The 115,343-nt window shown below is 70.4% G+C and carries 93 protein-coding genes and 1 other RNA gene; 54 read left to right on the top strand and 40 right to left on the bottom strand.

What is annotated here, in order from left to right:
- The first annotated feature begins 32 nt into the window (after positions 1-32).
- On the top strand, positions 33-437 hold the full coding sequence (locus ABT130_RS00470; RefSeq protein WP_350951733.1) for a nucleotidyl transferase AbiEii/AbiGii toxin family protein: 405 nt from the start codon (positions 33-35) through the stop codon (positions 435-437).
- A gap of 36 nt (positions 438-473) precedes the next feature.
- Here the strand turns inward: ABT130_RS00470 and ABT130_RS00465 are convergent, their stop codons facing one another.
- The 5 genes from ABT130_RS00465 to ABT130_RS00445 all read right to left on the bottom strand — a co-directional run bounded on the left by ABT130_RS00465 (position 474) and on the right by ABT130_RS00445 (position 7,918).
- Positions 474-1,211 (bottom strand): acetoacetate decarboxylase family protein, encoded by a 738-nt coding sequence (locus tag ABT130_RS00465; RefSeq protein ID WP_350951644.1) that lies wholly within the window; start codon positions 1,209-1,211, stop codon positions 474-476.
- The gene (locus ABT130_RS00460) at positions 1,196-2,296 is read right to left on the bottom strand and encodes a glycosyltransferase (RefSeq protein ID WP_350951642.1); all 1,101 of its coding nucleotides are present in this window, start codon (positions 2,294-2,296) and stop codon (positions 1,196-1,198) included. Before ABT130_RS00460 ends, ABT130_RS00465 begins: the two co-directional genes overlap by 16 nt.
- A gap of 49 nt (positions 2,297-2,345) precedes the next feature.
- Positions 2,346-4,265 carry an acyltransferase family protein gene (locus ABT130_RS00455; RefSeq protein WP_350951640.1) on the bottom strand — a complete coding sequence of 640 codons (1,920 nt, stop codon included), beginning with the start codon at positions 4,263-4,265 and terminating at the stop codon, positions 2,346-2,348.
- A gap of 419 nt (positions 4,266-4,684) precedes the next feature.
- Positions 4,685-6,301, bottom strand: coding sequence for an LCP family protein (locus ABT130_RS00450; protein WP_350951638.1), 1,617 nt, complete (start codon positions 6,299-6,301; stop codon positions 4,685-4,687).
- A 156-nt stretch (positions 6,302-6,457) separates the two neighbouring features.
- On the bottom strand, positions 6,458-7,918 hold the full coding sequence (locus ABT130_RS00445) for a glycosyltransferase family protein (RefSeq protein WP_350951636.1): 1,461 nt from the start codon (positions 7,916-7,918) through the stop codon (positions 6,458-6,460).
- Between the two features lie 277 nt (positions 7,919-8,195).
- Between ABT130_RS00445 and ABT130_RS00440 the strand changes: the two genes are divergently transcribed.
- Positions 8,196-10,388 (top strand): hypothetical protein, encoded by a 2,193-nt coding sequence (locus ABT130_RS00440; RefSeq protein ID WP_350951634.1) that lies wholly within the window; start codon positions 8,196-8,198, stop codon positions 10,386-10,388.
- Between the two features lie 345 nt (positions 10,389-10,733).
- Here ABT130_RS00440 and ABT130_RS00435 read toward each other — a convergent pair whose 3' ends face one another.
- Entirely contained in the window at positions 10,734-11,162 is a 429-nt protein-coding gene (locus ABT130_RS00435) for a hypothetical protein (protein ID WP_350951632.1), read from the bottom strand.
- Positions 11,155-11,559, bottom strand: coding sequence for a hypothetical protein (locus ABT130_RS00430; protein ID WP_350951630.1), 405 nt, complete (start codon positions 11,557-11,559; stop codon positions 11,155-11,157). The genes ABT130_RS00435 and ABT130_RS00430 overlap by 8 nt, the downstream gene beginning before the upstream one ends.
- Before the next feature lie 297 nt (positions 11,560-11,856).
- Between ABT130_RS00430 and ABT130_RS00425 the strand changes: the two genes are divergently transcribed.
- Together ABT130_RS00425 and ABT130_RS00420 are read left to right on the top strand one after the other, a co-directional pair.
- Positions 11,857-12,750 (top strand): glycosyltransferase family 2 protein, encoded by an 894-nt coding sequence (locus ABT130_RS00425; protein ID WP_350920740.1) that lies wholly within the window; start codon positions 11,857-11,859, stop codon positions 12,748-12,750.
- Positions 12,751-13,821: a glycosyltransferase family 4 protein gene (locus tag ABT130_RS00420; RefSeq protein ID WP_350920743.1), complete on the top strand. Its 1,071-nt coding sequence runs from the start codon at positions 12,751-12,753 to the stop codon at positions 13,819-13,821. It abuts the gene before it with no gap.
- 13 nt (positions 13,822-13,834) lie between these two features.
- Here the strand turns inward: ABT130_RS00420 and ABT130_RS00415 are convergent, their stop codons facing one another.
- The gene (locus ABT130_RS00415) at positions 13,835-14,800 is read right to left on the bottom strand and encodes a lysylphosphatidylglycerol synthase domain-containing protein (RefSeq protein ID WP_350951628.1); all 966 of its coding nucleotides are present in this window, start codon (positions 14,798-14,800) and stop codon (positions 13,835-13,837) included.
- A 180-nt stretch (positions 14,801-14,980) separates the two neighbouring features.
- On the opposite strand from ABT130_RS00415, the gene ABT130_RS00410 reads away from it, so the two are divergent.
- From ABT130_RS00410 to manB, 4 genes are all read left to right on the top strand, one after another.
- Positions 14,981-15,820 (top strand): class I SAM-dependent methyltransferase, encoded by an 840-nt coding sequence (locus tag ABT130_RS00410; RefSeq protein WP_350951627.1) that lies wholly within the window; start codon positions 14,981-14,983, stop codon positions 15,818-15,820.
- A 7-nt stretch (positions 15,821-15,827) separates the two neighbouring features.
- The gene (locus ABT130_RS00405; RefSeq protein WP_350951625.1) at positions 15,828-16,796 is read left to right on the top strand and encodes a lysylphosphatidylglycerol synthase domain-containing protein; all 969 of its coding nucleotides are present in this window, start codon (positions 15,828-15,830) and stop codon (positions 16,794-16,796) included.
- A gap of 90 nt (positions 16,797-16,886) precedes the next feature.
- The gene (locus tag ABT130_RS00400) at positions 16,887-18,008 is read left to right on the top strand and encodes a glycosyltransferase family 4 protein (RefSeq protein WP_350951624.1); all 1,122 of its coding nucleotides are present in this window, start codon (positions 16,887-16,889) and stop codon (positions 18,006-18,008) included.
- 32 nt (positions 18,009-18,040) lie between these two features.
- Positions 18,041-19,120 (top strand): mannose-1-phosphate guanylyltransferase, encoded by a 1,080-nt coding sequence (gene manB / locus ABT130_RS00395; protein ID WP_451935140.1) that lies wholly within the window; start codon positions 18,041-18,043, stop codon positions 19,118-19,120.
- 91 nt (positions 19,121-19,211) lie between these two features.
- Here the strand turns inward: manB and ABT130_RS00390 are convergent, their stop codons facing one another.
- Positions 19,212-19,412, bottom strand: coding sequence for a hypothetical protein (locus tag ABT130_RS00390; protein WP_350920761.1), 201 nt, complete (start codon positions 19,410-19,412; stop codon positions 19,212-19,214).
- A 220-nt stretch (positions 19,413-19,632) separates the two neighbouring features.
- On the opposite strand from ABT130_RS00390, the gene ABT130_RS00385 reads away from it, so the two are divergent.
- The 3 genes from ABT130_RS00385 (at position 19,633) to ABT130_RS00375 (ending at position 24,622) form a co-directional block, all read left to right on the top strand.
- Entirely contained in the window at positions 19,633-22,257 is a 2,625-nt protein-coding gene (locus tag ABT130_RS00385; protein ID WP_350951622.1) for a bifunctional FO biosynthesis protein CofGH, read from the top strand.
- A gap of 101 nt (positions 22,258-22,358) precedes the next feature.
- A complete protein-coding gene (locus ABT130_RS00380) occupies positions 22,359-24,089 on the top strand; it encodes a substrate-binding and VWA domain-containing protein (protein WP_350951620.1) in 1,731 nt (576 codons plus the stop codon).
- A gap of 278 nt (positions 24,090-24,367) precedes the next feature.
- Positions 24,368-24,622, top strand: coding sequence for a hypothetical protein (locus ABT130_RS00375; RefSeq protein ID WP_350920770.1), 255 nt, complete (start codon positions 24,368-24,370; stop codon positions 24,620-24,622).
- On the opposite strand, the gene ABT130_RS00370 is transcribed toward ABT130_RS00375, so the two are convergent.
- Positions 24,613-24,945 carry a hypothetical protein gene (locus ABT130_RS00370; RefSeq protein WP_350951617.1) on the bottom strand — a complete coding sequence of 111 codons (333 nt, stop codon included), beginning with the start codon at positions 24,943-24,945 and terminating at the stop codon, positions 24,613-24,615. The two genes, ABT130_RS00375 and ABT130_RS00370, sit on opposite strands and share 10 nt — an antisense overlap.
- A gap of 144 nt (positions 24,946-25,089) precedes the next feature.
- On the opposite strand from ABT130_RS00370, the gene ABT130_RS00365 reads away from it, so the two are divergent.
- Positions 25,090-25,989 carry a tetratricopeptide repeat protein gene (locus ABT130_RS00365; RefSeq protein ID WP_350951615.1) on the top strand — a complete coding sequence of 300 codons (900 nt, stop codon included), beginning with the start codon at positions 25,090-25,092 and terminating at the stop codon, positions 25,987-25,989.
- Positions 25,990-26,114: 125 nt separating this feature from the next.
- On the opposite strand, the gene ABT130_RS00360 is transcribed toward ABT130_RS00365, so the two are convergent.
- Entirely contained in the window at positions 26,115-27,434 is a 1,320-nt protein-coding gene (locus ABT130_RS00360) for a coenzyme F420-0:L-glutamate ligase (protein WP_350951613.1), read from the bottom strand.
- On the bottom strand, positions 27,431-28,396 hold the full coding sequence (gene cofD / locus ABT130_RS00355) for a 2-phospho-L-lactate transferase (RefSeq protein ID WP_350951611.1): 966 nt from the start codon (positions 28,394-28,396) through the stop codon (positions 27,431-27,433). The genes ABT130_RS00360 and cofD overlap by 4 nt, the downstream gene beginning before the upstream one ends.
- Before the next feature lie 250 nt (positions 28,397-28,646).
- Here cofD and ABT130_RS00350 point away from each other — a divergent pair, with 250 nt between their 5' ends.
- From ABT130_RS00350 to ABT130_RS00335, 4 genes are all read left to right on the top strand, one after another.
- Positions 28,647-30,878: a hypothetical protein gene (locus ABT130_RS00350; RefSeq protein ID WP_350951609.1), complete on the top strand. Its 2,232-nt coding sequence runs from the start codon at positions 28,647-28,649 to the stop codon at positions 30,876-30,878.
- 307 nt (positions 30,879-31,185) lie between these two features.
- Positions 31,186-31,446 (top strand): WhiB family transcriptional regulator, encoded by a 261-nt coding sequence (locus ABT130_RS00345; RefSeq protein ID WP_037969494.1) that lies wholly within the window; start codon positions 31,186-31,188, stop codon positions 31,444-31,446.
- A gap of 275 nt (positions 31,447-31,721) precedes the next feature.
- Positions 31,722-34,607 carry a glycosyltransferase gene (locus ABT130_RS00340; protein ID WP_350951607.1) on the top strand — a complete coding sequence of 962 codons (2,886 nt, stop codon included), beginning with the start codon at positions 31,722-31,724 and terminating at the stop codon, positions 34,605-34,607.
- The gene (locus ABT130_RS00335; RefSeq protein ID WP_350951605.1) at positions 34,604-36,019 is read left to right on the top strand and encodes a DUF5719 family protein; all 1,416 of its coding nucleotides are present in this window, start codon (positions 34,604-34,606) and stop codon (positions 36,017-36,019) included. The genes ABT130_RS00340 and ABT130_RS00335 overlap by 4 nt, the downstream gene beginning before the upstream one ends.
- Positions 36,020-36,036: 17 nt before the next feature.
- Here the strand turns inward: ABT130_RS00335 and ABT130_RS00330 are convergent, their stop codons facing one another.
- Complete coding sequence (locus ABT130_RS00330) at positions 36,037-36,492, bottom strand: metallopeptidase family protein (protein ID WP_350920792.1); 456 nt, start codon at positions 36,490-36,492, stop codon at positions 36,037-36,039.
- Positions 36,493-36,756: 264 nt separating this feature from the next.
- On the opposite strand from ABT130_RS00330, the gene ABT130_RS00325 reads away from it, so the two are divergent.
- The 5 genes from ABT130_RS00325 to ABT130_RS00305 all read left to right on the top strand — a co-directional run bounded on the left by ABT130_RS00325 (position 36,757) and on the right by ABT130_RS00305 (position 41,098).
- Complete coding sequence (locus ABT130_RS00325; RefSeq protein WP_030907363.1) at positions 36,757-37,125, top strand: DUF3499 domain-containing protein; 369 nt, start codon at positions 36,757-36,759, stop codon at positions 37,123-37,125.
- A gap of 356 nt (positions 37,126-37,481) precedes the next feature.
- On the top strand, positions 37,482-38,837 hold the full coding sequence (locus ABT130_RS00320; protein WP_350920795.1) for a phosphomannomutase/phosphoglucomutase: 1,356 nt from the start codon (positions 37,482-37,484) through the stop codon (positions 38,835-38,837).
- A 4-nt stretch (positions 38,838-38,841) separates the two neighbouring features.
- A complete protein-coding gene (locus tag ABT130_RS00315; protein ID WP_012888128.1) occupies positions 38,842-39,015 on the top strand; it encodes a Trm112 family protein in 174 nt (57 codons plus the stop codon).
- Entirely contained in the window at positions 39,012-40,121 is a 1,110-nt protein-coding gene (locus tag ABT130_RS00310) for an SIS domain-containing protein (RefSeq protein ID WP_350920798.1), read from the top strand. The genes ABT130_RS00315 and ABT130_RS00310 overlap by 4 nt, the downstream gene beginning before the upstream one ends.
- Before the next feature lie 47 nt (positions 40,122-40,168).
- Positions 40,169-41,098, top strand: a complete 930-nt coding sequence (locus ABT130_RS00305; protein WP_350920801.1) for a cation diffusion facilitator family transporter — start codon at positions 40,169-40,171, stop codon at positions 41,096-41,098.
- Here ABT130_RS00305 and ABT130_RS00300 read toward each other — a convergent pair.
- Positions 41,090-41,446 carry a MerR family transcriptional regulator gene (locus ABT130_RS00300; protein ID WP_350920804.1) on the bottom strand — a complete coding sequence of 119 codons (357 nt, stop codon included), beginning with the start codon at positions 41,444-41,446 and terminating at the stop codon, positions 41,090-41,092. The two genes, ABT130_RS00305 and ABT130_RS00300, sit on opposite strands and share 9 nt — an antisense overlap.
- A 202-nt stretch (positions 41,447-41,648) precedes the next feature.
- Here ABT130_RS00300 and ahcY point away from each other — a divergent pair, with 202 nt between their 5' ends.
- Positions 41,649-43,076, top strand: a complete 1,428-nt coding sequence (gene ahcY / locus ABT130_RS00295; protein ID WP_350920807.1) for an adenosylhomocysteinase — start codon at positions 41,649-41,651, stop codon at positions 43,074-43,076.
- 79 nt (positions 43,077-43,155) lie between these two features.
- Positions 43,156-44,397: an adenosylhomocysteinase gene (locus ABT130_RS00290; protein WP_350951603.1), complete on the top strand. Its 1,242-nt coding sequence runs from the start codon at positions 43,156-43,158 to the stop codon at positions 44,395-44,397.
- Between the two features lie 175 nt (positions 44,398-44,572).
- Here ABT130_RS00290 and ABT130_RS00285 read toward each other — a convergent pair whose 3' ends face one another.
- Positions 44,573-45,214, bottom strand: coding sequence for a DUF305 domain-containing protein (locus ABT130_RS00285; protein ID WP_350951601.1), 642 nt, complete (start codon positions 45,212-45,214; stop codon positions 44,573-44,575).
- A 419-nt stretch (positions 45,215-45,633) separates the two neighbouring features.
- Between ABT130_RS00285 and ABT130_RS00280 the strand changes: the two genes are divergently transcribed.
- A complete protein-coding gene (locus tag ABT130_RS00280; protein ID WP_350951599.1) occupies positions 45,634-47,049 on the top strand; it encodes an LVIVD repeat-containing protein in 1,416 nt (471 codons plus the stop codon).
- A 237-nt stretch (positions 47,050-47,286) separates the two neighbouring features.
- A complete protein-coding gene (locus tag ABT130_RS00275; protein ID WP_451935203.1) occupies positions 47,287-48,669 on the top strand; it encodes an LVIVD repeat-containing protein in 1,383 nt (460 codons plus the stop codon).
- Positions 48,670-48,862: 193 nt separating this feature from the next.
- On the opposite strand, the gene ABT130_RS00270 is transcribed toward ABT130_RS00275, so the two are convergent.
- Positions 48,863-49,897, bottom strand: a complete 1,035-nt coding sequence (locus tag ABT130_RS00270; protein WP_350951597.1) for an RDD family protein — start codon at positions 49,895-49,897, stop codon at positions 48,863-48,865.
- A 37-nt stretch (positions 49,898-49,934) separates the two neighbouring features.
- On the opposite strand from ABT130_RS00270, the gene ABT130_RS00265 reads away from it, so the two are divergent.
- Positions 49,935-50,930 (top strand): stage II sporulation protein M, encoded by a 996-nt coding sequence (locus ABT130_RS00265; RefSeq protein ID WP_350920822.1) that lies wholly within the window; start codon positions 49,935-49,937, stop codon positions 50,928-50,930.
- A 147-nt stretch (positions 50,931-51,077) separates the two neighbouring features.
- Here ABT130_RS00265 and ABT130_RS00260 read toward each other — a convergent pair whose 3' ends face one another.
- The 5 genes from ABT130_RS00260 to ABT130_RS00240 all read right to left on the bottom strand — a co-directional run bounded on the left by ABT130_RS00260 (position 51,078) and on the right by ABT130_RS00240 (position 56,588).
- Complete coding sequence (locus ABT130_RS00260) at positions 51,078-52,442, bottom strand: DUF58 domain-containing protein (RefSeq protein ID WP_350951595.1); 1,365 nt, start codon at positions 52,440-52,442, stop codon at positions 51,078-51,080.
- 3 nt (positions 52,443-52,445) lie between these two features.
- Positions 52,446-53,369 carry an AAA family ATPase gene (locus ABT130_RS00255; RefSeq protein ID WP_350921120.1) on the bottom strand — a complete coding sequence of 308 codons (924 nt, stop codon included), beginning with the start codon at positions 53,367-53,369 and terminating at the stop codon, positions 52,446-52,448.
- A 101-nt stretch (positions 53,370-53,470) separates the two neighbouring features.
- Positions 53,471-54,646, bottom strand: coding sequence for a DUF4350 domain-containing protein (locus ABT130_RS00250; RefSeq protein ID WP_350951593.1), 1,176 nt, complete (start codon positions 54,644-54,646; stop codon positions 53,471-53,473).
- Positions 54,643-55,299, bottom strand: coding sequence for a DUF4129 domain-containing protein (locus tag ABT130_RS00245; RefSeq protein ID WP_350920831.1), 657 nt, complete (start codon positions 55,297-55,299; stop codon positions 54,643-54,645). The genes ABT130_RS00250 and ABT130_RS00245 overlap by 4 nt, the downstream gene beginning before the upstream one ends.
- Complete coding sequence (locus tag ABT130_RS00240; protein WP_350951591.1) at positions 55,284-56,588, bottom strand: DUF7847 domain-containing protein; 1,305 nt, start codon at positions 56,586-56,588, stop codon at positions 55,284-55,286. The genes ABT130_RS00245 and ABT130_RS00240 overlap by 16 nt, the downstream gene beginning before the upstream one ends.
- A 343-nt stretch (positions 56,589-56,931) precedes the next feature.
- On the opposite strand from ABT130_RS00240, the gene mtrA reads away from it, so the two are divergent.
- From mtrA to ABT130_RS00210, 6 genes are all read left to right on the top strand, one after another.
- Positions 56,932-57,609: an MtrAB system response regulator MtrA gene (mtrA, locus tag ABT130_RS00235; protein WP_030907316.1), complete on the top strand. Its 678-nt coding sequence runs from the start codon at positions 56,932-56,934 to the stop codon at positions 57,607-57,609.
- A gap of 24 nt (positions 57,610-57,633) precedes the next feature.
- Positions 57,634-59,373, top strand: coding sequence for an MtrAB system histidine kinase MtrB (mtrB, locus tag ABT130_RS00230; RefSeq protein WP_350951589.1), 1,740 nt, complete (start codon positions 57,634-57,636; stop codon positions 59,371-59,373).
- Positions 59,363-61,150 carry an LpqB family beta-propeller domain-containing protein gene (locus tag ABT130_RS00225; RefSeq protein ID WP_350951587.1) on the top strand — a complete coding sequence of 596 codons (1,788 nt, stop codon included), beginning with the start codon at positions 59,363-59,365 and terminating at the stop codon, positions 61,148-61,150. The genes mtrB and ABT130_RS00225 overlap by 11 nt, the downstream gene beginning before the upstream one ends.
- Positions 61,151-61,255: 105 nt before the next feature.
- Positions 61,256-61,960: a ComF family protein gene (locus tag ABT130_RS00220; RefSeq protein ID WP_350951585.1), complete on the top strand. Its 705-nt coding sequence runs from the start codon at positions 61,256-61,258 to the stop codon at positions 61,958-61,960.
- A 520-nt stretch (positions 61,961-62,480) separates the two neighbouring features.
- Complete coding sequence (gene hpf, locus ABT130_RS00215) at positions 62,481-63,122, top strand: ribosome hibernation-promoting factor, HPF/YfiA family (protein WP_350920847.1); 642 nt, start codon at positions 62,481-62,483, stop codon at positions 63,120-63,122.
- A 94-nt stretch (positions 63,123-63,216) separates the two neighbouring features.
- Entirely contained in the window at positions 63,217-63,921 is a 705-nt protein-coding gene (locus ABT130_RS00210; protein WP_030907303.1) for a response regulator, read from the top strand.
- 124 nt (positions 63,922-64,045) lie between these two features.
- On the opposite strand, the gene ABT130_RS00205 is transcribed toward ABT130_RS00210, so the two are convergent.
- Entirely contained in the window at positions 64,046-65,233 is a 1,188-nt protein-coding gene (locus ABT130_RS00205; RefSeq protein WP_350951583.1) for a winged helix-turn-helix domain-containing protein, read from the bottom strand.
- 134 nt (positions 65,234-65,367) lie between these two features.
- On the bottom strand, positions 65,368-65,613 hold the full coding sequence (locus tag ABT130_RS00200; RefSeq protein ID WP_350920854.1) for an HGxxPAAW family protein: 246 nt from the start codon (positions 65,611-65,613) through the stop codon (positions 65,368-65,370).
- A 253-nt stretch (positions 65,614-65,866) separates the two neighbouring features.
- Here ABT130_RS00200 and secA point away from each other — a divergent pair, with 253 nt between their 5' ends.
- Entirely contained in the window at positions 65,867-68,680 is a 2,814-nt protein-coding gene (secA, locus tag ABT130_RS00195; protein ID WP_350920856.1) for a preprotein translocase subunit SecA, read from the top strand.
- Positions 68,681-68,725: 45 nt separating this feature from the next.
- Here the strand turns inward: secA and ABT130_RS00190 are convergent, their stop codons facing one another.
- The 3 genes from ABT130_RS00190 to ABT130_RS00180 all read right to left on the bottom strand — a co-directional run bounded on the left by ABT130_RS00190 (position 68,726) and on the right by ABT130_RS00180 (position 71,609).
- Positions 68,726-69,235: an Rv3235 family protein gene (locus ABT130_RS00190; RefSeq protein WP_350920858.1), complete on the bottom strand. Its 510-nt coding sequence runs from the start codon at positions 69,233-69,235 to the stop codon at positions 68,726-68,728.
- Between the two features lie 216 nt (positions 69,236-69,451).
- Positions 69,452-70,819 (bottom strand): PTS transporter subunit EIIC, encoded by a 1,368-nt coding sequence (locus ABT130_RS00185; RefSeq protein WP_350951581.1) that lies wholly within the window; start codon positions 70,817-70,819, stop codon positions 69,452-69,454.
- 49 nt (positions 70,820-70,868) lie between these two features.
- Complete coding sequence (locus tag ABT130_RS00180) at positions 70,869-71,609, bottom strand: GntR family transcriptional regulator (protein WP_350920864.1); 741 nt, start codon at positions 71,607-71,609, stop codon at positions 70,869-70,871.
- 160 nt (positions 71,610-71,769) lie between these two features.
- Between ABT130_RS00180 and ABT130_RS00175 the strand changes: the two genes are divergently transcribed.
- The 5 genes from ABT130_RS00175 to ABT130_RS00155 all read left to right on the top strand — a co-directional run bounded on the left by ABT130_RS00175 (position 71,770) and on the right by ABT130_RS00155 (position 75,386).
- Positions 71,770-72,804 carry an SIS domain-containing protein gene (locus ABT130_RS00175; protein WP_350920867.1) on the top strand — a complete coding sequence of 345 codons (1,035 nt, stop codon included), beginning with the start codon at positions 71,770-71,772 and terminating at the stop codon, positions 72,802-72,804.
- A gap of 64 nt (positions 72,805-72,868) precedes the next feature.
- On the top strand, positions 72,869-73,105 hold the full coding sequence (locus ABT130_RS00170; protein WP_350920870.1) for a PTS sugar transporter subunit IIB: 237 nt from the start codon (positions 72,869-72,871) through the stop codon (positions 73,103-73,105).
- A gap of 42 nt (positions 73,106-73,147) precedes the next feature.
- Positions 73,148-73,603, top strand: a complete 456-nt coding sequence (locus ABT130_RS00165) for a PTS sugar transporter subunit IIA (RefSeq protein WP_350920873.1) — start codon at positions 73,148-73,150, stop codon at positions 73,601-73,603.
- A gap of 119 nt (positions 73,604-73,722) precedes the next feature.
- On the top strand, positions 73,723-73,980 hold the full coding sequence (locus ABT130_RS00160) for an HPr family phosphocarrier protein (RefSeq protein WP_350951579.1): 258 nt from the start codon (positions 73,723-73,725) through the stop codon (positions 73,978-73,980).
- A gap of 74 nt (positions 73,981-74,054) precedes the next feature.
- Positions 74,055-75,386 (top strand): glycoside hydrolase family 3 protein, encoded by a 1,332-nt coding sequence (locus ABT130_RS00155; RefSeq protein ID WP_350951577.1) that lies wholly within the window; start codon positions 74,055-74,057, stop codon positions 75,384-75,386.
- Between the two features lie 128 nt (positions 75,387-75,514).
- Here ABT130_RS00155 and ABT130_RS00150 read toward each other — a convergent pair whose 3' ends face one another.
- Both ABT130_RS00150 and ABT130_RS00145 read right to left on the bottom strand, forming a co-directional pair.
- Entirely contained in the window at positions 75,515-75,640 is a 126-nt protein-coding gene (locus ABT130_RS00150; protein ID WP_350951575.1) for a hypothetical protein, read from the bottom strand.
- A gap of 66 nt (positions 75,641-75,706) precedes the next feature.
- Positions 75,707-80,029 (bottom strand): HAD-IC family P-type ATPase, encoded by a 4,323-nt coding sequence (locus ABT130_RS00145; RefSeq protein ID WP_350951573.1) that lies wholly within the window; start codon positions 80,027-80,029, stop codon positions 75,707-75,709.
- Positions 80,030-80,242: 213 nt separating this feature from the next.
- On the opposite strand from ABT130_RS00145, the gene ABT130_RS00140 reads away from it, so the two are divergent.
- Positions 80,243-81,007 (top strand): hypothetical protein, encoded by a 765-nt coding sequence (locus tag ABT130_RS00140; RefSeq protein ID WP_350951571.1) that lies wholly within the window; start codon positions 80,243-80,245, stop codon positions 81,005-81,007.
- Between the two features lie 538 nt (positions 81,008-81,545).
- On the opposite strand, the gene ABT130_RS00135 is transcribed toward ABT130_RS00140, so the two are convergent.
- Positions 81,546-82,748 carry an acyl-CoA dehydrogenase family protein gene (locus ABT130_RS00135; RefSeq protein ID WP_350920890.1) on the bottom strand — a complete coding sequence of 401 codons (1,203 nt, stop codon included), beginning with the start codon at positions 82,746-82,748 and terminating at the stop codon, positions 81,546-81,548.
- A gap of 81 nt (positions 82,749-82,829) precedes the next feature.
- On the opposite strand from ABT130_RS00135, the gene ABT130_RS00130 reads away from it, so the two are divergent.
- From ABT130_RS00130 to ABT130_RS00115, 4 genes are all read left to right on the top strand, one after another.
- Positions 82,830-83,474, top strand: coding sequence for an HAD family hydrolase (locus tag ABT130_RS00130; protein WP_350951569.1), 645 nt, complete (start codon positions 82,830-82,832; stop codon positions 83,472-83,474).
- 134 nt (positions 83,475-83,608) lie between these two features.
- Positions 83,609-84,115, top strand: a complete 507-nt coding sequence (locus ABT130_RS00125; protein ID WP_350951567.1) for a DUF6912 family protein — start codon at positions 83,609-83,611, stop codon at positions 84,113-84,115.
- Between the two features lie 90 nt (positions 84,116-84,205).
- Complete coding sequence (locus ABT130_RS00120; RefSeq protein ID WP_350920899.1) at positions 84,206-84,838, top strand: HAD family hydrolase; 633 nt, start codon at positions 84,206-84,208, stop codon at positions 84,836-84,838.
- 157 nt (positions 84,839-84,995) lie between these two features.
- On the top strand, positions 84,996-85,781 hold the full coding sequence (locus tag ABT130_RS00115; RefSeq protein WP_350951565.1) for an HAD family hydrolase: 786 nt from the start codon (positions 84,996-84,998) through the stop codon (positions 85,779-85,781).
- 74 nt (positions 85,782-85,855) lie between these two features.
- Here the strand turns inward: ABT130_RS00115 and ABT130_RS00110 are convergent, their stop codons facing one another.
- Together ABT130_RS00110 and ABT130_RS00105 are read right to left on the bottom strand one after the other, a co-directional pair.
- Positions 85,856-88,165 (bottom strand): tetratricopeptide repeat protein, encoded by a 2,310-nt coding sequence (locus ABT130_RS00110; RefSeq protein ID WP_350951563.1) that lies wholly within the window; start codon positions 88,163-88,165, stop codon positions 85,856-85,858.
- Positions 88,166-88,269: 104 nt separating this feature from the next.
- On the bottom strand, positions 88,270-88,989 hold the full coding sequence (locus ABT130_RS00105) for an NTF2-like N-terminal transpeptidase domain-containing protein (protein ID WP_350951561.1): 720 nt from the start codon (positions 88,987-88,989) through the stop codon (positions 88,270-88,272).
- Positions 88,990-89,217: 228 nt separating this feature from the next.
- Here ABT130_RS00105 and ABT130_RS00100 point away from each other — a divergent pair, with 228 nt between their 5' ends.
- On the top strand, positions 89,218-91,221 hold the full coding sequence (locus ABT130_RS00100; protein ID WP_350920908.1) for an acetoacetate--CoA ligase: 2,004 nt from the start codon (positions 89,218-89,220) through the stop codon (positions 91,219-91,221).
- A 226-nt stretch (positions 91,222-91,447) separates the two neighbouring features.
- Positions 91,448-92,116 carry a hypothetical protein gene (locus ABT130_RS00095; protein ID WP_350951559.1) on the top strand — a complete coding sequence of 223 codons (669 nt, stop codon included), beginning with the start codon at positions 91,448-91,450 and terminating at the stop codon, positions 92,114-92,116.
- Here ABT130_RS00095 and ABT130_RS00090 read toward each other — a convergent pair.
- The 7 genes from ABT130_RS00090 to ABT130_RS00060 form a co-directional block, all read right to left on the bottom strand.
- Positions 92,088-92,726: a response regulator gene (locus ABT130_RS00090; protein ID WP_350920913.1), complete on the bottom strand. Its 639-nt coding sequence runs from the start codon at positions 92,724-92,726 to the stop codon at positions 92,088-92,090. The two genes, ABT130_RS00095 and ABT130_RS00090, sit on opposite strands and share 29 nt — an antisense overlap.
- Entirely contained in the window at positions 92,704-94,779 is a 2,076-nt protein-coding gene (locus ABT130_RS00085) for a sensor histidine kinase (protein WP_350951557.1), read from the bottom strand. The genes ABT130_RS00090 and ABT130_RS00085 overlap by 23 nt, the downstream gene beginning before the upstream one ends.
- Positions 94,780-94,870: 91 nt before the next feature.
- Positions 94,871-96,379: an FAD-binding oxidoreductase gene (locus tag ABT130_RS00080; protein WP_350951555.1), complete on the bottom strand. Its 1,509-nt coding sequence runs from the start codon at positions 96,377-96,379 to the stop codon at positions 94,871-94,873.
- 104 nt (positions 96,380-96,483) lie between these two features.
- Positions 96,484-97,941, bottom strand: a complete 1,458-nt coding sequence (locus ABT130_RS00075) for an NADH-ubiquinone oxidoreductase-F iron-sulfur binding region domain-containing protein (RefSeq protein ID WP_350951553.1) — start codon at positions 97,939-97,941, stop codon at positions 96,484-96,486.
- A complete protein-coding gene (locus tag ABT130_RS00070) occupies positions 97,938-98,759 on the bottom strand; it encodes a ferric reductase-like transmembrane domain-containing protein (protein WP_350951551.1) in 822 nt (273 codons plus the stop codon). The genes ABT130_RS00075 and ABT130_RS00070 overlap by 4 nt, the downstream gene beginning before the upstream one ends.
- 173 nt (positions 98,760-98,932) lie before the next feature.
- Positions 98,933-100,372 (bottom strand): DUF1996 domain-containing protein, encoded by a 1,440-nt coding sequence (locus ABT130_RS00065; RefSeq protein ID WP_350951549.1) that lies wholly within the window; start codon positions 100,370-100,372, stop codon positions 98,933-98,935.
- Positions 100,369-101,043, bottom strand: a complete 675-nt coding sequence (locus tag ABT130_RS00060; RefSeq protein WP_350920928.1) for a DUF4142 domain-containing protein — start codon at positions 101,041-101,043, stop codon at positions 100,369-100,371. The genes ABT130_RS00065 and ABT130_RS00060 overlap by 4 nt, the downstream gene beginning before the upstream one ends.
- A 276-nt stretch (positions 101,044-101,319) precedes the next feature.
- Between ABT130_RS00060 and ABT130_RS00055 the strand changes: the two genes are divergently transcribed.
- The 3 genes from ABT130_RS00055 to ABT130_RS00045 all read left to right on the top strand — a co-directional run bounded on the left by ABT130_RS00055 (position 101,320) and on the right by ABT130_RS00045 (position 107,500).
- Entirely contained in the window at positions 101,320-101,868 is a 549-nt protein-coding gene (locus tag ABT130_RS00055) for a sigma-70 family RNA polymerase sigma factor (RefSeq protein WP_451934903.1), read from the top strand.
- Positions 101,868-102,071: a zf-HC2 domain-containing protein gene (locus tag ABT130_RS00050; protein WP_350920930.1), complete on the top strand. Its 204-nt coding sequence runs from the start codon at positions 101,868-101,870 to the stop codon at positions 102,069-102,071. Before ABT130_RS00055 ends, ABT130_RS00050 begins: the two co-directional genes overlap by 1 nt.
- A 548-nt stretch (positions 102,072-102,619) precedes the next feature.
- On the top strand, positions 102,620-107,500 hold the full coding sequence (locus ABT130_RS00045; RefSeq protein WP_350951547.1) for an NAD-glutamate dehydrogenase: 4,881 nt from the start codon (positions 102,620-102,622) through the stop codon (positions 107,498-107,500).
- 42 nt (positions 107,501-107,542) lie between these two features.
- Here the strand turns inward: ABT130_RS00045 and ABT130_RS00040 are convergent, their stop codons facing one another.
- Entirely contained in the window at positions 107,543-108,649 is a 1,107-nt protein-coding gene (locus ABT130_RS00040; RefSeq protein WP_350951545.1) for a DUF8094 domain-containing protein, read from the bottom strand.
- A gap of 65 nt (positions 108,650-108,714) precedes the next feature.
- Between ABT130_RS00040 and prfB the strand changes: the two genes are divergently transcribed.
- Positions 108,715-109,836 carry a peptide chain release factor 2 gene (gene prfB / locus ABT130_RS00035; RefSeq protein ID WP_350920937.1) on the top strand — a complete coding sequence of 374 codons (1,122 nt, stop codon included), beginning with the start codon at positions 108,715-108,717 and terminating at the stop codon, positions 109,834-109,836.
- A 62-nt stretch (positions 109,837-109,898) separates the two neighbouring features.
- On the opposite strand, the gene ABT130_RS00030 is transcribed toward prfB, so the two are convergent.
- Entirely contained in the window at positions 109,899-110,087 is a 189-nt protein-coding gene (locus tag ABT130_RS00030) for a hypothetical protein (RefSeq protein ID WP_350920940.1), read from the bottom strand.
- Positions 110,088-110,323: 236 nt separating this feature from the next.
- On the opposite strand from ABT130_RS00030, the gene ftsE reads away from it, so the two are divergent.
- The 5 genes from ftsE to ssrA all read left to right on the top strand — a co-directional run bounded on the left by ftsE (position 110,324) and on the right by ssrA (position 115,148).
- Positions 110,324-111,013, top strand: coding sequence for a cell division ATP-binding protein FtsE (gene ftsE / locus ABT130_RS00025; protein WP_012888192.1), 690 nt, complete (start codon positions 110,324-110,326; stop codon positions 111,011-111,013).
- Between the two features lie 31 nt (positions 111,014-111,044).
- Positions 111,045-111,953, top strand: a complete 909-nt coding sequence (gene ftsX, locus ABT130_RS00020; RefSeq protein ID WP_350920942.1) for a permease-like cell division protein FtsX — start codon at positions 111,045-111,047, stop codon at positions 111,951-111,953.
- A 99-nt stretch (positions 111,954-112,052) separates the two neighbouring features.
- Positions 112,053-112,520 carry an SsrA-binding protein SmpB gene (gene smpB / locus ABT130_RS00015; protein WP_350920945.1) on the top strand — a complete coding sequence of 156 codons (468 nt, stop codon included), beginning with the start codon at positions 112,053-112,055 and terminating at the stop codon, positions 112,518-112,520.
- Positions 112,517-114,406, top strand: a complete 1,890-nt coding sequence (locus tag ABT130_RS00010) for a penicillin-binding transpeptidase domain-containing protein (protein ID WP_350951543.1) — start codon at positions 112,517-112,519, stop codon at positions 114,404-114,406. Before smpB ends, ABT130_RS00010 begins: the two co-directional genes overlap by 4 nt.
- 357 nt (positions 114,407-114,763) lie before the next feature.
- Positions 114,764-115,148, top strand: a transfer-messenger RNA (tmRNA) gene (gene ssrA, locus ABT130_RS00005).
- Positions 115,149-115,343 lie beyond the last annotated feature (195 nt).

The following is a 115,343-nucleotide window of genomic DNA, read 5'->3' as shown; positions in this document are numbered from 1 at the left end:
ACCCACGAACTCGCCACACGAATCGGTCTGGCATCGACGGAACGCTTCGGCTTCGCGCTCGCCGGCGGTTATGCCGTTCAGGCTCACGGCTTTCTTACTCGCCGTTCGGAAGACGTAGATCTGTTCACATCGACGTACTCCATCCAGACGACGCGGTGGGAAACAAGGTGGCCGCTCTCTACGGCAGAGCCGAGGTCCGCGACTTCGTCGACGTGGATGCTGTCCTGCGCAGTGGCCGCTACAACACCGATGACCTGACCCGTTTGGCCACGAATGCCGACCCAGGCTTCGACAGGGCGATGTTCGCGATCGCGCTGTCCGCGCTGGGCCGCATACCCGACCAGGCACTGGCTTATCACGGCCTCGGCGACGAGGAGATCCGGCAACTTCGCGAGCGTTTCCGGCAATGGGAGAGGGCCCTCAGCCCTGATCGCTGACGAGGGGACAACTCCCCAACCCGTGCCTTTGCGTTACTAGGGCTCCTTGGCCTCGTTGAAGGTCATGGCCATGTGGGAGACCGTGGTCGTGGCCAGGGCTCGTCTGGGCAGGCCGAGTTCGCTCAGTTCCTTGGCGATCGGGTGGTTGCCCAGGCGGATCAGGGCGCCGCCGGGGCGGGCGCGGATGCCGCGGGGGGACATCGACCACGGGATGCGGCGGGTGACGCCATCTGAGTGGCTGTAGGCGTCGAGGGCGGTCATCATGCCGGTGCCCGGCACCGGGACGCCGGGTTTGATCAGCAGGTCCAGCACCAGGCGGCCGTCCTTACGCAGGATGCACCGCTTGTAGGGGGAGGACGTGCGCAGGTCGATGTCGGCCAGTTCCTTGGGAAAACCCCAGATCGTGCGGCCCGCCTCCAGGGTGAAGCCCTGGTCGACCGGGAGCCAGTGGACGAACGCCCCGGCGCCGGTCCTGCGTAGCTCGGACAGGTTCGCGCGCAGCCCGCCGCCGGGAGCGTGGTCCGCGCCGGGTGGCCTGGCCAGGAAGGCGATGCCGAACTCGTGGTAGGGGCCCAGGTCGCCGTCGCGGTAGTCGGCGAACATCAGCGTGCACAGGGCCTTGCGGGGCAGCACCTCGGCGACGTCGAGGTGGGAATAGGCGATCACGGCCCGTGCGGCGTCCGCCCGGACCAGGTAGGAGGCGCTGCAGACCATGGCGTCTCGGACGCGGACCGGCATGGCGATCTCGCGCCCCTGAATCAGATGGCGTGCCATGCCTCCAGTAGACCAATCTCCAGGCCGGACGTCACCGGTCTGCCCGCCCATTCCTCCAACCGCCCGACGAACGCGCCCGCGTGGTCCGGCCAGTTGTGGTGGGCCAGGGCCTCGGCGTGGCCGCGCCCGCCCATCTCCGCGGCCCCGGTGGGATCGTCCCGCAGCGTCAGCACCGCGCGCACCGCCGCCCCGACGTCGCCGAAGGGGACGACGGCCCCGCAGCCGGTCCGCTCGACCAGGGCGGCGACGGCGGGCAGCGGCGTGGTGACCACGGGGACGCCCCGGGACATGTAGTCGATGATCTTGGCCGGTACGGGCCGGTGGCCGGGCGCGTCGTGCGGGAGCGACAGCCCGGCGATCGCCCCCTCGGCCATCCGCAGCGCGTGCCGGTTGGGCACATAGCCGTACCAGTCGAGCAGGCCCTCCCGCTGCGCGTCCCGGAGCAGCGGCCTGACCTCGGCATCGGCGGCGCCGATCAGGTCGAGCCTGATCCCGTGGGGGAGCAGCCGCCTGGCCGTCTCGATCAGCTCGGCCACGCCTCCGGCCTCGGAGAGGTGACCGATGTGGACCACCCGGTCGCGGCCGGGCCGCGCGGGCGGGTTCTCGGGTACGCAGGCGGTGTTGGGGACGACCGGGTGGGGCAGGGAGAAGCGGTCCCGGTAGGAGTCGTCGGCCAGGATCAGGCGCAGCCGGTGTTCCGCTCGGGCCTCGATCCGGCGTACCAGCGAGGGCAGGGCCCGGTGCCCGGGTGTGGCACCGGCCTCACCGCGTACGTCCCAGACGGTGGTGGGGCGGCGCCTGGGCAGGCGGGAGAGCAGCTCCGGGTCGTACACGATCAGCAGGTCGGCGCCCTCGACCCCGCGGCTGAGAGCTCCCCTGGCGGCCTTCAGCGCGCGCCTGCGGCGGTTGCCGATCGCCCGGGGCACGTCGATCGCCCGGATCCGCGGATCCGGAGTGACGTTGCAGTCGGTGAAGGGGGCGACGTAGGTGATGTCGTGCCCGGCGTCGAGAAGCGCCCGGATCTGCCGATGCGCGATCCGGGCGTCTTCTGGATGATGAACGATTGTCGCGACGCATACCCGCATATGCCGATGCTGGGTGGCTGTTCCGTCAGCACCGGATGTGTTGAGTTAATTACCGGGGAACTGCCGCTGAACTCTCCTTGGCGGCGGGCGCGGCCTCGGTGGTGGGCGTGGCCTTGGCGGCGGGGGCCGAGGACGGTCGCCGGTAGAGCCATACCAGCCTGGGTTCGAGCAGCCACTTGAAGAGTTTGCGGGTCTCCGGCAGGCAGAGCACGATGGCCAGGGCCAGCGAACTCGACGCGATCGCCGCCACGCCCAGCGGGCCGTACAGCCAGGGGAAGCTCAGCCAGCCCTGGTCCTTGGCGATGACCACCACGACGCCGTGGAGCAGGTAGGCGTACAGGGTGCGGGTGCCGAGGTCGGAGAACCAGGTCTCGCGGCGGGGTACCAGCGCGAGCACCGCGGCCGTCATGATCAGCGCCGCGACCAGCACGGCGGCGCGCACGCCGAAGCCCATCCACCAGGACATGTCCATGGCCTTGAAGCTGTAGCGGAAGTAGATCGGGGCGCGCGGGACGTGCGGCGCGATGAGGATCGCCACCCCGGCGGCCCCGACCAGGACGACCGCGGAGGTGATCTTGACCCAGGTGGGCTTGAGCAGGTCGAAGTGCTCGGGCTTGAGCAGCAGGCCGAGCACGTAGAACGGCAGCAGGCCGAAGAAGCGGTCGATGCTGAAGTCACCGGAGATCTCGGAGAAGCCCGCCGCCATGTAGATGACCACCGCGACCAGCAGCGGTTGCCGCATCCGGGTCCAGATGGGTGTGGAGATCCGCCAGAGGACCAGGGCCACCAGGTACCAGTTCAGCCAGGCCGGATCAATTATCGTCAGCGTCCACTTCTGGCCAAGCCCGTAGCGGAGCAGCGCGTAGCCGATCTCCACGACCACGTACGGGATCAGCAGTGTGTCGACCAGCTTGTTGATCTTCGCGTTGGAGTGCCAGAAGTTGCGGCCCAGGTAGCCGCTGATCAGCACGAACGCCGGCATGTGGAACATGTAGATGAACAGGTAGGCCGCGCTCGCCGAGTCCGCCTTCAGGGTGGGAACCAGCGAGTGGCCCATCACCACCAGGGCGATCAGGACGAACTTCACATTGTCGAGATACGGCTCGCGCTTCTTCTTGGCAGGGGGAGCCGCGGGCTCCTCCTCGACCTGCGACTCGCGCTCCCGCTCCGCCCGCAGCTCCTGCTCGGCCTGCGGGCCCTGGTTCCAGAACGAGGATTCGCTCTCCCGGTGGTTGTTCTCCCAGTAGGAGAAGGGGCGCTCGCTGCCCGCGGGCGGCGCCTGCCGGGGGGGCGTGGCGGTCTGCGGGTGCCCGGCGCCCGGGAACATCCCGGGACTCGCGGGCTGCCCGGGAGCCTGGGGCGATCCCGCGCCGGGCACCTGGCCGGGTGCCTGGGGCTGGGGGGCGACGTAGGGGTGCGTGCCCGTCTGCGGCTGCGACACGGGCGGCGGGGCCCAGTCAGGCCGGGGGAGGGGCACCTGGGGGGCGCCCTGTGGGGAGGAGGCTTCCCGCACCCAGGACGGCTCCTGGGCCCACACCGCACTCTCCTGGGCCCATCCGGTGCTCTCCTGAGCCCAGGTGGTGCTCTCCTGCGTCCAGGACGGGCCGTCCTGGGTCCACGGCTGGGGCGTCTCGCGGGCCCAGGTGGACTCCTGGGGCACCGGTTCGGGCTCCAGGGGCTTGGACAGGTCGAGCGGGTCGCCGGGGTAGGGCTCCCGATATGCCGGGTAACCGCCCCACTCGGTGACCTCGCCGGGGCTCTCCTCCTCCCGGGCGTTCCGGGTTTCGTGCCGGGACGGACGGCCGGCGACCGGGCCACCACCCGGCGGCTCCGGCCACGTGGGCTGGTGCCCGCCGGGCGGCTGCGCCTGGCCGGGCGTCGGCCACGGGGCGGGCTTCCGGCCCTGTCCGCCGTCGGAACCGCCGTCGTCCTGGGGGGCCGGCACCTGGAAGGATCGGATGTCGCTCACGAGGGGAAGGCTCAGCTATCTGTCGGAGACCGGGGAGTAGTCGGGCAGACTGGCGGGGGCACCCGGGGCGGGCCGGGTGATCGTTCGCCTCACCGCCCCGACCACCCTAAACCGACTGTGAGCCCGCTGTCGCACACGCGCACTCTGATTAGGGAGGTTCTCGGGTAATCGTGACTGTCCAAAATCCGGGAACGGCGGGTGCTCGCCGTTTTCCCGGGCGATGGCGCTCCGTTGCCCGGTGTTGGATGTCCGGTTCGCCGGGCTGCGCCGTGACACCCGGTCGTCCGGACGCCGTGGCCTCGCCGCTCGGCCCGGTCACGATGCCCGGTCACGAGATCCGGTCACGAGGTTGGGCAGGGGCGTCCGGGCACGGTGCTCCGCCCGGACGCCCTCGCCCGGCCGTGTACCGGGCGAGAGGGTCAGGTGCAGGGGTTGGTCTTGCTGTCGACGACCTTGTCCGTGAGGGCGTCCGGGATCTTGGGAAGGGCCCGGACCCCCGGCCAGTCGGCACCGATGATCAGCTGGATGACCGGTCCGGTCGGGGCCTTGGCGCCGGGGGTGGGTTTGGGGGCCGTGGGCGGCGTGTACTTTTCGGTGGTGACCGGCTTGACCTTGCCCGCGGCCGGGGTGCGCTTGTCGCCGGAGAGCCTGGCGGCCACCGCGTCGCCGTAGGCGGGGCCGTCCTCGGTGTCCTTCTTGGCGTAGCGCACCGTGGTGGTGGACACGTTGCCGGTCGCCGGGCGGGCGTTGCCGACGTGGGTGACCACGAAACCCTGCTCCGCCAGCTCGTCGGCCACCTGCTTGGCCCGGCCCGGGGTGTCCGTGCCGTTGAACACCTGGAGCCTGACCTGCTCGCGGTTGACGGTCTTGACCTTGGTGTCCGGGGGCGGGGTGACCTCGGTGTCGCTCTTGATCGCGGCGAAGAGCTGGTCCGCGTACGGCTGCAGCCAGGCGACCCGGTTCGGGTCGTCCGGGTGCGGGCCCCACGGGACGGTGATCAGCTTGACGCCGCTCGCGGTCAGCTTCTGGGCGCTCTGCCCGATCTGGAGCAGGGTGCCGGTGTCCTTCGCGAGGTCCTCGTCCATCCGGACGGACTGGGCGGCGACCTTGATGAAGTTCTGCAGTTTGAAGGGGTCGGTCAGCAGCTCGCTGCTGGTGGCCTTCTTGACCACCTGGCTGAGGAAGACCTGCTGGCGCTTGATCCGGCCGATGTCGCTGCCGTCGCCGTAGTTGCGCAGCCGGACGTAGCCCAGTGCCTTCTCGCCGGCCAGCAGGTGCCAGCCGGCCGGGAGGGTGAGCTTGGACTTCTTGTCGTCGACCGGCTTGGTCAGGCAGATCCGGACGCCGCCGAGGGCGTTCACGATGTTCTTGAAACCGGTGAAGTCGACCTCGACGAAGTGGTCGATCCGGATGTCGGTGAGCGATTCGAGGGTGGAGATCGTGCAGGTGATGCCGCCCTCGTTGTAGGCGGCATTGATCATCTCGGTGCGGGCCGCCACCGGCGCGCCGGTCTCCGACGTGCAGGCGGGCATGGCGACCACCGAGTCGCGGGGGAAGCTGACGAACGTCGCCTTGTCGCGGTCGGGCGCGATGTGCATGAGGATGATCGTGTCGGTGCGCTTGCCCGCGTCGGCCATCTTCTGGCCGTACTTCAGGTTGTCGCCCTCGCGGGTGTCGGAGCCCACGATCAGCACGTTGAGCGCGCCTTTGACCGCGGCCGGCCGGTTGTTGCCCAGCTTGCCGGTCAGGTTGACCGTCTCGACCTCGCCGAGCGTGTCCCGGTAGACCTTGTAGCCGCCCAGGGTGCTGAGCACCAGCAGGCCGGTCGCCGCGATGCCGGACCAGGCGCCGATGCTGAGCCGCCTCTGCTTGCGGCCCCTACCCTTCGGCGGAGCATCCTTCGGCTGCGGTGGAGGGGCCGCCGGAGGCTGCTCGGGGGGAGGGCCCTCCCCGCCCGCGCGCCGGGCCCCTCTGCGGCCGTGGGAGGCGGGTGCCGTCCGCTGGTCTCTCACGGAAGCCTGCCGGTGGTCGCTCATCCGATTCCCCTGCTTGGCGGCATCGTCCGGTTCTCGCGCAGCTCGCTCATCGCGCCCAGAGAGTAGATCACGAGGGGCGCGCCAGGAGACGTGATGATGCGAACTTGGCCAAGACCGCCCCCTGCCAGCGCCGTGATGATCCGGCGGCCAGCATACTCAAATGCGGACATTTAGTGGAATGTTACTGAAATTAGGTTTACGCACGGCCAGTGCCGCCGCGAGGCAGGCGGCGGGTACGGCCGGCAGGACGTACCGGTAGTCGAACTCCGCCACCGCGGGCGGCATCGCGAGCAGCACCACCGCCACCGACCAGGGCAGCACCCACGCCGTGGTGTCCGGGCGGAACCGCCGGACGCACGCCGCCGCGGGCGGCAGCAGCAGGATCACCAGCACCGCCGCGCCGGGCAGTCCGGCGACTCCCTGGTAGGCACGGATCCAGCCCGCGTACGGTTCGACGATCCGGGTGGTGATCGGACCACGCTGGTAGCGCTCCGCGGCCTGGGCGCCCACGGTCGCCGGGTAGCGTCCGGGCGGCGCGGGCGGCGTCGCGGGGAACAGGTAGTAGTCGTAGATCTCCTGATCCGGGTAGACCGGGCGGTCCACCGTGAACGAGCGGGCCAGCTCCGAGGCGACCGAGCCCAGGTAGTCCAGCGGCTGGCTCCGGATCGCCAGCGACGCGAACCGTCCGGCCAGCGCGTCGTTCCCGCGGCTGAAGGTGATGCCGGGCAGCTTGACCAGCGGTGAGTCCTGCGCCCAGACGTACTCCTGCGCGGGCGGGCGCAGGGCGGGCGGGCGGGGGTCGCAGAGCACCGCCAGGTCCGGTGGCGGGCGCATCACGTCGCAGTCGGCGAAGGTCATCGTCTTGGCGTAGAGGAAGACCCCGTTCGCGCCCACGATGCCGATCCGCTGGTACGTCGCGTAGAACCAGGCCCCGTACCCGAGGATCGGCACCGTGGCGGCGGCGATCATCACCCCCGCCGCGGCCACCCGGCCCCGCTGCTTGAAGATCAGCCAGCCCGCGAAGAGCGCGACCAGCGGCAGCCCGACGGTTCTGGTCAGCGTGGCCGCCGCGAGCAGCAGCCCGATCCCGCACGCGGTACGCCATCCGACGGATCGGCGCACGGCCAGGCAGACCGCGGAGAGGACCAGGACCGTGAACAGGGTGTCGGAGACCAGCAGATGTTCCAGCTCGATCTGGTAGGCGTCCAGCAGGGAGGGGACGGACGCGAGCGTCGCGGCCCAGGTGGGCGCTCCCAGCCGCCGCGCGGTGAGATAGACCAGCACGCCGGCACCCAGCCCCAGCAGGTGCTGGGCCAGCGCGACGAAGGCGAAGTCGTGGAACGGTTCGAGCAGTCGCAGGAACATCGGGTATCCGGCCGGGCGGACCAGGTCGGGCCGGGGCTTCAACGCGGTGACGACGTAGGTGTAGGAGTCGGGGAACCAGAGCGCGGGCCGGTAGCCGAGCATGGCGATCACCCGCAGCGCGACCCCCACGCCCAGCACGAGCAGGAACCAGCGGTGCTCGGAGAACCGGCGGCGGTCTGGGAACCGCCGCCGGCCGGGGAGCCGGCGACGTTTCGGGAACCCGCGAGGGGCGGGGGAGCCGCCGTCGCTCATGCGGTGGTCACGAATCCCGGCCGGGTTCCGGTCGCGGCCCCGCCGGGGCCGCCGCGCGAGATCGCGGGTCGCCGAATCCGGCCGACACGCGTGGTCACCGTCCCCAGGGACCGGTGATGCCGCAGCCCCGCCCACCCGACCACTCTTCCCCCTTCTGACGCGCTGCGCGTACGCTACCGGCTTCCGCGCCAGGTGGGACGCCGGGCGGCACGGCACCGCCGTCCCGCGTGCCCGTGCCCGGCGCGGGTCTCGGTTGCCAGTACGCTCGGGTCGTGTCATGACCACCGGCTGGCTGGATCGTACGCGCAGGCCCTCGGCGGGCCCCTCGGCGGGCAAGGTGCTCGCCGTGGTCTCGGTCGTGCCCGCGCTCGTCCTGGCGGGCTGGCTGCTGGCCGGGCTGCCGCTGCTGCTGCTCGGCTGGTTCCGGCCGCTCGCCGCGGTCCCGCTGGGCCTGCTGGCCGCCGCGCTGCTCTGCCGGTACGGTCTGCGGCGCCTGCCGGAGACCATCCCGGCGACAGCGTGGCAGGTCACCGGGGTGATCGCGGTCGCACTGGCCTCGGGAGTCTTCAACGGCCTGTTCCGCAGCGAGCAGCTGATCGTCCGACGCGACCCCGCCACCTACGCGCAGTACGGCATCTGGCTGGCCAGGCACGGCTCGCTGCCCGTGCCCTTCCAGGAGCAGGCCTTCGGCGGCCTCGACCCGGCGCTCCACTTCGACAGCGTGGGCTTCTACGGCTTCGACGGCGCGGTCGTGCCGCAGTTCATGCCGGGGGCGCCGATGCTCCACGCGGTGGGCGCCTGGCTCGGTGACGTCGCCGGGCTGCTGCTGGTGCCGCCGGTGCTGGGGGCGGCGGCGGTGCTGGTGCTCGCCGGGGTCGTCGCCCGGCTCGTCGGGGCCCGCTGGGCGCCTCTCGCCGCCCTGGTCTTCGCCGTCAGCCTGCCGATCCTCTACACCTCGCGGACCACCTTCAGCGAGATCCCGTCCCTGATCCTGCTCTTCGGCGGCCTCGCCCTGCTGTACGACGCCGAGGCCAGGCTCCGCTCCGGTGTCACCGCCTCCCCGCCACCCGAGCCGCCGGGCGGTTCCGGCGCCTCCGGTGCCGGCCATCGGCTGCCCGATCCCTCAGACACCGGCCCGGCGGTGATCCGCGCCGCGCGGACCGGGGCCGCCCTGGCGGGGCTGGTGTCCGGGCTGGCCGTCATGGTCAGGATCGACGGGCTGCGCGACGTGCTTCCCGTGCTCGCCTACGCCGGGCTGCTCATCGCCGTCCGCCGGGCCGGGAACCGCGACGGAGGACGGCTGGGCGTGCCACTGCTCGGCGGGCTGGCGGTGGGGGCCGGGCTGGGCTTCGCCGCCGCCTATCTGCTCTCCCGCCCCTACCTGAAATACCTGTCGGGCTCGCTCATCCCGCTGCTGGCCATCTGCGGCGTGGTCGTGGTGCTCACCGTCGCGATGGCGGCGCTCGCTCCCCGGCTCGCGGCGCCGCTGCGGCGTGCCGCCCGGATGCCGAGGCTGCCCGAGATCGCCGGCGGCCTGGTCGTGCTGGTCGGGGCGGCCTTCGCGGCCCGGCCCTGGTTGCAGACCGTGATCCGGCCACCCGCCACCACCGAGGACCGGCTGACCGCCGACTTCATCGTCGGGGTCCAGCGGGTCAACGGCCTGCCGATCGACGGCTCCCGGCTCTACTACGAGAACTCGGCGTACTGGGTGATCTGGTACGTCGGGCTTCCCGCGGTGCTCCTGGCCACCCTCGCCGCGGCGCTGCTCGCGCGCAGGCTGGTGCGGGGGACGGCTCCGGAGTGGCTGCTGCCACTGGCCGTCATCGCCTGGACCACGGTCACCACGCTCTACCGCCCCGGGATCACTCCCGACCAGCCGTGGGCCGCCCGGCGGCTGGTCCCCGTCGTCATCCCCGGCCTGATCCTGCTGGCCGTCTGGGGCCTCGGCTGGGTGCGGGACCGGGGGCGCGGGTTCGGGTACCGCCCGCCTGTCCGAAGGGGGCTCGCCACCGCCGGCGCGGTCCTCCTCCTCGTCCCCGTGGCGTTCGTCTCGGCGGGGACCGCCTTCGACCCGATCGAGCGCGGCGAGCGCGCCGCGGTCGAGGCGCTGTGCGCGGCCCTGCCCGCGCGCGCCTCGGTGCTCGTCGTCGAGCGCGTCACCGCCGCCCGCTTCACCCAGCTCGTCCGGAGCAGCTGCGGCCTGCCCGCCGCCCGGGTCACTCTCTACCGCACCAACGTTCCTCGGACGAGCGACGTCAGACGGCTGGTCAGCCGGATCCGCGCGGCCGGTCGCGTCCCGGTCCTGCTGGCCGCCGAGGCCCGCCAGGTCTCCGGGTACGGCACCCCCGTCCACATCATGAACCTCCGCACCCGCCAGGACGAGCGCTCCCTCGTCGACCCCCCTAACGGCACCTGGTCCCTGGCCGCCGACGTCTGGATGACGGTGCCACGCGGGGAGCGGAAAGCCTGAATGACCCTGCCATCCCGGCCACCCCGGTGAGAAGCGTTGTGGGCACTCCCTCTCCGAATCTGGTTGGCCTAGCGGTACTTCCCGATGTGACCCGGCCCGCTCGGATCGCCAGGTGAGTCCGAGGAACCCGCTCTGTTGCCAGTGATCAAAGCTCAGGTGTTTGTGTCGGGATATGTAAATATCGGGTTATTGCGGCGAGCGGTGTGTTGAATGCGAAGGTCTTTGCCGGGGCGGAAGCTCGTATGCCGGAACAATCAACACGGCACGTACCGCCGACGTGGCGGTGGGGAAGGGGCCGTCCGAGGAGTGAGCGAGGACGACGAGGTCTCGGCCTTGTCGTCCTGGTCAACAGGCGGCGAGTAGGTCGATGGCGCGGACGGAGTCCGCCTTGCGGTTGATGGCCGTCGTCGCCGCTTTCACCGGAGCGCGGTCGCGCTGATGCTCTACGATCGCGGCCATCTCAAGCCCGTGGTCGATGGCCACTGCCGCAGTGAAGGATCTTGACCTAAGAATCCCGGTGAACAGTTTCTGCAGCTCGGAGGCTCCTCGTGCCTTCAGTATCTCTCGCCGCTCGCCTCGGGTGATCTCGGCGTAGGCCCAGAGGTTCGAGTTGCTTCCGTGGCCGTCCAGGCACTCGAAGAGGTAGTACTTCCTGTGCTGCTGGATGATCCCGGCAAGCGGAACGTCGTAGTGGTTCAGGACCTTGTCGATCTTCGCCGTGTCTGCTGGCAGCCACGGTTCGGCGCCGATCCGCAGATGGATCTGGTCACTCATCGTCGTCCTCCTTCCACACCGGCTCGCCGAAGCATTCGTTGAAGCGGGCACTGTCATCATCAGTCCATTCCCGCTTCGCGTCTAGATTTTCGACAGAGACGTGTACCTGATTCCACTCGTTTGGAGTGTATTCGACGCGAAATTTTGCCTCACGAAGGCGTCCCGCTGTGGTGTACCGCACTCCCTCGCCTTTGCGGGCGACGGCTCGGCGGTTGGGGAAGTTGGCGACGGCCTGGTCCACGGGAAGTTGACCCCGCATGAGCGAGACCGCGTTCTTGATATGTGGCTTGACGGGACGGTCCTTGAACGGCTTGCCTCTGACCGGCCGCTCCCGGTCCCCGTATTCGGTGAGGACTTCATCGTTGGCGATCTTCTTGCGTCGCCCAAACCATCGCATGGTCGTGGATGGTAGGGCTTGATCACATCAAGTGTGATCAGGACAACACTTTAAGTGATTAACGGCTGGTCTGTAGAGGATTTCCCTGGTGGCTTCGCGTCCGAAACGATGACCTGGAGTCCTCATCGCTCCTTCGGCCAGCTCTCCCTCTCGTCGCCGTGGGTTCCGCATCCCCGAGATGGCGGTCGACACGGCTGGAAAGCCGTTCAGGGAATGTGATGTGCGCTCGGCTCGTGGCTGGGCAGAGTATCCTCGCCCGTCGGAGAGCATGCCCGAGAGCCTGAGAGTGGATCAGCTGTGGACGCAACACCGTACGTGACCATCGTCCTGCCCTGTTACAACGAGCAGGACCACGTCATCGCCGAGGTCGAGCGCATCTGCGAGGCGATGGACCACAGCGGATACACCTACGAGCTCGTGGCGGTCGACGACTTCTCCACGGACGAGACCCTGGCCAGGCTCGAAGAGGCCGCGCCGAGGTTTCCGAACATGCGGATCAGGGCCTTCCACCGCAACGGCGGCTCCGGCACGGTGCGCAGGATCGGCACCCAGGAGGCGCGCGGCGAGATCGTCGTGTGGACCGACGCCGACATGACCTACCCGAACGAGCGCATCCCCGAGCTCGTCCAGATCCTGGAGAAGGACGCGACGATCGACCAGGTCGTGGGGGCGCGGACCAGCGAGGAGGGCTCCCACAAGTTCCTCCGGGTCCCGGCCAAGTGGTTCATCCGCAAGGTGGCCGAGCGGCTGGCCGGGCAGAAGATCCCCGACCTCAACAGCGGGCTGCGGGCGTTCCGCAAGTCGGTCGCCAAGCCCTACCTGCGGCTGCTGCCGCCCGGCTTCTCCTGCGTCACCACGATCACGCTGTCGTTCCTGTCGAACCAGCACGACGTCTACTACCTGCCGATCGGCTACAGCAAGCGGGCCGGCAAGTCGAAGTTCAGCTTCGTCTCCGACGCCTACCGCTACATCCTGCAGGTGCTGCGGATGGTCATGTACTTCAACCCGCTCAAGGTCCTCATGCCGCCCGCGCTCTGGCTGGTCGGCATCGGCCTGGTCAAGGGCGTCGTCGACATCGTCCGCTACGGGTTCTACCTGACCAGCAACACCATTGTGATCTTCATCTCCGGCCTGCTCATCGGCTCGCTGGCGCTGCTGGCCGACCTCATCGTGCGTTCCAGGAGCGAGTAGATGCGGATCGCCGTCGTCGGGCCGACGTACCCCTACAAGGGCGGCGGCGCCGCGCACACCACGGAGCTGGCCCACCGGCTGAGAGCGGCCGGGCACGACGTGGTGATCGAGTCGTGGCGGGCGCAGTACCCCTCCTTCCTGTATCCGGGACAGCAGACCGTCGACGTCCCCGACGGCGAGCCGTTCCCGCACGTCCGGCGCGACCTCGACTGGCGCCGACCGGACGGCTGGGTCCGCGCCGGACGACGGCTGCGGAGCGTCGACCTGGTCGTCCTCGCCGTCCTCAGCCCGGTGCAGGTCCCGCCCTACCTGGGCGTCCTCTCCGGCCTGGGGCGCAGGACCCGGGTCGTGGCGCTCTGCCACAACGTCCTGCCGCACGAGCGCAAGCCGTACGACACACCGCTGATGAAGGCGCTGCTGCGCAGGGTGGACGCGGTGCTCGTGCACTCCGAGCGGCAGGCCGCGCAGGCCCGCGAGCTGACCGCCGCGCCCGTGCGGGTGGCCGAGATGGCCCCGCATCTGCCATCGGGAAACGCGGGGCGCGGCCCGGCGGAGGGCGTGCACGACCGGCTGCTGTTCTTCGGCCTCGTCCGGCCGTACAAGGGGCTTGACCTGCTCGTCCGGGCGCTGCCCGAGGGCGTGTCGCTGCGGGTGGCCGGGGAGTTCTGGGGTGGCCAGGAGGAGGCGACGAGGGCGCTGGTCGCCGAGCTCGGGCTGACCGGACGGGTGGAGCTGCGACCGGGCTACGTGCCGGCGGCGGACGTGCCCGAGCTGTTCGCGGACGTGGACGCGCTGGTGCTGCCCTACCGGAGCGGGACGGCCAGCCAACAGGTGTGGTTCGGCCACGAGCACGGGGTGCCGGTGATCGCCAGCCGGGCGGGCACGCTCGGCGACCACGTCACCGACGGGGTGGACGGGCTGCTGGTCGAGCCGGGTTCGGTGGAGGAGTTGCGCGCCGCGCTGGCCGCGTTCTACCGCCCGGGCGAGCCCGAGCGGCTCCGCGCCGGGGTCAAGGCGGTCGACCCCGAGCCGTACTGGACCGCCTACCTCGAGGCACTGGTCTCGCGCTGAGCCGGACCGGGTCTCAGGCGGTACCCTCCCGTGTCGCCACGGGCTCGGGGCCTGCCTGCCGGCCGGGCTCCCCGGCGGGGCCAAGGGCCCTGCCCCACAGGAAGCCGATCCCAGCCCAGCTCACGTCGGCGAGGGTGAACATCACCCTGGACACCACCGCGGCCACCAGCGCCCTGGGGGAGTCGAGCACCGGAGCCAGGGCGAGCACCATCGCCCCCTCGCGGACGCCGATCCCGGCGGGGACGACCACGGTGAGGATGCCCGTCGCCCAGGCCAGCGCGTACGCGCCGGTCGCCACCAGGTACAGGGAATCGCCGGAGGCGCCCAGGTCCGCCATGGGGAGCAGCAGGTGGGGGCCGTAGGTCAGCCAGCCGGCCACGGTGAGGGCCACCGCGGTGAGCACGGCACGGCCGCTGAGCAGCCGGCCCTGTCCGATCGGTTCCTGGCGGGCGATCCGCATGGCCAGGTTGAGGCCGAAGGTGAGCACTCCGGGGTGCAGGCAGACGGCGATGACGGGGATCAGTGCCAGCAGGTACCACGCCTGGGTCATGGTCTCGCGCAGGGTCACCGCCGCCACGACGAGGGCGCAGCCGAGGGAGACCAGCACCGACAGGGTGATGGAGCCGAACATGCGCCGGGGCGGGACGCGGTGGTCGCGGCCGAGCTCGATCATCGCGGCGTACGCCCAGACGCTGCCCGGCACGTACTTGCCGAGCTGGCCGATGAAGAAGATCCTCGCGGTGATCCCGAGGGGCAGCGGGGAGCCCATTCCGGCCAGCAGCGCCCGCCAGGCCAGCACCATGAGCCCGATCCCGGCCATCACCGACAGGTAGGACCCGGCGAGCGACCACCAGGAGAGCTGCGAGATCGCGGCCACGGTCTCGTCGCGGTTCCTGGCCAGGCCGTAGCCGAGGAAGCCCACCGCGACCAGCGCGAGCAGCACCCGGAGCAGGCGGCTTGACCGCAGTCGGCTGAGCATCCGCCAAGGGTACGACGCTCTCCTTACTCGGCGGTAGGGTCACCGGTCACCGGTACTCTTGGGCGGCGTGGTGGAGCGCCCGCGGGCGTCGTGCGCGGTCCGGTGCCATCCGGAGGGGAAGTCCCGGCATCACACGAACCGGCATCACGCGAAGGGGAGAAGAGGAGCGGTGAGCGAGTGATGAGCGCCGAGCGGGTCGCGCAGCTTGAGTACTCCGAGTTCCAGGCGGCGATGCTGGACGAGGAGAAGCGCCGCAGGAAGGCCGCGAAGATCGTCGCGGTGCTCGGGCACTTTCTCGGCAGGGAAGAGGACGTTCTCGCCGGTCTGACCGTCGCCGACATCGGCTGCTCGGCGGGGTTCATCGCCGACGAGCTGGCCGCGGCGGGCGCGAGCCGGACGTTCGGCGTCGACATCGACGTGCCGGGCCTGCGCAAGGCGGCCCAGCGGTTCGGCGAGCGGGTCGAGTTCGTCTGCGCCGACGGCACCGCGCTGCCCTTCCCCGACGGTTCGATCGACGTACTGGTCTTCAACCACATCTACGAGCACGTGGTCGACCCGGACGCGATCATGGCCGAGATGCGCCGGGTGCTCTCCGCGGACGGTGTCCTCTATCTCGGGCTGGGCAACCGGCTCGGCGTGATGGAGCCGCACTACAAGCTGCCGTTCCTGTCGTACCTGCCGCCCGCGCCGGCCGACCGCTACGTGCGGCTCTTCGGCCGGGCCGACAGCTACTACGAGCGCTATCGCACCCGGCGCGGCCTGCGCAAGATGGTGCGCGGCCTGCGGGTGTGGGACTACACCTTCCCCGTGCTCGCCACCCCGGCGGCGTTCGCGGGCGACGAGCTCTTCGGCGGTGTGGCGGGGCGGGTGGCCGGTGGCGTGCTGTCGCGGCTGCCCCGCCCGGTGCTGCGTGCCCTGCTGCCCGTGGTGCCCACCTACCTGTGGGTGGCGACCAGGGGTGAGCGCCGCCCGGCCGGGCGGACGCTGCCGCAGCCGCCCGAGCCGGTACGGCCCCTGTGAGCCTGCGGTGAGCGAGGACGAAGGAGCCGTCCGGTCCGGCGCGTCCACCCTGAGACGGCTGGCCCGCGTCGCCTTCCTGCTCCTCGCGCTCGGGTTCGGCACCTGGGTGGTGCTGGGCCAGTGGGACGACATCCGCGCGGGGTTCGCCCGGCTGTCCGTGCTGTCGCTCGTGTCGTCGCTGGTGGCGGTGCTCGCCGCGCTGTGCGGCGGGATGATGACATGGCGGGCGCTGCTGGCCGACCTGGGCTCGCCGCTGCCGCTGCGCGCGGGGGCGAGGGTCTTCTTCGTGGGCCAGCTCGGCAAGTACATCCCCGGCTCGCTCTGGCCGGTGATCGCTCAGATGGAGATGGGGCGGGAGCTGGGCGTTCCCCGATCGCGCAGTGCGGCGGCGTTCTTCCTGACGCTGCCGGTGCAGCTCGGCAGCGGCCTGGTGGTCTCGGGGGTGACGCTGCTGGCGGCCCAGCCGGGGGCGGCCGCGCCGTACGCCTGGGCGTTCCTGCTGATCCCCGTGCTCGCGGTGGCCTTCGAACCGAGGGTGGTCAACGCGGTCCTCGGGTTCGGGCTGCGCAAGCTGAGGCGCGAGCCGCTGGAGCGTCCCCTCACCCGCAGGGGCATGCTCACCGCGCTGGGCTGGGCACTGGGCGGCTGGATCGCGTACGGGCTGCACCTGGCGGCGATCGTGCACGACCTCGGACCCTCCGGGTTCTCCGCGGTCCTGTTCTCCATCGGCGCGTTCGCCCTGTCGTGGTGCCTGGGGATCATGACGTTCGTCGTCCCAGCGGGGGCGGGCGTGCGGGAGGTGGCCATGGTGGCCGTCCTGGCGCCTGTCCTGGACGGGGGGTCGGCCATAGCGGCGGCGCTCTGCTCCCGGATCGTGATCATTCTTGGCGATCTCGTCTGCGCGGGTTTCGCGGGTCTGGCCGCGCGCCGCGCCACGGTTTCCAATAAGGACCACGCTTCGGGAAAAGCCGTGTGATTTCCCCCATGATTTCGGAGACTCTGGCAATAGAGTGAACGGAGGAAGGGGACGGCCGTCCCACGTGAATCATGAGGGGAGCGATCCTTCTTGACGCCTAGAGTGCTCGTCGACGCGGCCGCGGTTCCGGCCGATCGCGGTGCGCTGATCAGGTACGTCGATGGACTCGTCGCCGCGCTGGACAGGGCGGGCGCTGATCTCGTGGTCGTCTGCCAGCGCGCCGACGCCGCCCGATATGCCGGGCTGGCGCCCTCCGCGCGGATCGTGCCGGGGCCTCACGGGATCACCAACAGGGCCGCCCGCCTGACCTGGGAGCAGACGGGGCTGCCCTTCCTCGCCCGGCAGGTCGCCGCCCAGGTCATCCACGCCCCCTACTACTCGATTCCGCTGAGCTCGGGCCTGCCGACCGTGGCGACGGTGCACGATCTCACCTGCTTCACCGAGCCCCTGCAGCACGACGCGGTCAAGGCGGCGTTCTTCCGCGCGGCGACCCGCACGGCGGTCCGGCACGCCACCCGGGTGATCGTGCCCTCCAAGGCGACCAGGGACGAGCTGATCAGGTTGCTCTCGGCCGACCCGACCCGCATCGACGTCGCCTACCACGGTGTCGATCCGGCGCTGTTCCATCCGCCGTCCGAGCGCGAGGTCAAGCACGCCTCCGACCGGCTCGGCCTGCACGGCACCCCCTACGTGGCCTTCCTCGGCCCGCTGGAGCCCCGCAAGAACGTGCCGAACCTGATCCGCGGCTTCGTGCGCGCCGTCGAGGACGTCTCCCACCCGCCCGCCCTGGTGCTCGCCGGGGGCGTCCGCGACGTCGAGGTGGACGCCGCGGTGGAGCAGGTCCCCTCGACGGTGCGGGTGCTCCGTCCCGGCTTCCTGTCCTTCGCCGACCTGTGCGGTTTCCTCGGCGGGGCGGTGATCGCGGCCTTTCCCTCGCGGGGTGAGGGCTTCGGGCTGCCGGTGCTGGAGGCCATGGCCTGCGGCGCACCGGTGCTCACCACGCACCGCACCTCGCTGCCGGAGGTGGGGGGCGACGCGGTCGCCTACACCGAGCCGGACGCCGAGAGCATCGCCGCGGCGCTGCGCACGCTGCTCTCCTCACCCGAGCGCAGGGACGTGCTGTCCGCGGCGGGTATCGCCCGTGCCAAGGAGTTCACCTGGGACGCCTCGGCCGAGGCACACCTGCTCTCTTACCAGCGCGCGGCCGAGTAGTGAGTTAACCTCGCGGAATGATGGAGACCCCTTTGCCGGACCTAGAGGCGATTCTCCTTGTCGGTGGACGAGGGACGCGCCTGCGTCCGTTGACGCTGGACACCCCGAAACCCCTTCTGCCCACGGCGGGAGTTCCCTTCCTGTCCCACCAGCTCGCCCGCGCCAGGGCCTTCGGCGTGCGACGCATCGTGTTCGCCACCTCCTACCGGGCGGAGATGTTCTCCGAGGCGTTCGGGAACGGCGAGGCGTTCGGCCTCGAACTCGAGTACATGACGGAGGAGGAGCCGCTCGGCACCGGCGGGGCCATCCGCAATGCCGCCAAGGCGCTGACCTGCGGCCCCGACGATCCGGTGCTGGTGCTGAACGGCGACATCCTGTCCGGGCACGACATCGGCGACCAGGTCGCGACGCATGTCGCGCGGGGGGCCGCCCTCACCCTGCACCTGACCGAGGTGGACGACCCCTCGCGCTTCGGCTGCGTGCCGACCGACGACGACGGGAGGGTGACCGCCTTCCTGGAGAAGACCCCGAACCCGGTCACCAACCGGATCAACGCCGGATGTTACGTCTTCACCCGCTCGGTGATCGACACGATCCCGGAGGGGCAGGTCGTCTCGGTCGAGCGCGAGACCTTCCCCGGCCTGATCGAGGACGGCGCCCTGGTGCTCGGCTACGCCGACGCGTCCTACTGGCTCGACGTGGGCACGCCCGCCGCCTTCGTGCAGGGCTCCCGCGACCTGGTCCTCGGCCGGCTCGTCTCGCCCGCGCTGCCAGGTCCCACCGGTGACTTCCTCGCCCTGCCCGGCGCCATGATCTCGCCCGAGGCCAAGGTCTCCGGCGGTTCCGTGATCGGCGCCCGCGCGATCGTGGAGTCGGGGGCGCAGGTCGGTGGCAGCGTGCTCGGAGACGACTGCATCGTGCACTCGGGCGCGGTCGTGGTCGACTCGGTGATCGGCATCGGCGCGCGTGTCGACTGTGGAGCGGTCCTGAGGGATGTGGTCGTCGGCGACGGCGCCGTGGTCGGTCCCGGGAACGAACTGCTCGCGGGCAGCCGGGTCTGGCCCGGTGTGGTGCTCCCCGAGTCCGCGATCCGCTTCTCCAGCGACATCTGACCGGCCCCGCCGTACGGTGTGCGGGGAGATCGTGGTGGATCGGTCGCGGTCCGGCACGGGCCGCGTCCGGTGGGGCTTTCCAAGCGCAGGGTCAGCCGGCCGCCGGGGTCGGGCGGTGCGCGGCCATCCGCTCGCGGGCCGCGGCCGCCCGCGCGTGACCGGTGGTCGTGCTGAGCGCCCCCTCGTCGGGGGAGGGTTCCCGGTGATGCCAGTCGAGGCTGTCACGGGTGTCGGCGCCCACCAGCGGGGCGAGGACGGCGACGGCGACAAGGGCGAGGAGAAACCAGAACATTTTCGGCTCCTGGGGGTGGGGTCCGAGGTGGGTGCCTCGGAGGAGGGCCGGGGATCTTCGTGGCTGCGAAGGGTCCGGCTGACATGTCTAATTTATGTATATGCAAGCATTTATGTCTATCGAGACCTGCTTGCAGCGAGTCTTTAGCGAATCTGAAGTATCGGATCGAGGTCCGGTACCCGCCGCAGGGCAGGTGAGCGTCGCGCCGTACTGTGACGTCATGAGTCCCAACCCCACCGACAACGCGATGCGCCGGGCTCTGGCCAGGGCACGCGATGGCAAAACTCTTGATATCGCCGAGGCCACAACCCTGTTGCACGCCCGGGACGCACATTTGGAGACCCTCCTTGACCACGCCGGGAGGGTCAGGGACGCGGGTCTGGAGGCGGTCGGACGACAGGGGATCATCACCTACAGCCGCAAGGTCTTCATCCCCCTGACGAGGCTCTGCCGGGACCGCTGCGGATACTGCACGTTCGCCACCGCCCCGCACAAGCTGGAGAGCCTGTTCCTGAGCCCGGACGAGGTGCTGGAGATCGCCGCGCAGGGCGCGGCCATGGGATGCAAGGAAGCGTTGTTCACCCTGGGGGACCGGCCGGAGGACCGCTGGCACCAGGCCCGCGAGTGGCTGGACGCGCACGGCTACGACGACACGCTCTCCTATGTCCGCGCGATGGCCGTGCGGGTGCTTGAGGAGACCGGGCTGCTGCCGCACCTGAACCCGGGCGTCATGACCTGGCGGGACCTGCAGCGCCTCAAGCCGGTCGCGCCCTCCATGGGCATGATGCTGGAGACGACCTCGCGGCGGCTCTTCGAGGAGAAGGGGCAGCCGCACTACGGCTCACCCGACAAGGACCCCGCCGTGCGGCTGCGCGTGCTGGAGGACGCCGGGCGGACGAACGTGCCGTTCACCAGCGGCATCCTCATCGGCATCGGGGAGACGGTCGCCGAGCGCGCCGAGTCGCTGTTCGCGCTGCGCAAGGTGGCGCGCGAGTACGGCGGCATCCAGGAGATCATCGTCCAGAACTTCCGCGCCAAGCCGGACACCGCGATGCGCGGCATGCCCGACGCGGACCTGCAGGAACTGGCCGCCACCATCGCGGTGACCCGGCTGGTGCTGGGACCGAAGATGAGGGTGCAGGCCCCGCCGAACCTGGTCGACTCCGAGTACGAGCTGATGATCAGGGCGGGCATCGACGACTGGGGCGGCGTCTCGCCGTTGACACCCGACCATGTCAACCCCGAGCGCCCCTGGCCGCAGATCGACGACCTCGCCGCCCGCACCGCCGCCGCCGGGTTCACGCTGCGCGAGCGGCTGACCATCTATCCCGAGTTCGTGCTGGCGGGGGAGCCCTGGCTGGACCCGAGGCTCAACGCGCACGTGGCCGCCCTGGCGGACCCCGGCACCGGCCTCGCCCGCGAGGACGCGGTCGTGACCGGCCGCCCCTGGCAGGAGCCCGATGGGGGCTTCGTCTCCCTGGGCCGCGTCGACCTGCACACGGCGGTCGACACCGAGGGCCGTACCGCCGACCGTCGTGACGACTTCGACCACGTCTACGGAGACTGGGAGGCTCTGCGGGAGCGTCTGCCCGTCGCGGAGGGCGCCGCCGGGAGCGGCGCCGTCAGGGGCGATGTGCGGGAGGCGCTGCGGCAGGCCGAACGCGACCCGGCGGGGCTGAGCGACGCCCAGGCGCTCGTCCTCCTCGACCTCGCCGGAGACCCGTCGGGCGCCGGCGCCGACGACGCCGCGCTGGACGAGCTCTGCCGGATCGCCGACGGCCTGCGCAGGGAGGCGGTCGGTGACGACGTCACCTACGTGGTGAACAGGAACATCAACTTCACGAACGTCTGCTACACGGGCTGCCGCTTCTGCGCCTTCGCGCAGCGCCGCACCGATGCCGACGCCTACACCCTCTCGCTGGAGCAGGTCGCCGACCGCGCCTGGGAAGGATGGCAGGCAGGGGCGACCGAGGTGTGCATGCAGGGGGGCATCCACCCCGACCTGCCCGGCACCGCGTACTTCGACATCGCCAAGGCGGTCAAGGCCAGGGTGCCCCAGATGCACGTCCACGCGTTCTCGCCGATGGAGGTCATCAACGGGGCCAGCCGCACCAACCTGTCCATCGAGGACTGGCTGGTCGCCGCCAGGGAGGCGGGCGTCGACTCGCTGCCGGGTACCGCGGCGGAGATCCTCGACGACGACGTCCGCTGGGTGCTGACCAAGGGCAAGCTGCCCACCGCCGAGTGGGTCGAGGTCATCTCCACCGCGCACCGGGTCGGCATTCCGACGACCTCCACGATGATGTACGGCCACGTCGACAACCACGCGCACTGGGTGCAGCACATCCGGCTGATCCGCCGCATGCAGGAGGAGACCGGTGGGTTCTCCGAGTTCGTGCTGCTGCCGTTCGTCCACCACAGCGCGCCCATCTACCTGGCGGGGATCGCCCGCCCGGGGCCGACGGCGCGGGAGAACCGGGCGGTGCACGCGCTGGCCCGCGTCCTGCTGCACGGCGCGATCGCCAACATCCAGTGCTCCTGGGTGAAGCTCCAGGACGGGCTCTGCCGCGAGGTGCTCATGGGCGGGGTCAACGACCTCGGCGGCACGCTGATGGAGGAGACGATCAGCAGGATGGCCGGGTCGGAGAACGGCTCCTTCAAGACGATCAGCGAGATCGAGGCCATGGTCGCCCCGACCGGGCGGCCGATCCGGCAGCGGACCACCTCCTACGGCGTGCCCGACGCCGAGCGGCTGGCCGCGGCCAGGGCGAGCGACGGGGTCTGCCGGAGCGTCCGCCCCAACGCCCTTCCACTGCTCCCGCTGGAGGCGTCGACAAAGTTATAACAAGTTCTATATTTGCTTGCCCTCCGTGAGGGGTTCATTGACACAATCGTCTTTCTCCTCTAGCGAGAGGTCTCCGTGTGCCCTCCTCCGGTCGACACCGTGTGGCCGTCGGCGCTGAGCGGCGTCGGCGTCAGGTCCTGCTGCGCCTGTCGCTGGCGGCGGTCGCGATAGCGGTCGCCCTGGCGGGGAGCGCCGTCCTGGTGCTCGACCAGGCGGGGGGTTCGTGCTCGGCCCGCGACCCGGTGCTGGTCGGGGTCGCCGCCGCCGTCGACATCGCCCCGACCATCATGGAGGCGGCGGGGCGGTTCAACCGGAGCGGGGCGGGCGTCGACGGCCGGTGCGTGCTGGTGCAGGTGACCGAGCAGCCGCCCGCCACGGTGCTGCGCACCCTGCTCGGCGGCACCGCGGGGGTGCTCAGCGAGCGCCCGGACGGCTGGATCTCCGACTCCTCGGCCTGGATCCGGCTCGCCCGCAAGCAGGGGGCCGCGAACCTGGCCGGCACCGAGACCGTCATGGCGACCTCGCCCCTGGTCTTCGCCACCCGTAAGTCCCTGGCCCGGCGTTTCGCGGTCGGTAAGACCGACATGAACTGGCGGATGGTCTTCCCCGCGACCACCCGTGGCCGGATCCAGCCGACCGAGAACGAGCCCGACGTGGTCCGCGTCCCCGACCCGTCGCTCGCGGGTGCCGGAATCGCCACCGTGGCCGCGGCCAGGGACGTGGTCGGCAGCGGCGCCGAGGCCGACCGCGCGCTCACCGCGTTCGTCCGCTGGGCGCAGGCGGGGGCGGCGCCCGACTACCGGACCATGCTCGCCGCCGTCGACGACCGCTCCTTCTGGCAGCGCCCCGTGGTGATCGTTCCCGAGCAGTCGGTCTGGGAGCACAACCGCCGGCCGTCGGACGACCCGGTGACCGCCCTGCACCCCCGTGAGGGGACCATCAACCTCGACTACCCGTACGTGGTCACCTCCTCCGACGAGGCGAAGGCGAGCGGGTCGAGGGCCTTCGCCGCCTGGCTGCGCTCCCCCGAGACCCAGGAGGCGGCCCGCAGGGCGGGCTTCCGCTCGCCCGACGGCTCCCTGGGGCCGTACTCACCCGGTCCCGAGATTCCCACCGAGGCGCCCCGCACCCGCCCGACCATCCTGCCCGGCATGATCGACGAGGCGCTGGCGGCGTGGAGCAGGCTCGCCCCGCCGACCAACATCCTGGTCCTGGCGGACAGCGGCAAGCACATGGCCGGGCCGATCAACGGGCAGCAGGGGAAGACCCGGCTGACCGTCGCCCTTGACGCCGCCAGGCTCGGCCTGCAGCTCTTTCCCGGCTCCACGCACATGGGCATGTGGGAGTTCTCCTCGGCCAAGGGCGAGGACCAGCGCGAGCGGGTGCGCCTCGGCCCGATCACCGAGCCCGACGACGGCCAGGTCATCCGGCGCAGCCGCCTGGAGGAGCTGACCCGGACCCTGCGCGCCGACCCGAAGGAGCCCAGCGCCCTGTACGACTCGATCATCGCCGGGTTCCGCGCGCTGACCGAGTCCTACGACGAGACCATGAACAACACCCTGCTCGTCATCACGGCGGGCAAGGACGACGGCAAGGGCATCTCCGGCGCCAAGCTGGTGGAGAGGCTCCGCGGTGAGTGGAACCCCGCGCGACCCGTCCAGATCGTCGTCCTCGCCTTCGGCACCGACCTCGACCGTGCCGCCCTCACCCAGATCACCTCGGTCACCAACGGCTCCCTGCACGTCGCCCAGCGCCCAGAAGAGATCATCGACGTCTTCCTGTCCGCCCTGGCCCGCCGTCTCTGTCACCCCACCTGCGCCAAGGCCCCGTGACCACCTGCCGCCGGGGCGGGCGGCCGCTCCGGCCGGAGCCCTGGATCGTTCCAGCGAGGAGATCGGGGAAGGCGTCTGGAATTTCAGTAGTCATTGGCCTACTCTTAGTGACGAAATCCTGCTTCTCTCCAGGTAGGGGTACATCGATGGAAAGTGCCGACAGCCGGATCATGGCGCTCATCGTGATCGCCACGATCGTGTTCGCCATCTCGCAACTCTGACAGCCCCCGCATGCCGGCAGCGACGAGGATCCTGCTTCCCCCCGGTAGGAGTGCGACGTGGACAGCTCGAACGGCCGGATCCTGGCCCTTGTCGTAGTGGCCACGATCGTGTTCGCCGTCGGACGGCGTTTCCAGCGGACGATGGACACCTGGGCGGGATGGGGCAAGGCGGTCGAAGCGGCCGCCGAGGCCGCATCGAAGATCCCTGACGCCAAGTCGGCGGCCTGGAAGGCGGTCCGCCGCATGATCGTGGTCGGCCTGGGCGCGCTCATCCTGTTCGCGGTGGTCGTGAACGTGATCCGCTACGGCTGAGCCTCCGAATCCCAGGTTGGGCCCCGGATCCTCGCGGTGACCGGAAACGATGCCGGCTCCTGTGATGGCCGGGCGCCCGGCCGCTCCCCGTTGTCGGCCCGATCTCCGGGGTGTGGGGTGACGTAGGCGAGTCGTGGAGTGGTGAACGGCCTGCGTACGAACAGCAGGGGGTGCGGCAGCGCCTCGCCGGCATGCGCGATGACGTACGGGACGCGAAGCCGCGTCGCCACCTCGCTCTTTCCGCCGGGCGAACCGTCAGGGGCCGCCTCGCCCGGCCCGCTCTTTCCCCGGACCTGCTCGTGAGGGCCGGTCGCGCTGGTCATGGCCTTCCCTCGGGATGGGCCGACAGGATCAGCGTCCGCCGGGAGGCGCGTCCCGAGGGGAGAAAGACCACGATGCCCACGATCATTAATTCATGATGGGAAATGTGGTGCCATTTCGAGATGGCCATACCTAAGATCGTTCAGATGGCTGAAGAAGAGGTGGGCGTGGCAGGCGAGGAAAGTTTGGAAGCCGGTGCGCGGGAGGGCGGCCCGCAGCGGTGTGGACTGCTCATCGAACGTGCCAAGACGTATTCGATGATGAAGCGCTTCGATGAGGCGATCGCAGATCTGACCGAGGTGCTCCGGCTTGATCCCGGCAACGACATCGTGTGGGGCAGGCGGGGTGAGTTGTACCGCAGGACGGGCCGGTTCCAGGAGGCCGTCGCCGACTTCGACCGCGCGATCGAGATCGACCCGGAGTACACGTACGCGATCGGCAGCCGGGGGCAGGCGTATGAGGCGCTCGGCCGGTTCGGGGAGGCGCTGGCCGACTACAACCGTGCGATTGAGCTGACTCCGGACGAGGTCTGGCTCCTCAGCGAGCGGGCGGGCCTGCTGCGCAAGGTCGAGCGGTACGACGACGCGGAGACCGATCTGATCCGGGCCATGATGCTCGCCCCGGAGGACACCGACCTGTACAACGCTCGCGGCGACCTCTATTACGAGGTGAACCGCTATGACGACGCGATCACGGATTTCTCCCACGCGCTGAGCATGGAGCCGAACAACGTCTGGGCACTCGTCTCACGCGGTGAGACGTATCGCATGATGGACAAGATAAATGAAGGGCTCGGCGACCTGAATCACGCCCTTCAGCTGGAGCCCGACAACGAGCGTGCTCTGGGGAGCCGCGGGGCGATTCTGCACAAGCTGCACCGGGACGAGGAGGCGATGGCCGATCTCACCAGGGCGATCGAGATCGACCCCGAATACACCTGGGCCTACGTCCGCAGGGGCGAGGTGCTGCGGTCCCTGGGCCGTTACGAGGAATCGCTCGTCGATATAAATCGGGCGATGGAGCTCGACGGAGGCGCGGACGGCTGAGCGGATCGGCCGAGGCCCCCGGACGCGCCGATTCCGTTTCCCGCACGCGCGGCGGCGCCGCAACCCGAACCGGAGTCGCTGATAACCGCTCCGAGTCCGGTTCGTGTCGCGTGCGGAAGCCGGGCCTAGCGGACGACGATGAAGTCGGACGCCTGCCTGGGGGCGCGGTCCCTCGGGGGGGCAGCGGGGTGGCCGATGGCGACGGTCCCCATCGGGTCCCAGCCGGCGGGCAGGTCGAGGACCTCGCGGACGACGTCGCGGCAGAACATGGTGGAGGAGACCCACGCGGAGCCCAGCCCCTCCACCGCGAGCTGGACGAGGAGGTTCTGCACCCCCGCGCCGGCCGCGACCACGAACATCTCCCGCTCGGCGGTGTTGCGCCGGTCGTCGCGGTAGGTGTGCGAGCCGTCCATGACCAGGCAGGGCACCACCAGGTACGGGGCCGCGCGCAGCACGTCGCCCCGCCTGACCCGCCTGGCGATCGACTCCTCAGAAAAACCGTCGCCGCGCAGGTCGGCGATCCAGGCCTCGCGCATGGCGTCGAGCAGCTTCTCCCGGGCCTCCGCCGACTCCAGCAGGACGAACCGCCACGGGGTCGTGTGGTGCGGGGCGGGCGCGGCGATCGCGGCGTCGACGGCCATGCGGACCTTGGCGCCGTCCACGGGTTCCGCGGAGAACTCCCGGATGGTTCTGCGGGCGAAGACCACGTCGCGCGAGCCGTACCGGAACATGTCGTCGGCGGACAGGCGGACCAGCTCGCGGATGCCCGGCCCGTCGTCCTCGGTGGTGTACTCGGCCATGCCTCTGATCACCGCCACCGGGGTCTGCGCGACCTTCCCCTTGACCAGGTCTCCGGCCGCGGCGAACTCGTCGGCGACGGCGGTCAGGGTGACCTCGAGCGCGTTGCCGTAGTCGTCGGACATGCCCCGGTAGTCGAGAGAGGGGGTCACCCCGGCGACGCCGACGGCCATGTCGGTCTGGCCGTTGCGCCACGGGCGGCCGAAGGTGTCGGAGATGATCACACCGACCGACACGCCGAGCAGTTCCGCGACGCGCGCCCTGATGGCCGAGGCGGAGGCGTCCGGGTCGACGGGCAGCAGGACCACCGTGTCCGGTCGGGTGTTGGAGGCATCGACCCCGGCGGCGGCCATGACGAAGCCGTGCCTCGTCTCGGCGATCACGGTCTCGCCCCTGCGGGCGACCACCCGCCTGGTCTCCGCGCCGACCGCCTCGGCACGGGGCACACCGTGCAGGACCCGGCCTTCGGCCTTGCTTGAGATCTTGGAGGTGACCACGAGGATGTCGCCGTCACGCAGGTCGGGCAGAGCCGTGACGACCAGCTCCCCGACGTCGTCGCCCTCGTGGACCTCGGGTATGCCGGGAACGGCAAAGATCTCCACCCTGACGTCGGCGGGATTCCACTGCCCGCGCCTGATCCGGCTCATCGCGAACCCTCCTCGCGAGTGGCGGAGGGCGCGAGCCGGGTGGCCATGTCCAGGGCCGCGCGGGCGATGGCGGCGGTGGCCTCGACATCGTGCATGATCAGCGGGCGGGCCTCGACGTCGACGCCGGCGAGGGCCACTCCGGCGTCCTCCTCCGCGACCAGCCAGCCGTTCATCAGCGGCGACCCGTACAGCTCCAGGACCGCCTGCGCGGTGGTCTGCACGCCGATCGCGGTCAGGCAGGCGTCGGCCATGCCGCGGACCGGGGCGCCGCCGACGATGGGGGAGACGCCGATGACCGTCTTGCTCTCCAGGGCCTCTCGGATGCCCTTGATCTGCAGGATCGTGCCGATGCTGACGACCGGGTTGGACGGCGGGAGGATGACGACGTCGGCGGCGGCGATGGCCTCCAGCACGCCGGGGGCGGGGGAGGCCTGGTCGGCGCCGACCAGGATGATCTGCTCGGCGGGAACCGAGGCACGCAGCCGCACCCACCACTCCTGGAAGTGGATGGCGCGGCGGCCCTGCTCGTCGGTGATGACCACGTGGGTCTCGGTCCGGTCGTCGCTCATCGGGATCAGGCGCACGCCCGGCTGCCAGCGCTGGCACAGTGCCTCGGTGACCGCCGACAGCGGGTATCCGGCGTCGAGCATCTGGGTGCGCACGATGTGGGTGGCGAAGTCGCGGTCGCCGAGGCCGAACCACTGCGGCTCGACGCCGTAGGCGGCCAGTTCCTCCTTGACGACGTGCGACTCCTGCCGTCGTCCCCAGCCCTGTTCCTCGTCGATGCCGCCGCCCAGGGTGTACATCACGGTATCGAGGTCGGGGCAGACCCGCAGGCCGTAGAGACTGATGTCGTCACCGGTGTTGCCGATGACGGTGATCTCGGAGTCGGGGGCGGCGGTGAGCAGACCCCGCAGGAAGCGGGCACCACCGATTCCGCCGGCGAGGGACACGATGCGCATGCCGTCCAGTGTTCCACTAGGTCGTTACGGATGTCGGCGGGGTGCCGGGAGAGGGGGGACGCAGTCTTTTCATGATCGTTATGAGGGCTGTCCGTGCTGGCAGAATCACCTAGCCTGATGCCCGAATTATGGACATATAAGGTGCAATGGAGCACTTACGAGGTTGGTGGGCTTCCTGGGACTACCAACAGCAAAGTCAGCCATGTGCAAAACTGGCCCGGGTTTACCTAAAGACCCTATGGGGGTAGTTGTGATCAATGTCGAGGCGGGCCGGCTCCGGGAACCGGCGGCGTGGCTCATGGTAGCCGTCGCGTCCGCGAGCGTTCTCGTCGGCATCGAACGCCTGCTGTTCGGGGGATCGTCCTTCGCCGTGCGCGCGGCGGGCTACCTGGGTCAGCTCACCTCGCCGACAACCGCCGCGCTGTTCGTCGGCGCCGTGCTGCTGGCCACCCACCTCGGTCCGGTGATCGAGCGGTTGAAGCAGATGGCCCTCGTGGCGGCCGGCGTGCTCGGGCTCTCCGTGCTCTTCGGCGCGGTCAGCCTGCTCACCGCGCTGTTCGGCGGTGCGACGGACCTCCGGGAGAAGATCGAAATCCTCCTCGTCCACCTGCCCGCCCTCGCGCTGACCGCGGTCGTACTGCTCTACGTGCTGCCGAAGGCGGTCCCCGCCGGTTCGCGTGCCGGGGCCTTCCGCGCCGAGGACGGCTTCGGCCGCCCCGCCGAGCGCCCCCGGGAGCAGGGGTACGCCTACCCCCAGCAGCCCGTTCCCGCGCAGGGGCAGGTTCTCTTCCAGGACCACCCGCAGGGACAGGTTCCCTTCCAGGACCACCCACAGGGGCCGGTTCCCTTCCAGGACCACCCACAGGGGCCGGTTCCCTTCCAGGACCACCCGCAGGGACAGGGCGGGTACCCCCAGGGCCAGATGGCGCAGCAGGGTGTCCACCACCCGCAGGATCAGGCTCCGCTGGGCGGCCACGGTTACCCGCAGGAGGCGCCGCCCGCCCAGGTCCCGCAGCCCCCGCAGCCCCCGCAGAACCTCCCCGCGCTTCCGCCCGCGCCCGCGCACGTCTCCGAGGGGTACGGGCAGCAGGCGGCCTCCTATGCGCCGTCCGCGCCGCAGGCGGGCGACGGGCACCCTCAGCCGCCCTACCCGTCGCCCGTCGAGAGCCAGCCGTACGCTCCCCCGCCCGGCGCCTACCCGCAGCCCTCCCAGCAGCCGGAGCCGCAGGGGCAGGGGTACGCGCAGTCCATGCCGCAGCCGCCGCAGCCCGTCTCCCAGCCCGTCGCGCAGACCGGGGGCTACACCCCGAGCCCGTACGTCGCGGCCGACGTCCAGCCCCCGGCCCCGGCCAAGCCGTACGAGCCGCCGGCCGCCGCCTATGATTCGCCGGCCGCCGCCTATGACCCGCCGGTCTACGCCGCTCCGGTGGATCAGCAGCCCCAGACGGAACCCCGGCTGCCGAGCTATCCGCAGTTCCCCGACTCCCCGGCGTACGGGCAGCCCGAGCCGCAGGGCTTCGGCCAGCAGCCGGACTCTCCGGCGTACGGTCAGGAGCCGCAGCCGGTGAGTTCCGGGCGGCACTCCAGCCCGAGGCTGCCGAGCTATCCGCAGTTCCCCGACTCCCCGGCGTACGGGCAGCCGGAACCGCAGGGCTTCGGCCAGCAGGCCGACTCCTCGGCGTACGGCCTCCGCTCGGAGCAGCGGCAGCCGGACTACGGGCAGGCCGGTACTCCCGGGTACGGGCAGCCCGAGCCGCAGGGCTTCGGCCAGCAGCCGGACTCTCCGGCGTACGGTCAGGAGCCGCAGCTCGGGGGCTCCGGCCGCCGCTCGGAGTCGCAGGCGCCGGGCTACCCGCAGTCCGAGCCGCAGGGCTTCGGGCAGCAGGACTCGCAGCCGTCCGGCTACGGTCACCAGCCCGAGCAGCAGGCCCCCGCGCCCTACCCGCCGGTCGACGGCCGCCAGGGCCCGGCGTTCGACGGCCAGGCGCAGTCCTTCCCGCAGCCTCCGGAGAACTACGGCCAGCCGTTCAGCGGTTACTCGGGCGCGGAGTTCGCCCGGCCGGCCGAGCCGGGTCCGCAGTACTCCGCGCCCGACCCGGTGGACCTCAGGTCACAGCAGATGGCCCAGGCGTACCAGCAGGCGGAGAGCTACCAGCAGCAGGCCCAGGGCACCGAGCCGCAGCTTCGCGTCCCCGAGTACGGCTCCTCCGGCTACGACGGCCCGTTCGGGCATCCGCAGCAGGCGTCCCAGGCCCCTCAGGTTCCGCAGAACCCTTCGGCTCCGCAGGCCCCGTACCAGCCGCAGGGCGGCGGTCACCAGTGGGACCCGCGCTCGGAGGCGACGCTCAGGTTCGACCCGAGCACCTACTCCGGAGACCCGCTGAGCGACCCCGCGCTCGCCGTCAGGACGTGGGACTCGCAGCCGATAGACCCCACCGCGATCTACAAGCCCGAACAACGCCCAGGTCAGGGCATGGATTAGGAAAGCCCGGCTAGAGAGAGGGTGGGCCCCGGTCAGGATCAGAACATGTCCTGGTACGGTTCCGACCGCCGAGAGCACTGAGCCCCTGGCGATCGCGGCGATCACCTGGTGCAATTGCCGTCGTGGCAGGCACACGACCCACAACCGGGGAGAGCAGGTCTTTCCCCGGATACCAGCATGCCGCTTGACGCCACACCGGGCACGCGCGTGTAATTACACACGTGTTGTTACGCCTTTCTCTGGGTGGGTAAGGGGGAGGCGTTCATAGGGGGGCTCCATTTGCGGGCGTGCGGCAGGGAGGTGTGCAGTGGCCGACCTGGTCATCGCACAGGAGAGCATCGCTGAAGAGCAGCTTGGCTGGCAGGAGCGCGCCTTGTGCGCGCAGACCGACCCGGAGGCGTTCTTCCCGGAGAAGGGAGGCTCCACCCGCGAGGCCAAGAAGGTTTGCCGCTCCTGCGAGGTGCGTGCCGAGTGTCTTGAGTACGCGCTGGAACACGACGAGCGGTTTGGAATCTGGGGTGGACTGTCGGAGCGGGAGCGACGGCGGATCAAGCGTGAGGCGGTCTGAGCCGTCCGGGAAGCGGACGGCTGGAAGGCTTGGGCACGCTGAAGTCCGGACGGTCTGGAAATCCAACCACTGAGGAAACACCGAAGAAGTTCGAGTGGTCTGACAGGAAGCATGTGACGCCCCTCGGGGCGCTTGATGAATATGTCCATGGGGTCACGTGACCGTCGGTCACGTGACCCTTTTTTCATTCGTGCGACCAGGTGTAAGACATAGTCAGACATAGGGTGCCGTATCGTTGTCGCGCCGATCATCAACACCTCCTGAACACGGGACGTATGTCCATCACCGACTCCCAGCGCCCCCATCGCCCCCACCACACGGTCACCGCGATCGTCGTCTCCCACGACGGCTCCCGCTGGCTGGGGGAGACCCTGGAAGCCCTGCTCCGGCAGACCCGTCCCGTGGACCGGGTCGTCGGGGTCGACAACGGCAGCAGGGACGGCAGCGCCGCGCTGCTGACCGGAGCCCTCGGCTCCAGAGCCGTGCTCACCCTGCCGCGCTCGACCGGTTTCGGCGAGGCCGTCGCCGAGGTACTCGACAGGCTCGGCCCCGGCGGGGGGCAGGAGTGGATCTGGCTGCTGCACGACGACTGCGCGCCGGACGTCGATGCCCTGCGGATCCTGCTGGAGGCCGCCGAGGCGGATCCCAAGGCGGCGGTGCTCGGCCCCAAGCTGCGGGACTGGCTGGACCGGCGGATCCTGCTGGAGGTCGGCGTCACCGTCGACCGCACCGGCCGCAGGAACACCGGGCTGGAGGCCCGTGAGTTCGACCAGGGGCAGTACGACGGGATCAGGGACGTGCTCTCGGTCTCGACCGCGGGCATGCTGATCCGCAGGGATGTCTGGGACGAGGTCGGCGGTCTCGATCCGGCTCTGCCGCTCTTCCGTGACGACCTCGACCTGTGCTGGCGGGTCAGGGCCGTCGGATACCGCGTGCAGAACGTCACCCGGGCGGTCGCCTGGCACGCCGAGGCCGCCGCCAGGCGGCGTCGCCGGATCACCGCCAGCGGTGACCACCCCCGCCGCCTGGACCGGCGTAACGCCCTCTTCGTCGTCATGGCGAATCTGCCGCTGAGACCGCTGCTGTGGGCGCTGGTACGCAACGCGTTCGGCTCCATCTTCCGCACGGTGCTGTTCCTGGTGGCCAAGCAGCCCGCCAACGCGCTGGACGAGTTCCTCGCGTTCGGCTCGGTGTTCGGCCATCCCATTCGGATGATCAAGGCTCGGCGGGTGCGGGCCAAGGGGCGTAGGCAGGGGTACGCGGCGATCAGCCGGTTGCTCACCCCGCCCGGTGCCGGCTACCGGCGGCTCGTCGACCGGGCCCAGAACTACCTGGCCGGGGGCGGGTTCGTGGAGTCCGAGGGGCGCCACCACGCGGTGGCCGCCTCGCCGCACCCGCAGCAGGAGGACGGCGAGGAACTGCTCACCGACGCCGGCGTGATGCAGCGTGTCTTCGGCAACCCGGGTGTCCTGCTCTTCCTGGCGCTCGCCCTGGTCACGCTGATCGCCGAGCGTGCCCTGACCGGCGGCGCCAGGCTGGGCGGCGGCGCGCTCGTCCCGGTGATCGGCGGGGCCTCCGACCTGTGGGCTCTCTACCGTGAGAGCTACCACCAGACGGGCCTGGGCACCGACGCGTGGGCTCCGCCGTACGTGGCGGTGCTGGCCGTGCTCTCCACGGTGCTGTTCGGCAAGACGTGGCTCGCGGTCTCGCTGCTGCTGCTCGGCTGCGTGCCGCTGGCGGGGATCTCCGCGTACGCGGCCACCCGGTCGATGATCCCGGGCCGCTGGACCCGGGTCTGGCTGGCCTCCTCCTACGCCCTCCTGCCGGTGGCCACCGGCGCGGTCGCCGCGGGCCGGCTCGGCACCGCGGTGGTCTTCGTGCTGCTTCCCGTCTACGCGGCGCTCGCGACCACGGTGCTCGCCGGGGAGCGGCGCCGTGCCCGCCGCGCCGCCTGGGGCCTGGGGCTCCTGCTGGCCGTCGGTACCGCCTTCGCCCCGCTGGTCTACCCGCTGACCGCGATCCTCGGCGCGCTGGCGGCGCTGGCCTTCCCGCGCCGGGGCGTCGCCGTCTCGATGCTCGTGGCGTTCGCCGTGCCCGTGGTCCTGCTGTTCCCCTGGCTGGCCCAGCTGGTCGCGGATCCCAAGCGGCTGCTGCTGGAGGCCGGGCTGCACCAGCCCGCGCTGGTCGACCCCGGACTGCCCGCGCAGTCGTTGCTGCTGCTCAGCCCAGGCGGGCCCGGCATGCCGCCACTCTGGGTGACCGGCGGTCTCATCGCCGCCTGCCTGCTCGCGCTGCTGATGCGCCGCAACCGGATGGTCATCGCGGTCGGCTGGGGCGTCGCCCTCTTCGGTGTGCTGGTGGCCATCCTGGTCAGCAGGACCCCCGTCACCTCGATCAACGGCGATGTCGAGGCCCCCGCGTGGCCTGGTGTGCCATTGGCCTTCGCGGCCACCGGCATGCTCGTGGTGGCCGCGCTCACCGCCGACCGGGTCGTGGAGTTCCGGGCGGCCGGCGGGCTGCGCAGGCTCGCCGCGCTCGGGGTCGTGCTGGTCGCGTTCTCCACGCCGCTGCTCGCCGCGGGCATGTGGATCGTCGAGGGCGTGAACGGCCCGATCCGCGGAACCGTACGCGACGTCATGCCCGCCCTCGCGGCGGTCAACTCCGCCGGTGGCGAGCGGACCCTGCTGCTGCGCACCTCGCCGAACGGTCTGCTCTTCACGGTGCTGCGCGGGCGTACCCCGGTGATCGGCGAGGCCGACATCCCCGTGCCCGAGGGGCCCAGGGAACGGGTCCGCGTCGCCACGGCCGGGCTGGTGTCCGGCAGGGGCGGCGACGACGCCCGGGTGCTGGCGGCGCACGGTGTCCGGTTCGTCGTGGTGACCGCGCCCGTCGACGCGGCGATCAGCGCCGCCCTAGACTCGCAGCCCTCGCTGGCGAGGATGAGCCTGTCCCGCTCGGTCGGCGTGTGGCGGCTGACCCAGCCGATCGCCGTTCCCGTCACCCCGCCCGGCGACCCCTGGCACAGCCGCTGGCTGTGGATTCAGGCCGCGCTGGTGCTGGTCGTCCTGGTGCTGGCCGCGCCCGGCTCGCGTACCGAGTCCGACCAGCCCGCCGCCCCACAGGACCTGCCCGAGTCCCGTAGAGAGCTGGCCCCCCGGTGAAATCCCTGATCGAGAACCGGTTCAGCCTGCTGGTGCTGGTCTTGGTGGCCCTGCTCGCCCTGTACGGGGTGGCCTCCGCCACCCAGCCGCAGGCGGTCGCCACCCCCGCGCCACAGGTTCAGAAGGTTCCCGTCGCCTCGGTGACGACGGTCTGCCCATCGCCCGGCGACACCTCCGTCGCCGTGGTGGCGCCGCCGGGCAGCCGGGCGCAGGGGGCCGCGGCACTGGTCACCGGCGACAAGACCCTCGCCACCCTCGACACCCCCGGCCGTCTCTGGCATGAGAAGGTCCCCGCCTCGTCGCCGCCCCTTGTCATCACGGCCACCGGGAGCATGGCGGCGGGCCTGGAGGTGGCGCAGACCCGCAAGGAGAAGTCGGGCAGGCAGCGAGGGCTGGCCGGGGTGCGCTGCACCGAGCCGGTGGCGAGCACCTGGCTGGTCGGCCCGGGACCGGCCGCGGCCGAGGTCACGCTCTACCTGACCAACGCCGATCTCGCCCCGGCCATCGCGGAGATCATGGTCTATTCGGGCGAGGGTCCCGTGGTCGCCGACAGCGGTGGTGTGTTCACCCTGAAACCCGGCGAGAACCGTTCGATCAAGGTCGGGGATCTCGCGCCCACGGCGCTCGTCCTGGCGATCCAGGTGCGCACCAGCTCCGGGCGGGTCACCGCCGCGGCCAGGGCGATCATGAACGGCGGGCGCGGCGTCGACTGGTTGCCCGTCTCCGCGGCCCCCGCCACCCGCGTCGTCGTGCCGGGCATCCCCGGTGGCGGCGGGAAACGCGAGCTGCTCGTCGCCTCCGACGCCGAGGTCGACACGCTGGTCGAGGTCAGGGCGCTCACCCCCGACGGGACGTACGCGCTCAAGGGCCGCGAGCTCGTCGAGGTGCCCGCCGGTTCCGTCGCCACCCTCGACCTGTCCACCGGGATCGGCGGCCAGCCGTCCGCGCTGGTGCTCACCTCGGAGACCCCGATCGTCGCGGGACTCGTCGCCACCGGCACCGGGGCGAAGGCCGACGTGGCCTTCACCGCCGGGGCGGACCCCGTCGACCTGGGAAGCGTCGTCGCCGACAACCGTACGGGAGGCAAGGTGACCTCCCAGCTGCTGCTGACCGCGCCGGACACCGCGGGCAAGGTGAGCGTGCAGGTGGTTCCGCGCAAGGGCGATCCGGGTGAGCCGTTCCAGGTGGACATCTCCGCCTCGCGTACCAAGCAGGTCAAACTGCCCAAGGTGGACGGGGCCTTCGCGGTGGTCGTGCAGCCGATGCCCGGCTCGGGGCCGGTCTACGGCGGGCGCGTCATGGACGAGCGGCTCAAGGGCGGGTTGGCGCTGACCGTGCAGCCACTGGCCGCGGCCCGGATGTGGGCGCTGATCCCGCCGATCGCGGAGTCCGCCGCGACGGTCCTGCCCTGAGAGGCGCTTTGGACGGGTCAGTCGTGGTCGTCGAAGCCGGGGTCGATCGATTCTGGAGAGAGCCCGAGCAGGCCCGCGACCTGCTCGACCACCGCCTCGTGCACCATCGCGCCGAGGTGGTCACGATCGCGGGACCGGCTCTCCAGGGGGCGACGGTAAATGATCACAACGGCCGGGCGGTTCCCGTCGGCGGGTTTGGCCCGCCCGAACGGGATCGGGTCGCCGGTCAGCAGCTCGGGGCCGTCGCCCAGCTCGCTGATCGGCGGGACCTCCTCGACCGCGAACTCCACGGCCGCCAGCTGTTTGGCCCACCGGGGCTTGAGCCGGTCGACGGCGTCCAGGACGAGATCGTCGAACCGCTCGCTGCGGGACTTGGCGATCGGCACGTGCGAGGGCGCGAGCGGACCGCGCAGGCCGCGGCCGTGCCTGTCGCGCCTGCGGGGAGAACGAGGTCTGCCGGGTGCCGGGCTCACGGCCCCAGCTTAGACGTGACCCGAGCGGGGGCGGGAGTGCCGGTGACGGAAGGTGTCGTATCGAGTGCGTGGGGCGGGAGTGCCGGTGACGGAGGGCGGTGTGCCGAGTGTGGGACCGGAGAGGCCGTGTGGCGGGAGCGCGGAGGAGGGGCGTAAGCCATACAGGCGGGTGGAAGCCGGGACACGTGTCCGAATTGTGGCGACACGCTCGTTAAGAGCGCTCAGATAGTGGCGCCCCGGACGCTTACCGGATACGGTCCCACCGTGAGCCCCGTCCGCCGCTGTTCCCGCACCGCGTGCAGTCAGCCTGCCGTTTTCACGCTCACGTACGTCTACGCCGATTCGACCGCTGTTCTCGGGCCCTTGGCGACGTACGCCGAGCCGCACTGTTACGACCTGTGTGCCGAGCATGCCGAGCGGCTCACCGCCCCCCGCGGTTGGGAGGTGGTCCGCCTGCCGACCGACGGCGCCACACCGAGTACGGACGACCTGGAAGCCCTCGCCAACGCGGTCCGCGAGGCCGCGAGACCCGCCCCCAGCGGCGGCACCGAGCCGGTCGGCCAGGGCGTCGAGGTCGGGCGCCGGGGTCATCTGCGGGTGCTCCGCTCCGCTCAACCCCAGCGCGACCGCTGACCCTACTAGGCTGGGGAGCAAGAGCTGCTCGGATATGAGTGTGCGCCGTTATGCTCTGGCATGCTTGGGAGAGTGATACGGCCGGTTGGTCGTGGCCTTGCCGTAGCCGGTGAGGGTTTTGGTCTCCTGAAGCGTTGATCGTGCTCACGGTCAGGTCGCCCAGGGTTGCGGGGAGACTTTAAACGCTCGTGGAGCCGGGGTAAGACCGGGCCGCAAGGTCAGGCGGTCGGCGGTGAAGCGAGAACTCCCGCGAGGGAGAACGTTCGCGTCGTAAGGCGCGGACTGCCCGACAATGCGCTGACCAGCGCTAACTGGAAGGCAACGGCAGCGGACACGACGCAGAGGGCGGAGCTGGAGTGGGCGACCTTGTCAAGATCTTCAAAGCGTACGACGTTCGTGGCGTCGTGCCGGACGAACTCGACGAGGAGACCGCCGAGGCGGTCGGCGCGGCCTTCGTGGAAGTGACCGGGGCCGCGACCGCCGTGGTGGCACACGACATGCGCGAGTCGTCGGCGCCTCTGGCGGCGGCCTTCACCCGGGGGGCCACCTCGCGGGGGGCCGACGTGATCCACGCCGGGCTGGGCTCCACGGACCTGCTCTACTACGCGAGCGGCAGCCTCGGCCTGCCCGGGGTGATGTTCACGGCCAGCCACAACCCGGCCCGCTACAACGGCATGAAGATGTGCAGGGCCGGCGCCGTGCCGATCGGCGGAGAGACCGGGCTCATCGAGATCCGGGACCGGGCCGCCGCGATCCTGGCGTCGGGCGGCCTCGGCGGCCAGGGGGGCGGGACGGTCTCCGAGCGCGATCTGCTGCGCGGCTACGCCGACCACCTGCGCGGCCTGGTCGACCTTTCCGGCATCCGGCCGCTGCGGGTCGTGGTCGACGCGGGGAACGGGATGGGCGGGCACACGGTCCCGACGGTCTTCGAGGGGCTGCCCATCGAGCTGACCGCCCTCTACTTCGAGCTCGACGGCACCTTCCCCAACCACGAGGCCAACCCCATCGAGCCGGACAACCTGCGCGACCTGCAGAAGGCGGTGCTCGACGTGGGCGCCGACATCGGACTGGCCTTCGACGGCGACGCCGACCGCTGCTGGGTCGTCGACGAGCGCGGCGAATCGGTCTCGCCGTCCACGATCACCGCGCTGGTCGCCGCCCGCGAGCTGGTCAAGCACCCCGGCGCTGTGATCATCCACAACCTGATCACCTCCAGAGGCGTTCCGGAGATCGTCACCGAGCACGGTGGCCGGCCGGTCCGCACCCGCGTGGGTCACTCGTTCATCAAGGCCGAGATGGCCGAGACCGGCGCGGTCTTCGGCGGCGAGCACTCCGCCCACTACTACTTCAAGGACTTCTGGTTCGCCGACTCCGGCATGCTGGCCGCGCTGCACGTGCTGGCCGCACTGGGCGAGCAGGAGAAGCCGCTCTCGGAGATCCTGGCCGAATACACCCGCTACGCGGCCTCAGAAGAGATCAACAGCACGGTCGCCGACCAGGCCGCCGCGACGGAGCGGGTTCGCGAGACGTTCGCCGCCCGCGACGGCGTCACCTTCGACGAGCTGGACGGCCTGACCGTCTCCGGCCCAGGATGGTGGTTCAACCTCCGTCCGTCCAACACAGAGCCGCTGCTCAGGCTGAACGCCGAGGCGGCAGACGAGATTCAGATGGCAGCGATCAGGGACGAGGTCCTTGCTGTCGTGAGGAGCTGAACGAGTGAAGATCGACGACTGGTTGCTGGAGATCCTGGCCTGCCCCAACTGCAAGTCTCCGCTACGAGCCGAGCCCGAGGTGGACGAGCTGTCCTGCACCTCCGCCTCCTGCGGCCTGGTCTACCCGGTCCGGGACGACATCCCGGTCCTGCTGGTCGACGAGGCCCGGAAGTCGTGAACTGGGAGCCCGATCGGCTCGACGAAGGAGAACAGCTGGTCGACGGTGACCCGTCGGGCATGCTGCGGGCGGTGGCCGACTCGGCCGCGCAGGTCCGTACCTCCCACCGGGCCGCCCTGGAGTCAGGCCTGTCCTCGCTCGCCGAGGACGGCCGGCCCCGGGCGGTCGTGGTCGCCGGCGGGGGCGGCTCGGGCATCGCCGGTGACATCCTCAACGTGGTGTGCGGCCACGGCGCCCCGCTGCCGATCGTGACCGTCAGGTCTTACCGGCTGCCGGGCTGGATCGGCGCGACCGACCTGGTGATCGCGGTGTCGCGCTCGGGCGGGGCCGAGGAGACGCTCACGGTGGCCGCCGAGGCCGTCCGCCGAGGCTGCCGCCTGCTCGCCGTCGGTACCCCCGATTCGCCGCTGCACGCGATCGCCAGGCAGGCGGGAGCGCCGTTCGTGCCCGTCACGGACGGAGGAGGCCGGCTCCGTACCGGGATATGGGCGCTGTCGGTCCCGCTGATCGTCGCCGCGGCCGAGCTCGGCCTGATCACAGCGGGTGAGGAGGTGTTCGAGGGGGTGGCCAGGCGCCTTGAGGACCTCGCGCACCGCTGCCGCCCGACGAGCGAGTCGTTCATCAATCCCGGCAAGTCACTCGCCATGGAGATCGCCGAGACCGTGCCGATGATCTGGGGATCCTCCCCGGTGGCGGCTGTCGCGGCCCACCAGTGGGCCCGCGGGCTCAATGTGAACGGTAGGTATCCGGCGATGTGGGGAGAGCTCCCCGAGGTCGGCCACAACCAGGTGGCCGCCCTCGACGGCCCGCTCGCCCACCGCGACATCTTCGCCGACGAGAGCGGCAGGTCGCTCCGGCTGTTCGTGCTGCGCGACGTCGAGGAGCACCCCCGGGTCGTACGGCACCGGGAGGCGTCGGTGCGTCTGGCGGAGGATCGCGGCGTTCCGGTCACGCAGATCGTCGCCGAGGGGGAGCACCCGCTGGAGCGGCTCGCCGTGCTGATCGCCCTCGGAGACTTCGCGAGTGCGTACCTCGCTCTCGGGTACGGGATCGATCCGACCGTTGTGTCGGCGATTACAGAAGTCAGGGCGAGGATTTCACAATAGGATCCTGTCTCATCTTTACCAGAACAATGAGCTGAGCGGAGGCTGCCGTGAGTGCGGGCGGCGGTACCAAGGCAATCATCGCGGCGTTGGCCGCCAATCTGTCGATCGCGGTGGCCAAATTCGTGGCGGCCTTCTTCACGGGGTCGTCATCCATGCTGGCCGAGGGGGTCCACTCGGTGGCCGACTCGGGCAACCAGGCGCTGCTGCTCCTCGGCGGCAAGCGCGCGCAGCGCGCGCGCACGCCCCAGCATCCCTTCGGATACGGCAGGGAGCGCTACTTCTACGCCTTCGTGGTGGCGGTCGTGCTGTTCACCATCGGCGCGGTGTTCTCGCTCTACGAGGGCTGGCACAAGATCTCCGCTCCGGAGGAGCTCAACTCCCCGATATGGGCCTTCGGCGTGCTGATCTTCGCGATCATCGCCGAGGCGTTCTCGTTCAGGACGGCGATCATCGAGTCCAACGCGGTCCGGGGAGACCAGACGTGGGTGCAGTTCATCCGCCGCTCCAAGTCGCCCGAGCTGCCGGTCATCGTGCTTGAGGACCTGGGCGCGCTGCTCGGCCTGCTCTTCGCGCTCTTCGGCGTGACGATGGCCGTGGTGACCGGCAACCCCGTCTGGGACGGCATCGGCACCCTGATGATCGGTGTCCTGCTGGCCATCATCGCGGTCATCCTGGCGGTCGAGACCAAGTCGCTGCTGATCGGCGAGGGTGCGGGCCCCGAGGTCGAGACACGCATCGCGCAGGCCCTGGAGAGCGCGCCTGAGGTGACCCGGGTCATCCACATGCGCACGCTCCACCTGGGCCCGGAGGAGATCCTGGTCGCCGCCAAGATCGCGGTGGAGCACGACGACACGGCCGCGGAGGTGGCCCGGGGCATCGACGAGGCCGAGCAGCGCGTCCGCACCGCCGTCCCCGAGGCCCGCGTCATCTACCTGGAGCCCGACCTGGACAGATCCAGGGTCAACGGCTCAGTCTGAATCCGGACGAGACGGCTGGGGGCGCTGGAGCAGCCGCAGCGCCTTCTCCTTCTCGAAGTCCAGGGCCCTGCGGGGCGCCTGGAGACGGCCGATCCGCAGGCCCAGGTCCCGCACGGCCTGGGCGACCGCGGGCTCGCTCAGCGTTCGCAGCGCGAAGGCCAGCTCGGCGGGGGAGATGTCGAACCGTTTCTCCAGCTCGACGCTCTGGGCGACGGCGGAGAGCTCCTCGGGGCCGAACCGCCGGTGCGCGCCTTGGTTCCTGATCTCCGGGAGCAGGCCGAGTGCCTCGCGGTAGCGGAGCATCCGGGGGGACATGCCGAGCTTCCTGGCGGCCTCGGTGATCCGCATCGCCGCCCCCTCTCCGCAGATTTTCGGGAAAGCTTACATTCTTGTGTCAGGTTACCCGCTCGGAAGGTGCGCGAAGGCTCCCCGGCCGCCTAAACTCGCAACCGTCGACTTTTCCGGTGGAGTGGTGAGCCCGGCCCGAGAGCGAAGCGTGATCGGCGAGGGTGTGAGGCGGACCGCCCATCAACCAGAGGGGTAACCACACATGGACTTCAAGGTCGCCGACCTTTCCCTTGCGGCCTTTGGGCGCAGGGAGATCCAGCTCGCCGAGCATGAGATGCCGGGTCTGATGGCCGTCCGCGAGGAGTACGCCAAGGCCCAGCCGCTGGCCGGGGCGAAGATCATGGGCTCGCTGCACATGACCATCCAGACCGCCGTGCTCATCGAGACCCTGGTCGCGCTCGGCGCGGAGGTTCGCTGGGTGAGCTGCAACATCTTCTCCACCCAGGACCACGCCGCCGCCGCCGTGGTCGTCGGCCCCGAGGGCACCCCCGAGGACCCCAAGGGCGTCCCGGTCTTCGCCTGGAAGGGCGAGACGCTGGAGGAGTACTGGTGGTGCACCGAGCAGGCCCTGGTGTGGCCCGGCGGTGACGGCCCCAACATGATCCTCGACGACGGCGGCGACGCCACCCTGCTCGTCCACAAGGGCGCCGAGTACGAGAAGGCCGGCGCCGTGCCCAGCACGGGAGAGGACGACCCGGAGGAGTGGGGCATCATCCTCGACCTGCTCCGCCGCACGGTCACCGACGAGGGCCGCTGGACCCAGGTCGCCTCGCGCATCAAGGGCGTCACCGAGGAGACCACCACCGGTGTGCACCGCCTGTACGAGATGTTCAAGGCCGGCACGCTGCTCTTCCCGGCGATCAACGTCAACGACTCGGTGACCAAGTCCAAGTTCGACAACAAGTACGGCTGCCGTCACTCGGTGCTCGACGGCCTCAACCGCGCCACCGACGTGCTGATCGGCGGCAAGGTGGCGGTCATCGCCGGCTACGGCGACGTCGGCAAGGGGTGCGCCGAGGCGCTCAAGGGCCAGGGGGCCCGGGTCATCATCACCGAGATCGACCCGATCTGCGCGCTTCAGGCCGCCATGGATGGCTTCCAGGTCACCACGCTGGACGAGGTCGTCGGCATCGCCGACATCTTCGTCACCACGACCGGCAACTTCAACATCATCACGGCCGACCACATGGCCCAGATGAAGCACAACGCGATCGTGTCCAACATCGGTCACTTCGACAACGAGATCGACATGGCCGGTTTGGCCAGGATTCCCGGTATCGAGAAGACCGAGGTCAAGCCGCAGGTCCACACCTGGCGCTTCCCCGACGGCAAGCAGATCATCGTGCTCGCCGAGGGCCGCCTGATGAACCTGGGCTGCGCCACCGGTCACCCCTCGTTCGTCATGTCCAACTCCTTCACCAACCAGGTGATCGCGCAGATCGAGCTGTTCACCAAGACCGACGACTACCCGATCGGCGTCTACGTGCTGCCCAAGCACCTGGACGAGAAGGTCGCCCGCCTCCACCTCGACGCCCTGGGAGTGAAGCTCACCAAGCTCACCAAGGCCCAGGCCGAGTACATCGGCGTGGACGTCGAGGGTCCCTACAAGCCCGAGCACTACCGTTACTGATAACTGCGGTTGAGTCTCATCGGCCCCCGCGGTTTCGCGGGGGCCTTCGGGCGATCTGGCGGGCGATCTGGGGAGAGACGTGGACAGCGCTCTGGTGGCCGCGGGTGAGCGGAGGATCGGGTGGGCGGCGCGGGCGATGCCGGTGCTCACCGCCCTCGGTGAGCGGTTCGCCGCCGAGCGGCCGCTGGAAGGGCTGCGGATCGCCGCGTGCCTGCACGTCACCGCCGAGACCGCCGTGCTCATGGGCACGCTCAGGGCGGGCGGGGCTGAGATAGCCCTGGCCGCGTCGAACCCCCTGTCCACCCAGGACGACGTCGCCGAGGCGCTCCGTGACTACGGCGTCGTCGTGCACGCGCGGGCGGGGGTCACCAGGGACGTCTACTACCAGCACATCCACCAGGCGCTCGACATCGTCCCCGACATCGTCCTGGACGACGGCTGCGACCTGGTCAACATCCTGCACACCGAGCGGACCGAACTGCTGCGGACGGTGTCCGGGGGGTGCGAGGAGACCACCACCGGCATCATCAGGCTCCGCCAGATGGCCGCGGAGGGGGCCCTGAGGTTCCCCGTGGTGGCGGTCAACGACACGCGGACGAAGCGGATGTTCGACAACCGGTACGGCACCGGCCAGTCGACTATGGACGGCATCATGCGCGCCACGAACACGCTGCTCGCGGGTAAGACCGTGGTGGTCGCCGGTTTCGGCTACTGCGGCCGGGGCGTCGCCGAGCGGGCCAGGGGCCTGGGCGCGCGGGTGGTGGTGACCGAGATCGACCCGGTCAAGGCGCTGGACGCCCTGCTGCAGGGCTACGACGTACGGTCGATGGCGGCGGCCGCCCGCGCCGGGGACGTGTTCGTCACGGTCACCGGCAACCGCGACGTGATCAGGGGCGAGCACCTGGCGGAGATGAAGGACGGCGCGATCCTCGCCAATGCCGGACACTTCGACGTCGAGATCGACGTCCGCGCCCTGGACGGCCTGGCACAGGAGATCCACCGGGGGGTACGCCCCAATACCGACGAGTACGTTCTCGCGGACGGTCGCAGGATCCTATTGCTCGCCGAGGGCCGCCTGGTGAACCTGACGGCCGCCGAGGGGCATCCCGCCGCGGTCATGGACATGTCCTTCTCCGCGCAGGCGCTCTCGGTGGCCTGGCTGGCCCGTGAGCGGGTGCGGCTGGAGCCGGGGGTCTACGACGTGCCGGGGGAGGTCGACGTGGAGGTGGCGCGGCTCAAGCTGGCCGCGGCCGGGATCGAGACGGACGAGCTCACCCCCGAGCAGGGGGAGTATCTCCACTCGTGGCGGCTCGGCTCGTAGTCACGCCCGCACCTCGGCCCGCGATCCACGCGTCACCCTGAACGGGCGAGCGGGCCGCGCAGGGGGATCCCCCCGTCGGCGACTCCGCTCACCCTGGGTGTCCCGCGTCGGATGACGACATCGGACACCGGCCGATGGCGGTCGGCCAACGGGGTCGTTCGTGAGGGGGAGCGGCTCAGAGTTCGGCCTGCATCTCCCGCATCCTGCGGATCTCGGCACTCTGGGTGACCGAGACGTCGTTGGCCAGCTCCTCGATCCGCACGTGTGAGCCGGAGGTCAGGACCTGCTCGGACATCGTGATGGCGCCCTGGTGGTGCGCGGTCATGAGCTGGAGGAAGAGCAGGTCGAAGTCCTTGCCCGAGGCGGCCTTGAGCGCCTCCATCTGCTCCGGCGTGGCCATGCCGGGCATGTCGCCGTGCCCGGCATGGTGTTCGGGAACCCGCTGCCCCTGCTGCTGGAGCCAGGTGGTCATGAACTGGATCTCCGGCCCCTGCGCGTCCTTGATCCGGGAGGCCAGGCCCTTCAGCTTGGTGTGCTCGGACCGGGTCGGGGCCAGGGCGGACATGTCGAGGGCCTGACGGTGGTGAACGATCATGTCCTGGACGTACTTCACGTCGGCCGCGTTGGCGGTGGGCAGGGGCACGAGCGTGGCGGCCTCGCTCGGGTCGACGGTCCTGGCGACCTCACCCGGCCTGCCCGGGGCGATCACCGGCGCCGAGGCCTGGGCCTGGGCCTGGGGGGCCGCGGACGGCTCCGGCTCCGAGGTGCACGCGCTGAGAGACAGTGCGGTGATCACGGCGATGAGCGCGACGCGCACCCGGCCTCCTTGGTGAATGTCCATTGACGTCCTTCCACGGCCGGAAAGCCGGGGATCTCAGCTTCCGGCCCGCCGGTCGGATCTGTCGGTCCGCAGGCCGGGAACGCCCGAAGCCCGCACGTGAACACGGCACACCCTGTCCCGTCTGGAACGCCATGTCCAACGTGGCTGCCGCGGAACACCCCAACCCTAACGGGTCGGGCCGATATGACGAGAGGGGGCCCGCACCGAAGATGCGGGGTATTTCGGGCTGTATGTCCAATGCCGCAAGACCGTAACCCCTCCCGGGGCGGTCCGTAAAGGCCGCATATCGAAAACAGTTGCTGACACTGTGACGGCTTGCCTGACCGACCGTGCAGGATGAACGATTTAGGCACTTATGCACGCTTTATCAGTGCATGTAGCTAGGAGGTTCACGAGTGTCCACCCCCTCTGGGAAGGGTCTGACCGGCCGTTTCCTGTTCGTGGCCGGAGTCGCCGTCGCCACGGTGCTGGCCGCGGTTCCCGCGCAGGCCGCCGACATCCCGGCACCCGGCGAGATCGCCAAGAGCGCGAACATCGAGCACGTCACCAATGTGCCCAAGCCCGCCAACCTGACGGACATCAACACCGACATGGCGTTCCAGGGCGACTACGCCTTCGTCGGTAACTACACCGGCTTCTCGATCTACGACATCAAGAAGCCGAACGAGACCTCGCTGGTCAGCTCGGTGGTCTGCCCCGGCGGCCAGATGGACCTGGCCATCGAGGGCGACCTGCTCTTCGCCGCGGTCGACTCCTCGCGCAACAACGACTCCTGCAGCAGCGTCGGCCAGAGCGCCTCGATCAAGGACTCGTGGGAGGGCGTCCGGATCTTCGACGTCAGCGACAAGAAGAACCCCAAGTACGTCAAGGCGGTCGAGACCAACTGTGGCTCGCACACCCTGACTCTCGTCCCCGGCAAGGGCAGGGACAAGAAGAACGTCTACGTCTACGTCTCCTCCTACAGCCCGAGCGCGTCGTTCCCGGACTGCCAGCCGCCGCACGACAAGATCTCGATCATCAAGGTGCCGGTGAAGAACCCGACGGCCGCCGAGGTCGTCGCCACGCCGGTTCTGTTCCCGGACGGTGGTAACCCCGGCGAGAGCCTGCCGTACCCCTACCGCACCTCGGCGACGAGCGGCTGCCACGACATCACCGCCTACCCGGAGAAGGACATCGCGGCCGGCGCCTGCATGGGCGAGGGCATCCTGATGGACATCTCCAACCCGGTCGACCCGAAGGTCACCGCCACGGTCCGGGACGACGAGAACTTCGCGTTCTGGCACTCGGCGACCTTCAACAACGAGGGCACCAAGGTCGTCTTCACCGACGAGCTCGGCGGCGGCAGCGCGGCCACCTGCAACGAGGCGATCGGCCCGAACCGCGGCGCCAACGCCTACTACGACATCGACGGCGGCCAGTTCGCCTTCAAGGGTTACTTCAAGATTCCCCGCCACCAGGACGACACCGAGAACTGTGTCGCGCACAACGGCTCGCTGATCCCGGTCAAGGGCAAGGACATCATGGTCCAGGCCTGGTACCAGGGCGGCATCTCGGTCGTGGACTTCACCGACTCGGCCAACGCCAAGGAGATCGCCTTCTTCGAGCGCGGCCCCGACAGCGCCCACAGGCTCAGCGGTGGCTTCTGGTCCGCCTACTACTACAACGGCCACATCTACGGCAGCGACTTCAACCTTGGTCTTGACGTTCTGAAGATCAATGACAAGCTCACGGACAAGGCCGCCAAGGTCAAGTTCAAGGACCTGAACCCGCAGACCCAGGGTTCCTACCAGCCCGACAACAAGGGTCACTGACCTCTGACGTGATGGCCACCGAGCACCCGACGGGCGCCCGGTGGCCATCACCGGTGACGGGGTGGAGCGCCGGGGCGAATCGAGAAAAGGAGGTAGAGCGTAAACTTTTTCAAGGCCTCAGTAAAGACGTTGAATCATATTTTATTGTGACAAAGTCATGGCTTGTTGACCCGGGTGTCAGTGCGGACAATTTGCTAATTTATGCATGCCTTATGTCCGTTCCAAGGAGGCACCCGAGTGTTCGCTCCACGAAGGACCGTCAGGGCATTGGTCGTGGCGGCGACGGCCGTCGCGATGCTGATGACCACGGTCTCCGCACAGGCCGCCGACATTCCCCCGCCCGGTGAGGTCGTCACCAGTCCCAACGTGACGCACGTGGCCACCCTGCCCAAGCTTCCCGGCCTTGAGACCACCGTCAACAGCGACATCGCCTTCCAGGGCGACTACGCCTACGTCGGCAACTACGGCGGTTTCTCGATCTACGACATCAGGAACCCGAAGCGGGCCAAGCTGGTCAGCGGCGTGCTGTGCCCCGGTTCCCAAATGGACGTCTCCGTCTACGGCGACCTGTTGTTCGGCGCGGTCGACAACTCCCGCAGCGACGACTCCTGTAACAGCGTCGGTCAGGGCGCCGACATCAAGGAGTCGTGGGAAGGCGTCCGGATCTTCGACATCAGCGACAAGAAGAACCCCAAGTACATCAAGGCGGTGGAAACCGCCTGTGGTTCGCACACCCTGACGCTGGTTCCCGGCAAGGGCAGGGACAAGAAGAACGTCTACCTGTACGTCTCCTCCTACGCCCCGAGCGACTCGTTCCCCGACTGCCTGCCGCCGCACGACAAGATCTCGATCATCAAGGTGCCGCTGCGCAAGCCGACCGACGCGGCCGTGGTCAGCACGCCGGTCGTCTTCCCCGACGGCGGCAACGAGACGCAGCCCGGCCTGCTGCGCCCGACCAGTGGCTGCCACGACATCACCGTCTACGCGGAGAAGGACATCGCGGCCGGAGCCTGTATGGGGGACGGCGTCCTGTTCGACATCTCCGACCGGGAGAACCCGGTGGTCACCGCGCGGACCACCGACCCGAACTTCGCGTTCTGGCACTCGGCGACGTTCAACAACAGGGGCACCAAGGTCATCTTCACCGACGAGCTCGGCGGCGGTGGCGCGGCCACCTGCAACGAGGCGATCGGCCCGAACCGCGGCGCCGACGCCATCTACGACATCGTCCGCGGCAAGCTGGTCTTCAAGAGCTACTTCAAGATCGGCCGCTACCAGGCCGACACCGAGAACTGTGTCGCGCACAACGGCTCGCTGATCCCGGTCAAGGGCAAGGACATCCTGGTCCAGGCCTGGTACCAGGGCGGCGTCTCCTTCGTGGACTTCACCGACTCGGCCCGCCCGCAGGAGTTCGGCTTCTTCGAGCGGGGCCCCGAGCCGAACGGCGGGGGCGGCGGCATCTGGTCGGCGTACTACTACAACGGCTATGTCTACGCCAGCGACTTCTACCGGGGCCTGGAGGTCATCAAGATCGACGACCGCCGTACCGACCCGGCCAGGAACGTGCGCCTGGACCTGCTGAACGTGCAGACCCAGGCCTCCTACCGGGGCGGTCACTGAGTGCCCTGAGGTGAGAACGGTGCCGGGCCCGCAGGTCCGGTGAGAGGAGGGATGGCGGGTCTCCCGCCATCCCTCCTCGCCTGCCGGGCACCCGTGGCGCCGCGTTCTCGCGATTCGCCCGCGGTCGGCTCGTTGGGGCAGGCGCGGCGAAGGCGATGTCTCGCCGCCCGTACGGCGTGCCTGTCCGGGGAGGTCAGGCCGGAGGGACGAAACCGCCCGGCGTGGGGCCGGGTACCTGCTCGACGGGCCGGGCCGCGGGTGGCGGGGACGCCGGATACGGCGGCCCGGCCGGGGGAGGGAGCGGGATCCGCGGCTGTGACGGCCGGTAGGCGGGCCGGCCGTAGGGATCGGGGGCGACCCCGGGAGGGGCGTACGGCCGGTCTCCGCTTCCGGGAGGCGCATAAGGCTGGGGCGACGGTGCGGTCAGGTAGGGCTGGGGCGAGGCGTGGCCGGGCCACTGCTGGGCGGGCCGGTGCGTGCCGGTCTGCTGCGCCAGGCGCGCCTGCTCGCGGCGCCGGCGTTCGGCCAGGACGGCGGTCAGGTAGGCGAACGGCGGCACGCCGGGCGGGGCCGGCGGGGACACGAAGGCCGACATCTCGGTGGCGATGCGCACCCCCATCCCGTGCTGCACGGCGGGGGCCAGATCGTGCCAGCGCATGAGGTACTGCCTCGCGGTGGCCGCGACCTGCTCGGGCAGCCGCGACAGCTCCAGCGTCGCCGCCCAGGAGGCGAGCTGCGGCGGCATGTCCAGCGGAGGCCCGTACTGCCGCGGAGCGCGCTCGGAGATCACGATGGTGCCGGAGAAGATGTCGCCGAGCCGCTTGCCCTTCTCCGAGATCAGCGAGCTGATCAGCGCGGGGGCGCCGCTGAGCATCCAGAACTCCAGGACCCCGGCCAGCCCGCGGAACAGGGCCTGCCGGAACCGCTCGGGACCGCCGTCGTCGCTGACGACCCGGAGTCCGAGGGCGAGCTTGCCCAGGCTGCGCCCGCGGGTGAGCGTCTCGAACACCACCGGGTATCCCACGATCACGAGCACGGTGAGCACGAGGTAGACCATCGTCGTCAGAGCCGGGTCGCTCAGCAGGCCCAGGCTGCCGACCAGCAGGGAGATCCCCAGCAGCATCAGGACCTGGACCGTCATGTCGATCAGCAGCGCCGCGGCCCTGCTCGGGAGCTGGGCGACACGGACCTCGACGACCACGGCCTCGCCGGTTACGACATCGGACACAATCAGCACCCTACCCGTGACTGGATAGGCTGCCCGCGTGGACATCGACGCCTTCGTCACCGCGCACCGGCCCGCCTGGGACCGCCTTGAGGATCTGGTCCGGCGGCGTGGCTCGCTGGACGGCGCGGAGGTCGACGAGCTCGTCGACCTCTACCAGCGGGTGGCCACGCACCTGTCCCTGGTCCGCTCGGCCTCGGCGGACCCGATCCTGGTGGGCCGCCTGTCGGCGCTCGTCGCCCGGGCCCGCTCGGCGGTGACCGGGGCGCACACCCCGGCCTGGCGGGAGTTCATCCGCTTCTTCGCCGTCTCCTTCCCGGTGGTCGCCTACCGGGCCCGCTGGTGGTGGATGGCCACCACCGCCGCGTTCCTGCTGGTCTCCACGGTCGTCGCCGTCTGGGTGGCGAAAAACCCCGGCGTCCAGGCGGCGATCGCCACCCCGGAACAGATCACCCAGCTCGTCGAGCACGACTTCGCCGACTACTACTCGGAGAACCCGGCGACCTCCTTCGCCGGCCAGGTCTGGGTGAACAACGCCTGGGTCTCGATGCAGGTCATCATCATGTCCATCCTGCTCGGCCTGCCGATCCCGTACGTGCTGTGGGAGAACGCGGTCAACGTGGCCGTCTCCGCGGGATTGATGGCCTCGCGCGGCAAGCTCGACATCTTCTTCGGCCTGATCACCCCGCACGGCCTGCTGGAGCTGACCGCGGTGTTCCTCGCCGCCGCCGTCGGCATGCGCCTCGGCTGGACGGTCGTGGACCCCGGTCCGCGCAGGCGCGTCGAGGCCCTGGCCGAGCAGGGCAGGGCCGTGATGAGCGTGGCACTCGGCCTGGTCGTGGTGCTGCTGATCTCCGGGCTGATCGAGGGGCTGGTCACCCCCTCGGGGCTGCCCACCTGGGCGCGGATCGGCATCGGGGTGGTCGCGGAGGCGGCCTTCCTGGCCTACGTGATCTTCTTTGGCCGCCGGGCCGTGGCCGCCGGCGAGACCGGCGACGTGGAGCGCGCCCCCGACCTCGCCCCGAGCGCCGGCTGAGCGCCCCACCGGACGTTCCGGGCCTGCCCGGCCTCGCCGGGCCGGTGACGTGACGGTCCCCGGGCCGACGCGCCTGGCCGGAGGCCGTCAGATCCCCCGGACATCGTCGGCGGCCCGGACACGCCGGTCAGGGCGTCCGGGCGACCATCAGAGCCGCCCGGACGCCTTCAGCGCCAGGTAGGCGTCGGCCAGGGCGGGGGCGAGCTGCTCGGGGGCGGCGTCCACCACCTCCACGCCCTGGCGGCGCAGCAGGGCGGTGATCCGCCGCCGCCCCGCGCTCAGGTGCTCGGCCGCCGCCGCGCCGTAGACCAGCTCGGAGGTGCCGCGCCCGGCGGCCATCTCGGCCACCTGCGGGTCGGAGACGGCGGCCAGGAGCACCAGATGCCGGGCGGAGAGCTGGGGGAGCACCGGCAGCAGGCCCTCCTCCAGCGCCGCCGGGTTGAGGTCGGTCAGCACGACGACCAGGCAGCGCCGCCTGGCTCGTGACATGACCGCCGCGACCATCCCGGCCGAGTCGGCCTCGACCAGCTCGGCCTCGATCGGAGCCATGGTGTTGACCAGCGAGGACAGCAGCTCCGTACGGCCGGTGCCGGACACCCAGGCGCGCACCGCGCGGTCGTGGGCCAGGAAGTCGACCCGGTCGCCCGCGCGGGAGGCCAGCGCGGCCAGGAGCAGTGCCGCGTCCATCGACCAGTCGAGGCGGGGCCAGCCGGGCACCACCCGCGACCTGCCCTGCTGGCCGCTCCTCGGTACCTCGCCGGCCAGCGGGATCGGGGCGGTGCCCACCCGCCCGGCCGAGGTACGGCCGGTGTCGAGCACGATCAGCACCCGCCGGTCGCGCTCCGGCCGCCAGGTGCGGACCACGACGTCGTTGCGGCGCGCGGTGGCCCGCCAGTCGATCGAGCGGACGTCGTCGCCGACCACGTACTCCCGCAGCGAGTCGAACTCGGTGCCCTGCCCCCTGACCATCGACGGATGCTGGCCCTCCAGCTCCCTGAGCCTGGACAGTTTGGCGGGCAGGTGCTTACGGCTGAGGAAGGGTGGTAGCACCCGGACCGACCAGGGCACCCGGTGCGAGCCCTGGCGGCCCGCGATGCCCAGCGGCCCCAGCGCCCGCACCGTCACCGTGACCGCCTCGCGGTCACCCCTGCGGGTGGGGGTGAGCGTCGTGACCAGCCGGCGGCGCTCGCCGGCCGGCACGTCCAGCGGCAGGTGCCGGGGGGTGGCCCCGGCGGACGGGGGCCAGGCGTCCCTGAGCACGCCGCGCACCCTGCGGGGACCGGGGTTCTCCACGATCAGCTCGACCGTGACCGACTCGCCGAGCCGTACCAGCCGCTCGCCCGAGCGGGTGAAGCGCAGCGGGCGCACGCTTCCGGCCAGCAGCAGGTCGATCACGACCAGCACCGCGATCAGCAGTGCCACCCCGGCCACGGCAGGCCCCCCACGGGGGGCGAACAGCACGACCAGGGTGCCCAGCAGGGCCAGCAGCGCGGCCCGTCCTGTCAGCGCCATGGGTCAGCGGGGTACGGGGACGGAGGCGAGGACGGCGTCGATGAGGCCGTCGGCGGTCGCGCCCTCCAGTTCGGCCTCGGGGCGTAGCTGGATCCGGTGCCGCAGCGCGGGCCTGGCCAGTGCCTTGACGTCGTCGGGCGTCACGTAGGCGCGGCCCGACAGCCATGCCCAGGCCCGTGCCCCGGCCAGCAGCGCGGTCGCGCCACGTGGCGAGACGCCGAGCTGGAGCGAGGGCGACTGGCGGGTGGCCCTGGCGATGTCCACGATGTAGCCGAGCACCTCGGGGCCCACGTACACCTGGCTGACCGCCGCGCGTCCCGCGGCGAGGTCGGCGACGGTGGCCACGGTCTTGATGTGCGACAGGTCGCGCGGGTCGAAGCCGAGCGCGTGCCGCTCCAGCACCGCGATCTCCTGGTCGCGGGGCGGCAGCGGGACGGTCAGCTTGAGCAGGAACCGGTCGAGCTGCGCCTCGGGCAGCTGGTAGGTGCCCTCGTACTCGATGGGGTTCTGGGTGGCGGCCACGATGAACGGGTCCGGTAGCCCGCGCGCCGTACCCTCCACGCTGATCTGGCGCTCCTCCATCGCCTCCAGCAGCGCGGCCTGCGTCTTCGGAGGGGTTCTGTTGATCTCGTCGGCGAGCAGCAGGTTGGTGAAGACCGGACCCTCGCGGAACTCGAACTCCGAGGTCTTCGCGTCGTAGATCAGCGAACCGGTGATGTCGCCCGGCATGAGGTCGGGGGTGAACTGCACGCGCTTGAAATCGAGCGAGAGCGCCGCCGCCAGGGTACGCACCAGCAGGGTCTTGGCGACGCCCGGCACGCCTTCGAGCAGTACGTGGCCCCGGCAGAGCAGCGCGATCACCAGCCCGGTGACCACGGCGTCCTGGCCGACGACCGCCTTGGCGACCTCGGCGCGCAGGGCTCCCAGCGCCTCCCTGGCGCCGTCCGCGCTCTGCGCGGCGGGTGCGCCGGGCGCGGTCCTGACGACGGAGGTCGCCTCGGCGAGATCGCCGTTCCCCGGTGGTGTGGTCACGACTTTCCGACCTGCCTTTCCACGATGTCCATGTATTCGGCCAGGGCTACCAGCCCCGCCTCGTCGAGTGGCGGAGGTCCGTACAGGGCGGCGCCCACATGTGGCGCCGGCTGGCCGGTCCGCTCGGCGATCGCGTTCACCAGCGCGTCGGCTCCCGCCCTTGAGGGCAGCCCGAGACGGGGGGTCACCCGGTCGATGAAGCCGGCGCGCAGGGCCGCGGCGGCCCGATCGCGGGCACGCCTCGCACGATAGAGCCTGGCACGTCCCTCGACGGTCTCGGCCGCCCTGACGACGACGGGCAGCCGCTCGGCCACCACGGGACCGATCCTGCGGCCCCGCCAGAGCGCCAGCAGCAGCACCGCGACGAGCACCTGCACCACGGCCCACCTGACCCCTTCGGGGATCAGGTCGTAGAAACCCGCCTGGCCCCCCGCCGGCGGGGCGGTCTCGGGGGCCGTCAGCCAGATCAGGGTGGGCCGGCCGCCGGCGAGGTTCATCGCCAGCGCGGCGTTGCCGTCCTCGGCGAGCCGCAGGTTGGTCATGAACTGCCCGTCGCCCGTGACGGTGACCTTCCGGTCCCCGGTGGGGTGGAAGACCAGGGTGGGCCGCCCGTCGGCGGGGTAGCAGCCGGTCGCCCCGGCGGGCAGGGTGAACGCCGTGCCGCCGAGGTAGGCGCTGCCCGCCCTCGTCGCGGCCGGCAGCGCGCACCGGGGCTCGCGGGAGCGCGCCCGTACCTCCCGCACCGGGTTCACCCCCGGCGCGAGCCGCTCCAGATGTGACCGTACGCCCACCAGCAGCAGGTCCGACGGTGTCGCGGCGAGCCGATCCGCCTCCGCCTCGTCGAGCGGGGAGATGTCGCTCACCAGCAGGGTGCTACCCGTGGAACCGGCCTGCCTGGCCTGGGCCTCGGCCTCGGCGACCGAGGTGACCCGCGCGACCCGCACCCCCCGTGCCTGTAGCAGCCGGGCCAGGCCCTTGCCGCCGGACAGTGAGGTGTCGGCGGGGTCGAGAGGTCTTCCCGCCTGGCCGGAGCCGCCGAGCAGCACGCCGGCGACGGCGACGGCGACCACGAGGATCGCCACCAGGAGGGCGCCCCTGCCGCCGCGCCAGAGGCCGCGGGCGGTCGGTGAGGTGGAGGTCGACCCGGCTCGCTCGGGCGCGGCCAGGCTCATGGCGTCTCCATCCGTACGGGCGGCGCCGGGCGGGCGGCGCGCAGGTGCTCGTCGAGAGCGCACATGACCCGGTAGGCCTCGGGCGTGCCGGGCACCTCGCCGTAGGTCACGTCGTCGAACACCCGGGCCGCCGCGGCCAGTTCGGCGGCGAGCGCGGGTAGCGCGCGCCCGGCCTCGGCCGCCAGCTCCCCGGCGGTGCGGCCGGGCGTGGAGTCGACGATCACGCGGTCCTCCAGGTCGCGGGCGACGGCCCGGAGCCGCTCGCGGACCGCCTCGGCCCACCGCGCCTCCGCGGCCAGCCGCTCGGCGGCCTCGCGGTGTTCGGCGGCGGTGAGGCGGCGGTCGCCGAAGAGCCCCCCCGCGCGCGCGAAGGTGCCTCTGGTGGTCCTGCGGGCGACCAGGAACACCGCGACGATGATCCCGATCACGATCACGATGAGGACGGCCCGCGCCGCCAGGCTGCCGACGACGCCCGCGGACTCCTGGTCGAGCAGGTCGCCGAGGAACTGGTTCACCCCTCGCCAGAGGCGGTCGACCAGGGACTCCTTGGCGTACTCGGCTCCGAGCAGCTCCTGGATCGCCCGGCGTCGAGCCTCCTCGCGCTCGATGTCGATCGGGGACGTCGGGAACGGGAACGTCAGGAGTGGGACCACGGAGCTCCCTGATCGGGGAACCCATGCCGCGCGGGGCGGGTGGGCGTGACGGAGGGGTCCCACAGGTCGTCGGCCGAGGCGTGCACCCAGCCCTGCCGTCGCTGCTCGATCGCCGCGGTCTGGAGCACCAGGTCGAACGCCTCGGTGCGCATCCGCCGGTCGGCGTAGAGCAGGCCGTTGACCGCGGCCTGGAAGGGATAGGTGATCATCGCGCCGACGGTCGCGCCCACGGCGATGAGGACCGCCGTGGCGATCTGCGCCCCGAGGGAACCTCCGCCCAGCAGGCCCAGGAGGCTCCCGCCCAGGGTGAACGGGAAGGAGAGCAACGTGCCGACCAGACCGGCGAGGATCTGGGTGAGCAGCAGGATGCCGAGTGTCCGCCAGAAGCCGCCGGAGACCAGGTTCCAGGACCTGCGCAGGGAGTCGACGACGCCGAGCCGCTCCAGCACCGCGGCCGCGGGGGCGAGCGCCAGCCGGGTGGTGATGAACATGGCATATGCCACGAAGGCCAGCAGTGCCAGCAGGCCCGCGATGACCACCGCGGAGAGTCCGGCACCGGCCGCGTCAAGCGCGGCGAACAGTCCGACGATCAGGAGCAGCGGGGCGAGTATGGCCACCGTGCTGACGATCACCAGCCCGAACAGCGTGGGCACCCGGCTCCGGGCCAGCGTCCAGGCCTCGCCCGCCGTCATCCTGCCGCCGAAGACGGCGCGGCCCAGGATGCGCGTCAGCACGCCGGTCAGCAGTGTCACCGCCACGAGCTGTACCGCGTAGGAGAGCAGGGTGCCGCCGTACTGGGCGAGGAAGCTCGCCTCCGGAAGGTTCGCCGGCGCGCTCGGGTCCGTCAGGTTCTCCAGGGTCGCCGCGGTGGAGCCCAGCAGGAGCGCCTCCCCGATCGCCAAGGGGATCGCGCTCAGCGCCGCGGCGATCGCGGACAGGCCCAGGACGCTCTTGGGGTTGGAGCGGATCAGCTTGATCGCGCCGTCCAGGATGTCGCCCAGGCCGAGCGGGCGCAGCGGGATGATCCCGGGGCGCATCGCGGGGGGCTCCTGGCGCACGCCGTAGGGCGGCGGGCCGTAGGGCGGCGAGCCATGGGGCGGCGGGCCGTAGGGGCCCTGCTGGTACGGTGCCTGGCCGTGGGGCGGCCCGGAAAGCGGCGGGCCCGTGGGGGAGCCGGGGGCCGAGCCGGGTGCGGTCCACGGCGATCCCGGGGCATCGCCGTACGGCGGAGGTTGGTTGGACGCCCAGCCCGGGGGCGTACCGGGAGCGGAGCCGTGACCGTCTGACATATCCCAATCCTGGCATGTGGTCACACCGTTCGTGGTGATCGGGCGATCACGCGGACGTTTCATCTCCCCGGAGAGCGGCGGAGATGCCAGAGGGATGGCCGAGACGCCGTCGTTTACCGCAGACTGGGAGCGTGGTCATCGCCGCCCGGCGTTCGCAGTCGCCGGGACCGGTGGTGACCGTGCGGGGGCACCATTGCGCGCTTCACGTTGTGTGCGCCTAAAGTTCGTCATTTGGAAGGCTGGTCGTCGGCCGGTGTCATCTACTTGACGGGCAAGGGTAATCTTCGACGACCGAGCGGTTTATCCCAATAACTCCCGAACTGCGTAAACCGAATGAGGGGCCATGAAAGGACGCGTGCTGGTCGTCGACGACGACGCCGCTCTCGCCGAGATGCTCGGTATCGTGCTGCGCGGGGAGGGTTTCGAACCTTCCTTCGTCTCCGATGGTGACAAGGCGCTTGACGCGTTCCGCGACACTCGGCCGGATCTTGTACTGCTCGACCTGATGCTGCCCGGCGCCGACGGGATCGACGTCTGCCGCCGGATCCGGGCCGAGTCCGGGGTGCCGATCGTCATGCTGACGGCCAAGAGCGACACCATCGACGTGGTGCTCGGCCTGGAGTCCGGGGCCGACGACTACATCGTCAAGCCCTTCAAGCCCAAGGAGCTCGTCGCCAGGGTGCGAGCCAGGCTGCGCCGCACCGACGAGCCGACGCCGGAGATCCTGCAGATCGGCGACATCACCATCGACGTCGCCGGGCACTCGGTCAAGCGGGAGGAGGAGACCATAAACCTCACCCCGCTGGAGTTCGACCTGCTGGTCGCCCTCGCCCGCAAGCCGCGCCAGGTCTTCACCCGCGAGGTCCTGCTCGAACAGGTCTGGGGCTACCGTCACGCGGCCGACACCCGCCTGGTCAACGTGCACGTCCAGCGACTGCGAGCGAAGATCGAGAAGGACCCGGAGCATCCCGAGATCGTCGTGACGGTCCGGGGGGTCGGTTACAAGGCCGGCCCGGCCTAGCCGAGACTCCCCCCGGAGCCCGAGATGCCTCCCGCACCGAAGAAACGCCGCCGCACCCCGCGCCAGCTGCTGCGGGGTGTCCGGCGTCGCACCCGGCGGGCGGCCGGGAGGGTGCGCCGTGTCTTCTGGCGCTCGCTCCAGCTGCGCGTGGTCACCAGCACGATGGTCATCTCCATCGTGGTCGTCGCCGTGCTCGGCGTCTTCCTCATGCAGCAGATCGTCAGGACCACCCTGGAGACCAGGGAGAGCGCGGCGAAGAGCGAGGCCCAGGCCGACAGGAACGCGGTGCTCGGCTATCTCAACCAGCCGGCCGAGGCCGCCAAGCAGCCCGTCGAGTCGGGCCAGGCGCTCCAGCCGGGGGGAAGCAGCCCGCTCAGCCAGGCCACCGAGGCGCTCGCGCGGCGGGCCGGGTCCGCCAGCCGTTACTCGGTGATCATCCGTAACGAGGGACTGCCGGGGGAGTTCTACGGCACCACGAACATCGATCCCGTCAGCATCCCGGCCAGGCAGCGCGACGAGCTGTTCAAGAGGGAGGCGGGCGAGGACAGCACCTGGTACACCCCGCTGTACTACAAGGGGCAACCGGACCAGCCGGTGCCCGGGATGATCATCGGCACCCGCCTCGACACCTGGGGGACCAGGCTCGACTCGTCGTACGAGATCTACCACCTCGTCCCGCTGGACAAGGAGGAGAAGACGCTCGCCTCCGTCCAGCAGATGATCATCCTTGTCGGCGCCGGCCTCGTGCTGCTGCTGGCCGCGATCTCCTCCCTGGTCACCCGCCAGGTCGTCACGCCGGTGCGGCTGGCCAGGCAGGCCGCCGAGCGGCTGGCCGCGGGGCGGCTGGACGAGCGTCTGAAGGTCCGCGGCGAGGACGACCTGGCCCGCCTGGCCACCTCCTTCAACGAGATGGCCGCCAACCTGGCACTGAAGATCCACCAGCTGGAGGAGCTCTCCCAGGTCCAGCGGCAGTTCGTCTCGGACGTCTCGCACGAGCTGCGCACCCCGCTGACCACCGTGCGGATGGCCGCGGACCTGCTCTACGACGCCCGCGAGGACTTCGACCCGATGGCGGCCAGGTCGGCCGAGCTGATGCAGAACCAGCTCAACCGGTTCGAGGCGATGCTCGCCGACCTCCTGGAGATCAGCCGCTACGACGCGGGCGCGGCCGACCTCGACGTCGACTCGGTGGACGTCAGGGACGTGGTGCTGCGCGCCGTCGCCGACTCCGAGGCGCTGGCCGAGCGCCACTCCACCCGCTTCGACCTGCGCCTGCCCGGCGAGCCCTGCATGGCGGAGATGGACAGCCGCAGGGTCGAGCGCATCCTGCGCAACCTGCTGTTCAACGCGATAGAGCACGGCGAGGGCCGGGACATCGTCGTCTCGGTCGCCGCCGACAGGGACGCGGTGGCGGTGGCGGTACGCGACCACGGGGTGGGGTTGAAACCCGGCGAGGAGAACCTGGTCTTCGACCGGTTCTGGCGGGCCGACCCGTCCAGGGCGCGCACGATCGGCGGTACGGGGCTGGGCCTGGCGATCTCCAGGGAGGACGCCATCCTGCACGGCGGCTGGCTGCAGGCCTGGGGCTCGCACGGGGAGGGGTCGCAGTTCCGGCTCTCGCTGCCCAGGGTGGCGGGGGCGGTCCTTCGGGGCTCGCCGCTGCCGCTGGTACCGCCGGAGGTGGAGATGCGCCGCACGTGGCGGGGGCACATGACGCCGGTGCTGTCACCGGCGGCGGCCGACGGGGGACGCGATGCGGACTGAGAACGCGCGGAAGGCGGGGACGGCGATCCTGGCCGTCACCCTGGTCTGCGGGGCGTCGGCCTGCTCGGTCATCCCCACCGGCGGCAAGTCCGTCGTGACCGTCGACAACGAGCGCAAGGGCAACCCGCTGGACAACCCGTACGCGCGGGTCGTCGCCATGCCGCCGAAGGCCGCGTGGTCGCCGGAGGAGGTCGTCACCGGCTTCCGCGCCGCGATGGCGAGCCCCGACGACCCCGACTTCCAGGTCGCCCGCCAGTACCTCACCGGTGACTTCGCGGACAAGTGGAACCCGCACGGCGGCGTCACGGTCTACCGGCAGGGCGACTACGAGAAGTTCGCGCCGCTCCGGGAGGAGGACAAGCATGCCCAGGTCACGCTCAAGGGCACTAAAACCGCCTTCATCGATCAGGATGGCCGTTACCGTCCGAGCGGCGGCCCGCTGAACCAGCCCTTCACGCTCGCCAAGGAAGCGGGCGGGGAGTGGCGCATCAGCGCGGCCCCCGACGGGCTCCTGCTCTCCGAGGCCGACGTCGCCCGCGGCTACCTCCCCGTGGATCTCTATTTCCTCGACTCCCACTGGAAGGGGTTGGTGGTCGATCAGGTGCGGGTACCGATCGACCCGGCCGCCAACTTCGCCAAGACGACCGTGGAGCGGCTGCTTCGGGGACCGAGCAGCTCCCTCAAGGGCTCGGTGCGCTCCGCCCTCGCCGACACCGAGCTCATCGACGTCACCACCGAGAACAACCGGGTCGTCGTCGACCTCACCAGGCGGGTGGACCCCGACCTGATCGACCCGATGTCGGCCCAGCTCGCCGCGACGCTCACCGCGCTCACCAAGGGCGGCTGGGGGTTCGAGGTCAAGGTCAAGGGCGAGTCGTACTACGCCGACACGCCGCTGCAGATCGACGCCCAGGAGCAGTCGAACTTCGACCCGTGGACGACCCCCGACACCGTCACCTCGTTCTATCTCGCCGACGGCGCCCTGTGGCTGCTGGACAAGGAGAACGTCGGGCGGCCGGTGCCGGGCAGGGCCGGCCAGAAGAAGAGCGGGCTCACCCGCCCGGCGATCAGCGGCCAGCCGGTGCAGCAGGTGGCGGCGCTCGCCCAGGACGGCAAGAGCGTCTCCGTCGCGCCGCTCGCCGCGGGCGGCGAGTGGCGGGTGTGGGCCAGCGGCGAATCCCTCATCCAGCCGTCGTGGGACCGCTACAACACGCTCTGGACCGTCGACCGGCCCAACGACCACACCTCGATCGTGACCAGGCACGACGGTGACAACAAGCACCGCTACCGGGTGTCGGCCCCCGACCTGGAGACGGTCTACGTCAAGTCGCTGAAGGTCGCGCGGGACGGCGTGCACGTCGCGGTGGTGGTCAAGGACGGGCTGGGCGAGCAGGTCCACGTCGGCACCGTCATCGGTGAGCGGGAGAACACGCGCATCGCCAACCTTCAGATCGTGGTGGACAGTGAGGGCAAGCGGACGATCGAGGACATAGCCTGGAAGGACGGCAAGACCCTCTACGCGCTCACCGGCAAGTCGGAACTGCTGGAGGCGTCGGTCACCGCCGAGCCGAAGCCCCTGGCCTTCGACTCGAGGATAGGGATAGAGAGCATCACCGCGCTGGACAGCATCCTGCTGGCCGGGGCCAAGGACGACCAGGGCCACCGGCAGGTCCTCTACTGGACCTCCACCAAGTGGGAGCCGCTGGTCAAGAACGAGACCGGTTCGACGGACTTCACCGAGAACGGCCCGTCCTCGCCGGCCTTCCCCCTGGGCTGAGCCGTCTTGACCACGGGTCGCCCCAGGCCTCCCGCGACGGGGGTGGTGTCCCGGCCGGTGCCCTGGGCTGGGCTTTTTGTCGGTGCGATATGACACCTTGGGCTGGTGACGACCGCCATGCTCGACCTGATCCTGCCGCCCCGCTGCGCCGGATGCGACGCGCCGGGCTCCCTCGTCTGTCCCCGCTGCGCGGCGGAGCTGCACGGAACGCCCGCGCGCCGGATGCCCGACCCCGCCCCGCCGGGCCTGCCGGAGTGCTGGTCGGCGGCCGAATACACCCCCGCCGTACGGCGGGCGGTCATCGCCTACAAGGAGCGCGGCCGCACGGCCCTCGCCCCTCCCCTGGCCGGGGCCCTCGCCCTGGCCGTCGCCACAGCGGCCGGCGAGCGGCCGGTGCTGCTCGTGCCGGTGCCCAGCGCCCGAGCGGCCCACCGGCGCCGCGGGCACGATCCGGTGGCCAGGCTCGCGGAGCTGGCGGCCGGTTGCCTCCGCCAGGCCGGCTGGCCCGCGACCGTGGCGAGGGTGCTCGCCCAGCGGCGGCGTGTCGCCGACCAGGCGGGGCTGAGTTCGCCCCAGCGGGCCGCGAATCTGTCCGCGGCCTTCTCTGTCACGGTCGGCCGCAACGCGCCTGTGCCGCGCTCCTGGGGTGGCACAGAGGCAATTGTGCTGGTCGACGACATCGTCACCACCGGAGCGACGCTCGCGGAGGCGGCGAGGGCGATGCGCGAGATCGGCGTGACGCCGTCCTTCGCCGCCACGGTCGCCGCGACACGCCGGAGAGTCCGAACCGGCGAACGTGACGGAGGGTAAAGAGCGGCTCGACGTTCCATCTCACTCCAGCGCCACACCTCACTGTCTCGATCGTTCCCTCTGGGCTGCTCAGCGGTGGCGAGCGGCCCTCGCCTCCGGCACCGCCCACCCGTGGGGACAGGGTCTCTGATAATCGGCCGCCGGGCTGTGAACCACACAAAGTGATCCTTGACCCGATCGCCAAGCTGACATTCGGCCGGGATGCGGATAGCGTCTGAGCCATGGCACCCGCTCGGGTCCGTGGTTGCGCCGGACCGACCTCCGACAGGAGGCCGGCACGGCTAGCCGATGCCAGCCGCAGGCCAAACGGTCCACGTAAGACGACTTTTCGTCGATCGATCACGGTGCGGCTTAGAGGTAAGTCCTGCCTTCCCGGGGAGCCAGATGTTCCTCGCCAGAAGAGAAGGGCATGTAGTGGCAAAGAGCTGCGAAACCCTCAGCAGGCGGATGTGGGGACGAAGACCAGGTCGGCCGAGCGGGTGCCGCAGTACCACCGTCGAGATTCGAAGGGGGGCCGTGCATGGAGATCATCGTCAAGGGTCGGCACACCGGAGTGAGTGACCGATTCCGTGACCACGTGAACACCAAGCTGGCCAGGATCGAGCGTTTGGACCACAAGCTCATTCGCGTTGACGTGGAGGTGTCCAAGGAACGTAATCCCCGTATCGTCGATCAGCGAGAGCGCGTCGAGCTCACCATTCATTCACGTGGTCCAGCGGTCCGGGCGGAGGCCTCGGCCGACGACCGTTTCGCCGCCCTTGACATCGCACTCGGCAAGCTCGAAGGACGGCTGCGGCGCCTCGCCGACCGGAGAAAGGTCCACCACGGCAACCACTGCCCCCCCTCGGTCGCCGAGCTGACGGCCACCGCGCTCGCGGAGACGTTCGAGAGCGCCCCGGACCGGTCGCTCACCGAGCAGGCCGAGGCCGACCTTTCCGAGGACAAGACCATCATCCCGATCCAGATGGACGGAGACGGGCCGTTGATGGTCAGGGAGAAGTTCCACAAGGCCGATCCCATCACGATCGACCAGGCGCTTCTCGAGATGGAATTGGTGGGGCACGACTTCTACCTGTTCCGTGACAAGGAGAGCGGGCAGCCGAGCGTCGTATACCTGCGTCAGGGGTACAACTACGGCGTGCTGCGGCTCGTCGAGCCCTGACGGACGCGCTCAAAGATCCTCTCCGACCAACCGAGGACCATGAAACCCGTGTAATCATGGCGGTCCACCGGCTCTGGCCCCCCGAGGAGGAGGCGTGACGGAACCCGACGACGCAACCAGCTCGACCGGACGCGGCGAACCGATCCGCGTGCTGATCGTTGACGATCACGCGCTGATCCGCCGCAGTCTGGAGATGGCGCTGGCCGCGGAGACGGACATCGAGGTTGTCGGCGAGGCGAGCGACGGGCAAGAGGCGGTCGAGCTCGCCGACCGCCTCACTCCGGATGTCATGCTCATGGACGTCCGGATGCCACGGAGAAGCGGTATCGAGGCCACTCGTGAGATCAAGGCCTCGGTGCCGAGCACGCGGATCATCATGTTGACCGTGAGTGACGAGGAAGAAGATCTTTTCGAGGCGATCAAGGCGGGTGCCACCGGCTACCTGCTGAAGAACGTCCAGCTCGACGAGGTGCCGGAGGCCGTACGCGGTGTCCACGAAGGACAGTCGCTGATCAATCCGGCGATGGCCGCCAAGCTCATCAGCGAGTTCGCCAGCATGAGCCGCAAGGAGGCCGAGCGGCCTCCACAGCTCCCCGTCCCGCGCCTGACCGATCGGGAGATGGAGGTGCTCCGCCTGGTCGCGAAGGGGATGAACAACCGCGAGATCGCCAAGCAGCTGTTCATCTCCGAGAACACAGTGAAGAACCACGTCAGGAACATCCTGGACAAGCTCCAGCTCCACTCCCGGATGGAGGCGGTGGTCTACGCGGTCCGCGAGCGGATGCTTGAGATCACCTGACCCACCCCCGGTGCGGTGACCGCGGGACGGTCACCGCACCCGTGCCGCCGTCACGGGCGCGACGGCCGGGGCCCTGCGGCGCCCGGGCGGCCCGACGGCTCAGCGTCGGCCCGGTCGCCCGTGCTCAGCGCACCCGGCTCAGGGCGTCCTGAAGGGGGCCGGCCAGCAGGGGATCCACCCGCTCGACCCGGACGGCATCGCAACCGACCCAGCTCGCCGCCTCCCAGAGCGCCCCGGCCAGCGAGGTCGCGCCCCTGCCGGGGGCGACGCCGGGTTCAAGGCTCACCTGGCGGGCCACCAGGGTGGAACCCTCGCGGGCGGGGTCGACACGTCCGATCAACCGGCCTCCGGCCAGGACCGGCATCGTGAAGTAGCCGTGGACGCGCTTCTCCTTGGGAACGTACGCCTCAAGGCGGTGGTTGAAACCGAACACGCGGGCGGTGCGCGCGCGATCCCAGACGAGGGAGTCGAACGGGGAGAGTGGGGTCGTACGGTGCCGGCCCCTTGGCTCGGTCTCCAGCGCGGTGGGATCGGCCCAGGCGTCGGCGGCGCGCTCGGGCCATTCGGGGACGCGGACGGGGACCAGCCCGGCGGACCCGTCGCGCAGGCACCTGTCGAGCAGCAGCGCCTCGGGCGCCTTCAGACGCAGGAAGTCGACGAGGTCGGCGCGGGTGGCCACCCCGAGCGCGCGCCCGGCGATGCCGGCGAGCCGGGTGACGCACTCGGCGTCGGACGGCTCCTCGGCCAGCAGGTGCCCGGGGACCGTGCGCTCGGCCAGGTCGTAGACGCGGCGCCAGCCCACCCTGCGCGTGCAGACGACCTCGCCGGTGTCGAGCAGCCACTCAATGGCGATCTTGGAGTCGGACCAGTCCCACCACGGGCCGCCCTTCTTGGCTCCGCCGATGTCGGCGGTGGTGATCGGGCCGCTCTCGCGGACCCGTTGCAGCACCTTGTCGACACTGTCGGGCACCTCGTGCCAGCGGAACTTCCTGGCCCGGAAATACCTCCGCCTGAAGGCGTACAGCGGCCAGTCGCCGATCGGCAGGACGCAGGCGGCATGACACCAGTACTCGAAGGCCCTGGCGGGCTCGTCCCAGTAGGCCCGCTCGACCTCCCGCCTGCCGACGGCGCCGAGGCGGGCGTACGCGACCAGTTCGTGGGAGCGGGCCAGCACGGAGATCGTGTCGAGCTGGACGGCACCCAGGCGGCGCAGGGCCGCGGGGGCGCCGCCGCGCCGGGACTCCGCGCCGAGGAACCCCTGAGCGCGGAGGATGATACGACGGGCCTCGTCCGAAGAGAGGGAGAGCTTCATTGACCGCCCCGGGAGAAGACAACACGGTGTGCGGCTGAGGCTAGCGTCTGACACCGACGAAAATGCTATGCCGGTGTCAGAACATCGCCGGACGGGGTGGATTCGGGTCGGGTGAGGGCGAATCCCACCCGGCGTCAGCCGAGGACGCCCCGGGCGCTCTGGTCGCGCGTCGTGCGGGGCCCGTCCACGACGACGTCCTGGAAGACCCGGAAGACCGGCACCAGGATGGCCCCGATGACGCAGACCGCCGTGCCCGCCCACAGGAGAAACCAGTCGGGACCCATGCAGAGGCCGGTTCCGGCGACGGCGAAACCCAACATGATCACGGTCACCGTCAGCCAGGACGACGCCCTGCCCCAGTGGTTCTCCCTCGCCGTCACGGCCTCTCCCTCCGGGGGGGCGGTGTCGTGTCCACGCAATCACCTGATGCGGACATGACAAAAGACGACATACCCTTTGAAGTTGGCCGTACTCTCTCAAAGAAGCGGGCAAGGAACTCCACAGGCCGCAAGAGCGTCTTTCAGGGTGGCTGTGTCTGGTGGCGGAACCGCCTACGATGGCAGCGGAGAACCATGTCTCGTCCTCAGCCGGGCCGGTCCGGCCGCGGAAGACCTGCGAGGAGCTTTACCTAAAGTGCCAGCCTTTCTCGATAAGATTCTTCGCGCCGGCGAAGGCAAGCTTCTGCGTAAGCTCAAGCGGATCGCCGACCAGGTCAACTCCATTGAAGACGACTTCACGAGCCTGACCGATGCCGAGCTTCGCGCGCTGACCGCCGACTACAAGCAGCGCTACATCGACGGTGAGTCTCTCGACGACCTGCTTCCCGAGGCCTTCGCCACCGTTCGCGAGGCGTCCCGGCGGGTGCTGGGCAAGCGCCACTTCGACGTGCAGATCATGGGCGGGGCCAACCTGCACATGGGCAACATCTCGGAGATGCGCACCGGTGAGGGCAAGACCCTCACCTGTACGCTGCCCACCTACCTCAACGCCATCTCGGGCAAGGGCGTCCACGTCATCACGGTCAACGACTACCTGGCCAAGCGCGACGGCGACGAGATGGGCCGCATCCACCGCTTCCTCGGCCTCGAGGTCGGCGTGATCCTGGCCAACATGCCCTCCGACGAGCGCCGCAAGCAGTACAACGCGGACATCACCTACGGCACGAACAACGAGTTCGGCTTCGACTACCTGCGCGACAACATGGCGTGGTCGCTGGAGGAGTGCGTCCAGCGCGGTCACCACTTCGCCGTCGTCGACGAGGTCGACTCGATCCTCATCGACGAGGCCAGGACGCCGCTGATCATCTCAGGGCCCGGCGAGCAGTCCGGCAAGTGGTACTCCGAGTTCGCCAAGATCGTTCCCCGGCTCCGCAGGGGCACCGAGGGCAAGGACGGCGAGGAGAACACCGGCGACTACGCCGTCGACGAGAAGAAGCGCACGGTCGGCATCTTCGAGTCCGGCGTGGAGAAGGTCGAGGACTGGCTCGGCATCGAGAACCTCTACAAGCCCGAGCACACCCACCTGGTCGGCTTCCTCAACAACGCGCTGAAGGCCAAGGAGCTCTACAAGAAGGACAAGGACTACATCGTCGTCGACGGTGAGGTCCTGATCGTCGACGAGTTCACCGGTCGCGTCCTGCACGGCCGCCGCTACAACGAGGGCATGCACCAGGCCATCGAGGCGAAGGAAAGCGTCAAGATCAAGGACGAGAACCAGACTCTCGCCACGATCACGCTGCAGAACTACTTCCGCCTCTACGAGACGCTCTCGGGCATGACCGGCACCGCGGCGACCGAGGCCAACGAGTTCCACCAGACCTACAAGCTCGGCGTCGTCCCGATCCCGACGAACCGGCCGATGATCCGCAAGGATCAGGCCGACGTGGTCTACAAGACCGAGGACGCCAAGTTCCTGGCCAGCGTCGAGGACATCAAGGAGCGCTACGAGAAGGGCCAGCCGGTCCTGGTCGGCACCACGAGCGTCGCCAAGTCCGAGCGCCTGGCCAAGGAGCTCAAGCGCAAGGGCATCAAGCACGAGGTCCTCAACGCGAAGAACCACGCCCGTGAGGCCGCGATCATCGCCGAGGCGGGCCGCAAGCACGCCGTCACCGTGGCCACCAACATGGCCGGTCGAGGCACCGACATCATGCTCGGTGGCAACCCCGACTTCCGTGCCGACCTGGAGCTGCGCAGCCGCGGCCTCGACCCGGTCGAGACCCCGGAGGAGTACGAGAAGGCCTGGGGTGAGGCGCTGGAGAAGGCCAAGGAGGCCGTGAAGGCCGAGCACGACGAGGTCACCGAACTCGGCGGCCTCTACGTCCTGGGCACCGAGCGGCACGAGTCGCGGCGCATCGACAACCAGCTCCGCGGCCGTTCCGGCCGTCAGGGAGACCCGGGCGAGTCGCGCTTCTACCTCTCGCTTGAGGACGACCTCATGCGCCTGTTCAACTCGGCCAGGGTCGAGATGATCATGACGCGCCTCAACATCCCGGACGACGTACCGATCGAGTCGGGCATCGTCTCGAAGGCCATCGCCTCCGCGCAGCACCAGGTCGAGCAGCAGAACTTCGAGATTCGCAAGAACGTTCTGAAGTACGACGAGGTCATGAACCGGCAGCGCAAGGTGATCTACGCCGAGCGCCACCGGGTGCTGGAGGGCGCGGACCTGCACGAGCAGATCCGCGGCTTCGTCAACGACGTGATCGACGAGTACATCGCGGGTGCCACCGCCGAGGGCTTCGCCGAGGAGTGGGACCTCGACAAGCTGTGGAAGGCGCTCGGCCAGCTCTACCCGATCAGCATCACCGCCGACGAGCTCATCGAGGAGGCCGGGGGCCGTGAGGAGCTCACCGCCCAGTTCCTCAACGAGCGGGTGAAGGCCGACGCGATGGCCGCCTACGACCGTCGCGAGGAGGAGATCAACGCGCAGGCCATGAACCCGGAGGGCATGCGGGTGCTGGAGCGCCGCGTCATCCTGTCGGTTCTGGACCGCAAGTGGCGCGAGCACCTGTACGAGATGGACTACCTCCAGGAGGGCATCGGCCTGCGCGCGATGGCCCAGCGCGACCCGCTGATCGAATACCAGCGCGAGGGCTTCGAGATGTTCACCCAGATGCTTGAGGGCATCAAGGAGGAGTCGGTCGGCTACCTGTTCAACCTTGAGGTCGAGGTGCAGAGCAACCCGATCGTCGAGGAGGCCGAGCCCTCCGAGGACGCGGCGATCGCGGAGACCCGCTCGATCATCGCCCGTGGCCTGCGCGGCCCGCAGCGCCCCGCCGAGCTGGAGTACACGGCTCCGGGGGAGAGCGGTGAGGTGGAGCACACCCGGGTCAGCACCAAGGCCGAGCGTGACGCGTACGGCAACGTCGAGCGCAACGCGCCGTGCCCCTGCGGTTCCGGCAAGAAGTACAAGCGCTGCCACGGCGACCCCAAGAACGTCGAGGTCTGATCGCCGACCGGAGGGCCCGCACCATGGTGCGGGCCCTCCGGCGTGTCAGGGAGTCGTCTCGAACTCGGTGCAGAGCCACCGCACGCCCCTGCGCTCCAGCCTGAGCGCCAGGACGCGCGAGCGGTCACCGCAGTCGACCACGGCGCACATCTCCACCACCCCGTCCTCTGGCTGGGAGATGTGGGCCCTGCCCGCCCGGGGCGGGCGTGCGCTGTTGATGATCTTCCCGCTCCTGGTCAGCTCGGCCTGGGCCCTGCCGGTCAGGTGACAGGAGACGCTCGCCGGCGGCCGCCTGCCGGCCAGGATCTCGGCGACGGCCTGCGCGAGGGCGCGCAGCCGCCGCTCGTCGGGGATCGCCCCCGGCGGGCCCCAGATCAGCGGCTTCCCGGTCGGAGGTGCCGGAGCCTCGGGTTCGAGGGCGAGGGCGAGGGTTCCCTGCACGTACGGAGGCATGGCCGGGATGTCCGTCGCGGGGCGGTCCTCGTCGTAGGGCGGCTCGGCGGCGGGGGACGGCGCGATCCGGGGGAGCGGCGCCGGACGTCGTGGGGGCGACATGGGTGACTCCGATTGGGCTCGGCTTGCGGGTGGGGAAACTGACACTTGAAGGAGTTTCCGGCCCAGTGCCCAGATACGCGGTCCGCCAACTTTCTGAAAATCCCGGTTGGTTCGTCCCTTCGGGCGGAGAAGGTGACCTTGAGCTGGAGTGGTCCATCCCCGAGAGGGACGGGTTCCGGCCCGAGTCGTGATCTTCGCTGGACGGCCGAAACCGCTTCAGGAGCCGGGCGGCCCGGTGTCAGGGCCGCCAGGCGCCGTACCGGGGGGCGCGGCCGGCTCGCCGGAGTCGATGTCGGGTTCGGGCTCGCGGCCGGGGGTCATGATGTTCATCTTCCTGATCAGGAAGCTGAACACGGAGTAGTAGATCACCGCGTAGACCAGCCCCATCACGATGACGATCGGTATCCCCCGGGCGTTGGGCGCGGTCCCGTACAGGCCCAGGTCGATCAGCCCTGAGGAGAAGCTGAAGGCGAGCTTGGCGCCCAGGGCGGAGGCGAGGGCCAAGGAGATGCCGGTCAGCACGATGTGGATCACGAACAGCACCGGAGCCACGAAGATGAAGGCGAACTCGATCGGCTCGGTGATCCCGGTGAGGAAGGCGGTGAGCGCCGCGGAGATCATGATCGAGCCGACCGCGGTGCGCCGGTGCGGCGGTGCGGCCCGCCAGATGGCGATCGCGGCGGCCGGCAGGCCGAACATGAGGACCGGGTAGAAGCCGGCCTCGAAGCCGCCGTAGCCGACGGCGCCGCTGTTGAAGCAGATCAGGTCCCCGGCGAGTTTCTTGCCGTCGACCACGCACTCGGGGACCTGGGTCCAGATCACGTTGTTGACGATGTGGTGCATGCCGAGGGGGAGCAGGGCGCGGTTGACCATGCCGTAGACCCCGGCGCCGAGTTCGCTGTTGGAGGCGAGCCAGGTCCCGGAGGCACGGACCCAGCCGCCGAGCACCGGCCAGACGAAGCCAAGGAACACCCCGATCACGAGCCCGGCGAAGGCGGTGAGGATCGGCACCAGGCGGCGCCCGCCGAAGAAGGCCAGCCAGGTCGGCAGCCTGGTGCGGTGGTAGCGCTGCCAGAGCAGTGCCGAGACCAGGCCCATGATGATGCCGCCGAGCACCCTGGTCGGGTTCTGCGCGCCGAGGTCGAGTACCACGCTGGGAACGCCGGGGGTGGCCCGCTCGAACACCTCGGTGGTGATGGACTCCCTCAGGTCGGCGTCGAACAGGATGAAGAACATGTTCATGCTGACGGCGTGGAAGACCAGATAGCCGACAAGCGCCGCCAGGGCGGTGGAGCCGTCGGCCTTGCGGGCGAACCCGATGGCGACACCGATCGCGAACAGGATGGGCAGGTTGTCGAAGATCGCGCCGCCCGCCGTGCCGACGACGCGGGCCACGTCGTCGAGCAGGACGCTGTCGGTCCGGCCGAGGAGGTCGTCCCGGCCGAGCCTGAACAGCAGGCCCGCGGCGGGCAGGACCGCGATCGGCAGCATCAGAGAACGTCCCAGGCGCTGGAGCACGCTCATCGCGGCGGACCCGGGCCGGTGGGCGGCGGACAGGCCCGCGTCCGCCGAGGGGGGACTCATCGGGCTTTCCTCCAGGGGGTGGGAGGGAGGAGTGCGGCGAAGGGTGGGGTCAGGCGCGGCGGGTCGGTAGCTCCAGGATCGTACGGAGTTGGTAGCGGTCGGCGCGATAGGTGGAGACCCCGAGTTCGGCGCAGACGCCACCCGCGTAGGAGCGCCGCTGCAGCAGCAGCACGGCCCCGCCGCGTGGCAGTTTCAGCAGGTCGGCGTCGCCGGGGTCGGCGATGCCACCGTCGATGGTGAGCTCGCCGGCGTCGAGCACCAGGCCGTAGCGGGTCTCCAGCAGGGCGTAGAGGGAGCGGCCTGTCAGGTCGTGGGTGTCGAGGTCGGGTGCGATGGAGACGGGGATGTGCGCCCGCTCGATGCACATGGGCTCGCCCGCCGCGGTCCGCAGCCGTTCGATGAAGTGGACCTCGTCGCCCGGCTGGATGCCGAGCTCCCTGGCCAGGTGCGCGCTGGCCCTGACCACCCGGCGGTCCAGGTCGCGGGAGCCGGGTTCCATGCCCCTGGTGCGCATCTCCTCGCTGAAGGAGGTCAGCCGCAGGGCCATCTCGATCTTGGGGCGGGCCACGAAGGTGCCCTTGCCGGCGACCCGCTGGAGCCTGCCCTCGGAGACCAGGTGGTCGACGGCCTGCCGGACGGTCATGCGGGACAGGCCGAAGCGCTGGCAGAGTTCGCGCTCGGACGGGATCGCGGTGCCGATCGCCAGCTCGTTGTTCTCGATGAGATCGAGCAGGATCTCCCGCAGCTGGAAGTACTTGGGCACCGGGCTGTCCGGATCGATCTGGGCCACAGGATCCTCCCCCCCTCGATCTGAGGTGTCTGATGAGTTATGGTTCGTACTGGTCTAGTCCGGACTAGACCACAGGCCGGAAAAGGGTGTCAACGTACGGACCGGAGACGGATCGATAACGGCCCGATCTCGTCCGTCCGAGCCGAAGGATGAGCGCGAGATGACGACCAAGATGCGCAGCGAGATAGCCGAGCAGCCCGCCGCGTTGCGAGCCACGCTCGACGCCCTCCTCCCCAGGGTCGGGGAGGTGGAGCGGCTCGCGGGGCAGACCCGCCAGCTGCTGTTCATCGCCCGTGGCACCTCCGACAACGCCGCAGTCTACGGCCGTTATCTGGCCGAGGCGCACACGAGCAGGCTCTCCACGCTCGCCGCCCCCTCGATCGCCACCACCTACCGGCGCAGGCTGGACCTCGACGGCGTGCTGGCCGTCGCCCTCTCCCAGTCGGGCAGGACCGAGGAGATCGTCGAGACCCTCGCCTGGGCGAAGGACTGTGGGGCCCGGACCGTGGCCATCACCAACGGCGGAGAGCAGAGCCCCTTGGCCCAGGCCGCGGACCTCGCCCTGTGCACGGTGGCGGGCGAGGAGAAGGCCGTCCCCGCCACCAAGACCTACACCACCCAGCTCGCCGCCCTCGCCGTGCTCGCCCTCGGTCTCGGCGCGGACGTCGACCCCGGCGACCTGCGGCGCGTCCCGGACGCGGTCGAGAAGCTGGTCGGCGACCCGGGTGATCTGGAGGCGATCGTCGAGGGGCTGGCGGACAAGCCCGGCGTCGTGGTCTCCGGCCGGGGGCTGGCCTTCTCCACCGCGCTGGAGCTGGCGCTCAAGCTCAAGGAGGCGTGCTACCTGCACGCCATGGGCCTGTCGTACGCGGACCTGCTGCACGGTCCGATCGCCGTGGTCGACTCCGACACCCCGGCGATCCTGGTCGCGGCGGGCGAGGGCCCGACCCTGGCCGGCACCGTGGCGCTCGCCGAGCGGGTGACCGGCGCGGGAGCCTCGGCCTACACGGTCGGCGGCGGTACCGCGCTCTCCTCGGTCTCCACCGCCGCGCTGAACGGCCCCGACCTGCCCGAGTGGGTCGCGCCGCTGGGCCTGATCGTCCCCGGTCAGCTGCTCACCGAGGCGCTCGCGCGCAGGCTGGGGATCGACCCGGACGCCCCACGTGGTCTCAACAAGGTGACCCAGACCGACTGATCGCGATACCTCCTCTAGCCTGCCCATAGCCCTGGGGACAGGGTGATCACAACTGGAGGGCGACATGGCGGCCGACGCCGACGCGATCATCGCTGGACTCGGTGGTGCGGACAACATCATCGAGATCGAACCGTGCATCACCCGGCTCCGCACCGAGGTGCGTGACGCCTCCAAGGTCGACCAGGTGGCCCTGCGAGCGGCCGGCGCGCACGGCGTGATGGTGGCCGGCGGCGTCGTGCAGGTGGTGGTGGGCCCCGAGGCCGACACGATCGCCGGCGACATCGAGGACATCATCGGCTGAGGGAGGTGTCCTCGCGGACGGGGGCATGCCGAGGGGAGTGCGGTGACCACGGTTCTGGCACCGGTCGCGGGGGTGGCCGTGAGACTCGACTCGGTACCCGACCCGGTCTTCTCCGAGGGCCTGGTCGGGCCCGGCATGGCGATCGAGCCGGACAGGGCGCCCGGCCGGGTGTTCTCCCCCATCGCGGGCACCATCGTCAAGCTGCACCCGCACGCGTTCGTGGTCGTCGGCGACGACGGCAGGGGAGTCCTCGTCCACCTGGGCATCGACACGGTTCAGCTCAGGGGTGAGGGTTTCGAGCTGCTGGTCGCGGAGGGCGATCGGGTGAGCGCCGGGCAGCCGGTGGTGGCGTGGGACCCGGCCGGGATCGAAGCGGGTGGGCGCCGCCCGATCTGCCCGGTCGTGGCGCTGGACGCCACCGCGAGCGCCGTCATCGGCCTCGCCGAGGGGGTCGTGGACGCCGGTGACCGGCTTTTCGAGTGGAGCGATCCGGCCTGACGGCCCGCGGGACCGGGAGATGGCGAAGAATGTGAAATGGTGTTGAGCCATCGGATGGCCAAAGGCCGGCAAACACACCGTGCGGTCTAGACCGCACTGTCGACTCTGAGGAGGAACACGTGGCCGAGCGCCATGTCACCGTCACGTCGGAGGTCGGCCTGCACGCCCGGCCCGCCGCGACCTTCGTGCGGGCGGCGACCAAGGCGTCCCTGGACGTCACCATCGCCAAGGGGGCCGGCTCGCCGGTGAACGCCAAGAGCATCCTGTCGGTCCTCGCACTCGACGTCAGGAGGGGGGACGTAGTGGTGATCAGGGCCGAGGGCGAGGGCGCCGAGGAGCTTCTCGACCAGTTGGCGGGCATCGCGTCGGCACCGTGAGCCGAGGTGCCTCTGGTTCGCCGGTCGGTTCGGAGCGCGGGCACCGGGACATCCGCCCGGATAGCGTAAGAGGCATGGCTCGGTGGATGCGTGTGACGGGGATCGCAGTGATCGCGACGATGGCGGTCGGGTGTGTCGGCACCGGAGGGGCCGTTCCACCGGCGTCCGGTGCGGTCGGGGGCGGCGAGCCCTCCGCGAGCGTGAGCCCGGCGGAGTCCGCGGGCCCGGCGACCGCGCCCGCCGAGACGGCGAAGCCGGCCGGTGTGGAGGCAGTGCTCGCCTCGATGAGCCTGGAGGAGAAGGTCGGCCAGCTCTTCATGCCGGTGCTTTACGGTCAGGCGGCCGACACGGTGTCGGGGGAGAACCAGGCGCGGTTCGGCGTGGACACCCCGGCGAAGATGGTCGCCCGCTACCGCCCCGGCGGGGTGATCCTGTTCCCCTGGGCGGGCAACGTCAAGAACGTCAGGCAGGTCGTGGCGCTGACCAACGGGCTGCAGAAGGCGTCGCCGGAGATCCCGCTGCTGATCGGCGCGGACCAGGAGAACGGCCAGGTCTCCCGGCTCGCCCCGCTGGTCACCAACCTGCCGGGCGCCTCGGTCATCGGCTCGACCGGCGACCCCTCGCTGGCCCGCCGGGCCGCGGAGGTGACCGGCCGCGAGCTGCGCGTCCTGGGTATCAACCTCGACTTCGCCCCTGTCGCCGACGTCAACATCAACCCGCGCAACCCGGTGATCGGCCCGCGCGCCTACGGTTCCGATCCGGAGAAGGTCGCGCCGATGGTCGCCGCCGCGGTCCGCGGCTTCCACGACGCGGGGATCGCGGCCACGGCCAAGCACTTTCCCGGCCATGGTGACACCAACGTCGACAGCCACACCGGTCTGCCGGTGATCAAGCACTCGCTGTCCCAGTGGAAAAGGCTGGACGCCCCGCCTTTCGCCGCCGCGATCGGCAAGGACGTCGACGCGATCATGACTGCGCACGTCGTCATGCCGAAGCTCGACCCCTCCGGCGACCCGGCCACCCTCTCCAGGCCGATCCTGACCGGGCTGCTCAGGGAGAAGCTCGGCTTCGACGGGGTCGTCTCGACGGACGCGCTGGACATGGCGGGGGTGCGCAAGAGGTATGGCGACGGGGAGGTGGCGGTACGGGCGATCCAGGCCGGGGTGGACCTGCTGCTCATGCCGCCGGACTACCGCGAGGCCCATGGGGCGCTGCTGGCCGCGGTGAAGTCCGGGAAGATCTCGGAGGCGCGGCTCGACCAGTCCGTCCGGCGCCTGCTGAAGCTGAAGGCCGCCCGTGGCCTGCTGGAGAGGGCGCCGGTCGCCGACCCGGCCAGGGCCGAGCGGGTACTGCGTTCGGCCGGGCACCTCAAGGTCGCCCGGCTCATCAACTCGAGGGCCCGCTGAGCGAGCTTTAAGATCGCGACCGCGGCCTGGGCCCCGGTCGCCGTGGTCATGGTCGTGTACCCGGCCATGGTTCTCTCATGGTCACGGTTCTCTCGCGGTCACGGCCGGGTCCGTGCTGCGGAACCGGGTCAGGCGGCCTGGAGGCTGCCGGTTCTGGCCAGCGAGACGACGAGGGACTGCATGACGCGCATGAGGAGGGCCTCGATCAGCATGACCGCCGCCTTGGCGAGCACCGTGGAGAGGAATCCAGACATAACAACCTCACAGGGAGAAGGATCGCTTAATGCGATAATCCACACCAAACAGGACTAAGTCACCAGCTAGGAGATTACCGTTCGGTGAACGTTCGGTGACACCTGTCGAGTGGATGCCTGGAAGGCGACCCCGGCGGCCGTGGTGGCGGCGGCACTGCCCAGGGCGATGAACCACCCCACCGGCCCGAGGAAGCGGCAGCCGAAGAAGTGGCAGAGCCCGGGAACCGAGACGGTCATGCCCAGAACGCCGAGGGACAGGAGCGAGGCCAGCACCACGGTGCGATCCCGGGTGCCCAGGGCCAGGGTCTGCAGCAACTGCGTCGACACCAGCGCGACCAGTCCCATCGTGTCCGCCCGCCCACGCGTGCCGGTCATCCGGCCGATCGCCCAGGCCGCGCCCGCCGCACTCGCCGTGGTGGCGGCCCGCAGGTAGATGTCCCGGGTCAGGGAGGCTCCCAGCGAGGCCTCCGGGCCCTCCTCCAGTAGCTTCTCCGGACTGGTCGCGGTCGGCGGCCGGGAGGCCACCGCCATCGCGGGCAGCATGTCGGTGAGCAGGTTGACCAGCAGCAGCTGCCGGGCGTTCAGCACGTTCCGGCCGCTGATCAGGCTGGATCCGACCGCGAAGACGATCTCGCCGATGTTGCCGCCCAGCAGGATGCTCAGGGCGTCGCGGACCGACCCCCACATGGCCCTGCCCTCGATGATCGCATCGACGATCGTCTCGATGCGGTCGTCGGTCACCACGATGTCGGCCGCGGCCCTGGCCGCCGGGGTCGCGCGGGAGCCGAGGGCGATCCCCACGTCCGCGAGCCGGATCGCGGGGGCGTCGTTGGCGCCGTCCCCGGTGACCGCCACGACCTTGCCGGCCCGGCGCAGACAGCCGACGATCCTGGCCTTGTGGGCCGGGGTGGTCCTGGCGAAGACGGTCACGTCCGGCAGAGCCTCCAGCAGGGTCTCGTCGTCCATCTCGTCCAGCTCGGGCCCCGTCATGATCTGCCCGCCGTTCAGCACGTTCAGCTCGACGCCGATCGCCTCCGCCGTGCTCGGATGGTCACCCGTGATCATGATGATGCGTACGCCCGCCCGTGTCAGCCGGCCGACGCTTTCGGCCGCCGTGGGCCTCACCGGGTCGGCCAGGCCGAGGAAGCCCAGGAAGCACAGGCCCTGGATGCGGGACTCGTCGAGGTCGCGACGGTCGGAGGCGGCGCGCTCCGCGACCGCGAGTACCCGGTAGCCCTGCCGGGCGAGCTGGTCGAGTTCCTTCTCCAGCTCCGCCTCAAGGGAATCCGTGAGGGGGACCACCTGACCGTCGCGGAGTACGGACGTGCAGCGGGTGACCACGACCTCCGGAGCGCCCTTGACGCTCAGCAGCGGCCCCGAGTCGCTCGCGCCGAGTACCGCGTGATAGCCGCGCCCGGGTTCGAAGGGAAGCTCGTCGACCCTCTCCCAGCTCCCCGTGCCCTCCCTGGGCACCACGCCCAGCTGCTCGGCCCCGTTCACCACGGCGCGATCGGTGGGGTGCGCGATGGGACGCCCCTCATCGTGCCGCGGGCACGCGCGCAGCCCCGCGGCCACGATGTGCCTCATCTCGGGCGTCAACGCCTCGACGAGACGTTCGTCCTGCCCGTCCGAGACGCACCGCAGGCTGATGTGCCCCTCGGTGAGCGTCCCGGTCTTGTCGAAGCAGAGCACGTTCACCCGGCCGAGGGCCTCGATCGTGGAGGGGTTGGGCACCAGGGTGTTGCGGGTCGACAGCCGCCGGGCGGCGGCGAGTTCCGCGACCGAGGCGACGAAAGGCAGCCCCTCGGGCACGGCGGCGACGGCGAGGCTCACCGCGGGCGCGAGCGCCTCGATCATCGACCTGCCGCGCAGCAGGTCGGCGGCGAGCAGGACGAAGCCGGAGCCGACCGCGACCGGAAGGATCCGGCGGCTCAGCTTCCGCAGTCGCAACTGCACACCCGAGACGGGTGGCCGCTCCTTGGCGAGCCTGGCGGTCCTGGCAGCCTCGGTCGTCTCGCCCGCCGCGACCACCACGGCCAGCCCGCTACCGGCCGCCACGGTCGTACCCTCGTAGACCATCGAGCTCCGGTCGGCGACGGCGGGTGCGTTGACGGGCGCCGGCGACTTGGTGACGAGCTGGGACTCGCCGGTCAGTGCGGCCTCGTCGATCTCCAGGCCCGTTGCCCTGAGCACCCGGCAGTCGGCCGGCACGGTGTCGCCCGCGCGCAATTCGAGCACATCGCCCGGTACGAGGTCTTCGACCGTCACGCTCACGCCCTCGTTGGGGCGGCGCAGCCGAACCCGGATCGCGACCGACTCGGTCAGGCGATGCAACGCCCGTTCGGCGGTGAACCGCTGGCCCCCTCCGATGAACGCGTTGGCGAACACCACCGTGGCTATCATCACCGAGTCGGAGATCGAGCCGACCAGGGCCGACAGGCCCGCCCCGGTGGCCAGGACCGGGGTCAGCGGGTTGGCCAGCTCCTCGGCGGACGCGCGGAGCAGCGAGGCGGGACGCTCGGACTCCGCGGATCCCGCCGAGGTCCTGCGCCGGATGGCCTCGGCCTCGGTGATCCCGCTGGGCGAGGAACCCAGCAGGGACAGGACGTCCTTGGTCGACATCGCGTGCCAGGGGGTCTGGTCCACCCGGATCGGCGGCGTCTCCTGCCCGGCGTGCCAGCCCGCCCACACACCCGTGACGATGGCGGCCATCGCGGTGCAGTCACTTGAGAGCTGCGCCCTGCCCAGTGACCGCGACGGCGGCCCGAGGGCGGTCAGCGCGCCTCCGGCGGTCGCTCCCGTGGCGTCGAGCCATGCGCACCGCTCGCTCGTCTTCCTCGCCGGTGCCAGGCAGCTCAGCAGCAGGTGGATCTCCTCGAGTGCGCCGATCACGTCCGCGTCCCAGGGCACCCGGCCCGAGCGGGACAGCACGCCGATACCCAGGTCGGCGTGGGCCAGCGCGGTCATGCGGCGTCCCGACACCACGGCGACCCCGTGACCGTCCGCCTGGAGCTCGCGGACCGACCGGGTCAGCCGGGAGGCGTCCAGTATGAACTCGTCGACGCCGAGCCGCAGACCGAGCCCCAGATCACCTCCCGCCAGCAGCACGGTGCCCGCGGCCTTGGCCGCGGTGACGATCGCGTCGGCCAGCGGGTCCACCTGCGGCGCCATGCCGACCAGGGCCACGGGAACGCCCTGCCTCGCCACGCGGACGGCCCGGAGCCCCCGAGCCTCCCATTCCTCGGCGTCCGCCGCGATGAGCCCGGCCGGGCCCGGCACCGGCTCGGCCGTCCACTCCTCGTGTTCCCGCCGCGCGCCGGGGTCGGTGAGGTCGAGCAGGGCGTAGAGCCGCGCGTGCAGTCCGTCGGTGTCGGCGTCGCCGAGGGGTACGATGCGGTCGATCTCCCAGGAACCCGTGTCGAGCACTTCGGCGTCGAGGATGACCGTGTCGATGCCGTCCATGTGGCGCAGGGCGCGGCTGTTGAGAACGACCGCGCCGCGCCGCGCCAGGGCGCGCCCGATCGCGGAGGCGAAGGATTCGCGGCCCAGCTTCGCGGCGTTGGGGGTCGCCGCGGTGAGCATGGCGATGGTCCGTTCCCGGTTTTTGCCGAGGAGGTACGTCAGCCCGGTGGCGCCCACCGCCACCTGGCTCGCGACGTGCTCGAACCGTCGCACGGGGCTGGTGGACATGGGGGACGGGCGCGGTTTCCTGGCCGCGCGGATGTGGCGGTAGGAGCCTCCCCACGAACCCAGTTCGTGCTCGTGCCTCTCCCAGGCCCGTCGCGTGTCGCGCGTCTCAAGGTAGCGGCCGACGGCGGTGGCCGACTGGACGAGCATTCCCAGCGGACGCAGCGCCAGCGTGTAGGTGACGATGTCCGCCGTCTCGAGCAGGGCGGAGGCGGTCGGAACGCCGAGGTGGCGGTCCAGCTCGGTGCGAACCTTCGGGGTGGACTCGGCCAGGCTCAGCAGGGCGGGAATGATCGGGGTGAGCGGCAGCACGTGCATCACCCGCCCGGCGAGCGCCATGCTCGTTCCGACCAGGCTCCCGCCGAGCCGGATGCCCATGCGCGTGTGGCTCCGCACCGGGTTGGCGATGCGGTGCTCCGCGTATTCGGAAGCGAGGGACACCGGGCCCGGCAGCGACTCGTCGTCAAACTCGGCGTCCTCGTCCACGTCCGGCTCGCCGTCGCCGTCGCCGTCGCCGTCGTCAGCGTTGTCGAACGAATCGACGACCGCCACCAGCTTCTCCAGGTCGACCGAGTCTGGGTCACACCCCACGAACACGATCCCGAGGGCGCCGTTGACCTCCGCCCGCTCGACCCCCTCCACCTTCAGCAGCGAGTTCTCCAGCCGTCGCGCCGTCCGCCCGCTGCCGGGACCGCCGATCACGTACAAGTCGATACGGAGCCCACCAGGACAGATTCGCCTCCCTCGGGAATGCCTCAGGGCGTTGCGGATCACTTCGGGCATGGCACCCCAGAGAGTTTCCGCGGGGAGCGAGAGCAGACGGGGCAGGAACATCCGGATCTCCAGTAGACGAGATGACGAGGCCGATCAGGCCGTGGTTACACGTGGCCCGATCGGCCCCATCACTGTGATCACTTGGAGGTGCTCCTGCGGGTCGAGGTCTTCGGGCGGGCGGCGGACCTGGTGGCCCTGGAGGCGGAGCTCGCGGCACGGGAAACGGACGCCGAGGTCCGCGATGCGGATCTGGTGGCGCGCGACGCGGTCTTGGCGGTCCGTGAGGTGGTGCCTGCGGCTCGTGCGGTGGGTTTCGTGGTCCTCGTCGTCCGCGCGGTGGTGCCGGCGGCTCGTGAGGTGGGCCTGGCGGCGCGTGACGTGGTCTTGGCGGTCCGCGCGGTGGTGCCGGCGGCTCGTGAGGTGGCTCTGGTGGCGCGTGACGTGGTCTTGGCGGTCCGCGCGGTGGGTTTCGTGGTCCTCGTCGTCCGCGCGGTGGTGCCGGCGGCTCGTGCCGTGGGTCTGGTGGCCCGTGCCGCGGGTTTGGCGGCGCGCGCCGTGGGTTTGGCGGCCCGTGTGGTGGTGGTCCGAGCAGCGGGTTTGGCGGCGCGCGTGGTGGTGCCGGCGGCTCGTGCCGCGGGTTTGGCGGCCCGTGCCGTGGGTTTTGCGGCCCGTGCGGTGGTGCTTGTGGGCCGGGTGGTGGTGCCGGCGGCCCGTGCCGCGGGCCTGGTGGCCCGTGCCGTGGGTTTGGCGGCCCGTGCCGTGGGTTTGGCGGCGCGTGCCGTGGGTTTGGCGGCCCGTGTGGTGGTGGTCCGAGCAGCGGGTTTGGTGGTGCCGGCGGCTCGTGCGGTGGGCGTCGGAGCCCGGGGCGCGGAGACCGGGGCTCGGCCTCTCCCGCGGGCACGCTGAGCGATCATCGTCCCGACCCCGATGGCGGCCGCCACCGGCCACTCGATCAACCCCGCCACAGCCAGGGCGCCGAGCCCTCCGTAGTAGACGATGCGCTCAGGGGGCGGAAGGAAGGACCTGGCGGTGTCGACGGCTTGGCCCGCTTCCTGCCGGCTGACGTGTGGCATGTGAACATGCGGCGGCCGGAACTGCACGGTCATCATTGGAAGGTTCAACTTCAGTGAGGGGTTGTCCTGCTTCCGGCCTGACGGTGTGTGCGTGGTGGACGCGGCGGGTGTGGTCGGCTTCCGCGCCGTATGGGCGCGTGACCGGCTCGCCTGAGCTACTGCCATGATCCCTCCTCATGGGAACCGAGGGAAGGTGCAAATGGAGCCCGCAGGAGGCCGATCACGCCTTCTACGTGCAGCTATATGGCCTGAGTGCCATGTTCGTAATCTTCCTCGAATTGGAGCCGTGAAACTCGTACCGACCTTTGAATCGGATATTGGGGGAGGAATCTCCAATCCATCGGGCCGTATGCACCCCGTTCCGGAGCGTCCTAGGAGAGGTACGGCTTGAGCTCGCGACGGGCCACGGTGCGAATGTGAACCTCGTCCGGGCCGTCGAATATGCGCATCGCGCGGGCCTGGGCGTACATCGTGGCGAGCGGGACGTCGTCGGCGAGACCCATGCCGCCGTGGACCTGGATGGCGCGGTCGATGACCTCGCACGCCATCCTCGGAGCGACGACCTTGATCGCGGAGATCTCCGAGGCGGCCGCCTTCACGCCGACCGTGTCGATCATCCAGGCGGCCTTCAGGGTGAGCAGCCTGGCCTGCTCGATGGCCAGCCGTGATTCGGCGATCTGCTGCTGCACCACGCCCTGCTGGGCCAGCGTCTGGCCGAAGGCCACCCGGTTGGCGGCGCGGGTGCACATCAGCTCCAGGGCGCGCTCGGCCATGCCGATGGCACGCATGCAGTGGTGGATGCGACCGGGGCCGAGACGGGCCTGGGCGATGCGGAAGCCGTCGCCCTCTTCCGCGATCAGGTTCGAGGCGGGTACCCGGACGTCCGTGAAGACGATCTCGGAGTGGCCGTGCTGCTCCTGGTAGCCGAAGAGCGGTAGGTGACGGACGACCTCCACACCCGGCGTGTCCATCGGGACCAGGATCATCGACTGCTGGCGGTGCGGGGGGCCGTCCGGATCGGTCTTGCCCATCACGATCAGGATCTCGCAGCGCGGGTCGGCGACCCCGGTGATGAACCACTTGCGGCCGTTGATCACGTACTCGGAGCCGTCGAGCCGGATGGAGGTGGCGATGTTGGTCGCGTCGCTTGAGGCCACGGCGGGCTCGGTCATCGCGAACGCCGAGCGGATCTCCCCGGAGAGCAGGGGCTTGAGCCACCGGTCCCGCTGCTCGGGCGAGCCGAACATGTGCAGGACCTCCATGTTCCCGGTGTCGGGGGCCGCGCAGTTCAGTGCCTCGGGCGCGAGGTCGATGGAACGGCCGGTGACCTCGGCCAGGGTGGCGTAGTCGAGCACCGACATGTTCGACTCATCGGGCAGGAACAGGTTCCAGAGGCCGCGTGAGCGCGCCTCGGACTTGAGCTCCTCCACCACCGGCGGCAGTTCGTGGTTGTCGTAGCCCCTGGCCTGGCGCCACGCATGGTAGACCGGCTCCGCCGGGTATACGTGAGTTGCCATGAAATCGGTCAGATTGGCGAGGTATTCCTGAGCCTTGTCGCTGAGCGCGAAGTCCATGGCGGCAAGTTTGGCACCACCCCTTCTCCGATCGTTCACCGGCCACACTTAACCTGGAACCCGTTCCACTAAGGAGGACAGATGCTCAAGGGCGTGCTGATCGACTGGGGTGGCGTGCTCACCGTCGGCCTTTCCGAGGCGGTCGCGGAGTGGATCGTCGCCGAGAGACTCGACGCGGACCACTACCGGCAGGTGATGCGCGAACTCATCGTTCACGCGTACGAGGGCCTGGAGAACAGCGAGAACGTGATCCATGCTCTGGAGCGGGGGGAGATCTCCGGGCTGGACTTCGAACGCCACCTGGCCGCCCGGCTGGTCACCACGGACGGCGTGCCGCCGGTCGCCGAGGGGCTGCTGGACAGGATGTTCTCCCGTTTCCACCGGGTCGAGCCGATGTACGAGATGCTCCGGGTGGCCCGTGCCGCCGGGCTGCGCACCTGCCTGCTCTCCAACTCCTGGGCGAACGAGTATCCCCGCGAGGGCTGGGACGACGTCTTCGACGAGGTCGTCATCTCGGGAGAGATCGGTATGCGCAAACCCGAGCAGAGGATCTTCGAGCACGCGCTCGGCAGGATCGGCCTGGTCGGTGAGCAGTGCGTGTTCGTCGACGACATCGAGGCCAACATCGAGGCCGCCCGGCGGCTCGGCATCGTCGGCGTGCACCATCGCGACCCCGAGGTGACCATCGCCGAGTTGGAGACCCTGTTGCGGGTCTCGCTGCGCTGACGCCCGTCCGGTCCGGAGCGGATCGGGTCACTCCGCGCGGGCGGTACCACCGCGGGTCGCCGGTACTGGCACACTCGATGCGTGAATCGGCGCCGAACCGGCGCCGATGTCTTAAGAGATAGATCGAGGCATGGATGCGCGTCTACCTGCCGTGTACGCTCCCGGCGCTGGCCCGCGTGGCCACCGTGGGGGAGCTCGGCCCGGCCCCGCTGACCGGCTACGCGGTGACACCCGCGTTGATCGAGTGGTACGTCTCGGGTGACACCGAGGAACTGGAGTACGTCGCACTGACCGAGGCGGCCAGGGATTCCCTGCGGATGCTGGCCGCCGACCGCGCAGACGGGGTGGAGGTCGCCGCGCGGCGGGTGGTCGTCGCCGTCGACGTACCGGAGGGCGACGTGAGCGTGAGCGCCGATCTGGACGAGCGCGCCCGGGTACGACTCGCCGCGGCGGTGCCGCTGGCGCGGATCGCCGCCGTCCACGTGGACGACCTGTCGGCGGTGAAGGACGTCGAGGCCGCCGTCGCGGCGCTGCCCGCGGCCGACCGGGGCGACGACGACGCCAGGTTCACCGTGGACGGCGTCGAGGCCAACGAACTCCTCTGGTACGCCACCCAGGAGATTCCCGACCTGGTCGGCTGATCCCCTCTCGCGTCCGGAGTCCGGAGAGCGGGCCGACCACCCTGTCGTGGCGCCGCTCCAGCGAGGGTTTTCGCTATCCTGGGAGGCAATATGAGACACATCGTTTGGGATTGGAATGGCACGCTCTTCCACGACATCGACGCCGTCGTGGGTGCGACGAACGCGGTGTTCGAGCCGTACGGGCTGGGCTCCTACGATGCGGACCGCTTCCGTGCCGTCTACACGCGCCCGATCTGGGCCGCCTACGAGCGCATGCTCGGCCGTGCCCTCCACGAGGGCGAGTGGGAGATGCTCGATCTTGGCTTCCACGACAACTACCACCGGCTGATGCTGGAGTGCGGGCTGGCCGACGACGCGCTCTCCACCCTGGAAAGCTGGGGGAACACGGGAGGCAGGCAGTCGCTGCTGTCCATGTGGGCGCATGACCGGCTGGTTCCCAAGATCGCGGAGTTCGGCATCGACCACCACTTCACCCGGATCGACGGTCTGCGCAGCGCCTCCGGCGGACACAAGGCCGAGTCGATGGTGGCCCACCTGGCCGCGCTCGGCATCGACCCGGCCGACGTCCTCGTGATCGGCGACAGCCTGGACGACGCGCACGCCGCCCAGCACGTCGGCGCGCGCGCGGTCCTCTACACCGGCGGCATGACCAGCCGCGCCGACCTGATGTCCTGCGGCGTCCCGGTCGTCGACACCCTCGCGAACGCCCTCGACCACGCCTAGGCTCTGCCCCTCGGGCCTGCGGAGGCCGTCGTATCCGAAAAATGGTCGCGGGCCGGACAGGTGAACGGTGGGGTTTCCCGGTCGGCATGGTGGAGGGGGCACCACCACAGGGCAATCCCACCAAAAACTAATGTTTTCGGCATCGGAGGCGGTCGCCATGCGCCTCCGGCCGTACCCTGGGCATCCGCACCCATTCCGGGAGGCTCCGATCAACCGCCTCGTTCTCTGGAACATCGACCTCACCCTGGTCGACGTGTCCATCGTCACCCGCGAGGCATACGCGGAGGCCTTCCGCGCTGTCACCGGCAGGCCCCTGGTCAAGCTGACCCAGCCCAACGGGCGCCCGGACTCTGAGATCGTCTTCGAGATGCTCGCCATCAACGGGATCGTCGCCGGGGACGACCACCTCCCCAGGTTCCTCGACGCGCTGGCCGAATCCTTCGGAGCCAGGCGCAGGCGCCTGGCCAAGGAGGGCCGGATGATGCCCGGGGCCCGCGACGCGCTGAAGGCGGTGGCAAAGCTCGACGGCGCGGTCCAGTCGGTGCTCACCGGCACGATCAAGAGCAACGCCGTGCACAAGCTGACCGCGTTCGGCCTCGACAAGTACGTCGACTTCGAGATCGGCGGCTATGGCGAGGAGGTCTATCCCAAGGCCACCCTCCTGCAGGTCGCGCAGGGCCGGGCCAAGCAGAAGTACGGGGCGACCTTCGACGGGAGCAACACCGTGCTGATCGGCGACTCGGCCAGGGACGTCCAAGCCGCCAGGATCGCCGGGGCCGCGATGATCGGCGTCGCCTCCGGGCGCTCCCTGGCGGCCGAGCTGCACGAGGCCGGGGCGGACGCGGTCCTGCCCGACCTCGCCAACCCCTCCGAGGTGGTGGCCGCCGTCGCCGGCCTCACCTCCCCGGCCCGCCGCGCCGGTCACTCCCCCGCCGGCCGCTGATTCCTGTCCGGTAGGCGGGCCGGGCGAACTCGACAGCGCTGTCTTCCCCTACCCCCTTGCCGGCCACCTCGGGCTCACCGGCCGATCAGGCGTCGCCACCTCGGCAAGAAGGAGCGGACATTGTCAATGCTCTCCCGGGCCGCCCGCGTGTTCGGATGGTCGGCGCCCAGCACCCGCTCGCAGTCGGCCAGGACCTGCTTGAACATGGCGATGGCCTCTCGTGTCCGTCCCGCCGAGTCGTGGGTGCAGGCGAGGTGGTGGCGGCTGGTCAGGGTGTCAAGGTGGTCGGCGCCCAGTGCCCGTTCCCGTTCGGCCACGACCCGCTCGTACAGGGCGATGGCCTCCCGCAGCCGACCCGCCTCCAGGTAAATCTCGGCGAGGTTGTGGCGGCCGGTCAGGGTGAGGGGAGCATCGGCGTCCAGCAGCCGCTCGCAGTCGGTCAGCATCGCCTCATACGAGGTGATGGCCCTCTGTGTCCGCCCCGCCGCCCGATAGGCGCCGGAGAGGTTGCCGCGGGTGGTCAAGGTGAGGAGGTGGTCGCGGCCAAGCGCTCGCTCGCAGTCGGGCAGGAGCTGCTCGTACAGGGTGACGGCCTTCTGTGGCCGCCCCTCCAGCTGATGGGCGTCGGCGAGGTTGTGGCGACTGGCCAGGCTGATGTGGTGGTCGGTGCCCAGCACCCGCTCGCAGTCGGCCAGGACCTGCTCGAACAGGGTGATGGCCTCCCGCGTACGCCCCGCAGCCCGATAGGTGTCGGCGAGGTCATGGCGGGTGCCCAGGGTGAGATGGTGGTCGCTGCCCAGCACCCGCTCGCAGTCGGCCACAGCCCGCTCATACAGGGTGATGGCCTCCTGAGTCCGTTCTCCCCACTGGTAGGTGTAGGCAAGGACCTGGCGGCTGGTCAGGGTGTCGAGGTGGTCGACCCCCAGCACCCGCTCCCGTTCGGCCAGGACCTGCTCGAACAGGGCGATGGTCTCCTGCGTCCGCTCCGCCGCCTGATAGCTGCAGGCGAGGTCGTGGCGGCTGCCCAGGGTGGCGGGGTGGTCGGTGCCCAGCAGCCGCTCGGATTCGGCCAGTGTCACCTCATGCAGGGTGATGGCGCGGGACAGGTCGCCCATCTCCCGCAGGTAGTCGCCGGACCAGCCGCGCAGCAGCAGCAGGTCAGGCGTCAGGAGGCCGACGGGGGAGGCGGTGGCATAGAGGACACCGATGTGTTCCCGCAGGGACTTCGCCATGCCCCTGGCTTTCCAGGGCGTGGTCTCCTCGTTGATCAGGTCGTTCAACGCGCGCAGCGGGCCGACGGCATCGGCCAGCACCTGCCCCAGGCGGCCGTCGTGCCGGGCGCGTTCGCGCAGCACTCGCTGGATCAGGCCGTGCATCAGCACCACCCGGCCATCGTCGCTGAAGGTGATCAGCGAGGTGTCGGCCAACCCGGACAGCAGCTCGTCGATGCCCGATCGCTCCTCGGGTTCCGCACCACCGGGCAGCAGCGACCTGGCCACGCCGAACGAAGACAGCACCGCCAGCCTCTCCAGCACCGGGCGGGCGCCCGCGACGGTCTCCTCGGCGTGGCCGAGCGACACGAGGATCGTCCGCGCGGCCCAGGCCGGATACTCCTCGCCCTCCAGGGGGGCCGGGTGCCGATCCGGGGACAGATCGCGCAGCGAGCGCAGGTAGCCGCGGTAGCCGGTCTTCTCCCGGGCGATGACCGCGCCCGCCTGGGCCAGCGCCAGCGGCAGACACCCCAGCTCCTCGGCCAGCTCGGCGGCCGCGTCCTCATCGGCCAGGCCGGTGCGGCCGGCCAGGAACGCCACCGCCTGGGCCGGGGTGAAGGCGTCCACCTCCATCGAGGCGTAGTGATCCCCGAAGGCACGGTCGCGGGAGGTGATCACCACCCGGGCCGCTCCGCCGGCCGGACACCAGCGCCGCACCGCCTGGATGTCGGTGGCGCCGTCGAACACCACCAGGCACGGCTGATGCGTCCCCGACAGCCACGCCTTCGCCTTGTCCGAGGCACTCTCGATGGTGTCAACGGGGACGCGCACCCCCAGCCGATGGGCGAGGTCCTCCAGCCCGGTGAGGATCTGATCGGTGGTCGCGGCGGGAATCCAGGCCACCACCGGCCACCCCGCCGCCTGGCAGGCCCACGCGTACGAGGCGGCCAGCAGCGTTTTGCCCACCCCCGGAGCGCCGGTCAGCGCGCACACCGCCTCCGTGGCGGCGAGTTGCGCCAGCAGATCCTCGCGCACCTGAAACCCCGTCGGAGGTGCGGGGACGGCGCCCTCGACGATCTGCTCACGCACCGGCGGCCGGGCGGTGAAGTCGGCCACCACGGCGGAGACCGCTACCGGCGGCTTCTCACGCGACGACCTTCGCTGATCCGTCATGTGCCCCATCCTCCGATCGAACACCGCCGCCGGGCACGGATGACGCCAAACGGTGATCGACTACCTTCGCGTGCCGGAGGGCGGGAGCGGCCCGCGGGTGAAGGTCACCGCTGCGGGAGGCCGGTCAGGAAGCGGCTCGCGATGGGGGCGGCCACCGTGGAGCCGGCGCCGCCGCCCTCCACCACGATGGAGAACGCCAGGTCTCCCCGGTAGCCGATGAACCAGGCGTGCGACGGCGGTTCCTTGCCCGAGCCGAACTCCGCGGTCCCGGTCTTGCCCGCCGTGCCGGAGGGGAAGGGGACCGCGCTCGCGGTGCCCTCCACCACCACCGCGGGCATCAGCGTGCGCAGTGCCCGCAGGATCTCGGGTTCCAGCTTCCGCGGCTCGGCCTTGACCAGCATGGTCTTGATCCGCAGGCCCGTTCCGAGCCTGGGGTGGACGGCGGTCGGGCTCCACTCCACCCGCCAGGTGCGCTCGTGCTCGACCAGTCTCAGTGACCCCTCGTAGGCCCAGTTCACGGGCCCCTCCAGCGTCGCGCGGAACCCGACGGTGGCGGGCTCGCCGTCCCGGGCGTCTCCCAGGACGCTGAAGGCGGCCCCCGTCAGCTTCAGGTCGGTACGGAAACGCCGGTACCAGCGCTCGAAGTCGTCCGGCGGCTCGACGGTCAGCGCACGCATCGCCGGGTAGTCCTGCCGGCCCCACGCGGTCAGGAACATCTCCGCGGTCTCCTCGGGCGAGCCTTCGGTGTGCAGTGCCCATACAGTGCCCGCGCTCGCGGCCGCCAGCACCAGCGCGGTCGCGGTGGCCAGGTGTCTCAGCCTCATGGCAGTGGTCGCCCTTCGTCGTCGGGGACAGAGAAGACCAGAGAGTTGTCCCTTATGTCCAATATTTGGGACAGGGGGAGACCGATAGCCGAATGGATATCGGTGCTGGTGGTGGCCTGTTTCCCAGGGGTGGTGGCGAGGGCGTGTGTGGCCGGTCCACACGGTGTGCCGGGGCGATATGTGAACCCTGGGGATGACATTCGGTTGGGGCGCCGAGAGGATAGGGCCATGGTTGAGGAAGGTGCGCTGCTCTGGGAGCCCTCCCCGGAGGTTGTGAGGAACGCGAAGGTCACCCGTTATGCGGAGTGGCTGGGCCGGGCCGGTGACTACGAGTCGCTGTGGCAGTGGTCGGTTGACGCCCCGGCCGAGTTCTGGACGTCGATCTGGGACTACTTCGAGGTCGTGGGGGAGCGCGGTGACGGGCCGGTCCTGTCGGGGGAGATGCCCGGCACGGAATGGTTCGCCGGGTCGACGGTGAACTACGCGGCCAACGCGCTGCGCGGGGCCGCCTCCGACCCCGGGCGGCTCGCGGTGGTCGCCCGCGACGAGGCGGGCGGGCGGCGGACGTTCACCAGGGGCGAGCTGGCCGAGGAGGTGGCACGGGTCCGCGCGGGCCTGGCGGCGCTGGGTGTCGGACGGGGCGACCGGGTCGCGGCCTACGTACCGAACGTCCCCGAGGCGCTGATCGCCTTCCTGGCGACCGCCTCCCTGGGAGCCGTTTGGTCCTCCTGCTCGCCCGACTTCGGGGCGTCCAGCGTGATCGACCGTTTCACCCAGATCGAGCCGAAGGTGCTCGTCGCGGTCGACGGCTACGACTACAACGGCAGGAGCTTCGACCGAAGCGCGGTCGTCGACGACATCGCGGCCAGGCTGCCGACGCTGGTGGCGCGGGTCCGGATCTCGGCCGAGGACGTGCGGGGCGCGCGGAGTACGCCGGGCGCGGACATTCCCGGCGGTTCCGGCGCGGCGGACGCTCCGGGGCCCGGGGCCGGGGTCCGTACGGTGAGCTGGGCGGAGCTGCGCTCCGTCGCGGGGCCGCTCGACTTCGAGCCGGTGCCGTTCGGGCACCCGCTCTGGATCGTCTACTCCTCGGGCACCACCGGGCTGCCCAAGCCGATCGTGCACGGCCACGGCGGTGTGGTGCTCGAACACCTCAAGGCGACCTCCTTCCACCAGGACCTGGGTGAGGACGACGTCTTCTTCTGGTACACCACCACCGGCTGGATGATGTGGAACTACCTCGTCGGCGGACTGCTGGTCGGCTCGACCGTGGTGCTCTACGACGGGGCGGCGACCTACCCCCAGACCGACGCGCTCTGGCGGCTGGCCGCCGAGGAGGGGGTCACCTACTTCGGTACGGGCGCTCCGTACGTGATCGCGTCCATGAAGGCCGGCCTCAAGCCGTCGGGCCTCGACCGGCTGCGGGGGCTCGGTTCCACCGGCTCGCCGCTGCCGCCCGAGGGGTTCGGCTGGGTGCACGACGCGCTGCCGGACGTGCAGCTCGGTTCGTTCTCCGGGGGCACCGACGTGTGCACCGGTTTCGTCGGCGCGGTCCCGCTGCTCCCGGTCCGGGCGGGCGTGATCCCCTGCCGCTGCCTGGGAGCGAAGGTGGAGTCCTTCGATCCGTCGGGCAGGTCGGTGATCGGCGAGGTCGGCGAGCTGGTGGTGACCCTGCCGATGCCGTCGATGCCGGTGATGTTCTGGAACGACCCGGACGGGTCGCGCTACCGCGACAGTTACTTCTCCGAGTACCCCGGGGTCTGGCGGCACGGTGACTGGATCAAGATCCTTCCTGACGGCGGCTCGGTGATCTACGGCCGCTCCGACTCGACACTGAACCGGGGCGGGGTGCGGATGGGCACCAGCGAGTTCTACCGCGTGGTGGAAGGTTTCGAGGAGATCGCCGACAGCCTGGTGATCGACACCGGCCAGCTCGGGCAGGAGGGCCGCCTGCTGCTGTACGTCACCATGGCCGAGGGGGAGACGCTCCGGGACGACCTGGTCATGCGCCTGCGCCGGGAGCTCAGGGAGAGGCTCTCCCCGCGCCATGTGCCGAACGAGATCATCGAGGTCCCCGGCATCCCCCGCACCCTCAGCGGCAAGAAGCTGGAGGTCCCGATCCGCAAGATCCTCCTCGGTGTCCCCCCGGAGAAGGCCGCCAATCTCGACGCCATGGCCAACCCCGAGGTCCTCTCCCACTTCGTCCCGGAGGCCGACACCGCGCGGCGCTGACCGCCCCGCCCCGCCACGTCACCGGGCACGGTTTCCTTGAGCACGGTTTCCTCGGGCACGGGCCCGAGGACCGGCCTTCCCGGGCGCCGCCCGAACCGCGGAGGCCGCCGAGATGCGCCCCGCGGGACGTGGCGGGGTGATCCCGGGCTGCGGGGACATTCCTCCCGGGGATCGGGGGCATCGGCCCAGGCGGCCTGGGACGGGGTCCGGGTTCGCTGTCCAGGTGATGAAAAATCCTGATTCGTTCCGCCGGATCGTCGCCGGCATCGCCCTGCTCGCCTGGCCGCTGCTGGAGTTTCTCGCCTTCCTCACCTCGCCGCCGGGAAGAAGCCACGCCCCCGCGGTCTTCCGGGAGAACGCGACGACGGTGCAGGTCAGCGCGCTTCTCTACCTGTGGGCCGCGCTCGCCCTCATCCCGGTGACCTTCGCCCTGGCCCACCTGCTGCGCGGGCGCGCCCCGAGGACGAGCAACCTGGGGGCCGCGATCGGCCTGATCGGCTGCGGGCACGCGCTGACGCTCTTCACCACCGACTTCTACGACCTGGCCCTGGCCCAGATACTGCCCGACGCGCAGGCGGAGGCGGTCACGGCCCGGGCCGGCGAGCTCTGGGGATTCCTGTACGGCATGCTGCTGCCCGGCTTCCTCGCCCACGTCGGGCTGTTCACCCTGCTCATCGCGCTGGCCGCGGTCAGGGTCGCCCCCTGGTGGGTGCCGGTCGTCGCGTTCGCGGGAACGCTGGTCCCCTTCCTGGCCATCGACCAGGCACCGGCCGTACAGGCTACGGGCGCCCTGTTCCACCTGGCCGCGTACGGCTGGATCGCGCTGCGTGTGCTGCGGATGCCGGACGCCGAGTGGAGTGGGCAGGTCACAACCCCGCTTCCCGCGCGCGCATGATCGCCTGTGCCCGGTCCGCCACCTGGAGCTTGGTGAAGACGGCCGACACGTGATTGCGCACGGTCTTCTGGCTCAGCCCGAGCCTGGCGGCGATCTGCGGGTTCGTCAGATGCTCGGCGACCAGGCCGAGGATCTCCCGCTCCCGTCTGGTCAGCTCGGGCAGCGCCTCCTCCCGCCCCTGCTCGCGCCCCTGCTCGCCGAAGTAGCTCGCCAGCCGGGTGGCGATGGCCGGGCCGAAGATGGCCTCGCCCTCGGCCACCGCCTGCACGGACCGGACGATCTCCGCCTTCCTCGCGCCCTTGAGAACGTAGCCCCTGGCGCCGGCCCGCATGGCCGCGAACACCGAGTCGTCGTCGTCCGACATGCTGAGCACGACCACCCGGATGTGCGGGTGGTCGTGGGTGAGCCGCTCGGTGGCCGCGACCCCGCCCATCCCCGGCATCGCCAGGTCCATCAGGACCACGTCGGGCTGCGCCCGCCCGACCAGGGCCAGCGCCTGCTCGCCGCTGGCCGCCTCGTCGGCGATTTCGATGCCCTCGGTCGTCGACAGCAGGGTCCGCAGCCCCGCGCGAAAACCCGGATGGTCGTCAACCAGCAGGATCCGGATCACCACCACCGCCTCCTTCCTCGGCCGCCGGCAGCACGACCCTGACAAGGGTCCCGCCTCCCGGATGCTCCTCGAACACGCACGATCCGCCCAACTCCACGGCACGCTCCCACATCGACGCCAGCCCGACCCCCGCGCGGCCCGGCTCTTGGGGGCCGTCGGGGACGGGCGCCTCCTGGCGCATCCCCCGGCCGTCGTCGGATACCTCCAGCCTCAGCGTGCCGTCCACCACCTCGATTCGCAGCTCCGCGCGGGTCGCTCCGGCGTGCCTGCGCACGTTGGCCAGCGCCTCGGACGCGATCCGGTAGGCGGCGACCTCGGTGGCGGCCGGTAGCGGCGGCAGGTCGTCCGGGGCGCGCAGGGCCACCCGCAGGCCGGACGGCTGCCGGATCGTGTGGGCGCGGAGCGCGCCGAGCAGCCCCAGGGAGTCCAGCGCGGGTGGGCGCAGGCCGTCCACCAGGGTCCGCACATCGGCCACCGCGGCCTCGGCGTCGGAGGCGATCTCGGCCAGCAGCCGCCGCGCGTGCTCGTCCTCGACCAGGTCGTGCACGGCCTCGGCACGCATGGTCAGCGCGGCCAGCGTGGGCCCGAGCCCGTCGTGCAGATCGCGCCTCAGCCTGCGCCGCTCCTCCTCGCGGGCCATCACCAGCCGCTCCCGCGAGCGCCGCAGGTCGGCGGAGAGCCGTACGGCGTGCACGGCCACCGCGATCTGCCTGGCCAGGTCGCCGAGGACGCGCAGGTCGCGGGGGCCGAACTCGCTCTCTCCCGGCCTGGGCGACAGGATGAGGTCACCGGCCCGCTCGCCGTTGTGCGTCAGTGGCAGCCGCAGGAGCTCCCCGCCGGGCGTGCCGGACGCGTACCGCGTGCCCCCGGCCGTCTCGACCGCCGCGTACGGCAGGCGCAGCGCCTCGGCGACCGACCGGGCGACCCCCGGCAGCACGGTGCCCGGCTCGGCGGTGCTCTCCAGCCTGCGGCCCAGGCGGGTGAGCGCCGCGTACGGATCGTCGCGCTCCCCGTACGTCAGCAGGTTGACCCAGCCCTGCAGCCGTTCCCGCAGCGGCGCGAAGGCGAGGGCCACGAGCCCGGCGGCCAGGATCGAGATCGGCAGGTCCCCGGTGGGGAAGAGCGCGCCGAGGTAGCCGACCACGAGCACGTACCCGCCGGTCACGCATCCCGACAGCAGCGCGTAGACCAGCGTCCGGTTGATCACCAGGTCGATGTCGAAGAGCCGGTGGCGCAGGATCGCGACGCAGATGGCGACCGGCAGGAGGGTCACGCCGACTCCGCCGACCAGCTCCCACGAGGTGTTGGTCATGGGCCAGATGGAGCCGGGGACGTCGTCGGTCAGCCCGGCCGCCAACCTGGCCGCGACGACCACCACCTCGATACCGACCGCGTAGACCAGCCAGGCGACCTGGCGGCGCTCCCGGCCGCCGCTCCGAAGAGCCCGCACGCCCAGCCCCAGCGCGCCCGCGAAGAACACCACGGCGAGCAGGGCGGTCATCGCCGTCTCCACCACCGGTGCCGCGTCCGCGAGAGCGGTCACCCCGAGCGGGTTGACCACGCCGCTGCCCTCGGCGACCTGGCTGTTCTCACCGGGCCGGAACGCGCCGGCCACCATGGCCACCGCTCCCGCGGCGGTGGCGCCGATCACCAGCCGGCGTGCTCCCGCCGAGGACAGCCGCCCATCGGGGAAGAACAGCGGGATCAGGCAGGCCGACAGGTTCGCCGGCACCCAGAGCCAGGTCTGCGGCCAGGCCAGGGCTTCGGCCAGGGGCAGCCCGGGACGGGTGACGAGACCGAGGATCGCGTACTGCCCGCAGAACTCCATGAGCGCGAAGCAGAACGCGCTCACCGTCAACAGCCGGCCCACCCCGTGCTCGGGACGGCGCGAGCCGATGAGGCCGCCCGCCAGCGCGCAGGCCGCCACGAACAGCAGATGGGACAGGGTGAGCGGATCCGTCCCGTTGAGAACGGCCAGGACGACGCCGAGCGCGGTCAGCACCAGGGTCAGGGCGCACCATGACCACGCGATGCGCGCCGCTGCCGCCGCCACTGTGCCTCCCGAGCCGGTCGCCACACCGTATCCGGCCCGGGGGACGATGTCTCGGGGTGGGGCTCGCCGATCAAAGGAGCGGCCCCCGGGATCAGATCCCCTGGGGGAGCCGGAACAGCCGGCCCGGGTCGCGGGCGGCCTTGATCTGGGCGAGCCTGGTGGCGTTCGCTCCGTAGTAGGCCGCGCGCCAGCCACCGAGCTCGGGGTCGATGTAGTTGACGTAGGCGTGGTCGCCGAAGTGGGGTCGCATCGCCGCGTGCGCGGTCCTGGCCCAGGCGGCCGCTCCGGCGCGGTGGGCGTAGTACTGCACGCTGTAGAGGGCGGCCCGGTGCGGGAAGGCGGTGGCGTCGGGGCGGACCCGGGCGACGGCGCCGCCGAGGGCGTCCAGCAGCACGGTGTGGTTGCCGGGGCGGGCGACCTGGGCGACCAGGGCCCCGGCCCCGGCCTCGGAGAGCGGGCGGTAGGCCATGTGCGACTTGGCGGTGAAGGTGTCCCTGGACAGCCGCCCGCCCCTGGTCTGCCCCGGCAGGGACCCGCCCAGGTGGCACTGGGTGACCGAGAGCGAGCCGCAACCCGCCATGGTCAGCATGGCCTGGCGGTAGGAGGTCTGCCGGACGTAGCTCGACGAGGGCGACCCGGCCGCGTCGGCCAGCCGGTCGAGCAGCCGCTCGCAGTCGGCCCTGCCGCCGAGGTAGAGCCCGACGACCTGCACGTCCATCCCGCCGTCGCGGCTGAGGTGCATGCCCGACCACAGGGCGTCCGGGGCCGAGGGGCCCCACGCCTGCCAGGCGCGCAGCGCCCTGGCCGCCTTCGACCACGGCCAGTGCAGGAAGAACACCGTGACCTCGCGGGCCGGGTGGGTCCGGAACTCGAAGGAGACCGCCACGCCGAGGTTGCCCCCGCCGCCGCCCCGGGAGGCCCAGTACAGGTCGGCGTTGTGGTTCGCGTCGCAGGTCAGCAACTGTCCATCGGCCGTGACGATCTGGACGGACTCCATCACGTCGCAGGTCAGGCCGTACTTCCTGGAGACCACGCCGATGCCGCCGCCCAGGGCCAGCCCGCTCACCCCGACCGTGGCGCAGGTCCCGGCGGGGATGCTGACCCCGCTCGCGGCGAGCCTGTCGTAGACGTCGATCAGCTTGGCGCCCGCCCCGACCCTCGCCCGCCCGGCGGTGTGGCTCACCTTGCTCATCCGGGACACGTCCAGGACCAGGCCGGTCCCGGTTGACCAGCCCGCGTAGGAGTGCCCGCCGGACCGCACGGCCAGCGGCACGTTCAGCCGGCGCGCGAAGCCGACGCACTCGGCGACGTCGGAGGGGGTGGCGCAGTAGGCCACGCCCGCGGGCCGCACCGCGTCGAAGGTGGGGTTGAACAGCCGGCGTGCGCTGTCGTACGAGGCGTCGCCAGGCCGGATGACCTTGCCGGCCAGCCCGTCGGCCAGGGCCCGCCAGTCAGCGGGGCGTGGGCCGCTCGCGGCGCCCGTGGTGTCCCGGCCGGTCACGCCGGTGGCGCCCAGGGCGGGTGTGCCCTGAGCGCCCAGTGCCAGAGCGGCCAGGCCGCCGGTACGAAGGAATGCCCGCCTGTCAGGAGCGGTCCGCATGCGTTCTCCCCGAGGTTCCGTGTCGACTACCCGATAGGACGACCGCATCCGTCACCTGGTTGGTCACATTCGCATCACCGTTCGTGCGACGGGTCTCGACGGGGTCAGGTCCCCTGCACCACGCGCAGTGCGAGGGCGGGGCACATCTCGACGGCCCTGCGGGCCATCCGCCGGAACTGGGCGGGTACGGTGTCGCGGCCGAACACCGGGTAGCCGTGCTCGTCGAGCCGGACGAGGTCGGGGGCGAGCCGGGCGCACAGGCCGTGGCCCTGGCAGCGGGTCCAGTCCACGGTCAGCTTCACCTCGGGCTCGTTCTCCTGCGGGGGCAGGGGGAGCACGCCGTGCACCGGGCGCCCGCAGGTGCCGTGCAGGAGGTGTGCCTCGATGTCGTCGGGGAAGGCGTCCAGCGCCGACAGCACGAACCTGGCCGTACCGTCGGGGTGGAAGCACGCGCCCCTGCCCTTGACGCTCGCCGCCCTGGCGCGCAGCTCGTCCAGGGCGGCGGCGGAGCCGCCCATGACCTCGGCCATCGACTGCGCGACGCCCGGGAGGCCGAGACGGCACGGACCGCACTGCCCCGACGACTGGGCGGCCAGGTATCTCGCCACCCTGACCGTCTCGCCCAGCGGGCAGCTCTCCCCGCCGAGCGGCACGATGATCCCGGCGCCGAGCCGGCCGCCCGCCTCGGCGATGCCCTGCCGGGAGACGGTCGCCACGGCCGCGGCGTCCGCGTGGAGCCACGCGCCGTGGTAGCCGCCGACCAGCACGCCGTCGCCGGTGGAGGCCTGGCAGGCGTTCAGGACGGCGTAGAGCGGTGTGCCGGTCGCGACCTCGACGACGGCCGGGGCCTTGGCCGAACCTCCCACGGTGAGCAGCACCGTGCCGGGCTCGCGCGCCGTGCCGACGTCGGCGTACCGCTCGGCGCCCAGGGTCGCGAGGACCGCGAGCTGGGCGTAGGTCTCGGCGTTGGACAGCAGGGTGGGCAGCCCGTTCACCCCGCTCTCGACGGCCCTGACCTTACGGCCCGGCGGCTCTCCGACCTGCCCGTTCACCGACCTGACCAGGGCGCCGCCCTCGCCGGAGATGAACCGTTCGACGATGCCGGCCACCCGGACCTGGTCGCCGATGCCCCGCTCCTCGACCGCGGCGGTGACGGAGGTCTGGCCCATGCCGCCCTCGACCGTCGCGATCACGACCTGCTTGGCGCCGATCGCGCCCGCCGCGAGCAGCGCACCCTCGATGACCAGGTGGGGGGTTCTGGTGAGCAGCATCGTGTCCTTGCTGCTGGCCGGCTCGCCCTCGGCCGCGTTGACCAGGACGATCTTCTCCGGCTTCTTGTCCATCACCGCGCGGACCTTGCGGGCGAAGGGGAAGGCGGCCCCGCCCCGCCCGCGCATGTCCACCTCGTCGGCCAGCGCCGCCAGCTCCTCGCCGGACATGCCGGGCGCCGTGCCGTGCATGTCGCGGTGGGCCGCGAGGTCCATCCTGCGGCAGTCCTCCAGCCCGGCGGTCAGCCGGGCCGGCCCCAGCTGCCGGACCGGGGGAACGCGGTAAGGGATCATCCAACGCCTCCGATGCGGCGAAGCTCCGGTGGGTTCTCGCGCACCTGGCGCGGGATGCGGCCGATGATGCTCGTGGGCGGGGTCAGCTCCACGGCGGCGGGCGCCTCCACGGCGGCCTCCTCGCGTACCGGGATCCGCCCGGGCTGCAGCTCGGAGATCACCCTGATCAGCAGGGCCGCGCCCACCGCGACCAGGCAGATCACGTAGCTCCAGGTCACCCACTCGGCGGGACGGCGGCCCGCGGTCAGCCCGTGCAGGACCGCCAGCGGCCACGCCAGGTAGGCGGAGCCGTGCAGCAGCCGCCAGAGCCACGGCCTGTTGTTCTCCGCGAACCTGGCCCGGGCGACCCCGGTGAGGAAGACGAGGATCATCAGGTCGGAGGCGATGGCGCCGAAACCGACGTACAGCCCCTGGCCGCCGGCGGCCAGCGGGACCACGGCGGAGGCGGGGGAGGTCCTGCTTTCGATGATCTTCATGATGACGTGGATGCCCAGGGAGCCCATACCGATCATGGCGGTGGCCCGGTGCACGAACTGGGAGCGGATCCGGCCCGGGACGGGCAGCACGATCCGGTCGGCCGATAGCAGGCCGAGTGCCACGGTCGCGGTGAACGACACGAGGGCGATCACGCCCCCGAAGAACGAGAAGACCCCACGGACGGTCGCGGCCATCTCCATGCCGGGCCCGGTCCGCCCGAGCATGAGCAGGCCGACCACGGAGACCGTGATCGTGGCACCGAGACCGATCCTGGCGGGTCTTCGGTCGAGACCTGTCCCGGCCTCCGAGCGGGTGTGTCGCGGAGTCCGTCTGTTACCCACCTGTTGCTCCTGTCTGCGAAGCGGCTCGACGACGTCTGCGTGCGAGGGAGATGGACTCTGGTACTGCGAGATGCCGCTCCCCGGCCTCCGCGGGGGTGTGGAAGAGGCGCGGAGACGGGGAGCGGCGGCTCCGGGGGACGCCGGGGGACTCCGGGGGACTCCGGGGGACATCGTCAGCAGCGACGCCCCCGGTTGATGCAGTCGACGGCGAACCTCATGAGCCGGTCGGGCATCACGTTCGCGAAGTCGGCGTGGTCGGTGACGGGGCTGTGGCGCTGCTCGGGGAAGGCGTCCAGCGCGAAGGAGGCCGTACGCGGGGTGGAGTAGACCAGGGTCATCCGCAGCTGCGGGATCGGCCTGGTACCGGACGGGCAGGCGCCGCCCGCGTCGGGGAACAGCACGTGCGTGCGGTGGTTGGCGCTGTCCGTGTTCTGGCCGTCCCAGCAGCTGGGGAAGTCCAGGATCCGCACGAGCAGGCTGCCTCGGGGGCAGAGCGGGTACTTGGTGGTGATCCGGTTGGTGAACCCGGTGCAGGTCCACTTGGCCAGGGCGTTCGCACCGCCGTTCGTGGCGGCCTTGGCGTCACCGGTGATCATCCTGATGAAGCGCGGCATGGCGGTCACCCTGGCCACCGGGTTGCCGCGGAACTGCAGGCTCACCTGGCGGGCCCGCAGGATGGTGCCGACGTTGCCGTCCGGGTCGGTGGCGTTGGCGTCGGACGTGCGGTCGCGCAGGACCGGCCAGAAGTAGGTCGAGCGGTCGCCGAGCGCGCACGTGGTGCCCGCCGCGGCCAGGGACTGGTCGGTGCTGAAGGCGTCGGTCGACAGGTTTCCGACGTAGTCGTGGATGTGGTGGGCGCCGTTGCTCACCCCCGGGGCCACGATGAAGTTGTCCGGGTTGCGGTGGCCGTTCTCGTTCCTGCCGCACCGGGAGGTGAAGGTGCCGCCCGAGCCGCCGCGCCGGGTCCTGACGTCCTGGAGGTTCCGCTGGACCTGCCGGATGTCTATGAAGTCCTCGGGGAACGGCCCGAGGTCGGCGCACTCCTGCTCGTCCTGCGGGGGAGCGGGGGTCTGGCCGGGGGGAGCGTCCGTGGGCGCGTCGGCCGGCGGGGCATCGGTGGGCGCCTGAGTGGGCGCCTGAGTGGGGGCCTGCGTGGGCTGCCTGCGGCGGGAGTCGATGTTGTTCTGGGCGGTCTGCCGGTCGACGGACTCCTCGGGGGCGGCCGGCGGCGTGGGAGCCGCCTGAATGAGGCTTCCGGCCGCGGGGGGCGCGTCGGCGGCCTGGTCCTGGGCGGGCTGGTCCTGCGCCGGCGGGTTCTGAGCCGGCTGATCTTGCGGGGGCTGGTCCTGTGCCGGTTGGTCCTGGGCGGGTTGGTCCTGGGCTGGAGGGTTCTGCGCGGGCTGGTCCTGGGCCGGCGGATTCTCGGCCGGGGCGTCCTGCGTGGGGGGCGCCTGGTTCTGTCGGCTCCGCTGGTTCTGGCCCTGCTCGGCGGGATCGCAGTGGTCGGCGTAGGCGGGGGCCGTGCGCGCCGCCGTGAACGTGACGGTGGTGAGCGTGCCGGCGGCGAGCGCCAGCGCTGACAGGGAGACGAGCGAGCGTTTCATGCGTTTCATGCGTGTTCTCTCCTCACAGGTGTGTCGAGAGCGGCTGTGACGGGCGGTGGCGAGGGCGCGGGGGGTTCCGGCAGGGTCGAGTAGTCGACCAGCCCCGTGCTCTCCAGCAGGGTCATGTGCTTCATGACCACCTCCACCGCCCGCTGGGCGAATGGCCGGACCAGGTCGTTGCGGGTGCCCGCGCGTACCGCGGCGACCACCGTGAAGACCTTGCCGTGGGCCTGCCGCAGCAGCCGGGTGAACAGCAGGTCGTACTCGGCGCCGGCGTTCACCGCCGCCAGCTGCGCCATCCAGGACTGCTGGTCGGCGTTGGGCCGGCTGGGCAGCGGCACGTTCAGCTTGGCGGCGAGGGCGCGAACCTCCTCGTCGAGCTTGAGGTGGTCGGTCATCAGGTGCATGCCGACCTCCTTCACCCGCTTGCCCGCGGCCCGCTGCTGGGCCTGCCGGCCGCTGGGAATCTCCCAGAGCCCGGCCAGGCGGACCTTGACCAGCAGGTCGCGGTCGGCCGGTCCCAGGGGCCCCTGCGGGGTCTGGGTCCAGCCCTCGGTGGCCAGGGAAGCGGTGCCGCCGGGTGGGGTGATCAGGACGACCGCCACCGCGGCGACCGCGATGAAGACCCCGAACAGCAGGGGTTCGCCGTTCTTGAAGCGGCGGAACAGTGATCTGAACATGGCCCGGTTCCGCTCTCAGATACCGGCCTTCACCAGGGCCTTCTCGGTGCCCGGCCCGGGGAGGACCGGGTACGCCAGGAGGAGGACAGTTCCGACCGGCCACGGGATGTGCCGCACTGCCATGTCGTTTCCTTTCCCCGAGGCCCGCCGATGCGGGCGCACTTGGGGGGAGGTACGCGGTATCACCCGGGCCGGTTCATGGGAAGTGAGTAGATAGTTAGAAATGACCGGAGTTGCAGGAGTTGCAGACGTGACTGATAACGAAGGTGTAAAGATGTGCCCGTGCGTCGTCAACTCGACAGTCGGTTCGAGAGCACGGACACCGATGTCGTCCTGGTAGAGGACCTGTATCGGGAGTTCGGTGTCCCCTTGCTCCGTCATGTGCGCAAGGCCACAGGCAACGACCTGCAATGGGCGGAGGACGTCGTCCAGGAGACGCTCGTCCGAGCCTGGCGTAACGCAGAGAGGTTGCAACGAGAGCCGGGTCTGTTGTGGGCCTGGCTCCTCACCGTCGCCCGCCGTATCGTCATCGACGGTCGTCGCAGGCGAGGGACCAGACCACAGGAGGTCGAACCCGCCGACGCGAACGCTGTGCCGGTTCCCGACGGAGCCGATCGCGCGCTGGAGGCGATGATCGTCGCCGAGGCGTTGCGAGAACTGTCCCCAGAACACCGTGAAGTCATCGAGCAGACTTACCTACGGGACCGTACGATTAACGAGGCGGCGGAAATCCTCGGGATACCGCCGGGTACGGTCAAGTCCCGGCTCTACTACGGGATCCGGGCTCTCCGAAAGGTTCTGAAGGAGAGAGGTGTCGCGAGCTGATGTTCCCCTCCCCGCATCATGACGTGGCGGCGTACGCCCTCGGGGTGCTCGACGAAGAGGACCACGAGGCGTTCCAACGTCACCTCATGACGTGCGAGGAGTGCCAGATCGAGCTCCGGGAACTGAGCGAGGTTCCCGGATTCCTCGATGTGGTCCGGCGGGACCGCTCCAACTCCATGGACGACGGTCGAACGTCACATTGACGTTTGGCCGGTTTTCGGGTGATATCAGTAACGGTGGTGTGCCCCGGTCAACGAGGATCGGGACAAAGGGCCACTGGAGGTGTCGTGCCACGGGCCAAGCCCGATGGGCGGAGTGCGGGCTGGACGGCCCCGCCCGCCGGGCGAGGTGCAGGGAGCGAGCCCCGACTCGCCCGGCTGCGCCGTAGCCTCGCCGAGGCGACCCTGTGGGATGATTGTCCTACCGCCATCTCCCAGGGAGAGCCCGTCGTCTCCGGCCCGGAGACCTTCCGTTCTCCGCGGGCGACGGTGAGAGATCTCGGCTCACATGACGAGCCGAGGCGATCGGCCGGAACCCCACCCACCCGTGACGAGACGGCCACCGTGTGGCGGGCGTTCCGCGCCCCGGGTCTCCGAACGGGGAGCGTGACCGGGAAGGGGCGGCCCGAAGAGGGCGCCGCACACCGGAACGCGGGTGCGGAGACATCACTTTCTCCCTGGCGGGAATCATGAGTTTCAACATGGTTCCTCATCAAAATGTGCAAAATCCCTCACAAAGGAGTGAGAGCGACATGCCGCTCGACGAGGCCAAGGACGAGCTGCTGAGGAGTGCCGCCGAGACGTGCGCGCACACACCTGGCAGCGACCACGTGGGCGTGGAGGAGGCGCTCGCCTTTCTGCGGCTCTACTACCGGCATGTCGCCCCGGAGGACCTGCTGAGCCGGAATCCGGTCGATCTGTACGGCCCGGCGATCGCCCAGCGGCAGCTCGCCAGGGAGCGCCCCCAGGGCCGAGCCCTGGTCCGGGCCTACACGCCGAGCCTGGAGGAGCACGGCTGGGACCCCGGGTCCTCCATCGTGGAGATCGTCACCGATGACATGCCCTTCCTCGTCGACTCGGTGACGATGGAGCTCGACCGCCACGACATCGGCACCCACCTGGTCATCCACCCGCAGATGCGGGTGCGCAGGGACATGACCGGCAAGCTGCTCGGACGCGGCCAGGAGGACGTCACCGGGCAGATGCTCGCCGAGTCCTGGATGCACTTCGAGATCGACAGGCAGACCGACCCCGCCGTGCTCAGGTCGATAGAGGCCGAACTGCAGCGCGTCCTGGAGGACGTGCGCGGCGCCGTCGAGGACTTCGTCAAGATGCGTGCGCTCGCCCTGCGGACCGCCGAGGACATCTCGGCCAACCCGCCGCCCCTCGACCCCGCCGGGGTGGAGGACAGCCTGGAGCTGATGCGCTGGCTGGCCGACGGGCACTTCACCTTCCTGGGCTACCGCGAATACCGCCTGGAGGAGAGCGAGGAGGGCGACAGGCTGCACCCGATGCCCGGGACCGGGCTGGGCATCCTCCGCAACGACCGTGCCGACTCCGGCAGCTTCGCCGCGCTCTCTCCCGAGCTGCGCGCCAAGGCCCGTGAGAAACAGCAGATGCTGATCATCACCAAGGCCAACACCCGCGCCACGGTCCACCGGCCCGCCTACCTCGACTACGTGGGCGTCAAGCTCTTCGACGCCTCGGGCGAGGTCGTCGGTGAGCGGCGCTTCCTCGGCCTCTTCACCCATGTGGCCTACAGCGAGTCGATCTCGCGCGTCCCGGTGCTCCGGCGCAAGCTGGCCGAGGTGATCGTGCTCGCCGGCCTGACCGCGGACAGCCACGACGGCAAGGACCTCATCGAGATCCTGGAGACCTTCCCCAGGGACGAGCTCTTCCAGACCTCGGTGGAGCAGCTGCTGCCGATCGCGCTCGGCGTGCTCAGACTCCGCGAGCGCAAGCAGGTCAAGGTCTTTCTCCGCCCTGACGACTACGGCCGTTACGTCTCGTGCATGATCTACCTTCCGCGCGACCGCTACACCACCAAGATCCGCGTCAAGATGCAGGACATCCTGCTCAGGGCGCTCGGCGGCACCTCCTTCGACTACAGCGCGATGATCGGCGAGTCGGCCCTCGCCCGGCTGCACGTGGTCGTGCGTGGCGAGCGCGGCAGGCCGCTGCACGCCGACGCGGTGAACGTCGAGGAACTGGAGGCGAGGCTGGCCGCCGCCACCAGGTCCTGGGAGGACGACCTGGTCACCGCGATCACCGAGCTGAGCCCCGAGGACGAGGCCCCCAGGCTCGTCCGCCGCTACGCCTCGGCGTTCCCCGAGGGGTACAAGGCCGACTTCCCCGCCCGGATGGCGGTCGCCGACCTGCGTCGCCTGGAGGCGCTGGCCGGCTCCTCCGACGAGATCGGGATGAACCTCTACGAGCCCTACGACGCCTCGGAGGGAGAGCGTCGCTTCAAGCTCTACCGCCTCGGCGCGCCGGTCTCCCTGTCGAGGGTGCTGCCGTTGCTCCAGCGGATGGGCGTGGAGGTGGTCGACGAGCGGCCGTACGAGATCGACCGTGACAACGACCCGGCGACCAAGGACGCCTGGATCTACGACTTCGGCCTGCGCTACACGCCCTCGCCCGAGGTGGACAGGGACGAGTTCAAGCGGCTCTTCCAGGACGCGTTCGGCGCCCTGTGGGCCGGGCGGGTGGAGAGCGACGGGTTCAACGGGCTGGTCCTGACCGCCGGTCTGACCTGGGAGCAGGCCGAGATCCTGCGCGTCTACGCCAGGTACCTGCGCCAGGCGGGCACCACGTTCAGCCAGGAGTACATCGAGCGGGTGCTGATGGGCAACGTGCGGCTCGCGCGGTTGCTGGTGCGCCTGTTCGAGGCCAGGCTCAACCCCCGGCGCCCGGCGGAGGTCCGCACGGACCTGGCCGACGCGCTGCACGAGGAGATCCTCGCGGCCCTGGACGAGGTGGCCTCCCTGGACGAGGACCGGATCCTGCGGGCCTACCTGGAGATGATCGGGGCCACGCTCCGGACCAACTACTTCCAGCGGGTCGGCGGCGAGCGCAAGCCGTACGTCAGCCTGAAGCTGGACTCGCCGTCGATCAGCGTGCTGCCGCTGCCCCGGCCGAAGTTCGAGGTGTTCGTCTACTCGCCCCGGGTCGAGGGTGTTCACCTGCGGTTCGGCAAGGTCGCGCGGGGTGGGTTGCGCTGGTCGGACCGGATGGAGGACTTCCGCACCGAAGTGCTCGGGCTGGTGAAGGCGCAGATGGTGAAAAACACCGTCATCGTTCCCACCGGCTCCAAGGGTGGCTTTGTCGTCAAAAATCCGCCGAAGTCGGGATCGCGGGAGGACACCCTGGCCGAGGGCATCGCCTGCTACCGGATGTTCATCTCCGGGCTGCTCGACCTCACGGACAACCTCGTCGACGGCCAGGTCGTCCCGCCCGCCGACGTGGTCAGGCACGACGAGGACGACACCTACCTGGTGGTCGCCGCGGACAAGGGCACCGCGACGTTCTCCGACATCGCCAACGCCGTGTCCAAGGAGTACGGCTTCTGGCTGGGCGACGCCTTCGCCTCCGGCGGCTCGATCGGCTACGACCACAAGGCCATGGGCATCACCGCCCGGGGCGCCTGGGAGTCGGTCAAGTACCACTTCCGCACGACCGGTGTCGACATCCAGAACACCGACTTCACCGTGGCCGGAATCGGCGACATGTCCGGTGACGTGTTCGGTAACGGCATGCTGCTCTCCCAGCACATCCGGCTGGTCGCGGCGTTCGACCACCGGCACGTCTTCGTCGACCCCCACCCGGACGTCGCCCGGAGCTACGCCGAGCGCGCCCGGCTGTTCGCGCTGCCCCGCAGCTCATGGGCCGACTACGACGCCTCGCTGATCTCCACCGGAGGCGGCGTCTGGCCCCGTACGGCCAAGTCGATCCCCATCTCCGCGCAGATGCGCGCCGTGCTCGGCCTCGACGACGACGTGATGTCGCTGGCCCCGGCCGACCTGATCAGCGCCATCCTGCGAGCCCCGGTCGACCTGCTGTGGAACGGCGGCATCGGCACCTACGTCAGGGCGTCGAGCGAGTCCAACGCCGACGTCGGCGACAAGGCCAACGACGGCCTGCGGGTCACCGCCGCCGAGCTGCGCTGCAAGGTGATCGGCGAGGGCGGCAACCTGGGCTTCACCCAGCTCGCCCGGATAGAGTTCGCGCTCAACGGCGGGCTGATCAACACCGACTTCATCGACAACTCCGCCGGTGTGGACACCTCCGACCACGAGGTCAACATCAAGATCCTCCTGGACCGGGCGATCCGGGAGGGGGATCTCACCGACAAGCGGCGCAACCAGCTCTTCCTCGACATGACCGGCGAGGTGGCCCAGCTGGTCCTGCGTGACAACTACGACCAGAACGTGGTTCTGGCCGCCGCCCGCGAGCAGGCGGCCGACATGCTGCACATCCACTCGCGCCAGCTGCGCAAGCTGGAGCGGGCCGGCCTGCTCAACCGGGAGCTGGAGTTCCTGCCGTCGGACAAGACGCTCGCCGAGCGCCGTCAGGCCGGGCTCGGACTCACCGCGCCGGAGTTCTCGGTGCTGCTGGCCTACACCAAGCTGGTGACCGACGCCGAGATCCTCGCCTCCGACCTGCCGGACGATCCCTACCTGGCGTCCTGGCTGGTGTCCTACTTCCCCTCGGCACTGCGCGACGGGGAGGTTCGCGCCTACATGGACACCCACCCGCTCCGGAGGGAGATCATCACCACCGGTGTGGTGAACGATCTGGTCAACTCCAGCGGGACCACCTTCATGTTCCGCCTCGGTGAGGAGAGCGGCGCGTCCACTCCCGACATCGCCCGCGCCTACCTGGTGACGCGCGAGGTCTTCGACCTGCCCAGCCTCTGGCGCCAGATCGAGGAGCTGGACAACAAGGTCGACACCTCCGCCCAGATCGCCATGGAGCTGGAGGCCCGCAAGCTCGTCGAGCGGGGCACCAGGTGGCTGCTGGGCAACCGGCGCCCGCCGCTGGACCTGGCCTCCACGGTCGACTTCTTCGCCAAGAGTATGAACGGCCTGCTGCCGCACCTGCCCAAGCTGCTGACCGGGGCCGACCTGGTCGCGTTCGAGGAGCGGCGCGACGGCTTCGTCTCCCGGGGCGTCCCCGCCGAGCTGGCCGAGCGCGTCGCCGCGATGGTGCCCGCCTACTCCACCTTCGATCTGGTCGAGGTGGCCGCGCGCACCGACAGGCCGGTGCACGACGTCGCCGAGGTCTACTTCGACCTCGCCGACCGGCTTCAGCTCTCCAGGCTGCGCGAGCGCGTCATCGCGCTGCCCAGGGACAGCCGCTGGAACTCCATGGCGCGGGCCGCGCTCCGCGACGATCTCTACGCCGCGCACGCGGCGCTCACCCACAACGTCCTGGTGCACAGCGCGCCGGGGCTGTCGCCCGAGGAGCGCCTGGCGCGCTGGGCCGAGGCCAACTCGGCCGCGGTCTCGCGGGCGAAGCAGACCCTGTCGGAGATCTGGGAGAGCGACAACTTCGACCTCGCGACCCTGTCGGTGGCGCTGCGCGCGATCCGCACGCTGGCGGCCACCGTCAACCTCCCGCACGCCGAGGCGTGAGCCGCCCGCCCGGGTCCCTCGCGGGGGACCCGGGCGGACCGGTCAGCTCACGATGACCTTCGTGAGGCCGCCCAGGTAGCCGATGACCCTGGCGGGCCGGCCGCTGTCCTTGGCCGGGACCGTGCTCACGTACAGCTGTGTCTCCACGGTGCGCAGTTCCTCACGGATGAAGCTCTCGGTCGTCAGCTTCCTGGCGTCCGGCGGGATACGGGCGTCCGACGCGCACGGATCGATCTTGACGCTCCTGGTCGTCGTCCTGATCAGCGAGTAGACGACCAGCGCGCCGCCGTCGGTGGTGCGCAACGCGTGCACCGGGTAGCTGCTCGCGGCGAAGATCGAGTCGTAGCCCAGGCACGCGCTCTTCCCGTCCCTGCGCCGCTTCGCGATCTCGTCGGCGAAGCCGGTCGTGTGCGGGCTCTTCTCGATCAGCCCGGCCGCGAACCCCCGCTCGCCCTCCTCGGCCGAGGTCGCGTGCAGCGGGGCCATGAGCCGTGGGCTGATCGCCACGGTCGCGTCATCCTCGCCCAGCGACGTCGCGTACCCGTCGGCGTCCTTGGTGATCTCGGGGGGCCGGGTGCCCTCATCGAGCAGCGAGGTCGAGCTGAGCCGCCAATCCTCCCCGGGTGACCGCATGAGGGTCAGCACGGCGGTGCGGACCCCGCCGGAGGGCTCCCTGCGGTCCACGATCGCGGCGAACCAGAGGGGACCGTCCTGCCCGCGCGGGACCAGCAGCTCGGGGGTGCCCCACGTGTACGAGGGGAGTGCCCCGGCGGAGCCGTTGAAGGCCGCCACCGTGAGGGCCTCCTGCCCGTCGCGGGTCTGCTCCCGCATGAGCCTGCGGTCGGCGTCCAGGTGCGGCGTCGCCGCACCCAGCACCCCGTCGGCGCCCAGGATGCCGGCCAGGGCCTTCGCCGCCTCGTCGAGCGTGACCGGAGGCGCTGGGAGCGACGGCGCCGTCGTGGGGCGGGCGGCCGACGTGTCACCGGCCGGAGATCCCGACGGGCTCCGCCCCGGCCGCGCGTCACCGGAGACGGAACGGGGATCGGAACACGCCGCGGTCGCGGCGGCCAGTGCCAGCGCGAGCGCGAGCACGCCCCTTCGCCTGCGTCCGCGCACGTCCACCTCCCGATGCTCCCCGATGCGGGCCATGCTAGCCATGGTGGGGGAGAGTGCCGTACACGATCGGGTGTGAAGGTCGCGTACCCTTTACAGACGTGGCACTCATCGATCCGGCAGAACAGATCAACGAGCTTACCGGGACGCTGAACAGCATCCAGGACGTGCTCGACCTCGGCGCGATTCGCAAGCAGATCGAGGAGCTGGAGGATCAGGCCGCCGCGCCGGACCTGTGGAACGACCAGGAGCGTGCCCAGAAGGTCACCAGCAAGCTCTCCTACCTCCAGGGCGAGGTCAACAGGGTCGAGTCGCTGGGGCGGCGGCTGGACGACCTCTCAGTCCTGTACGAGCTGGCCGCCTCCGAGGACGACGAGGACACCCAGCAGGAGGCCGACCGCGAGCTGGCGTCCCTGAAGAGCGACATCGGCGCGCTGGAGGTCCGCACCCTGCTGTCCGGTGAGTACGACGCCCGCGAGGCGGTCGTCACCATCCAGTCCCAGGCCGGTGGCGTGGACGCCGCCGACTGGGCCCAGATGCTCCAGCGGATGTACCTGCGGTGGGCCGAGCGCAAGGGCTACCCGACGGACATCTACGAGACCTCCTACGCGGAGGAGGCCGGGATCAAGTCGACGACCTTCACGGTCAAGGCGCCGTACGCGTACGGCACCCTCCGCGGCGAGCACGGCACGCACCGCCTGGTCCGCATCAGCCCGTTCGACAACCAGGGCCGCCGCCAGACCTCCTTCGCGGGCGTCGACGTGGTGCCGGTCGTCGAGACGACGGACCACATCGACATCAACGAGGACGATCTGCGTGTCGACGTCTACCGCTCCTCGGGCCCCGGCGGCCAGGGCGTCAACACGACCGACTCCGCGGTCCGGCTGACCCACCTGCCCACCGGCATCGTGGTCTCCTGCCAGAACGAGCGCTCGCAGCTGCAGAACAAGGCGACCGCGATGGCGGTCCTGCAGTCCAAGCTGCTGGAGCGCAAGCGGCAGGAGGAGGCGGCGGCGCTGAACGAGATCCGGGGCGAGTCGACCACGTCGTGGGGCACCCAGATCCGCAACTACGTGCTGCACCCCTACCAGATCGTCAAGGACCTGCGGACGGGCGCCGAGGCGGGCAACCCGGGCGCGGTGCTCGACGGAGACCTGGACGGCTTCATCGAGGCCGAGATCCGCTGGACCCGCCGCCAGGAGGCGGGCGTCGAGGGCGGCTAGGCCGCGTGCTCGCCTCACGGGCGCCTGGGCGTCCGTGAGGCCGTTGTCCCCCAGGGACGCCGTCAGGTACCGCTGAGGTGTCTCAGAGCCAGGGTGAGGAAGAAGAGCACGATCAGCACCAGGGCGATGAACGCGGGGGTCATGCCGCCGAGGCCGTGGTGATGCTGAGCGCGGTACGCGCGGCAGCGAGGGCAGCGGCCCTCGGCCACGGGGTGAGCACACCCCGCGCAGACCAGGTCTTCACAGCTCATGCCGTCCTCCCTCTTCGAGGTCAGAACCACTTTATCCGGTCGTTACCGGGCGCCGAATCGTTTTGTTTCCGTTATGGACGTTCCATGCCAGTCTTCCCCCTAGACTGGGCTCCGGCCAACCGGAACGTCGATCAAGCGTAAATGACCGGCGCCCCCCGACCGGCGAGAGGTGGAAGTGGCCCTCTGCCACTCCTGCGACCGTCCTACCCCCTAGACTGGCATGCCGTGATGCGCCCGTGATCCATTTTGATAATGTCACCAAGGTCTACGCGAACCAGAACCGGCCCGCGCTGGACCACGTCAGCGTCGATGTCGACAAGGGCGAGTTCGTGTTCCTCGTTGGCCCCTCGGGGTCCGGGAAATCGACCTTTCTCCGCCTGGTCCTGAAGGAGGAGCGCCCCAACTCGGGCGCGATCCACGTGGCCGGCAAGGACCTCGCCCGACTGTCCAACTTCAAGATCCCGCACCTGCGCCGCCGGATCGGTTGTGTCTTCCAGGACTTCCGGCTGCTCCCGAACAAGAACGTGTATGAAAATGTCGCGTTCGCTCTGGAGGTGATCGGCAAGCCACGGCGTTTCATCCGTAAGGTGGTCCCCGAGGTCGTCGAGCTCGTCGGCCTTGAAGGCAAGGCACACCGAATGCCCGACGAGCTGTCCGGTGGCGAGCAGCAGCGGGTCGCGATGGCCCGGGCGTTCGTCAACCGGCCGATGATCCTGCTGGCCGACGAGCCGACCGGAAACATCGACCCCGCGACGAGCATCGGCATCATGAAGGTGCTCGACCGGATCAACCGGACCGGCACCACGGTCGTCATGGCCACGCACGACGCGGCCATCGTCGACTCCATGCGCAAGCGGGTGGTGGAACTGGAGGACGGCAAGATCGTCCGTGACCAGTCGCGGGGCGTGTACGGCCAGGCGTACTGACACCAGGACCGGAAAGAGCGACAGGAAGAGCATGCGGGCAAACTTCATCTTCTCCGAGGTCTGGATCGGCCTCCGCCGCAACCTCACGATGACCATCGCGGTCATCGTGACCGTGGCGATCGGCATGGCGTTGCTGGGCGTCGGTCTGATGATCAACTCCCAGATCTCCAGCATGAAGGACTTCTGGGCGGACAAGGTCGAGGTCTCGGTCTTCCTGTGCAAGAAGAACGACCCCTTCCCGCAGTGCAAGGGCAGTGGCGGCGTCAACGCCCAGGAGCAGGCCGAGCTGAAGGCGACCATCGAGGCCATGCCGCAGGTCGAGCAGGTCACCGTGGAGAACGCGGCCGAGGCCTACAAGAACTTCCGGGACCAGAACGCCAACAACACGGTGCTGCTCTCCGCCATCCAGGTCGAGGACATGCCCGAGTCGCTGCGGGTCAAGCTCAAGGACCCGGAGGCCTACGGGCCGGTGATCGAGGCGGTCAAGGGTGCCCCGGGAGTCTCCAACGTGGTCAACCAGAAGGAGCTCCTGGAGAAGTTCTTCGGGCTGCTGGAGAAGCTCCGCTGGGCCGCCCTCATCGTGGCGATCATCCTGGTCTTCGCGGCCACCCTGCTGATCGGCAACACCGTCAGGCTCTCGGCGTACAACCGCAGGCGTGAGACCGGCATCATGCGCCTGGTGGGCGCCTCCAACCTCTACATCCAGCTCCCGTTCGTGATGGAGGGCGTCATCGCCGGCCTGATCGGTGGTGTGGTGTCCGCGGTGATGCTGATCGTCAGCAAGGTCTTCCTCTTCGACGGGGTGCAGCTCTACCTCTCCCCGAACAGCCAGCTCTCCTGGGAGACGGTCGCCTCGGTGATCAGTCTCACCATGGTCATCGGTGTGTTCATCTGTGTGCTGGCCTCCTTCGTCACGCTCCGCCGCTACCTGCGGGTGTGACACCCCCCCTGCCCCTCCAGGACCGTCGCGCGGGCGCTCGGCGCCCGCGCGCCGCTCTCGGGCGCGGTTCGCGGCTCCGCTGACCGGTAGGCTCAAGACATGCCACGTGAGACCGGGCGGAAGGTAATCGCCCAGAACAAGCGTGCCTGGCACGACTACCACATCGAGGACACCTACGAGGCTGGTCTTGTGCTCCAGGGCACGGAGGTCAAGTCGCTGCGGCTCGGCCGCGCCTCCCTCCTCGACGGGTACGCCGTCATCAAGGACGGCGAGGCATGGTTGATCAACGTCCACATCCCCGAATACACCATGGGTACCTGGACCAACCATGCCGCACGCCGATCCCGCAAGCTCCTGCTGCATCGCAAGGAGATCGACAAGCTGGTCGCCAAGACCAAGGAGGGCGGCCTGACCCTGGTGCCGCTCGCCATCTACTTCAAGGACGGCAGGGCCAAGATCGAGATCGGCCTCGCCAAGGGAAAGAAGGACTGGGACAAGCGGCAGACGCTGGCCGAGAACCAGGCCAAGCGGGAGATGGCACGCGCGCTCAGGCACAGGAACAGATGACGGTGAGAGGAAGGGCCAGGCGTGCCGCCTCCGCGGCGCTCGCGCTGGCGGTGACGGCTCCCATGCTGTCCGCCTGCTTCGAGGAGCCCTCGGCCCACGAGGCGGTGCGCGACTTCCTGATCGGCTGGCAGACGGGCGACTACGCCGCGGCGGCCAAGCGCACCGACGGCGATGAGAAGGTTGTCAGCAAGGCGCTCGAAGACGCCAAACTCCAGCTGGACGCGGCCTCGTTCCGCTTCAACGTCAAGAGCATGCGGCGCGCCGCGGACGAGGTCGAGGCCGACTTCGACGCCGAGGTCGACCTGGGGGAGAACAACCCCCTGTGGGAGTACGAGGGCAAGCTCCCGCTGCACCTGGTCGACGGCAGCTGGAAGGTGCGCTGGTCGCCCAGCGTTCTCCACCCCCAGCTGCGCGAGGGGCAGCGGTTCGCCGTGAAGGTCACCCCCGAGGGGCGTCAGCCGATCCTCGACCGCAACCGCGACCCGCTGCAGGAGAAGGCCATCCTGCACGTGGCGAGCGTGATTCCGGCCAATCTGAAGAACGACGAGGCGGACAAGCTCTGCCAGCGGCTCTCCAAGATCACTGGATTTCCGCATGACCGCCTGCTGAGCCGGATCCGTTCCGCCCAGCCCAACCTCCAGGTCCCGCTGGTCACCTTCGGCCGTACGAAGTTCGGGCAGCTCCGCGCCCAGCTGGAGGCGATCCCCGGCATCATCCTCTCCCAGCAGGAGCAGTCGGTCGCCCCCGCCTCGCCCACCCAGATCGTCGGCACCGTCACCGCCGTCACCCCCGAGACCGAGCAGCAGCTCGGCGGTCCGCAGCGGGCCGGGGACACGGTCGGCAGGGCCGGTCTGCAGAAGGCGTACCAGGAGAACCTGACCGGCTCGACCGACACCCGTGTGATCACTGTCGATCTCAAGACGCTCAAGGTGACCGAGCTCAAGAAGTGGCGGCCCGACCGTTCCACCTCGCCGGTGCAGACCACGCTCGACCGCGCCCACCAGAAGGCGGCCGACAGTGCGCTGCTGGGCGGGTCCGGCATGATGGTCGCGGTTCAGGCCTCGACCGGCGACATCCTGGCGGTGTCCAGCACCAACGAGTACAACCAGGAGAAGCACGCCCTCGCCGGGAGGTTCCCCGCGGGGACCACGTTCTCCATCATGTCCGTCGAGGGCATGCTCAAGGCGCGGATCAGCCCCAAACAGAAGCTGGCCTGCCCCGCGGACAGGACCGTCGCCGGTGTCGCGTTCCATCAGGAGGGCGCGCCCATCGGGGTGACGCCGACCCTTCAGGCCAACTTCGCCACCGGTTGCGTGACCGCGCTCGCCTCGCTGGCCCGCAGGATCGACGGCTCCGAACTGGCGTCCGCCGCCGCGAAGTTCGGCATCGAGGCGCCCTGGGCCCTGCCGTTGAAGGGGTTCAGCGGTTCCATGAGGCCGCTCAAGAACGACGCCGCCACGGCGAAGGCACTCGCCGGGCAGAACGTGCTGGTCAGCCCGCTCTCCATGGCGCTGGTCGCCGGGGCGGTCGCCTCGGGTACCTGGCGTCCGCCGGTTCTGGTCACCGACCCTCGGACCACCGATCCCACGACGGAGACCGAGCCTTACAAGGCGCCCGATCCGATCAAACTGGACGACAAGACCGTCGACACCCTCCGCACCTTCATGCGGAGTGGCGTGACCGCGGGCTCGGCACGTGCCGCCGCGGCTCCCGGCGACCCCGTCCACGGCATCACGGCCGTCGCCTCGCAGAACCGCAAGCCGTTCGCCTGGTTCGTGGGATGGCAGGGAGACGTGGCCGTCGCCGTGCTGATGCAGAGCCCTGACCCCACGGCAGGTGCGGCCGCCGCGGGACGCTTCTTCCAGGGGCTCCACGCTGGGCTGTGATCTCCCGGAATATTCTTTTCACCCTGAGCAACCGCAGGGTGCCTCGTTTGCGTCCTTCTAAGTGACCGGGCACCGCTTGGGGGGTTGCGGGCTCGGTCGCTGTGATGAGATCAGGGCCTCATCTCGGGGGAGGCCCTGCCCGTCAGGACCGGCTCGACCCTGCCGGTCGACCCCGGGGACGCTCGCGATTCGCGGGCGTCCCCGGGGTTTCGGTGTTCCCGGCCCGGTGCCCGCACTCCGCCGCGCCCCCACCGCCGCGCCCGGCGCACCGGGCGGGAATTCGATTGGCGTTACCTCTGTTGTAACAGGTATCTTCGGATAGCTCGCCCCCTCGGGGGCGGGTTGAAAATTCAACAGGGGGGTGACTGGTTTCGACTTTGGCTTTGCAAGCCAGGTGAAGCGGGTCGAGGACTGCGGACATAACCTCGTTAACACTGTGACCGCGACCAATAAGTGCCAATAAGACGCACTCCGAAGTCAGCCAGGGCAACCTGGCACTCGCCGCCTAAGCAGCGAGTGACTTCTGCCGGCCCGGGAGCGCCTCCGGCCCGGATCCGGCATCGCTAGGAGGCTCAACCGATCGACCCGGCCACGGGGAAGATCGGGAAATCTTACAGTGGCTGAGCCCGTCGGCGACTTGCCTGCGTGATTGCCGGGGCTGAGAAAAGCACAGCAGGCTGCACCCGGAGAAGCCCTGTCTTGGAGTTGAAGGACGCGGGTTCGATTCCCGCCACCTCCACCCCCGTTCCGCGCTCGAACCGTGCGGAACAGATCGCCGAAGGGGCGGGGGGGGGGGGGGGCGCCGCCCCCCCCCCCCCCCCCGGCCGGGATGGCCCGGCCCCCTTCGGTATCTATGTGAAGCCGGTGGTCGCTTCCGTGACCCCGGTGGGAATGGCCGAAGGGGTCCGGCTGGTGCCGGACCCCTTCGGGTGAAGCT

This window comes from Streptosporangium sp. NPDC001681 (genome assembly GCF_040298085.1).
Taxonomy (GTDB): Bacteria; Actinomycetota; Actinomycetes; order Streptosporangiales; family Streptosporangiaceae; genus Streptosporangium.
This window is presented reverse-complemented; position numbering and strand designations above follow the sequence as displayed.

Bases quoted from the DNA above. Each gene is read 5' to 3' on its own strand.
- ABT130_RS00465 (WP_350951644.1), bottom strand. From the start codon at position 1,211: ATGGCACGCCATCTGATTCAGGGGCGCGAGATCGCCATGCCGGTCCGC.
- ABT130_RS00460 (WP_350951642.1), bottom strand. From the start codon at position 2,296: ATGCGGGTATGCGTCGCGACAATCGTTCATCATCCAGAAGACGCCCGG.
- ABT130_RS00450 (WP_350951638.1), bottom strand. From the start codon at position 6,301: ATGAGCGACCACCGGCAGGCTTCCGTGAGAGACCAGCGGACGGCACCC.
- ABT130_RS00445 (WP_350951636.1), bottom strand. From the start codon at position 7,918: ATGAGCGACGGCGGCTCCCCCGCCCCTCGCGGGTTCCCGAAACGTCGC.
- ABT130_RS00440 (WP_350951634.1), top strand. From the start codon at position 8,196: ATGACCACCGGCTGGCTGGATCGTACGCGCAGGCCCTCGGCGGGCCCC.
- ABT130_RS00435 (WP_350951632.1), bottom strand. From the start codon at position 11,162: ATGAGTGACCAGATCCATCTGCGGATCGGCGCCGAACCGTGGCTGCCA.
- ABT130_RS00430 (WP_350951630.1), bottom strand. From the start codon at position 11,559: ATGCGATGGTTTGGGCGACGCAAGAAGATCGCCAACGATGAAGTCCTC.
- ABT130_RS00420 (WP_350920743.1), top strand. From the start codon at position 12,751: ATGCGGATCGCCGTCGTCGGGCCGACGTACCCCTACAAGGGCGGCGGC.
- ABT130_RS00415 (WP_350951628.1), bottom strand. From the start codon at position 14,800: ATGCTCAGCCGACTGCGGTCAAGCCGCCTGCTCCGGGTGCTGCTCGCG.
- ABT130_RS00410 (WP_350951627.1), top strand. From the start codon at position 14,981: ATGAGCGCCGAGCGGGTCGCGCAGCTTGAGTACTCCGAGTTCCAGGCG.
- ABT130_RS00390 (WP_350920761.1), bottom strand. From the start codon at position 19,412: ATGTTCTGGTTTCTCCTCGCCCTTGTCGCCGTCGCCGTCCTCGCCCCG.
- ABT130_RS00385 (WP_350951622.1), top strand. From the start codon at position 19,633: ATGAGTCCCAACCCCACCGACAACGCGATGCGCCGGGCTCTGGCCAGG.
- ABT130_RS00370 (WP_350951617.1), bottom strand. From the start codon at position 24,945: ATGACCAGCGCGACCGGCCCTCACGAGCAGGTCCGGGGAAAGAGCGGG.
- ABT130_RS00365 (WP_350951615.1), top strand. From the start codon at position 25,090: ATGGCTGAAGAAGAGGTGGGCGTGGCAGGCGAGGAAAGTTTGGAAGCC.
- ABT130_RS00360 (WP_350951613.1), bottom strand. From the start codon at position 27,434: ATGAGCCGGATCAGGCGCGGGCAGTGGAATCCCGCCGACGTCAGGGTG.
- cofD (WP_350951611.1), bottom strand. From the start codon at position 28,396: ATGCGCATCGTGTCCCTCGCCGGCGGAATCGGTGGTGCCCGCTTCCTG.
- ABT130_RS00340 (WP_350951607.1), top strand. From the start codon at position 31,722: ATGTCCATCACCGACTCCCAGCGCCCCCATCGCCCCCACCACACGGTC.
- ABT130_RS00300 (WP_350920804.1), bottom strand. From the start codon at position 41,446: ATGCGGATCACCGAGGCCGCCAGGAAGCTCGGCATGTCCCCCCGGATG.
- ahcY (WP_350920807.1), top strand. From the start codon at position 41,649: ATGGACTTCAAGGTCGCCGACCTTTCCCTTGCGGCCTTTGGGCGCAGG.
- ABT130_RS00260 (WP_350951595.1), bottom strand. From the start codon at position 52,442: ATGGCGCTGACAGGACGGGCCGCGCTGCTGGCCCTGCTGGGCACCCTG.
- ABT130_RS00250 (WP_350951593.1), bottom strand. From the start codon at position 54,646: ATGAGCCTGGCCGCGCCCGAGCGAGCCGGGTCGACCTCCACCTCACCG.
- ABT130_RS00240 (WP_350951591.1), bottom strand. From the start codon at position 56,588: ATGTCAGACGGTCACGGCTCCGCTCCCGGTACGCCCCCGGGCTGGGCG.
- mtrA (WP_030907316.1), top strand. From the start codon at position 56,932: ATGAAAGGACGCGTGCTGGTCGTCGACGACGACGCCGCTCTCGCCGAG.
- mtrB (WP_350951589.1), top strand. From the start codon at position 57,634: ATGCCTCCCGCACCGAAGAAACGCCGCCGCACCCCGCGCCAGCTGCTG.
- ABT130_RS00225 (WP_350951587.1), top strand. From the start codon at position 59,363: ATGCGGACTGAGAACGCGCGGAAGGCGGGGACGGCGATCCTGGCCGTC.
- hpf (WP_350920847.1), top strand. From the start codon at position 62,481: ATGGAGATCATCGTCAAGGGTCGGCACACCGGAGTGAGTGACCGATTC.
- ABT130_RS00205 (WP_350951583.1), bottom strand. From the start codon at position 65,233: ATGAAGCTCTCCCTCTCTTCGGACGAGGCCCGTCGTATCATCCTCCGC.
- ABT130_RS00190 (WP_350920858.1), bottom strand. From the start codon at position 69,235: ATGTCGCCCCCACGACGTCCGGCGCCGCTCCCCCGGATCGCGCCGTCC.
- ABT130_RS00185 (WP_350951581.1), bottom strand. From the start codon at position 70,819: ATGAGTCCCCCCTCGGCGGACGCGGGCCTGTCCGCCGCCCACCGGCCC.
- ABT130_RS00175 (WP_350920867.1), top strand. From the start codon at position 71,770: ATGACGACCAAGATGCGCAGCGAGATAGCCGAGCAGCCCGCCGCGTTG.
- ABT130_RS00170 (WP_350920870.1), top strand. From the start codon at position 72,869: ATGGCGGCCGACGCCGACGCGATCATCGCTGGACTCGGTGGTGCGGAC.
- ABT130_RS00155 (WP_350951577.1), top strand. From the start codon at position 74,055: ATGGCTCGGTGGATGCGTGTGACGGGGATCGCAGTGATCGCGACGATG.
- ABT130_RS00150 (WP_350951575.1), bottom strand. From the start codon at position 75,640: ATGTCTGGATTCCTCTCCACGGTGCTCGCCAAGGCGGCGGTCATGCTG.
- ABT130_RS00135 (WP_350920890.1), bottom strand. From the start codon at position 82,748: ATGGACTTCGCGCTCAGCGACAAGGCTCAGGAATACCTCGCCAATCTG.
- ABT130_RS00130 (WP_350951569.1), top strand. From the start codon at position 82,830: ATGCTCAAGGGCGTGCTGATCGACTGGGGTGGCGTGCTCACCGTCGGC.
- ABT130_RS00125 (WP_350951567.1), top strand. From the start codon at position 83,609: ATGCGCGTCTACCTGCCGTGTACGCTCCCGGCGCTGGCCCGCGTGGCC.
- ABT130_RS00120 (WP_350920899.1), top strand. From the start codon at position 84,206: ATGAGACACATCGTTTGGGATTGGAATGGCACGCTCTTCCACGACATC.
- ABT130_RS00115 (WP_350951565.1), top strand. From the start codon at position 84,996: ATGCGCCTCCGGCCGTACCCTGGGCATCCGCACCCATTCCGGGAGGCT.
- ABT130_RS00110 (WP_350951563.1), bottom strand. From the start codon at position 88,165: ATGACGGATCAGCGAAGGTCGTCGCGTGAGAAGCCGCCGGTAGCGGTC.
- ABT130_RS00105 (WP_350951561.1), bottom strand. From the start codon at position 88,989: ATGAGGCTGAGACACCTGGCCACCGCGACCGCGCTGGTGCTGGCGGCC.
- ABT130_RS00100 (WP_350920908.1), top strand. From the start codon at position 89,218: ATGGTTGAGGAAGGTGCGCTGCTCTGGGAGCCCTCCCCGGAGGTTGTG.
- ABT130_RS00095 (WP_350951559.1), top strand. From the start codon at position 91,448: ATGAAAAATCCTGATTCGTTCCGCCGGATCGTCGCCGGCATCGCCCTG.
- ABT130_RS00080 (WP_350951555.1), bottom strand. From the start codon at position 96,379: ATGCGGACCGCTCCTGACAGGCGGGCATTCCTTCGTACCGGCGGCCTG.
- ABT130_RS00075 (WP_350951553.1), bottom strand. From the start codon at position 97,941: ATGATCCCTTACCGCGTTCCCCCGGTCCGGCAGCTGGGGCCGGCCCGG.
- ABT130_RS00065 (WP_350951549.1), bottom strand. From the start codon at position 100,372: ATGAAACGCATGAAACGCTCGCTCGTCTCCCTGTCAGCGCTGGCGCTC.
- ABT130_RS00060 (WP_350920928.1), bottom strand. From the start codon at position 101,043: ATGTTCAGATCACTGTTCCGCCGCTTCAAGAACGGCGAACCCCTGCTG.
- ABT130_RS00050 (WP_350920930.1), top strand. From the start codon at position 101,868: ATGTTCCCCTCCCCGCATCATGACGTGGCGGCGTACGCCCTCGGGGTG.
- ABT130_RS00045 (WP_350951547.1), top strand. From the start codon at position 102,620: ATGCCGCTCGACGAGGCCAAGGACGAGCTGCTGAGGAGTGCCGCCGAG.
- ABT130_RS00040 (WP_350951545.1), bottom strand. From the start codon at position 108,649: ATGGCCCGCATCGGGGAGCATCGGGAGGTGGACGTGCGCGGACGCAGG.
- ABT130_RS00030 (WP_350920940.1), bottom strand. From the start codon at position 110,087: ATGAGCTGTGAAGACCTGGTCTGCGCGGGGTGTGCTCACCCCGTGGCC.
- ftsX (WP_350920942.1), top strand. From the start codon at position 111,045: ATGCGGGCAAACTTCATCTTCTCCGAGGTCTGGATCGGCCTCCGCCGC.
- smpB (WP_350920945.1), top strand. From the start codon at position 112,053: ATGCCACGTGAGACCGGGCGGAAGGTAATCGCCCAGAACAAGCGTGCC.
- ABT130_RS00010 (WP_350951543.1), top strand. From the start codon at position 112,517: ATGACGGTGAGAGGAAGGGCCAGGCGTGCCGCCTCCGCGGCGCTCGCG.